Source organism: Corynebacterium lowii, assembly GCF_001412085.1.
GTDB lineage: Bacteria > Actinomycetota > Actinomycetes > Mycobacteriales > Mycobacteriaceae > Corynebacterium > Corynebacterium lowii.
In genome coordinates this window covers 1-112,928 of record NZ_LKEV01000001.1, presented here as the reverse complement: position 1 = coordinate 112,928, position 112,928 = coordinate 1, and the positions used below count along the sequence as shown (strand labels likewise).

At 62.5% G+C, this 112,928-nt stretch carries 110 protein-coding genes and 2 tRNA genes (1 of these 112 running past the window's edge); 62 read left to right on the top strand and 50 right to left on the bottom strand.

The features are described 5' to 3' along the window. From Clow_RS00515 to Clow_RS00485, 8 genes are all read left to right on the top strand, one after another. Window positions 1–119, top strand: the 3' portion of a protein-coding gene (locus tag Clow_RS00515; protein ID WP_156334495.1) for a hypothetical protein. 52 nt of this gene lie to the left of the window's left edge; only the last 119 of its 171 coding nucleotides appear in the window; its start codon lies off the left edge, out of view; the stop codon is at window positions 117–119. Window positions 120–297: 178 nt separating this feature from the next. Then, entirely contained in the window at window positions 298–708 is a 411-nt protein-coding gene (locus Clow_RS00510) for a hypothetical protein (protein WP_055174823.1), read from the top strand. A gap of 378 nt (window positions 709–1,086) precedes the next feature. Further along, window positions 1,087–1,581 (top strand): hypothetical protein, encoded by a 495-nt coding sequence (locus Clow_RS00505; protein ID WP_156334493.1) that lies wholly within the window; start codon window positions 1,087–1,089, stop codon window positions 1,579–1,581. After that, window positions 1,578–3,002 carry a DNA primase family protein gene (locus tag Clow_RS00500; protein ID WP_055174818.1) on the top strand — a complete coding sequence of 475 codons (1,425 nt, stop codon included), beginning with the start codon at window positions 1,578–1,580 and terminating at the stop codon, window positions 3,000–3,002. Before Clow_RS00505 ends, Clow_RS00500 begins: the two co-directional genes overlap by 4 nt. A gap of 463 nt (window positions 3,003–3,465) precedes the next feature. Then, window positions 3,466–3,810: a hypothetical protein gene (locus Clow_RS11585; RefSeq protein ID WP_156334491.1), complete on the top strand. Its 345-nt coding sequence runs from the start codon at window positions 3,466–3,468 to the stop codon at window positions 3,808–3,810. A 717-nt stretch (window positions 3,811–4,527) separates the two neighbouring features. Next, window positions 4,528–4,653 carry a hypothetical protein gene (locus Clow_RS12120; protein WP_281175620.1) on the top strand — a complete coding sequence of 42 codons (126 nt, stop codon included), beginning with the start codon at window positions 4,528–4,530 and terminating at the stop codon, window positions 4,651–4,653. A gap of 10 nt (window positions 4,654–4,663) precedes the next feature. After that, complete coding sequence (locus Clow_RS00490; RefSeq protein WP_055174812.1) at window positions 4,664–5,650, top strand: hypothetical protein; 987 nt, start codon at window positions 4,664–4,666, stop codon at window positions 5,648–5,650. A 336-nt stretch (window positions 5,651–5,986) separates the two neighbouring features. Next, the gene (locus Clow_RS00485) at window positions 5,987–6,226 is read left to right on the top strand and encodes a hypothetical protein (protein ID WP_156334489.1); all 240 of its coding nucleotides are present in this window, start codon (window positions 5,987–5,989) and stop codon (window positions 6,224–6,226) included. 644 nt (window positions 6,227–6,870) lie between these two features. On the opposite strand, the gene Clow_RS00480 is transcribed toward Clow_RS00485, so the two are convergent. From Clow_RS00480 to gyrA, 4 genes are all read right to left on the bottom strand, one after another. Continuing rightward, window positions 6,871–6,943 (bottom strand) — tRNA-Ala (locus tag Clow_RS00480). Window positions 6,944–6,953: 10 nt separating this feature from the next. Next, window positions 6,954–7,030, bottom strand: a tRNA-Ile gene (locus Clow_RS00475). A gap of 191 nt (window positions 7,031–7,221) precedes the next feature. After that, on the bottom strand, window positions 7,222–7,563 hold the full coding sequence (locus Clow_RS00470) for a DUF3566 domain-containing protein (protein ID WP_055174804.1): 342 nt from the start codon (window positions 7,561–7,563) through the stop codon (window positions 7,222–7,224). A 12-nt stretch (window positions 7,564–7,575) separates the two neighbouring features. Then, window positions 7,576–10,161, bottom strand: coding sequence for a DNA gyrase subunit A (gene gyrA / locus Clow_RS00465; RefSeq protein ID WP_055174801.1), 2,586 nt, complete (start codon window positions 10,159–10,161; stop codon window positions 7,576–7,578). A gap of 184 nt (window positions 10,162–10,345) precedes the next feature. Here gyrA and Clow_RS00460 point away from each other — a divergent pair, with 184 nt between their 5' ends. Next, the gene (locus Clow_RS00460) at window positions 10,346–10,588 is read left to right on the top strand and encodes a hypothetical protein (RefSeq protein ID WP_055174798.1); all 243 of its coding nucleotides are present in this window, start codon (window positions 10,346–10,348) and stop codon (window positions 10,586–10,588) included. A 99-nt stretch (window positions 10,589–10,687) separates the two neighbouring features. Here Clow_RS00460 and Clow_RS00455 read toward each other — a convergent pair whose 3' ends face one another. The 7 genes from Clow_RS00455 to Clow_RS00425 all read right to left on the bottom strand — a co-directional run bounded on the left by Clow_RS00455 (window position 10,688) and on the right by Clow_RS00425 (window position 17,321). After that, window positions 10,688–11,464, bottom strand: a complete 777-nt coding sequence (locus tag Clow_RS00455; RefSeq protein WP_245625655.1) for an ABC transporter ATP-binding protein — start codon at window positions 11,462–11,464, stop codon at window positions 10,688–10,690. A gap of 109 nt (window positions 11,465–11,573) precedes the next feature. Then, on the bottom strand, window positions 11,574–12,587 hold the full coding sequence (locus Clow_RS00450) for a taurine ABC transporter substrate-binding protein (protein ID WP_169786553.1): 1,014 nt from the start codon (window positions 12,585–12,587) through the stop codon (window positions 11,574–11,576). 17 nt (window positions 12,588–12,604) lie between these two features. Next, complete coding sequence (locus Clow_RS00445; protein WP_055174791.1) at window positions 12,605–13,408, bottom strand: ABC transporter permease; 804 nt, start codon at window positions 13,406–13,408, stop codon at window positions 12,605–12,607. 16 nt (window positions 13,409–13,424) lie between these two features. After that, window positions 13,425–14,486, bottom strand: a complete 1,062-nt coding sequence (locus tag Clow_RS00440; RefSeq protein ID WP_055174789.1) for an acyl-CoA dehydrogenase family protein — start codon at window positions 14,484–14,486, stop codon at window positions 13,425–13,427. Then, entirely contained in the window at window positions 14,483–15,565 is a 1,083-nt protein-coding gene (gene sfnG / locus Clow_RS00435; RefSeq protein ID WP_055174786.1) for a dimethylsulfone monooxygenase SfnG, read from the bottom strand. The genes Clow_RS00440 and sfnG overlap by 4 nt, the downstream gene beginning before the upstream one ends. A gap of 2 nt (window positions 15,566–15,567) precedes the next feature. Beyond that, window positions 15,568–16,062, bottom strand: a complete 495-nt coding sequence (locus tag Clow_RS00430; RefSeq protein ID WP_055174784.1) for a flavin reductase family protein — start codon at window positions 16,060–16,062, stop codon at window positions 15,568–15,570. A gap of 29 nt (window positions 16,063–16,091) precedes the next feature. Continuing rightward, window positions 16,092–17,321 carry an LLM class flavin-dependent oxidoreductase gene (locus Clow_RS00425; protein WP_055174781.1) on the bottom strand — a complete coding sequence of 410 codons (1,230 nt, stop codon included), beginning with the start codon at window positions 17,319–17,321 and terminating at the stop codon, window positions 16,092–16,094. Between the two features lie 202 nt (window positions 17,322–17,523). Here Clow_RS00425 and Clow_RS00420 point away from each other — a divergent pair, with 202 nt between their 5' ends. Beyond that, a complete protein-coding gene (locus tag Clow_RS00420; protein ID WP_055174778.1) occupies window positions 17,524–18,738 on the top strand; it encodes a MarR family transcriptional regulator in 1,215 nt (404 codons plus the stop codon). On the opposite strand, the gene Clow_RS00415 is transcribed toward Clow_RS00420, so the two are convergent. Beyond that, window positions 18,733–19,596, bottom strand: a complete 864-nt coding sequence (locus Clow_RS00415; RefSeq protein ID WP_055174775.1) for an alpha/beta fold hydrolase — start codon at window positions 19,594–19,596, stop codon at window positions 18,733–18,735. The genes Clow_RS00420 and Clow_RS00415 overlap by 6 nt on opposite strands. 42 nt (window positions 19,597–19,638) lie before the next feature. Here Clow_RS00415 and Clow_RS00410 point away from each other — a divergent pair, with 42 nt between their 5' ends. The 4 genes from Clow_RS00410 to Clow_RS00400 all read left to right on the top strand — a co-directional run bounded on the left by Clow_RS00410 (window position 19,639) and on the right by Clow_RS00400 (window position 22,295). Continuing rightward, window positions 19,639–19,842 (top strand): hypothetical protein, encoded by a 204-nt coding sequence (locus tag Clow_RS00410; protein WP_055174774.1) that lies wholly within the window; start codon window positions 19,639–19,641, stop codon window positions 19,840–19,842. Further along, a complete protein-coding gene (locus tag Clow_RS11580) occupies window positions 19,839–20,123 on the top strand; it encodes a TetR family transcriptional regulator (RefSeq protein ID WP_156334487.1) in 285 nt (94 codons plus the stop codon). The genes Clow_RS00410 and Clow_RS11580 overlap by 4 nt, the downstream gene beginning before the upstream one ends. Window positions 20,124–20,226: 103 nt before the next feature. Then, the gene (locus Clow_RS00405; protein ID WP_055174772.1) at window positions 20,227–21,615 is read left to right on the top strand and encodes a YPDG domain-containing protein; all 1,389 of its coding nucleotides are present in this window, start codon (window positions 20,227–20,229) and stop codon (window positions 21,613–21,615) included. Window positions 21,616–21,854: 239 nt separating this feature from the next. Then, window positions 21,855–22,295: a DUF6918 family protein gene (locus tag Clow_RS00400; RefSeq protein ID WP_055174770.1), complete on the top strand. Its 441-nt coding sequence runs from the start codon at window positions 21,855–21,857 to the stop codon at window positions 22,293–22,295. A gap of 6 nt (window positions 22,296–22,301) precedes the next feature. Here the strand turns inward: Clow_RS00400 and Clow_RS00395 are convergent, their stop codons facing one another. Further along, the gene (locus Clow_RS00395; protein WP_370871887.1) at window positions 22,302–23,762 is read right to left on the bottom strand and encodes an NAD-dependent succinate-semialdehyde dehydrogenase; all 1,461 of its coding nucleotides are present in this window, start codon (window positions 23,760–23,762) and stop codon (window positions 22,302–22,304) included. 24 nt (window positions 23,763–23,786) lie between these two features. Here Clow_RS00395 and Clow_RS00390 point away from each other — a divergent pair, with 24 nt between their 5' ends. Beyond that, window positions 23,787–24,572, top strand: coding sequence for a hypothetical protein (locus tag Clow_RS00390; RefSeq protein WP_055174767.1), 786 nt, complete (start codon window positions 23,787–23,789; stop codon window positions 24,570–24,572). Between the two features lie 12 nt (window positions 24,573–24,584). Here Clow_RS00390 and gyrB read toward each other — a convergent pair whose 3' ends face one another. From gyrB to dnaA, 5 genes are all read right to left on the bottom strand, one after another. Then, entirely contained in the window at window positions 24,585–26,615 is a 2,031-nt protein-coding gene (gyrB, locus tag Clow_RS00385) for a DNA topoisomerase (ATP-hydrolyzing) subunit B (protein WP_055174766.1), read from the bottom strand. 199 nt (window positions 26,616–26,814) lie between these two features. Continuing rightward, window positions 26,815–27,447 carry a DciA family protein gene (locus tag Clow_RS00380; RefSeq protein WP_055174763.1) on the bottom strand — a complete coding sequence of 211 codons (633 nt, stop codon included), beginning with the start codon at window positions 27,445–27,447 and terminating at the stop codon, window positions 26,815–26,817. Beyond that, the gene (gene recF / locus Clow_RS00375) at window positions 27,437–28,729 is read right to left on the bottom strand and encodes a DNA replication/repair protein RecF (protein ID WP_055174760.1); all 1,293 of its coding nucleotides are present in this window, start codon (window positions 28,727–28,729) and stop codon (window positions 27,437–27,439) included. The genes Clow_RS00380 and recF overlap by 11 nt, the downstream gene beginning before the upstream one ends. A gap of 258 nt (window positions 28,730–28,987) precedes the next feature. Next, window positions 28,988–30,175, bottom strand: a complete 1,188-nt coding sequence (gene dnaN / locus Clow_RS00370) for a DNA polymerase III subunit beta (protein ID WP_055174757.1) — start codon at window positions 30,173–30,175, stop codon at window positions 28,988–28,990. A gap of 750 nt (window positions 30,176–30,925) precedes the next feature. Next, window positions 30,926–32,524 (bottom strand): chromosomal replication initiator protein DnaA, encoded by a 1,599-nt coding sequence (dnaA, locus tag Clow_RS00365; protein ID WP_055174754.1) that lies wholly within the window; start codon window positions 32,522–32,524, stop codon window positions 30,926–30,928. Window positions 32,525–33,401: 877 nt separating this feature from the next. On the opposite strand from dnaA, the gene rpmH reads away from it, so the two are divergent. From rpmH to Clow_RS00345, 7 genes are all read left to right on the top strand, one after another. Then, entirely contained in the window at window positions 33,402–33,545 is a 144-nt protein-coding gene (rpmH, locus tag Clow_RS11245) for a 50S ribosomal protein L34 (RefSeq protein ID WP_082418429.1), read from the top strand. Window positions 33,546–33,556: 11 nt separating this feature from the next. Then, window positions 33,557–33,931 carry a ribonuclease P protein component gene (gene rnpA, locus Clow_RS11240; RefSeq protein WP_082418427.1) on the top strand — a complete coding sequence of 125 codons (375 nt, stop codon included), beginning with the start codon at window positions 33,557–33,559 and terminating at the stop codon, window positions 33,929–33,931. Then, window positions 33,921–34,202 carry a membrane protein insertion efficiency factor YidD gene (gene yidD / locus Clow_RS11235; RefSeq protein WP_082418426.1) on the top strand — a complete coding sequence of 94 codons (282 nt, stop codon included), beginning with the start codon at window positions 33,921–33,923 and terminating at the stop codon, window positions 34,200–34,202. The genes rnpA and yidD overlap by 11 nt, the downstream gene beginning before the upstream one ends. A 57-nt stretch (window positions 34,203–34,259) precedes the next feature. Next, entirely contained in the window at window positions 34,260–35,213 is a 954-nt protein-coding gene (gene yidC / locus Clow_RS00360; protein WP_055174750.1) for a membrane protein insertase YidC, read from the top strand. Window positions 35,214–35,350: 137 nt separating this feature from the next. Next, entirely contained in the window at window positions 35,351–36,007 is a 657-nt protein-coding gene (rsmG, locus tag Clow_RS00355; RefSeq protein ID WP_156334580.1) for a 16S rRNA (guanine(527)-N(7))-methyltransferase RsmG, read from the top strand. A gap of 60 nt (window positions 36,008–36,067) precedes the next feature. Further along, window positions 36,068–37,006, top strand: a complete 939-nt coding sequence (locus Clow_RS00350) for a ParA family protein (protein WP_055174744.1) — start codon at window positions 36,068–36,070, stop codon at window positions 37,004–37,006. Between the two features lie 2 nt (window positions 37,007–37,008). Then, window positions 37,009–38,091, top strand: a complete 1,083-nt coding sequence (locus tag Clow_RS00345; RefSeq protein WP_055174740.1) for a ParB/RepB/Spo0J family partition protein — start codon at window positions 37,009–37,011, stop codon at window positions 38,089–38,091. Between the two features lie 71 nt (window positions 38,092–38,162). On the opposite strand, the gene Clow_RS00340 is transcribed toward Clow_RS00345, so the two are convergent. The 7 genes from Clow_RS00340 to Clow_RS00310 form a co-directional block, all read right to left on the bottom strand. Continuing rightward, window positions 38,163–39,350 (bottom strand): N-acetylmuramoyl-L-alanine amidase, encoded by a 1,188-nt coding sequence (locus tag Clow_RS00340; RefSeq protein WP_055174736.1) that lies wholly within the window; start codon window positions 39,348–39,350, stop codon window positions 38,163–38,165. Window positions 39,351–39,397: 47 nt separating this feature from the next. Beyond that, a complete protein-coding gene (gene trxA, locus Clow_RS00335) occupies window positions 39,398–39,721 on the bottom strand; it encodes a thioredoxin (protein WP_055174733.1) in 324 nt (107 codons plus the stop codon). Between the two features lie 15 nt (window positions 39,722–39,736). Further along, entirely contained in the window at window positions 39,737–40,678 is a 942-nt protein-coding gene (gene trxB / locus Clow_RS00330; RefSeq protein ID WP_055176182.1) for a thioredoxin-disulfide reductase, read from the bottom strand. 69 nt (window positions 40,679–40,747) lie between these two features. Continuing rightward, on the bottom strand, window positions 40,748–41,317 hold the full coding sequence (locus tag Clow_RS00325; RefSeq protein WP_055174729.1) for a sigma-70 family RNA polymerase sigma factor: 570 nt from the start codon (window positions 41,315–41,317) through the stop codon (window positions 40,748–40,750). A gap of 92 nt (window positions 41,318–41,409) precedes the next feature. Next, on the bottom strand, window positions 41,410–44,997 hold the full coding sequence (murJ, locus tag Clow_RS00320; RefSeq protein WP_245625654.1) for a murein biosynthesis integral membrane protein MurJ: 3,588 nt from the start codon (window positions 44,995–44,997) through the stop codon (window positions 41,410–41,412). Between the two features lie 66 nt (window positions 44,998–45,063). Further along, on the bottom strand, window positions 45,064–47,817 hold the full coding sequence (locus Clow_RS00315) for a hypothetical protein (RefSeq protein ID WP_055174723.1): 2,754 nt from the start codon (window positions 47,815–47,817) through the stop codon (window positions 45,064–45,066). Next, complete coding sequence (locus tag Clow_RS00310; RefSeq protein ID WP_055174720.1) at window positions 47,814–48,755, bottom strand: NUDIX hydrolase; 942 nt, start codon at window positions 48,753–48,755, stop codon at window positions 47,814–47,816. Before Clow_RS00310 ends, Clow_RS00315 begins: the two co-directional genes overlap by 4 nt. 72 nt (window positions 48,756–48,827) lie before the next feature. Between Clow_RS00310 and Clow_RS00305 the strand changes: the two genes are divergently transcribed. The 4 genes from Clow_RS00305 to Clow_RS00290 all read left to right on the top strand — a co-directional run bounded on the left by Clow_RS00305 (window position 48,828) and on the right by Clow_RS00290 (window position 52,026). Next, window positions 48,828–50,336, top strand: coding sequence for a CCA tRNA nucleotidyltransferase (locus Clow_RS00305; protein ID WP_055174717.1), 1,509 nt, complete (start codon window positions 48,828–48,830; stop codon window positions 50,334–50,336). Window positions 50,337–50,420: 84 nt separating this feature from the next. Then, on the top strand, window positions 50,421–50,963 hold the full coding sequence (locus Clow_RS00300; protein ID WP_055176179.1) for a YqgE/AlgH family protein: 543 nt from the start codon (window positions 50,421–50,423) through the stop codon (window positions 50,961–50,963). Continuing rightward, window positions 50,963–51,685, top strand: a complete 723-nt coding sequence (locus Clow_RS00295) for an AzlC family ABC transporter permease (RefSeq protein WP_055174714.1) — start codon at window positions 50,963–50,965, stop codon at window positions 51,683–51,685. Before Clow_RS00300 ends, Clow_RS00295 begins: the two co-directional genes overlap by 1 nt. Continuing rightward, complete coding sequence (locus Clow_RS00290; protein ID WP_055174711.1) at window positions 51,682–52,026, top strand: branched-chain amino acid transporter permease; 345 nt, start codon at window positions 51,682–51,684, stop codon at window positions 52,024–52,026. The genes Clow_RS00295 and Clow_RS00290 overlap by 4 nt, the downstream gene beginning before the upstream one ends. Window positions 52,027–52,073: 47 nt before the next feature. Here the strand turns inward: Clow_RS00290 and Clow_RS00285 are convergent, their stop codons facing one another. The 10 genes from Clow_RS00285 to Clow_RS00240 all read right to left on the bottom strand — a co-directional run bounded on the left by Clow_RS00285 (window position 52,074) and on the right by Clow_RS00240 (window position 61,480). Next, a complete protein-coding gene (locus Clow_RS00285; RefSeq protein ID WP_055174708.1) occupies window positions 52,074–52,391 on the bottom strand; it encodes a hypothetical protein in 318 nt (105 codons plus the stop codon). A gap of 40 nt (window positions 52,392–52,431) precedes the next feature. Continuing rightward, window positions 52,432–53,406 (bottom strand): bile acid:sodium symporter family protein, encoded by a 975-nt coding sequence (locus tag Clow_RS00280; protein WP_370871898.1) that lies wholly within the window; start codon window positions 53,404–53,406, stop codon window positions 52,432–52,434. A 1-nt stretch (window position 53,407) separates the two neighbouring features. Further along, window positions 53,408–53,791, bottom strand: coding sequence for a Rieske (2Fe-2S) protein (locus Clow_RS00275; protein ID WP_055174703.1), 384 nt, complete (start codon window positions 53,789–53,791; stop codon window positions 53,408–53,410). A 61-nt stretch (window positions 53,792–53,852) separates the two neighbouring features. Continuing rightward, window positions 53,853–54,710, bottom strand: a complete 858-nt coding sequence (trpA, locus tag Clow_RS00270) for a tryptophan synthase subunit alpha (RefSeq protein ID WP_055174700.1) — start codon at window positions 54,708–54,710, stop codon at window positions 53,853–53,855. After that, the gene (gene trpB / locus Clow_RS00265) at window positions 54,707–56,074 is read right to left on the bottom strand and encodes a tryptophan synthase subunit beta (RefSeq protein WP_055174697.1); all 1,368 of its coding nucleotides are present in this window, start codon (window positions 56,072–56,074) and stop codon (window positions 54,707–54,709) included. The genes trpA and trpB overlap by 4 nt, the downstream gene beginning before the upstream one ends. Window positions 56,075–56,077: 3 nt before the next feature. Next, window positions 56,078–57,619: a bifunctional indole-3-glycerol-phosphate synthase TrpC/phosphoribosylanthranilate isomerase TrpF gene (gene trpCF, locus Clow_RS00260; RefSeq protein ID WP_055174695.1), complete on the bottom strand. Its 1,542-nt coding sequence runs from the start codon at window positions 57,617–57,619 to the stop codon at window positions 56,078–56,080. Beyond that, window positions 57,609–58,637: an anthranilate phosphoribosyltransferase gene (gene trpD, locus Clow_RS00255; protein ID WP_055174692.1), complete on the bottom strand. Its 1,029-nt coding sequence runs from the start codon at window positions 58,635–58,637 to the stop codon at window positions 57,609–57,611. Before trpD ends, trpCF begins: the two co-directional genes overlap by 11 nt. A gap of 3 nt (window positions 58,638–58,640) precedes the next feature. Continuing rightward, window positions 58,641–59,285: an anthranilate synthase component II gene (locus Clow_RS00250; RefSeq protein WP_055174689.1), complete on the bottom strand. Its 645-nt coding sequence runs from the start codon at window positions 59,283–59,285 to the stop codon at window positions 58,641–58,643. Further along, complete coding sequence (locus tag Clow_RS00245; protein ID WP_055174686.1) at window positions 59,282–60,841, bottom strand: anthranilate synthase component 1; 1,560 nt, start codon at window positions 60,839–60,841, stop codon at window positions 59,282–59,284. The genes Clow_RS00250 and Clow_RS00245 overlap by 4 nt, the downstream gene beginning before the upstream one ends. Window positions 60,842–61,063: 222 nt before the next feature. Beyond that, entirely contained in the window at window positions 61,064–61,480 is a 417-nt protein-coding gene (locus tag Clow_RS00240; protein ID WP_055174683.1) for an SdpI family protein, read from the bottom strand. Between the two features lie 53 nt (window positions 61,481–61,533). Between Clow_RS00240 and Clow_RS00235 the strand changes: the two genes are divergently transcribed. Continuing rightward, on the top strand, window positions 61,534–63,222 hold the full coding sequence (locus Clow_RS00235; RefSeq protein ID WP_055174679.1) for a dihydroxyacetone kinase family protein: 1,689 nt from the start codon (window positions 61,534–61,536) through the stop codon (window positions 63,220–63,222). Window positions 63,223–63,317: 95 nt separating this feature from the next. Here the strand turns inward: Clow_RS00235 and Clow_RS11875 are convergent, their stop codons facing one another. Together Clow_RS11875 and Clow_RS11570 are read right to left on the bottom strand one after the other, a co-directional pair. After that, complete coding sequence (locus Clow_RS11875; protein ID WP_169786552.1) at window positions 63,318–63,488, bottom strand: hypothetical protein; 171 nt, start codon at window positions 63,486–63,488, stop codon at window positions 63,318–63,320. A gap of 84 nt (window positions 63,489–63,572) precedes the next feature. Then, complete coding sequence (locus tag Clow_RS11570) at window positions 63,573–64,418, bottom strand: hypothetical protein (protein ID WP_156334485.1); 846 nt, start codon at window positions 64,416–64,418, stop codon at window positions 63,573–63,575. 239 nt (window positions 64,419–64,657) lie between these two features. Here Clow_RS11570 and Clow_RS00225 point away from each other — a divergent pair, with 239 nt between their 5' ends. Then, a complete protein-coding gene (locus Clow_RS00225; protein WP_055174671.1) occupies window positions 64,658–65,884 on the top strand; it encodes a dicarboxylate/amino acid:cation symporter in 1,227 nt (408 codons plus the stop codon). 105 nt (window positions 65,885–65,989) lie between these two features. Next, window positions 65,990–66,190, top strand: a complete 201-nt coding sequence (locus tag Clow_RS00220) for a hypothetical protein (RefSeq protein WP_055174667.1) — start codon at window positions 65,990–65,992, stop codon at window positions 66,188–66,190. Between the two features lie 251 nt (window positions 66,191–66,441). Here the strand turns inward: Clow_RS00220 and Clow_RS00215 are convergent, their stop codons facing one another. Beyond that, on the bottom strand, window positions 66,442–67,806 hold the full coding sequence (locus Clow_RS00215) for an MFS transporter (protein WP_055174664.1): 1,365 nt from the start codon (window positions 67,804–67,806) through the stop codon (window positions 66,442–66,444). Window positions 67,807–68,059: 253 nt separating this feature from the next. On the opposite strand from Clow_RS00215, the gene leuS reads away from it, so the two are divergent. Beyond that, window positions 68,060–70,930, top strand: coding sequence for a leucine--tRNA ligase (gene leuS / locus Clow_RS00210; protein ID WP_055174661.1), 2,871 nt, complete (start codon window positions 68,060–68,062; stop codon window positions 70,928–70,930). 3 nt (window positions 70,931–70,933) lie between these two features. Here the strand turns inward: leuS and Clow_RS00205 are convergent, their stop codons facing one another. Beyond that, window positions 70,934–71,422, bottom strand: coding sequence for a hypothetical protein (locus Clow_RS00205; protein WP_055174658.1), 489 nt, complete (start codon window positions 71,420–71,422; stop codon window positions 70,934–70,936). A 150-nt stretch (window positions 71,423–71,572) separates the two neighbouring features. Here Clow_RS00205 and Clow_RS00200 point away from each other — a divergent pair, with 150 nt between their 5' ends. Continuing rightward, window positions 71,573–72,055 carry a VanZ family protein gene (locus Clow_RS00200; protein ID WP_055174657.1) on the top strand — a complete coding sequence of 161 codons (483 nt, stop codon included), beginning with the start codon at window positions 71,573–71,575 and terminating at the stop codon, window positions 72,053–72,055. Here Clow_RS00200 and Clow_RS00195 read toward each other — a convergent pair. Continuing rightward, window positions 72,025–73,683, bottom strand: a complete 1,659-nt coding sequence (locus tag Clow_RS00195) for a bifunctional ADP-dependent NAD(P)H-hydrate dehydratase/NAD(P)H-hydrate epimerase (RefSeq protein WP_055174656.1) — start codon at window positions 73,681–73,683, stop codon at window positions 72,025–72,027. The genes Clow_RS00200 and Clow_RS00195 overlap by 31 nt on opposite strands. 404 nt (window positions 73,684–74,087) lie before the next feature. Between Clow_RS00195 and Clow_RS00190 the strand changes: the two genes are divergently transcribed. From Clow_RS00190 to Clow_RS00180, 3 genes are all read left to right on the top strand, one after another. Then, window positions 74,088–75,236 carry a sensor histidine kinase gene (locus Clow_RS00190; protein WP_156334483.1) on the top strand — a complete coding sequence of 383 codons (1,149 nt, stop codon included), beginning with the start codon at window positions 74,088–74,090 and terminating at the stop codon, window positions 75,234–75,236. Window positions 75,237–75,330: 94 nt separating this feature from the next. After that, window positions 75,331–75,534 carry a hypothetical protein gene (locus Clow_RS00185; protein WP_055174652.1) on the top strand — a complete coding sequence of 68 codons (204 nt, stop codon included), beginning with the start codon at window positions 75,331–75,333 and terminating at the stop codon, window positions 75,532–75,534. Next, window positions 75,522–76,238, top strand: a complete 717-nt coding sequence (locus tag Clow_RS00180) for a response regulator (protein WP_245625677.1) — start codon at window positions 75,522–75,524, stop codon at window positions 76,236–76,238. The genes Clow_RS00185 and Clow_RS00180 overlap by 13 nt, the downstream gene beginning before the upstream one ends. 42 nt (window positions 76,239–76,280) lie before the next feature. On the opposite strand, the gene Clow_RS00175 is transcribed toward Clow_RS00180, so the two are convergent. Then, a complete protein-coding gene (locus Clow_RS00175; RefSeq protein WP_055174648.1) occupies window positions 76,281–76,886 on the bottom strand; it encodes a response regulator in 606 nt (201 codons plus the stop codon). Next, window positions 76,883–78,148, bottom strand: coding sequence for a sensor histidine kinase (locus tag Clow_RS00170; RefSeq protein WP_156334481.1), 1,266 nt, complete (start codon window positions 78,146–78,148; stop codon window positions 76,883–76,885). Before Clow_RS00170 ends, Clow_RS00175 begins: the two co-directional genes overlap by 4 nt. Before the next feature lie 144 nt (window positions 78,149–78,292). On the opposite strand from Clow_RS00170, the gene Clow_RS00165 reads away from it, so the two are divergent. The 3 genes from Clow_RS00165 (at window position 78,293) to Clow_RS11230 (ending at window position 80,980) form a co-directional block, all read left to right on the top strand. Then, complete coding sequence (locus tag Clow_RS00165) at window positions 78,293–79,324, top strand: ABC transporter permease (RefSeq protein ID WP_055174642.1); 1,032 nt, start codon at window positions 78,293–78,295, stop codon at window positions 79,322–79,324. Between the two features lie 9 nt (window positions 79,325–79,333). Next, window positions 79,334–80,044: an ABC transporter ATP-binding protein gene (locus Clow_RS00160; protein ID WP_055174638.1), complete on the top strand. Its 711-nt coding sequence runs from the start codon at window positions 79,334–79,336 to the stop codon at window positions 80,042–80,044. 312 nt (window positions 80,045–80,356) lie between these two features. Next, a complete protein-coding gene (locus Clow_RS11230; RefSeq protein WP_156334479.1) occupies window positions 80,357–80,980 on the top strand; it encodes an Abi family protein in 624 nt (207 codons plus the stop codon). Window positions 80,981–81,028: 48 nt separating this feature from the next. Here Clow_RS11230 and Clow_RS00155 read toward each other — a convergent pair whose 3' ends face one another. Then, the gene (locus tag Clow_RS00155; protein ID WP_211256902.1) at window positions 81,029–81,844 is read right to left on the bottom strand and encodes an Fpg/Nei family DNA glycosylase; all 816 of its coding nucleotides are present in this window, start codon (window positions 81,842–81,844) and stop codon (window positions 81,029–81,031) included. 64 nt (window positions 81,845–81,908) lie between these two features. Here Clow_RS00155 and Clow_RS00150 point away from each other — a divergent pair, with 64 nt between their 5' ends. From Clow_RS00150 to Clow_RS11225, 7 genes are all read left to right on the top strand, one after another. Continuing rightward, window positions 81,909–83,396, top strand: a complete 1,488-nt coding sequence (locus tag Clow_RS00150; protein WP_055174636.1) for a DUF1846 domain-containing protein — start codon at window positions 81,909–81,911, stop codon at window positions 83,394–83,396. 195 nt (window positions 83,397–83,591) lie between these two features. Beyond that, window positions 83,592–85,436: an efflux RND transporter periplasmic adaptor subunit gene (locus Clow_RS00145; RefSeq protein WP_055174633.1), complete on the top strand. Its 1,845-nt coding sequence runs from the start codon at window positions 83,592–83,594 to the stop codon at window positions 85,434–85,436. Window positions 85,437–85,491: 55 nt separating this feature from the next. Next, window positions 85,492–86,199, top strand: coding sequence for an ABC transporter ATP-binding protein (locus Clow_RS00140; protein ID WP_055174628.1), 708 nt, complete (start codon window positions 85,492–85,494; stop codon window positions 86,197–86,199). Beyond that, on the top strand, window positions 86,196–87,479 hold the full coding sequence (locus Clow_RS00135; protein ID WP_055174624.1) for an ABC transporter permease: 1,284 nt from the start codon (window positions 86,196–86,198) through the stop codon (window positions 87,477–87,479). The genes Clow_RS00140 and Clow_RS00135 overlap by 4 nt, the downstream gene beginning before the upstream one ends. Before the next feature lie 7 nt (window positions 87,480–87,486). After that, window positions 87,487–88,434 (top strand): hypothetical protein, encoded by a 948-nt coding sequence (locus tag Clow_RS00130; RefSeq protein WP_055174621.1) that lies wholly within the window; start codon window positions 87,487–87,489, stop codon window positions 88,432–88,434. A 15-nt stretch (window positions 88,435–88,449) separates the two neighbouring features. Beyond that, window positions 88,450–88,596, top strand: a complete 147-nt coding sequence (locus Clow_RS11565) for a hypothetical protein (RefSeq protein WP_156334477.1) — start codon at window positions 88,450–88,452, stop codon at window positions 88,594–88,596. Between the two features lie 92 nt (window positions 88,597–88,688). Further along, the gene (locus Clow_RS11225; RefSeq protein ID WP_082418416.1) at window positions 88,689–89,483 is read left to right on the top strand and encodes an Abi family protein; all 795 of its coding nucleotides are present in this window, start codon (window positions 88,689–88,691) and stop codon (window positions 89,481–89,483) included. A gap of 3 nt (window positions 89,484–89,486) precedes the next feature. On the opposite strand, the gene Clow_RS00125 is transcribed toward Clow_RS11225, so the two are convergent. Further along, complete coding sequence (locus tag Clow_RS00125) at window positions 89,487–90,578, bottom strand: inositol-3-phosphate synthase (RefSeq protein WP_055174618.1); 1,092 nt, start codon at window positions 90,576–90,578, stop codon at window positions 89,487–89,489. 120 nt (window positions 90,579–90,698) lie between these two features. Here Clow_RS00125 and trhO point away from each other — a divergent pair, with 120 nt between their 5' ends. The 4 genes from trhO to Clow_RS00105 are packed head-to-tail and all read left to right on the top strand — an operon-like array spanning window position 90,699 to window position 92,747. Next, window positions 90,699–91,598: an oxygen-dependent tRNA uridine(34) hydroxylase TrhO gene (gene trhO, locus Clow_RS00120; protein WP_055174615.1), complete on the top strand. Its 900-nt coding sequence runs from the start codon at window positions 90,699–90,701 to the stop codon at window positions 91,596–91,598. 22 nt (window positions 91,599–91,620) lie between these two features. Continuing rightward, on the top strand, window positions 91,621–92,025 hold the full coding sequence (locus Clow_RS00115; RefSeq protein WP_055174612.1) for a DoxX family protein: 405 nt from the start codon (window positions 91,621–91,623) through the stop codon (window positions 92,023–92,025). A 21-nt stretch (window positions 92,026–92,046) separates the two neighbouring features. Continuing rightward, window positions 92,047–92,391, top strand: coding sequence for a hypothetical protein (locus tag Clow_RS00110; RefSeq protein ID WP_055174610.1), 345 nt, complete (start codon window positions 92,047–92,049; stop codon window positions 92,389–92,391). A gap of 26 nt (window positions 92,392–92,417) precedes the next feature. Continuing rightward, window positions 92,418–92,747, top strand: coding sequence for an antibiotic biosynthesis monooxygenase family protein (locus tag Clow_RS00105; RefSeq protein WP_055176170.1), 330 nt, complete (start codon window positions 92,418–92,420; stop codon window positions 92,745–92,747). Between the two features lie 12 nt (window positions 92,748–92,759). Here the strand turns inward: Clow_RS00105 and Clow_RS11935 are convergent, their stop codons facing one another. Genes Clow_RS11935 through Clow_RS00085 form a run of 4 tightly spaced genes read right to left on the bottom strand, consistent with a single transcriptional unit; the run spans window position 92,760 to window position 95,342 of the window. After that, window positions 92,760–93,242: a hypothetical protein gene (locus tag Clow_RS11935; protein ID WP_055174607.1), complete on the bottom strand. Its 483-nt coding sequence runs from the start codon at window positions 93,240–93,242 to the stop codon at window positions 92,760–92,762. Beyond that, entirely contained in the window at window positions 93,239–93,871 is a 633-nt protein-coding gene (locus tag Clow_RS11930; protein ID WP_055174604.1) for an SDR family oxidoreductase, read from the bottom strand. The genes Clow_RS11935 and Clow_RS11930 overlap by 4 nt, the downstream gene beginning before the upstream one ends. A gap of 30 nt (window positions 93,872–93,901) precedes the next feature. Next, entirely contained in the window at window positions 93,902–94,849 is a 948-nt protein-coding gene (locus tag Clow_RS00090; protein ID WP_055174601.1) for a universal stress protein, read from the bottom strand. A 40-nt stretch (window positions 94,850–94,889) separates the two neighbouring features. Further along, window positions 94,890–95,342 carry a MarR family winged helix-turn-helix transcriptional regulator gene (locus tag Clow_RS00085; RefSeq protein WP_055174597.1) on the bottom strand — a complete coding sequence of 151 codons (453 nt, stop codon included), beginning with the start codon at window positions 95,340–95,342 and terminating at the stop codon, window positions 94,890–94,892. Window positions 95,343–95,416: 74 nt separating this feature from the next. Here Clow_RS00085 and Clow_RS00080 point away from each other — a divergent pair, with 74 nt between their 5' ends. From Clow_RS00080 to dnaB, 9 genes are all read left to right on the top strand, one after another. Beyond that, complete coding sequence (locus Clow_RS00080; protein WP_055176167.1) at window positions 95,417–95,776, top strand: DUF5318 family protein; 360 nt, start codon at window positions 95,417–95,419, stop codon at window positions 95,774–95,776. Window positions 95,777–95,989: 213 nt separating this feature from the next. Then, window positions 95,990–98,131: a transglycosylase domain-containing protein gene (locus tag Clow_RS00075; RefSeq protein WP_370871899.1), complete on the top strand. Its 2,142-nt coding sequence runs from the start codon at window positions 95,990–95,992 to the stop codon at window positions 98,129–98,131. A gap of 46 nt (window positions 98,132–98,177) precedes the next feature. Further along, window positions 98,178–99,410 (top strand): glycosyltransferase family 87 protein, encoded by a 1,233-nt coding sequence (locus Clow_RS00070; RefSeq protein ID WP_055174590.1) that lies wholly within the window; start codon window positions 98,178–98,180, stop codon window positions 99,408–99,410. Then, the gene (locus Clow_RS00065; protein ID WP_055174589.1) at window positions 99,407–99,601 is read left to right on the top strand and encodes a hypothetical protein; all 195 of its coding nucleotides are present in this window, start codon (window positions 99,407–99,409) and stop codon (window positions 99,599–99,601) included. Before Clow_RS00070 ends, Clow_RS00065 begins: the two co-directional genes overlap by 4 nt. A gap of 158 nt (window positions 99,602–99,759) precedes the next feature. Further along, the gene (rpsF, locus tag Clow_RS00060; protein ID WP_186337400.1) at window positions 99,760–100,047 is read left to right on the top strand and encodes a 30S ribosomal protein S6; all 288 of its coding nucleotides are present in this window, start codon (window positions 99,760–99,762) and stop codon (window positions 100,045–100,047) included. Between the two features lie 81 nt (window positions 100,048–100,128). Further along, the gene (locus Clow_RS00055; protein WP_055174587.1) at window positions 100,129–100,725 is read left to right on the top strand and encodes a single-stranded DNA-binding protein; all 597 of its coding nucleotides are present in this window, start codon (window positions 100,129–100,131) and stop codon (window positions 100,723–100,725) included. 53 nt (window positions 100,726–100,778) lie between these two features. After that, a complete protein-coding gene (gene rplI / locus Clow_RS00050; protein ID WP_055174585.1) occupies window positions 100,779–101,231 on the top strand; it encodes a 50S ribosomal protein L9 in 453 nt (150 codons plus the stop codon). A 583-nt stretch (window positions 101,232–101,814) separates the two neighbouring features. Continuing rightward, complete coding sequence (locus Clow_RS00045) at window positions 101,815–103,623, top strand: glycoside hydrolase family 15 protein (protein WP_055174584.1); 1,809 nt, start codon at window positions 101,815–101,817, stop codon at window positions 103,621–103,623. A 40-nt stretch (window positions 103,624–103,663) separates the two neighbouring features. Further along, window positions 103,664–105,121: a replicative DNA helicase gene (dnaB, locus tag Clow_RS00040; protein ID WP_055174581.1), complete on the top strand. Its 1,458-nt coding sequence runs from the start codon at window positions 103,664–103,666 to the stop codon at window positions 105,119–105,121. A 59-nt stretch (window positions 105,122–105,180) separates the two neighbouring features. On the opposite strand, the gene Clow_RS00035 is transcribed toward dnaB, so the two are convergent. Then, on the bottom strand, window positions 105,181–107,460 hold the full coding sequence (locus tag Clow_RS00035; RefSeq protein WP_156334574.1) for a heavy metal translocating P-type ATPase: 2,280 nt from the start codon (window positions 107,458–107,460) through the stop codon (window positions 105,181–105,183). A gap of 138 nt (window positions 107,461–107,598) precedes the next feature. Here Clow_RS00035 and trxA (Clow_RS00030) point away from each other — a divergent pair, with 138 nt between their 5' ends. Together trxA (Clow_RS00030) and Clow_RS00025 are read left to right on the top strand one after the other, a co-directional pair. Beyond that, a complete protein-coding gene (gene trxA / locus Clow_RS00030; RefSeq protein WP_055174578.1) occupies window positions 107,599–107,979 on the top strand; it encodes a thioredoxin in 381 nt (126 codons plus the stop codon). A 152-nt stretch (window positions 107,980–108,131) separates the two neighbouring features. Continuing rightward, complete coding sequence (locus Clow_RS00025) at window positions 108,132–108,911, top strand: PspA/IM30 family protein (RefSeq protein ID WP_055174575.1); 780 nt, start codon at window positions 108,132–108,134, stop codon at window positions 108,909–108,911. A gap of 22 nt (window positions 108,912–108,933) precedes the next feature. Here the strand turns inward: Clow_RS00025 and Clow_RS00020 are convergent, their stop codons facing one another. Beyond that, window positions 108,934–110,184 carry an NYN domain-containing protein gene (locus Clow_RS00020; protein ID WP_055174572.1) on the bottom strand — a complete coding sequence of 417 codons (1,251 nt, stop codon included), beginning with the start codon at window positions 110,182–110,184 and terminating at the stop codon, window positions 108,934–108,936. A 243-nt stretch (window positions 110,185–110,427) separates the two neighbouring features. On the opposite strand from Clow_RS00020, the gene Clow_RS00015 reads away from it, so the two are divergent. The 3 genes from Clow_RS00015 to Clow_RS00005 are packed head-to-tail and all read left to right on the top strand — an operon-like array spanning window position 110,428 to window position 112,757. After that, complete coding sequence (locus Clow_RS00015; RefSeq protein ID WP_055174569.1) at window positions 110,428–110,802, top strand: GntR family transcriptional regulator; 375 nt, start codon at window positions 110,428–110,430, stop codon at window positions 110,800–110,802. Then, window positions 110,799–111,668, top strand: a complete 870-nt coding sequence (locus tag Clow_RS00010) for an ATP-binding cassette domain-containing protein (protein WP_055174566.1) — start codon at window positions 110,799–110,801, stop codon at window positions 111,666–111,668. The genes Clow_RS00015 and Clow_RS00010 overlap by 4 nt, the downstream gene beginning before the upstream one ends. Before the next feature lie 39 nt (window positions 111,669–111,707). Then, window positions 111,708–112,757, top strand: a complete 1,050-nt coding sequence (locus Clow_RS00005) for a hypothetical protein (RefSeq protein ID WP_156334475.1) — start codon at window positions 111,708–111,710, stop codon at window positions 112,755–112,757. Window positions 112,758–112,928: the final 171 nt, after the last annotated feature.

Here is a 112,928-nt window from a genome sequence, read left to right as displayed (position 1 = left end):
CCAAGGTTCGCCGCGACGATGCGGTTCGCAAGGCCACGAAGGTGGGCGTACCGATAGCTCATATTGCCGCCGCTGCGAACCTCTCCCGTCAGCACGTCTACAACCTGAACAGCGACTAAAGCCCAAGTCTGTAAAAAGATTTGACAGAACAGTAAGTGTCCAATATCTTTACACTTGCACGATGAAAAACGACGCTGCAACCAGCATCCACTACCACATTTCCGCCGGTTACAGCGTCTCCACCCAGACCCCCACCAAAAGGGGGCTGAAACAGCTCAGCCTACAAGGAGGCAAAGCATGACTCATGCTACCCTCGCGCCCGCACTGGGCGCTACCGAACCGTACCTGCTCCACCTCCGCGACACGGCGGCCTCGACTCGCACCCACTACCGCCTACTTCACGGCGGGCACATGCGCATCGAACGCGCGGTCATGGCCGTGGTCAATATCCACGACGCGCAGGCGGCCTACGCCCACGGTGCGGGGTTCCTGCTATGCCCCGAGTGCGTGCAAGCCCAGTCCGCCCAAGCGCGCGCCAGGAGGGAAGAACAAGCCCACACGCAGCACATGGCTGATCTTGCGGCCCGCAAAGATGAGCTTCTGAGCACCCTCGTTGATGCACACCTCATCGGCGGGGATACCCGCCACCTGCTCAGCCAGCTCGCAGCCCTTAACCTCGCCCTGGCCGCTGAAGGCGGTGCCCGATGATCCTCGAAGCACTCACCACCGTCGTATTCCTCGCCTCATGCCTCTTCCTACCCGGAGCCTGGGATCTACTACGCCGCTAAGGCACGGCCCGAGCTGCACCTGACCTTTTTACCGGCACCGGGAAAAGGTCAAGGGGCGGGGCCGCCCGGTCATAGTGGCCGCGCGGCGGCGGCCCCGGAGGGACTTTCCGACAAATCTGGCGAAACCCCCACGGCACCCCTTTTCAGGCGATCCCCTGAAGAAACCACGCGATTGCGCGATTCCGCAAACCGGCGAAACCGATTCCGGCGACCGCCGAAAAACCCCAAAACCCCAGCTCACAGGACACCCACAACCATCCATACCGTCACGATACGAAAACCCAAGGAGGAAACACACGTGACTAACCAGCCCTCAAACAGCATGGAAGTACTCGCCGCGCTCATCGAAGCCCCCGCACCGCGCGCGAAGAAGCAACTCGCCCGCCTCGTAGCCGAGGACTTCCCCGACTGGAAACACCAGCGCGTCTTTGAAGCCCTCCACCACATCACCTACCCCGACCACCCCGGCTTTGGCTCCGTGCACGTCCAGATCGAAAGGTGGCTACTCGATGAAGGCTACCTACGCGATAGCGACGATGGGCTACGCGCCTTCCTGGCAGAACTGGTATCCCACCGGGGCCACCTCAACTACCTCGAAGGCCACGTCCAAGACCTCATCGAAGAGTCCTACCACACCCGTGGCGGTGCGATCCTTGACGCCGCCGCCGACTCAGTGCGATCAGCCCCGCTAGAAGAGTCCAGCGCCTTCCTAGCGGAAGCCATCACAAAGCTGCGCTCCATGTACCTGAGAATCAACCACCACCCCACCGTCAAGGAGGCCAAAGCCGCATGAACCTTCACGTACCCCCACCCTCCCAGCCGCTGGCCGTAGCCGAAGCGCTCATGGCCTCCCACTTCAACCAGGACGGCTACCCCACCCTGGTCTACTTCAACGCCCTGTGGTGGCAATACACCGGCATCTGCTGGAAGCAGATCACCGAACGCGCCGTGCGCGACGCCCTCTACGACGTGCTACGCGACGCCACCTACGACGAAGGGGACGATCAACGCCCCTTTAGTCCCAATCAACGCCGCGTATCTGACATCATTGATCCGCTCAAGTACGCCGCCGGGCGGTTCCTTGACGATGAAAGCCCCCTCCCGGCCTGGATCGCGGGCGGCCCCGCCTGGGTTGATCCCACCACGAACACGCCGGTGAAACTTGGTGACCCTGGGGACTACATCGTGCTGAAAAACGGGGTACTCAACCGCCACAGCCGTACCCTCTACCCCCACCACCCCGGCCTTTTCACCCGCCACCATCTAGGCTTCCACTACGACCCGGCGGCGGCCTGCCCCTGCTGGGGCCGCTTCTGTAACGAGATATTCGCCCACGACCCCGCCGCCCGCGAAGCGCTGCAAGAATGGTTCGGCTACGTCCTATCCGGGCGTACCGACCTGCAACGCGCCCTCGTGCTCGTAGGCCCACCAGCAGCCGGTAAAGGCACCGTCGCCGCCGTCTTAAAAGCCATTACCGGGGCCGCGAACACCACCGCCGCTTCCCTTGACCGGCTAGGCGGGCGTTTTGATCTGGCTTCCTGGGACGGCAAACTACTCGCCCTTTTCGAGGACGCCCGCGACGATGGGCGCACCCACGTAGGGGCCGCCGGGGTCTCCACCATGCTCAGCGTCGTAGGGGAAGATTCAATGGTCATTGAACGCAAGAACCGTGACGCCTACACCGTGGATAAAATGAGCGCCCGCATTATGATCGTGGCGAACTCAGAACCCACCTTCAATGACAATACCGGGGCTATTCAACGCCGCATTTTGGGCATTAAACTCGATAAGTCCTTTGGGGGAAAGTCCGATCCGAACATTAAAGCCAATATCCTTAAAGAACTGCCCGGTATTTTCAACTGGGCGCTCGACGGGCTGGCCCGCCTAGAAGCCCAAGGCACCTTCACCACGCCTGCCACCCAAGAAACCATCCAAGCCGAGATGCGCAGCCTAGGAAGCCCCGTGCGCGAGTTCCTAGAGGACGTCTACATCATCACCGGCGACCCCGAAGATCGCGTGCTCTGGGATGAGACCTACCGACTCTACGAGAAGTGGAACCAGGACAACGGGCGCGGTGGCATGAGCAAGCAAAAGCTGCGCAACCAGATCAACAACGCCGCCGTGGAAGTGTCCGTCAGGAGGCGCGACGTAGGGCAATGGTCAGGCGAGAAGTCCCGCAAGCGCCAATGGTTCACTATGGGCGTGATGGTGTAGCCACCGTGAAGTAAAACCACCGAGACCGTATATTCCGCCTGGTCAGAGCCTAGTTCCGTACTAAGACCGTACCGAGACCGTTAAGACCGCCTGGTCAGAGCCTATTTTCACCCCCATGTAGTGACATTGAACACTATGTGGGGGTTTGCGGTCTCAAGACCGTAACCTTACGGAACCACCCTCTGACCAGGCGGTCTCAACGGTCTTAGGTTCCGTGACTCATACTCTCATACGTTATAGGGCGTACCGGGCCGAGCCATAAGGTCTATGCCCCGATTCCCGCCCGCCGTCGCAGTGCGCGCCCACCCTCACCCCGCGCGGTGGCATGGTGTCCATGCCTCGTTGCGCTCGCCTTGACTGCCCCCGACCACAGAACCCCCACACCCGATATGGGCTAGGTCTCTGCCACCACCACGACGCCCAATACGCCTCCGGCACCATCGGAGCCGACCATGACCCCCGCGTGAAGGAATGGCCCGTCTCCCTCGCCTACGCCCTCATCGAGGCCATGCGGCTACCCGGCGAAAAGAACCGGGCCTTAGCCCGCCGCCTAGGCGTTCCCAAGGACATCGTTCACCACACTGTTCACCGCCATTGGCCGGTACTGCGCTCTGTGACATGGGAGCAATTAGCCAGCGGTGCAGCCGACGAACTCTATCGCATGTACTTCCAGAGAGAAACACCATCACGCATTACCGACGATAAAGCACCACGCAGCTACGAGCGCAAAGCCAGAGCAAAGAAACAACTCAGAACAATACTTAAAAGCTACACACAACCAACACACCAACAACAGCAAGCAGCATAAACACAACAAGACAAAAGAAGAAACAACAAACAGAAAGAAAGAGAAGAGAAAGAAGAAAGCAAACAACAAACAATAAGAAGAAAGAACAAGAAACAAACACAACAGAACGGTGAACAGCAAACAACTCAACAACAAGGCAAGAAACAAAAGAACAACACACAAGCATGACAATACTTAATGAGAAGCAATCACAAAGCACAATACAAGCAACTAAGGCAACCCTCACAAGCGAAGGGGTGGGGGTACCCTCCCCCAAGGGGTAGACCCCTCCCACCTCCCGGTTTTACGAGGAATCCACGCACAGGGCTTTTTAGGCCGCGTTTCACATTATTTCAGCCCTCTAACTACTTCTGCTGAATGGTGGTTGCCGCTGGTCAGGTGGGGTGTTGGGAAACTTCCGGGCGTTTCCTTTTTCGGGGTGGGAAACGGGTAACGGGTTTGTGGCCGCCGATGTTTTACAGGGGACGTTTTACGCGGCGGGGTGTCGCAGAATGGAACGTTTTATGCAGGGTGTTTCACGATAGGGGCATGGAGACCAAGCAGCGTAACCGGGCGGGGAAGTCCCCGCCGCGTATGAGGAAGAAGTGTGGCTCGAACGCGGGCTACCAGCACCATATCCGTAAGCGGGAGTCGCCGTGTCAGCGGTGCCGTGAGGCTCATTCTGCATGGGCGCGCGCGGCGCGTCGTGGTGAGAAGCCGAAGGGCTGGGTACCGAGCGTGCGGATTGAAAAGCGTATGACGATGCTCATTGATCGCGTGGCGTCGATGAGCGAGGAAGAACTAGAGGCGTTAGCCGTGGCCCATGAGCGCCAGCTACGCCTGGAAGCACAAGCAGAGAGGTAGAGGGGTAAGCATGAGTGGGTTTTTTGGGAAGCGGTTGGCACCGTTTTATGAGTACGCGGCCGAGGAGAACGCGCCGGTGATTCCTCCGCTGGCCGAGGAGATGGAAGAGGCTGATCGCCGGATTGATGCCCAGGTCACGGCCTTAGCTGAGGCGTTGGCCGGGCCAGCCAAGGGTGAGGTAGCCGAGTTGGGCCGTTTGGTGGCCCAAGGCGAGATGACCCCAGCGGCGGTGAAGAAGAAGTTGGAGGGCTTTGGGGCGCGTTCCCTGCCTACAGGTTCGGGTTTTTCGCGGGTGCAGACGGTGTGTGCTGCTGCTCGTGAGGAGTACCAGCGTTTGGAGGATAAGCCGGAGTATGCGGTGTCCGCGTTGCGGAAGTCGTGCTTGCCGGTGCTGCGTGATGAGGTTGATGCTCGTTTGCGTGGGGTCATTGAGGCGTGGGGGAACCTTCCGGGCACGGTACAAGAAGAGGTGTTAAGCGGGCCTGGCGGGGTGTTTTTCGTGGGCTTGTTGCAGGATGTGGACGTATCAGAGATTTCTGGTGAGGAGTTGGAGGCCCGCCGCGCTCTGGAAGCCGCATGGCATCACTATGAGGAGTTCTACCAGCCATTTGTGTTGCAATGGCTGATGGGCGTGGATCGAAGTGTGGGCATGGAGCCAAGTCAGGAGTATCTGCCGGACTATGACGCTTTGGTTTTTGACGCGACGGGTTGCGCGGTGTTGGCAACGGGCCGGAAGGTGGAGGAACTGGTAGCCACGGGCCAGGCTGAGGGGTGTCTAGAGGTGTTGGCTGATCCGTTTGGGGCGGATAAGCAGGAGTATCAGGCCCGTGTGGACGCTATCGCGGCGGTGAGGTCGTGGCGGTTCGCGTTCAACGATCATGCTGCTGTGGGCGCGCTGCATAGGGGTAACCGTGCCATCTTGAAGGCGCGTAAGGATATGTCAGCTGGGCAGGTGGAAGCCGCTATGCGAGAGGAAGGGGCTTGGGCATGGGATTAGCAACCGGCCCTACCGGGCAAGAACTGCGCAATATGCCGTGGCGCGGGAAAAGCGAGGGCCTAGCAATGCCGCGGATTGTTACCGAGGATCTAGGTGGGGTGAAAAACACCGTCCGTAAGCCGGGGTCGTATCGTCCTGCCCCGCCGAGGGAGCCGGTAGAACGCGGCTGGTGTGGCTTACACCCGACCCCACCTACGCGGCAAGCCCAGCCGGAATACCAGGCCCCGGCCCCCACTCGTGCGGAGTTGGAGGCCATTGGGCGACGTATCGCAGGCCATGAGCCTTGTCGTGCCCCTGGTGATGATGAAACTATTGATGAGATTGGCAGGCGCATCTATGGGGACGAGTAAGCGATACGATCAGGAGCGGGGGAAGGCGATTGCGGGGGTGGTGATGAAGTCCGCTGGTATGCCCGAGGACTTAGCCCAGTGGGTGCATGGTGACTCTGATAGGGAGGTCATTGATGATGCGTGGGCGTTTGCCCAGGAACTTCACGACACGGGAATGATTAGGCTCGATACCTCACCAGAAGAGGTGCGCGCCCGGCGCGGGAAGGCTGGCCCTGGGCTTGTCTAAGCCCCTGCCCTAGCCGCGTGGCCCGCCCCTGGCCCGTGTGGCGCGCGGCACCGGGGCCGGGGCGCATGGTCAAAAATGACCGGCTGCAAGGCCCCCTGGCTTATCCCGGCCCACCTACTCCCCGGCTAAGGCCACGACCAGGGGGCTGGCTCATGCCCGCGTTTGAAGGGAGTCAAGGCCGCACTGCTAGGGCCACGCGGGGCCGGGGGCCTGGTGCTCATTTTTGCGCGAAAGTCCCTACCCCGGCGGCGGCTGGTTTCCGGCGCGCAAGCGGTGGCCTTGATTCAACACGCACCCCGCACCCCCGGCCCCCGCCGCCTAGCCCAGCAAAGCCAGGGGCGCGCGTCTAGAAGGTTCCCGGAGCCGGGGGCTTCACCAAACCCACATAGGCCGGGGCCTGGTACTCATCTCTGAGGCCCCCACCCCTCTGTGTGACGCTCATCGTTACCCAGCCTCGTGCCCACCACAGTGTGCAAACATCAGACCACTGCACACCACAATGGGCACGGGGTGGGGCGGTGGGCGCTCACGTGGTTGCCGGTGCTCGTGCTTTTCGCGCCGTGCGAAACTGGTGCGAAACTGGGAATGATGAAGGCCGGTTCTCAGTGCTCTGAAAACCGCCCTTGACCTGCTAGAATATGTTGTGGAGCATAGGAGAATCGAACTCCTGACCTTCTGCTTGCAAAGCAGATGCTCTACCAATTGAGCTAATGCCCCATTGTCCCTTTGGTGGGCCTAGCAAGAATCGAACTTGCGACCTCATCGTTATCAGCGATGCGCTCTAACCGACTGAGCTATAGGCCCTTGGAACGTGTATGTACTTTACAGAGCGCTCCCGCAGGGGCACAAATCACCAGTTCACACGGGTAATTAGTGCCCCCGCAGGGCTCTGTAAACCATCACAGTATGCCATCACGCCACCACAGCGCCACGCCTTACTGTGCGCTCTGTACGCACAAAGCACACAAGACGTACAGAGGCCACGCAGCGCACCCTTAGCGCGCGTCCTCAATCTCCAGGGCCAGTCCGCCAAAGAGGTCCACCACGGAGTTGTAGATGATGGCGCATAGCGGAGCCAGGAGCGTGGTCAGGATGGCCACCAGCGCCCCCAGGAGGGCGGATACGCTAATCACCACGCCAAAGTTGATGATTCCCTCGCCGCCGATTCCGCCGATCACGGAGTTGAGGCTGTCCCATACACCCACGGTGTTCAGCCCCAGGTAGAGGAGAACCACGCAGAGTATCCACGCCACGAGTCCCACGAGGGAGAGTGCCAGGGCCACGCGGAACGCGGCCATCGGTGGTATGCGCGATACCACTACTTCTCTGTATGCCATCTGCTGATTCCTCTAGTCGTTGCTGCCGGAGGTCGGATCAGATTCTACCCCGGGGAGGGTCTGCGCGGGGGCTTCTTCCTCGGCGGGGCTGCTTACTTTGCCCGTGGCCACGGCGCTGGCTTCTTGTTCGCCCTCGCCTTCCACGTTGCGGTCAATAGCAAAGAGCTCCACGTCCTTTTCCAGGTTCACCAGGCGCACGCCCATCGTGGCGCGGGAGGAGGGGCGAATCTGGGCCACCTCGGTGCGGATCACGCCGCCGGCGGAGGTGATGGCGAAGATTTCATCGTCCTCGTCCACGGTCATCGCGCCGATGAGCTTGCCGCGCTTGGGGGTGTACTTGAAAGTCACCACGCCCAGGCCGCCGCGTCCCTGGGAGTTGTACTCCTCGATGGGGGTGCGCTTGCCGTAGCCGCCGGAGGTGGCCACGAGCAGGGAGCCGCCGTCGCGCACCACGCACATGGCGAGCAGTTGGTCCTCGCCGCGGAAGCGCATGCCCTTCACACCGGCGGTGGCGCGGCCCATCGGGCGCAGTTGCTCGTCGTCGGCGGTAAAACGAATGGCTTGGCCTTCCTCGGAAACAAGCAGCAGTTCGCTTTCCTCGGAGCAGAGCGCGGCGCCGATGAGGCGGTCGCCCTCGCCGAGGTTGATGGCGATGAGCCCGCCCGCGCGGTTGGTCTCATAGTCGGCCAGGCGGGACTTCTTCACGCGGCCCTGCACGGTGGCGAGCACGAGGAAGGGAGCGTCCTCGTAGGACTGAATCTGAATGACCTGCGCGATGCGCTCCTCCGGCTGAAGTTCCAGCAGGTTAGCCACGTGCTGGCCGCGCGCGGTGCGGGAGGCCTCGGGCAGTTCGTAGGCCTTGAGGCGGTACACGCGGCCGAAATTGGTGAAGAAGAGTATCCAATCGTGGGTGGAGCACACGAAGAAGTGCCGTACCACGTCGTCGGATTTCAGCTCCGCGCCGCGCACGCCCTTGCCGCCGCGCTTCTGGGACTTATAGGCGTCCACCTTGGTGCGCTTGGCATAGCCGGTAGAGGTGATGGTCACCACCACGTTTTCGCGGGCGATGAGATCCTCCTCGGACACATCGCCGGAGGCAGCGACGATCTGGGTGCGGCGCTCGTCGCCATGCTTTTCGACGATCTCCGCCAACTCGTCGCGGACGATGGAGCGCTGGCGCTCGGGGGAGGCCAGAATGTCCTTGAGGTCGGCAATCAGGGCCTCTACCTCTTCGAGTTCGTCAATGATCTTCTGGCGTTCCAGGGCCGCCAGGCGGCGCAACTGCATCGCCAGGATGTGATCGGCCTGTACCTCATCGACGTCGAGAAGCTCCATCAAGCCCGTGCGCGCAACGTCCACCGTGGCGGAGCGGCGGATGAGAGCAATGACCTCATCGAGGGCGTCGAGAGCCTTGACCAGGCCACGCAGGATGTGGGCGCGCTCCTCGGCCTTGTCCAGGCGGAACTGGGTACGGCGCACGATGACGTCGATCTGGTGCGCCACGTAGTTACGCAGCATCTGGTCCAGGCGCAGGGTGCGCGGCACGCCCTCCACGATGGAGAGCATGTTGGCGCCGAAGTTCGTTTGCAGCTGGGAGTGCTTGTAGAGGTTATTGAGCACCACGCGCGGCACGGCGTCGCGCTTAAGCGTGATAACGATGCGCAGGCCCACGCGATCGGAAGTTTCATCGTCGATCTTGGAGATACCCGCGAGTTTCCCGTTGGCCACCTGCTCCGCGATATTGGAGACGAGGTTATCCGGGTTCACCTGGTAAGGCAGTTCCGTAATAACGATGGTCTGGCGGTTGCCCTGCTCCTCGATGCTGGTCACGCCACGCATGCGGATGGAACCGCGCCCGGTGGTGTAGGCGTCCTTGATGCCCTGGTCGCCCACGATGAGCCCCGCAGTGGGGAAATCGGGACCCTTGACGTACTTCATGCACGCCTCCAGAGCCTCCTTTTCCTCCGCCTCCGGGTTGCTCAACAGCCAATAAATGGCGTCGGCCAGCTCGTTGAGGTTATGCGGCGGGATATTCGTGGCCATGCCCACGGCGATACCGCCGGAGCCATTCATCAGGAGGTTCGGCACCCTGGAGGGCAGAACATCCGGCTCCATCGTCTTGCCGTCGTAGTTGGGCGAGAAGTCCACGGCATTCTCACGAATATCGCGCACCATCTCCATCGCCAGCGGCGTCAGGCGGCACTCCGTATAACGCATGGCGGCGGGGCCGTCGTTACCGCGGGAGCCGAAGTTACCCTGGCCATCCACCAGCGGGTAGCGCATGTTCCAGCTCTGCGCCAGGCGCACCAGAGTGTCATAAATAGCGCTATCGCCGTGGGGGTGGAACTGACCCATCGTGTCCGAAACCGGGCGCGCGGACTTCACGTAGCCGCGCTCCGGGCGGTACCCGGAATCGAACATCGCGTACAGAATACGGCGGTGCACCGGCTTGAGGCCGTCGCGCACCTCCGGCAACGCGCGGCCCACAATCACGGACATCGCGTAGTCGATATAACTCGACTGCATCTCCTCATTGATGTCAATGGGGTGGATGCGATCGAACAGGTCATTGCCCGACCCGTTGTTATCCTCGCTCATACTCACCTTCTCTATGGAAGAACATTCCCCGCCCATCTTAGTGCCCTCAGCGGGCCGTGGCGGCATTGCGGGAAGGGGGCGGTATCAAAGTGATACCTGCTTATCGACGCCGCGAGCGCTCCTGTAGAGCGGTATCGTGCGGGCAGGCTGGGTGAACGCTCTCCTACCTGCTAGAAGTAGAAGAATGGAGAATCGCGCCCCTGCATTAAGTGAAAGCGCAATCCAAGCCCTCGTTCAAGAAGCCGAGGCTGGCATGGACTTTAGCCACGCCCAGCCCCAGGCCAACCCCCATTACACCGGCCCCCACTTCAGCGAGCACGTATGGGCGCAGCTCAACGCCCGCGCGCTCCGCGAGGGAAAGCACCCTTACGGGATTGTTGAAGAGATAGTGAGCGAGTACTTCGCAGTACCAGGTTCCACTCTGTAGTACAGCTGCTCCGCGAAAGCCCCGGAACGATCCCTGGTTTGACTGGGCCCGGCAACGCGCCTGGAATATGAACTACATCGCCGGGGTTACGTATTTTTCTCACCCCTCCCCATGCGCCCGGTGCACCGCCGCACTGAGTTCCCGGCGCAACTCCACGAACTCCGGTTCCGAGGTCACCTCCCAGATACGCCGCAGCCGTTCCTCCTGCCCGGCGTCCGCACTCGTCTCAGAGCCCTCGCCCACCCCAAAACCAGCACCCACCCCAGAACCACCATCAACAGCCCCCACCTCCGAAGCCCGCAACCCTTCCGGCACGGCCACGTCGTGAATCACCCGCCCCGGCCTGGCGGCCAGCACGATAATGCGGTGCCCCAGCAGCAGCGCCTCCTCCACGGAGTGCGTCACAAATACGATGGTGGGGCGGTAGCGCTGCCACACCCCGAGGAGTTCGGCCTGTAATTGTTCGCGGGTGAAGGGGTCCAGCGCCCCAAAGGGTTCATCCATGAGCACCGTTTGTGGGCTGGTGGCCAGCACCCTGGCTATTTGGGCGCGTTGCTGCATACCCCCGGAGAGTTCGTGGGGGTAACTGTCCGCGAAGTCGCTCAATCCCACGATGTCCAGCAGTTTTTCTCCCTCCTCGCGCTGGCTTTCCTTGCCGGTGAATCGCGCCCCGGCCAGCACGTTATCGCGCACGCTGAGCCAGGGGAAGAGGGTGGGCTGTTGGAATACCACTCCCCTATCCACCCCTGGGCCGGTGACCACCTCGCGTGCTCCCTCGGGCGACACCACGCTGATCTCTCCGTGGCTGGGCGGGAAGAACCCGGCCATGAGTTTGAGCAGGGTGGACTTTCCGCAGCCAGACGGTCCCAGGAGCACCAGAATCTCTCCCGTGGGGTATGTCCAAGGTGATGTCGCGCAGCGCCTCGATGGGCGTACCGGAATCGGTGGTGTAGGTCTGGCTCACGGATTGGAGTGTGAGCATGGGTTATTCTCCTGTCTCCGCGTCGATGTACCGCGCGGCGTTCTGGTAGTGGCTGAGGTCGGCGGCCTGCACCTCGCCTTGTTCTTGGAGGAAGGCGGCGGTGTCGTAGAGCGCCTGGGCCACCTCGGTCATTGCGGCGGGCTGCTCGTCGGCCGGTACGGGGCGCACTCCTTGGAGTTGTTCGGCGGTTTCTTCGGGGCTCATCTGTGTCTGCGCGGCGTTGGCGGCGATGTAGCCCTCGGGGTCGTCGATAGCTTGGCCGGTAGCCCAGTTCTGTAGCCGCACCCACATGCGCAGAATCTCCGGGTTAGCCTCGGTGTGGGTCCGGCTCATCAGGGGCACGTTGAAGGTGGGTGCGCCTGCTTGGGCGACGTCGCCGGAGTCGAGCAGGGTGGTGCCGCTGCGCTGAATCTCCATGAGGGTGGGGTTCCAAATATAAGCAGCCTCGATTTCGTCGGAGGCCCAGGCGGCGGGGAGTTTATCGGGGGAGATATTGGTGATCTCTACGTCCCGGCGCGGGTCGAGTCCGGCGCTTTCGAGCGCTTTGAGCAGGCTGTAGTGCGCGGTGGAGGAAAAAGCGGTGGCGATTTTGCTGCCCTTTAATTCCGCCACGGTGGTGGCGTGCTTGGCCACCAGGGCCTCGGAGGAGCCGTTGAAGAAGCTCACCATCGGCACGATGACGTCGAGGTTCAGCGGGGCGCTCAGCGCCTTGGCGGCGGGGGTGGAACCTAAAAAGCCGTAGTCGATGGAGCCGGAGGCGAAGCCCTGCACCACGTCTTGACCGGTGGGAAAGCGCGTCCAGGTCACGTCCACGTTAGGCAGGCAGGCCTCTAACATTCCCTGGTCGCGCAGGTAGAGGTCGGGGCCGGGTATGACCTGGTATCCCAGGCGCACCGAGCCGGAGGCCTCGCTGGGGGCGAAGGGGCAGGTGGCAGCACTGCTCAGCTCGTATTCGGAGGCGGGTTTGCCCACGCAGGAGGTCAGCGCGGCACCAGAGAGCAGGCAAACTAAAGACACAAATAAACGGGTATTCATCATTTTCCTCTCCACGGCGCGCGGCGCCGCTCGATGGCTTGCAGTAGGCGATCCATGAGCAGGGCCGTCACACCAATCACGATGATGCTGGCGATGGTCAGCGCGGTATTCAGCTGGGTGCCGGAGATATAGGCCAGGCCGCCGATGCCGGGTATGCCGTCATTCATCTCCGCGGCCACCACGGAGGCCCAGGTCATTGCCAGGGCCAGGCGGATACCGTTGAGCACCTCCGGCAGGGCGCCGGGAATGGTCACGCTGCGGAATACCTGCCAGCGCGAGGCTCCCAGGGTGCGCGCGGCGAGCGCCCAATCCTGCTTGACCCCCACGATTCCCGAAAGCGTGCTGGCGGTGACCACGGAGAAGGAGGTGAGAAAGAGCAGCACCACCTTGGATTGATCCCCGATGCCAAACCACACGATGAGTAGGCCGATGTATCCCAGCGGCGGGAGCGCCCGCAGGAAGCTCAGGTAGGGCTCCACCAGGGCGCGCACCGTGGGCCGGGCGGCAAGCAGGCCGCCGAGCAGCACGCCGACGATCACGCCTACACCTGCGCCCACGAGGATGCGCTGCACGGTGGCCAGCAGGTGCTGCCACAGGAAGTACCCCTGCACCCCGCATTGTCTGCGCGCGCTGCCCTCCCCCAGCGGCACGCAGCGGTTGGTGTCGATGAGTTGGCGCGCCACGTCTCCGGGGGCGGGCAGCACCACGGGGTCAATGCCGCTCAGCCGCGTTATGGCCCACCACAGCGCAATGAGGGCGGCAAAGGTGCCTGTTTGCAACGCACGCAGGCGCATCTTGGTCATGGGTGAATCTCTTTTCCTACAGTTGCGGGCCGAGTTCCGGGGCCTGCCCCGTCACATAGGCCCGGCCCAAATGAGCTAGTTTCTCCCTGCGCCGCTCGTGCAGGGTGTGGGTGCGCAGATCACGCCAGTAGCGGTCGTGCCCGTCATTCGCGGCAGCGGCCCGGGCACCCAGGAGTTCATAGGTACGGCTGGCCACCTCCACGGACACCTCGCTCACCAGCGTTTTCGCCGCCGCCACCCCCAGCGCGGCCTCCGCAGCCCCCAACTCACCCGCCCAGAGCTTATCGACGCCGCTGCCGGCCTTCTCCAGTACCGCCTCGGCGGCGTAGCGGCGAGATTGCAGCTCCCCGGCCAGGTGGAAAGTCAAAGCGTCATGCTCCCCGCCGCGCAGGCGAGCGAAGGTCTCGTCGAGAGCGGCGGAGAGCAGGCCGACGTCGATAGCCGTGTGGAGCAACTGGGCGAAGGCGCCGTAGCCGGGCAGCGCGAGGGCCTGGGGGAAGGAGTACGCATCGGCGGGGCTAAAGGGGGCGTCGGCAAGCACCACCGTGCCGGAGCCAGTGGCGCGCTGGCCGAGGGCGTGCCAGTCATCGCGAATCTCGATGCCCGGCGCGCTGACCGGGAGGAAGATACCCAGGCTGGGTGCCTCCTCCCCCGGCCTGCGGGCGGTAATGGCGAGGTAATCCGCGTGGAGGGAGCCGGTGCAGAAGTGCTTGGTGCCGTCCAGCCTGCCCTCGTGGGCCAGCACCGGCCCCTGGGGTTCGGCCTGGGCATTGGCGATGAGTTCCCCGGCCAGCAGGCGGCGGGCCCAGAGTTCCTGGCGCTGCGGCTGCTGGCTAAAGAGCCAACGGCTAAACACAAAGTGGCTCTGGGGTATCTGGGCCAGGGAGCCATCGGCGGTGGCCAGAATACGCAGCGCCTGCGCGATCTCCGAGGGTGCCCACCCCGGCCCGCCCAGGTGAGCGGGCACCGTGGCGGCCAGAAGCCCGGAGGAACGCAGCAGGGCCACGCCCTCCTCCCCTTCCCGCACCCGCGCGGCTACTTCGGCGGCGAGTTTCGCAGCAGGTTCAGCGGCACTCATCGCGCCCCCACCAGGGCGGGGCTGGTGGGCCTGATGATCTCCCGTCCAAAGCGCTGCACCTCCTCGTCTACGTGCAGGAACCCACACAGCACCAGGTCCACTCCGGCCAGGCGCAGTTCTTCCAGGCGCTCTTCTATCTGCTCCGTGGTGCCGATGAGCCCGGTCTTAAAGCCATCGTTGTACTGCACCAAATCCTCAAAGGTGGAGTTGGCCCACATGCCCTTGCCATCGGCGGTGGACTGGCCCGCCTCGCGCACGGACTCGCGGAAACCCTCTACCGCTTGGCGGTCGGCATGAGCCACGATCTCGCGCAGCCGCTCCTGGGCCTCGCGCTCGGTATCCCCGATGATGACGAACCCATTGACCCCCACCTTGGTTTCCCGGCCCGCGGCCTCGGCGTGGCTCTTGACCTCGGCTATTTGCTCCCGAAGATCGGCCAGGCTCGCGCCGTTGGTGAAGTACCAGTCCGCGTAGCGGCCACCGTTGCGGCGCGCGGCGGTGGAGGTGCCGCCCTGGAAGAGTTCCGGGATCACCCGCGGCTGCGGGCGCAGGGTGTAATCGCTGATGCGGTAATAATCGCCCTCAAAGTTCGCCGGGGCCTCGCTCAAAATCCCGCGCAACACCTGCAAGAACTCCGCCGAGCGGCGGTAGCGTTCCTCGTGGCTGAGCCAGGGCTCACCGAACTTATCGAACTCATCGCGCAACCACCCGGACACCACGTTGAGGGCAAAGCGCCCGCCGTAGAGTTCGCTGGCGGTGCTCGCCAGGTTTGCCAGCACCGCTGGTTGCCAAAAGCCGGGGTGTACGGCGGCGATCACCTTTAACCTCTCGGTGGCCTCTAGCAGCGCGAGGGAAAAACTCACCGATTCGTGCTGATACTCCGCCCCATAGGACCCTAGGTAGCGCACCTGAGTAAGAGCATAATCAAAGCCAGCCTCCTCGGCGTGCCGGGCCAGGGTGCGGTTATAGTCAATGCCCCAGTCCGTGCGTTGTTCCACGGTGGAGGTCACCAGACCCCCGGACACATTGGGCACCCAGTAGGCGTATTGCAGATTCTCAGTAATGCGTGCGGTAGACATCTCTATTCCTTCCAAGCGGGTGCCACGGTGGTGATCTGGGAGCCGTGGAATACCAGGGGCGCGGCGGCGAGGAACTCGGTGGCGTCGAGTACCTCCAACACGGACAAAACGTGATCGCCGGTATCCACCTCCGCGTGGAGGCGGGTGCGCAGGTGGGCGCAGGCGGCGTCGAGAAGCACCGCGCCCTCGCTTTCCTGCCAACCAAGATTGGCAAAGCGTTGCGACGCCGGGCCCGCTATCTGGCGCACCACCTCGCGGTGGTCCTCCGTGAGTACGGAAATGCCCAGGGACCCAGCGCGGCGCAGCAGCGGCCAGGTGGAGGAGGTCTTTTGGATACTCAGCCCCACCAGCGGGGGTTCTAGGCTCAGCCCCACGAAGGAACCGCAGATCATGCCAGCGGGAACGCCCTCAACCAGGGCGGCCACCGCCGTAATCGAGGTGGGAACGTGGGCGAGGATCGTGCGCAGGTGCGTGGCGTGGAGGGCGGGGGAGGTCATGGGATTGCTCCTTACTTATGAGCGGGGATTCAGCGGGAGAGGAAGGGCACGGCGAGGTCGCGCTCGGCGTCGGCGGAGGCGCTGTGCGAGGGGGCGTCGGCAGGCCCCGGCCGGTTGGCCACCTGATAGCCGAGGTCATGCAGGGCCGGAACCACCCCCTCGCCCACGGCAAAAGCCTCCTCCAGGTGCGGGTAACCGGAAAGGATGAAGTGCTTGAGGCCGAGGTCGCGGTACTCCGCGATTCTTTGGGCCACCTTGGCATGCGAACCCACCAGGGCGGTACCGGCCCCGCCGCGCACCAGGCCCACCCCGGCCCAGAGGTTCGGGGAAACCTCCAATACGCGGGCGTCGGCACCGCTGCTATAGGTTGCCCCCTGGGAGTGAAGTTCCGTCATGCGCCGCTGCCCCTCGGATTGGGAGCGCGCCAGCCCGGCCTGAATAGCGCTCACGGTGTGCGGATCGAGCTGGTCAAGCAGACGCTGGGCCTCCGCCCAGGCCTCCTCCTCGGTATCGCGGGCTATCACGTGCAGGCGGATACCGTATTCCAGCTCCTCGGCTCGGCCCACGGCAGCGGCCTCCGCGCGCACCCGCTCGATCTTCTCCGCCACCTTCTCTGGGGGCTCGCCCCAGGTGAGGTACACATCGCTACGGCGGGCCGCCACCTCGATGCCGGGGCGGGAGGAGCCACCGAAGTACACCGGGGGAACCACCTGGGGGCGGTTGCGCAACTGCGCCCCCTCCACGCGCACGTGCTCGCCGTGGAAGTCCAGGGGCTCGCTGCTGTGCAAGAGGTGATCGGTGACCTGAAGAACCTCATCGGCCCGGCGGTAGCGCTCTTCCTTGCTCAGATAATCGCCATAGGAGCGCTGCTCGTGGTCCTCGCCGCCCACCACCACGTTCACGGCCAGCCGCCCACCGGAGAGATCCTGGAAGGTCTTAATCTGCTGGGCGATGATGGTGGGGCTGACCAGTCCGGGGCGCAGAGCCACCAGGAACTTCAGGCGGCTGGTGCGCGCGATCAAGGCGGCGGTTACCAACCAGGATTCCTCGCACCACTGGCCGGTGGGGGTAAGCACGGATTCAAAACCGTTCTGCTCAGCAGCCAAGGCCAGTTGGGTGAGGTAATCCAGAGTGGCGGCGCGCTCACCCCGGTGATCCCCAGCGCCGTGCCCTCCAGACATGATTCCCCGGGAATCCCCGTAGGTGGGCAGGAACCAATGGAGTACTACGTCGCGGTCATTGCGTGTGGTCGTGGTCATAGTTACAAGTAGACCACACGGTCTTGCTCAGTGCGCACCCTTCCATTCATGTTGAATAAAACCACGCCTCCCACACCTCCACACCACGCCCATTTTCGCACGATAAAGCCAATAAATAGCAAAGTTGCCCCCACTAAAGAAGAGAGAAATAAAATAGACCCTTCTGTCTATGACGCACACCAAGACACGCTAAGATAGGCCCATGAGCACCCCCGCCGCCAGCGCAGACCCCGGCCTGCGCTTCACGCTGCCCAGCACACCGGTGGCGCGGGTATTCCACCAGATCCGCACCCTGCCCAAGGCCACCCGCAGCCACCTCCGCGATACCCTCGGCTATTCCCAATCCAGCGTGACCCGCCACGTGCTCACCCTTATGGAAGCCGGGCTCGTCGAAGAAGGCTCGGCCCGCCACGAGGAATCCCACACGGGCCGCCCCGGCAGCACCCTGCTTCTCGACGGCCGCCACCTCATCCTCTGGGGAGTACACGTGGGGGTGCGCAGCACCGTGCTCGTTATCAGCGACGGCGCCGGGAGAATCCTGCGCGAGCGCACCCTCGCGCTCGTCATGCCGGAACACGACGCGGAAGAATCTCTCCACCGCATAGCGCAGGCCCTCAAAAACCTGAGTTCCGGGCTCCCCGCTCCCACGGGAGTGGGCGCCATCTTTTCCACCCACATCGACGAATACGGGGTTATCACCTCGGACATATACGGCTGGCGGGACGTTCCCGCCGCAGCCCTGCTCAGCGAATATCTGGGCCACCCCCTCCGCACCGCCACGGGCGTGACGGCTATGGCGGCCACGGAACTGCTCTCCCATCCCCTCAGCGAGCAGGATTCCCCGGCCCACCAGGGCGCAACCCTGTATTTTTATGCCCGCGACGTAGTGGCACACTCCTGGTTATTCCACGGGGCGGTTCATCGCCCCGCTCAGGGCCGCTCCCCCTTTGGCTACCTCGGCCAGCACACTCCGCATGGAACCACGAGCAGCACCACCGCCTTCCCCTCCCCGGAACTCACCGGCCTGCCCCACATTCACCCGCTGGGCAATACCAGCGTGCTCTACTCCGCTCACTCCCACGGCATTGCGGCGCGGGACTTCGAGCACCTGGTGCACCTATCTCAGCGCGATCCCCTAGCCAGGGAGATTTTAGATTCCAAGGCGCGGCTTTTAGCCAAGGTGCTTCGGGTAGCCGTGGACGTGGTGGACCCCGATTCCCTGGTGCTCGCCGGGGAGACCTTTACCCTGGACCCGGACGGCCTCCATCTCATTGCGGAGACGCTGAGCGATCCGGGGCGCTCACCCCAGCCCCACCAATTGCGGATTCAGCGGGCCAATAAGGACATTCTGCGCAGCGCCGCGCGCCTGGTGAGCCTCTATGAACTTTGGACTAACCCCCTGGGTGCCCTCTCATAGCCCCGCGTAGAACTCCTCTAGGCGATCCACCACGATCTGCGGCTGCCTGGCCCAGCGATTATGCCCCAGGCCGCCCGCTAATTCCCCACATTGAATCTGCGCCGCCGGAAGGTGCTCGGCCAGGGAGCGCGCCGAGGCCTCCGGGCAGGAATCATCATTATCGAAGTAGCACAGCAGCACCGGCAGCTTCACCTGCGCCAGCGCGGCCGGATAATTCACATCGGCCCCGGAAAGATCGGCGTAGGTATTCCGCCACGCCAACTTTCCCCACTCCCACATGTGCCTGCCCGCCTGGCGCCCGTAGTGGCTGGGGTCCCACCCGGCGATCTTCCCCGGCCAATAGCCCAGGACCTTGCCGAATCCGCCCATCAGCAGCGTGCCGGTCCTGATGCGCCGCCGCATGGGCGTCGGAAAGCTCGGCAGGTACGGGGAGCCACTGCCCACCCCCATCATGGCGCGCAGGCCCAGCTCCCGGGCCTCGGGCCGCGCCAGGAAAAGCACCCCGATCTGCCCGCCCATCGAGTGCGTGAGCAGCACCGTGGGGTGGGCCATCGGCAGTTCCAGGTGCTCCTTCACCGCGCGCAGGGTGAGCGGGTAATCCTGCGCGGCAAGGTCGTGGTAGCCCCAGTTATTGCTTCTCGACGCCCTCGCGGTGCTCTCCCCGTGCCCCCGCAGCTCTCCCACGGCCACGGGATAGCCGCGCCGGTGCAATTCCTCCGCCAGCGGCCGATAGTACGAGGCTCCCACACCCAAACCCGGCCAGATCATCACCAGCGGTTTGCTCAATTCACCCGCCCACACCAGGGCCGGAGAGCGATCTCCAGAAGGCAACGGTACCCAGACAGTTTCCTGCGTCATTCCCTCATACTAAGGGATACAGCACAGTATCATCTGGGTTTTATGGCTATGACTCTCCGGCTCACCGCAGAACAGGACCGCGCGCTGAGTCTGCTCTCCCAGGCACAGGGGTGCAGCAAGCAGGAAGCCGCCGTGCGCGCCATCCTCGCGGCCGCCGCAAGAACGCTAGACGACGCCCACGTGACCCAGCTCGCCCGCGAATCCCTCAACGAATACTTGGACGCCGAACGAAGGCTGCGCCCATGAGGGGATTGACCTTTGAGCAAATGGTCATCATTGCCGATGAAATCTGTGCACGCACCGAGGCACGCATACGCAGTTATCCGGCCCTGGCCTCTTGCGCGGCCATTACCCGTGCGCGTTTACGAGGAATACCTTTATATCCCAATGTGACTCAGATGACGCGCGGCGTGCACGAACATATCCGCGCTTTGCGCCCGCTGACCTCTTACAACGATGTGTTTTCCCATGTGGTCACCGATATTTTGCATGACCTTAACGCGGAGCAATCAGGCTCACACCATTAATGAGAGCGATATTCCAGGCAGTCGGCGTGACAAGCGCGAGCTGGGCGTGTACTATTCTGTGCAGTATCTCTGACTGTTTTTCGACTCAAAAAGGATGAAACATATGCGCAAGCGCGTTTCCGCCGCTGCTATCACCATTGCGCTCTCCGGTTCCGCCCTGGTGACCCCGCTGGCTATCGCCGAAGAAGAAGAGCCCACCGTAGCCGTCGTTGAGCCCACCGAGGATGAGGTTGCCGAGGAGGCCGTGACCGAGGTCGCCGCCACCGTCGAGGAAGCCAACGAGGACGCAGCTCCCGCCCAGGCCGTGCGCGCCGCCACCTCCGATGATGCTGTTGACCTCTCCTACGGGGACAACAACAAGCTAGAGGTTCCCTGGAACTCTGAAAAGGAGTTCGAGGTTGAGGGCAACCTTCCGAAGAACGTCAAGTTCATTGCTCCCGATGACACCATCGATGGCTGGGACTTCAAGATCGACGAAAAGACCGGCAAGCTCACCATCAAGGCCGATGCCAGCCGCGCCGCCGGCTCCACCCTCACCCTGCCCGTTCTGGTGAACACTCCCGGCAAGTACACCCAGATTGACCTCACCGTCACCGTAGTGAAGGGCGAGACCTCCCCCTCCGATGACGTGGCCCTGGAGTACCCCTCCGAGTTCACCGAGATCGCCCCCGGCGATTCCGCCACCATCGAGCCCACCATCACGGGCACGATCCCCGAGGGCACCAAGTTCATCATGAACAAGAAGAACGCCGATGACTGGACCTTCGAGATCGACGATAAGGGCGTGGTGACCGCCACCCTGCCCAAGGACGCCGAGCTGGGCCGCACCTGGACGATGGGCGTGATTGCCTCCTTCCCCGATGGCAGCAGCCAGGAGTACAAGGTGCCGGTGAAGGCCGTGGCCTCCGAGGATTCCCCCAGCAAGACCCTGGAACTGAGCTACGCCGACATTGAGGTTCCCTTTGGCGGCGAGGCTACCGCTCCGATTGAGGTAAAGGGCGGCGAGCTGAAGGACGCCACCTTCGAGCTCGTCCACGAGTCCTACGCTGGCCTGGACTTTGCCGTTGACTCCGCCACCGGCGAGCTGACCGTCAAGGCCGGCGAGGCCAAGCGCGGCACCGGCGTGTGGGTTCCTGTGAAGGTGACCTACTCCGATGGCTCCGTGGCATACGCGACCTTCCACGCCACTGTGGGCGCTCCCGAGAAGCCCCTGGCCGAGGACGCCAACGTTGAGCCCGCTTATGCCGACTCCGAGGTGGCCGCTGGCGAGTCCGTGGAGATCGCTCAGACCGGTTCCCTCCCCGAGGGCACCGCTTTCATCGCCCCCACCACCGACGGCACCGATTGGACCGTTGCTGTGGACGAGAACGGTACCGCCACTGTGACGGCACCTGCTGGTGCCGTTAAGGGCTCCAAGCTCTTCGTCCCGGTGATCGTGAAGTACGCTGACGGCTCCCGCGAGACCGTGCGCTTTGTGGTGACCGTGAAGTAACGGTTTCCTCCACGAGGATTCACTATTGACCGCCGCGCTCAGCGCGGCGGTTTTTTCATGCCCACGCACTTGTTACCCTCTGTTTTATGCGGTACACTTGTGATCGTTGTGGTTGCAGTTAATTCTTGTGGTGGAAGAGCCGCAACTAATAAGCGATTTCTGTAGTTGAGAAACCCCATTGTTGGAATATCAACCGCGGGAATCGCCTTTTTTCATTCCGCTATTTCCAGGAGACACCCATGACCACCCTCAACCCCATCCTTGAGGAACCCCAGCGTTCCTCGGCTATTAAAGAACTTTCTTCCTTCGCAGAAAATACCGCCGAGAAGCAATCCGGGATCACCGGAATGACGATCAAGACCGGACTCAAGACCGCCCGCAAGATGGATGCCAATATCGTGGAGCGCGGCGTGAATCGTCTGCTCCCCGATACCGTAGAGGCCCTCAACCCCCTCTGGGCAGAATACAACCAGAACGATTCCCAAGAAGGCTTTGGCGAATACCTCGCCGCGCACTCCACCCAGGCCACCGATGCACTCCTGGCGGTGGGCGATCGCCACGCCGAAAAACTCGGCGGCTCGCTCGGCAGCGCCTACTCCGCCCTTCGGGGCAAGGCCAGCAAGATTATTGCCCCCACCCTGCCGGAATTAGGGGCCATCCTGGAACGCCACGCGGCCTAACCTGGCCTAAAGGGCAATATAGCGCGTATCCAAGTATGCTTCTATCCCCTCGGTGCCGCCCTCGCGCCCAAAACCGGACTGCTTAATCCCACCAAACGGTGCCGCGGGGTCGGAGATGGCACCGCGATTGATCCCCACCATTCCGGCGCGGAGATTCTGCGCGAGGTACCGGGCGCCGTCCAGGCTACTGCTAAAGCCATAGGCGGCCAAGCCAAACTCCGTATCGTTGGCCCGCGCCACCCCTTCTTCTAGGTTTTCGCAGGTGGTGATGGTGGCCACTGGGCCAAAGATCTCCTCGCGCAGAATCCGGGCTCCCTCCGGCACGTTCACCAGCACCGTGGCCGGATAAAACCAACCCCTCCCCTCCGGTTTGTTGCCGCCCATCACAACCTGGGCTCCCTGCTCCACGGCCTCATCCACGAGGCTGGCAATCTTATCGCGCTGCTTGCGCGTAATCATGGGGCCCAAAGTCACCCCTTCATCCAGGCCATTGCCGCAACGTATTTTCCCCATCTCCGCGCTGAGCCGCTGGCCGAACTCCTCAGCTATGGCCTCATGCACGATGAAACGATTGGCGGCAATGCAGGCCTCGCCCCCATTGCGCATTTTGGCCTGCATAGCGGCCTGAATCGCTAAGTCCATATCCGCGTCCTCGGCCACCACAAAGGGAGCATTGCCCCCTAACTCCATAGAATGACGCAATAGATTATCGGCGGATTGACGCACCAATTCCTTGCCCACCGGAGTAGAACCCGTGAAGGTAACCTTGCGCAGGCGAGAATCCGCCATGAGCGCCGAAGACACCTCGGAGGCCTTAGTGGTGGGCAGAATGGAAACCAACCCGGAGTATTCCTCCGGCAATACCTCGCTGAGGATTTTACCCAGGAAAAGCAAGGTCAGCGGGGTTTCCGTGGCGGGCTTGACGAGGATGGGGCAGCCCGCCGCCAGGGCCGGAGCGATCTTCCGCGTGGCCATAGCCAGTGGGAAGTTCCACGGGGTAATGGCCAAAACAGGCCCCACTGGAGTACGGGTTACCAGGATGGACCCGCTCCCGGAGGGCGCCTGCTGAAAACGGCCCGGCCACCGCACGGCCTCCTCGGCAAACCAGCGGAAATACTCGTTGGGATAATCCACCTCGCCCCGGGATTCCACCAAGGGCTTACCCATTTCCAAGGTCATAATGCGGGCAAAATCCTCGCGATGCTCTTGCACAGCGTGGAAAACTTCGCTGAGCAGCCGCGACTTTTCGCGCGGGGCAACCTCCGCCCAGGCCTGTTGTGCCTGCGTGGCCGCCGCGAGGGCGTCGAGAGCATCTTCTACTCCGGCATCGGCCACCGTGGCGATCACCTCCTCCGTGGCGGGATTATGCACGCCAAAGGTGGCTCCGCTGCGCGCGGGGCGCAGGTGGGTCCCTATCCATAGGTCGGTGGGGGTGGTGGAGGGCAACAGGGTACTCAGGTGTGTCACGGCCCCCACTGTACGCTCGGTGATATGAAGGCTTTATTCCGCACGCTTCTCTTTGGTGGCCTCCTGGGTGAGATTGCCTTGGTTTCCCTCACGCTCGCCGGATATAACCCGGCCACCTGGATTTACCTGCTGATTCTTGGCTTCGTTATCCTTGCCCTGGGGATTCTCTTTGGTTCCCTGCTGCTGAGTACCCGCAAAAAAGGCTCCTGGTTACCCGCCATTGAATCCACGGCCACTCGCTTTGGGGTGCCCGCCAAGGTTTTGAGCTATTGGGTATCCGAGGTGCTCATGCTCCGCAGCCTTTTCTCCCGCGCACCCAGCGGCGAGACCTATAGCTATTCCCGCCCGCTGCGGATCATCGTCTGGGCGATCAGCCTGCTCGCCATCGTGGAAATAACGGTGGTGCACCTGCTCTTTTCCTCTACCACCTGGGGCGTCATCCTGGCAGTGCTCAGTGTTTATGGGCTCCTGGTGCTCCTGGGCTTTTATTCCTCCCTGCGCACCCAGCCGCATAGCGTGAGCGCGGAGGGAATTATGCTGCGTTCGGGGCGTCGATTCCAGCTCTTCCTACCCTGGGAGCACATTGCCCGCGCCGGTGCCCAAAGGCCTGGCGACGGCCCGAATATCGAGGTCAGCGAGGAAGGGTTCTGCCGCCTGCCGGTGCTCAACCAGGTCAATACCGTGATTCACCTTTCCGAGCCCGCCACGGCCCGTGACCTCTTCCTCGGTGAGGTCACCGTGAACGCCGTGGAGTTCTGCTGCGATGACCGCGAGGCCTTCCTTGAACGCATCGCGGCGGAGGCGGCCTAGACCGGAACCCGCCTAGACGTCGAGGAAGCGGACGTCCTTGGCGTTGCGGGTAATGAAGGAACGGCGGGCCGTGACGTCATCGCCCATGAGCACGGAGAAGAGCTCATCGGCGCGCTGGGCATCGTGGAGATCCACGCGGCGCAGGATGCGGGTGGTGGGATCGAGGGTGGTCTCCCACAGCTCGTTGGGGTTCATCTCACCCAGACCCTTGTAGCGCTGGATGCCGTCATCCTTATTGATCTTGCGGCCCTCGCCCAGGCCGGCGGCCAGTTGCTCATCGCGCTCCGCATCGGAGAAAGCATAGCCAGGCTCGCCCTTCTGCCACTTCAACTTGTACAGCGGCGGATTAGCCAGGTACACGTGGCCCTCATTAACCAGGTCGGGCATGAAGCGGAAGAGCAGCGTGAGCAGCAGGGTGGCGATGTGCTGGCCGTCCACGTCGGCATCGGCCATGAGCACGATCTTGTGGTAACGCAGCTTGGAAATATCGAACTCATCGTGGATACCCGTGCCCAGGGCCGTGATGATGGCCTGAACCTCGGTGTTCTTGAGCACCTTATCCAGGCGAGCCTTTTCCACGTTGAGGATCTTGCCGCGCAGCGGCAGAATCGCCTGGTACATGGAATCGCGGCCGCCCTTAGCGGAACCACCGGCGGAGTCACCCTCCACGATGTAGAGCTCGGACTTCATCGGGTCCTTGGAACGGCAATCCGCCAACTTACCGGGCAGGCCACCCAGATCGCCCGCAGACTTACGGCGCACCATCTCCCGCGCCCGGCGCGCCGCCAGGCGCGCCTGAGAGGAAGAGATCGCCTTGTTCACGATGACCTTGGCCTCCGCGGGGTTGGCCTCAAGCCAGTGTCCCACGTGCTCGTTGGTCATGCGCTGCACAAAGGAGCGCACCTCGGTATTGCCCAGCTTGGTCTTGGTCTGGCCCTCAAACTGAGGATCGCCCACGCGCACGGAGATCACGGCGGCCAGGCCCTCGCGGCAATCCTCGCCGGTGAGGTTACTGTCCTTGCTCTTGAGCATGTTGTGCTCGCGGGCGTACTTATTCATCAGGGAGGTCAGCGCGGAACGGAAGCCCTCCTCGTGTGTGCCACCCTCGATGGTGTTGATGGTATTGGCAAAGGTGTGCACCGACTGGTTAAAGCCGGAGGACCACTGCATAGCCAACTCCACCTCGTGATCCTCCGCCTTGGCGTCGAAGGAAACGATGGAAGGATGAATGGGGTTCTTGGACTTATTGAGGTGATTGACGTAATCCTCTAGCCCATTGGGGTAGTGGAATACGCGCTTCTTCTCCCGCTTCTTCGGCGTGGCCTCCTCGGCCTCCACCGCGGAATCAATCTCATCGAGGGAGGTGGCACTCTCCCCGGCCTCCGCGAGGGCCTCAAGCTCTACTTCCTGCTCGGTGGCGCGCTCGTCGATAAGCGTAATGGTGAGGCCCTTGTTGAGGAAGGCCATCTCCTGAAGACGCCGGGAGATGGTCTCATAATCAAAGGTGGTGGTCTCGAAGATTTCTGCGTCCGGCCAGAAACGGATGGTGGTACCGGTGCCGCGGGCGTTGCCGCCCTCCACCAACTCCTCCGGGATGGCGCGGGTGAAGTCCTGCTCCCAGTGCTTGCCATCGCGCTTGATGCGGGCCTCGACGCGGGTGGACAGGGCGTTCACCACGGAAATACCCACGCCGTGCAAACCACCGGAAACGGCATAGGAATCGGAATCGAACTTGCCGCCGGCGTGCAGCTGCGTCATGACCACCTGGACGGTAGGCATGCCGGAGGCGTGCATCTCTACGGGGATACCACGGCCATCATCGACAACCTGGACGCCGCCATCGGCCAGCAGCGTGACCTCCACCTTGGTGGCATAACCGGCCATCGCCTCGTCCACGGAGTTATCCACGACTTCCCACACCAGGTGGTGCAGGCCGCGTACACCCGTGGAGCCGATGTACATGCCGGGCCGCTTGCGTACGGCTTCAAGCCCCTCAAGGATGGTGATTGATGAGGCGCCATATTCGTGTTCGGTGGTAGCCACGTGAAACGTGCACTCCTCGTAAATTAAAGGGTTCTAGACCGTTTCATTCTACACGCACGTACCCCGCCCCGGAACTACACCGTCGGTGCGCCGCAGCGGCCTTCTGAGTGGGTTATGGGCTTTTGTGGCTGTGCCTCACGGTGTTTTGTTGTGGGTTGTGGGGCTTGGCTGTGGGCTCGGTTTCGCTGTGCGCCTTGGCTTAGCCGTAGGTATCGCGCGGGCCGCGACCCGCCACATGCAGCGCCCCGTGCCGCCACGACGGAGCCTTGGGGCCAAAAATCTTCAATTCCGTGATTCCGTCCGGCCCTACCTTGACGGCGATAGTGCGCAAAATCTCGCGCTGCATCATGCGCAGATTAGTAGCCCAGGCCGTAGAATCGCAGGAAATAAAAAGCGTGCTGCCTTTGAGCATTTCCACCTTGGTGTGGGCGGCAATCTTCTCCCCCACCAATTCCGGCCAATTTCCCGTAACCCAGCCGCCGGCGATCTCCCGCGTCCACCCGCGGTGTCGAATCTCCCGGTTCATAATGCTGCCCAGCGTATCGACGTCCCGACGCCGCGGGAGCCTGCGACCGTCCGGACCGGTGGGAATACCACGCTTCTTTTTCTCGGTGCGGTTTTGCTCTTTGCCCGGCTTATCCTGCTCACCCTGCTTATTTTGTGGCTTTCCCAGGCCCGGTACCCGTACCTGTTCCCCCTCTTCACTTAGTTCTTGGGAATAACGGGAAGTGGCGCGCGGCCTTTGACGAGAAAGATCCGGCACCACACCATTGCGTTTGAGCGCGGCGGCACGCATAGCCTCAAAAGCCTGGTTAACGGGATCATTCAGCATGGGGAGCCTCGCGGTGATGCTGGTCGTGGTGCTTTTGGGACTCTTCTTGGCTCTGTTCCTGGGACTCTTGTTGCTCTTGCGCGGGAAGTAGCACGGAGACGCGGGTGGCCGCCCCCTCAATTTCTTGTACTCCGATGCGGTGCTCCGCCACGATCTTCCCGCTGAGGTTTGCTGGTAAATCCTCATCGACAGCCGCCGTGATAAGCACCTGCTCCACCTCGGAGGCTAATTCCACGAGTTTTCTACGCCGCTGAGCATCGAGCTCGGCAAAAACATCATCGAGAATAAGAATCGGATCAGAACCCTCACCACGCAGCAAAGAAAACTCACCAAAACGCAAGGCGATGGCAAAAGACCAAGTTTCTCCGTGGCTGGCAAAGCCCTTGGCGGGTTGCTCGCCCAGGAGTAATTCCAGATCATCGCGGTGCGGCCCCACAAGAGACATGCCACGCTCAATCTCACGTTGCCGCTGCGCACCTAATTGCGCGAGCATGGTGGCCTCCACGAGGGCATGAGGTTCTGCTTTATCCTCTTGGTCATATTCCTCGGGATCGCCCAGTACCCTCACCGTGCTCCGGTATCTCAGAGAAGCTGGGCGGGACTCCGGGGCCAGGGAGGCATAGGCATCGTGGACCTCCGCGTTGAGGCTGCGCACGAGTTCTTCCCGCGCCACGATCACCTGCGCACCCAAGTGAGCCAGTTGACCATCCCATACATCCAGGGTGGCTAAGGCAGCCGCGCCCTCTTCCGAGGAATAACCTCGGCGCAGCGAGGATTGAGCGGACTTCAACAGTGCGTTGCGCTGCTTCAACACCTTGTCATAATCCGCCTTTACCCCCGCTAAACGAAGGGAACGGGTGGCAATGATGTCATCCATGTAGCGGCGACGTTCCGCAGGCTCGCCGCGAACAAGGGCAAGGTCCTCGGGAGCAAAAAGCACCGTGCGCACCACACCCAGCATCTCCCGCGGACTTTTTAAGCGAGTGCGATTGATCTGCGCCTGATTGGTGGAATGGGGCTTGATGAGCAGATGAGCGGTGAGTTTCCGGCCCTGATTAATCGCGGTGGCCGAGACCCTCGCGTTATGGGCGCCCACCCGCACCAAGGGGGAATCGTGATTGACCCGGTGGGAAGAAAGATGGGCCAGATAACCCACCGCCTCCACGATATTGGTCTTGCCGAAGCCATTGCGCCCCACAAAAAGCGTGACTCCGGGATTGAGCCGCAAGGACAGCTCCGGCCAAGAGCGAAAATCTCGCAGGGAAAGTTCAGCGATATACATTCCGCTCCTTTCCGGTTCTTTCTGGCCGAGTGCATGGACTCAATAAACCTCAGCCTGCGATTCAGTATCGTTGATCGCGCTGGCCCCTACTTTGTGCCCCACTGTTGCTTCCCGGCGGCCTTATTGGTGGAACTGTGGTGGGGCTGCTGTGGGGTTGTGGCAGAGTATTTTTATCGCCCGCTTATCGTGCTCGCTCCACACAACCCCTGTGGCATAGCCCCAGCCCTAGCCCGCGGACTACTTTCTTGGTCAGCCCACTTAGTTCGGCAGCCGCACCGGCATGAGCAGGTACGTGAAGTAACTATCCGGGGTGGGGAACTCCCCTTCCTCATTGGCCTGCGGCATTTCCTCGGGCTCGGGAATCATAATCGCCGGACGGGAAGGCTCGGTGAAGCCAAAGACCACCCGCTGCGTATTCACCACGGCGAGACCATCTTTGAGGTAACCGGGATTGAAAGCGATGAGCAATTCCTCGCGTCCCTGGAAAGTACAGGGCACCACTTCCTCCGCATGGCCGGAATCATTACCACCGGCGGAAAGAATCACCTGGCCCTCGGAGAATTGCATGCGAATCTGCGCATTGCGATCAGTAACCAGGGAAACGCGGCGAATAGCCTCCTGAAGCGGGGCAATCTCTACCAGCGCCATTGAGGTGTGGCTCTTGGGGAGCAAAGGCTGAACGTTGGGGAACTCGGCGTCGAGCAGGCGCGTGGTGGTTTCCCGATTATCGGTGTGGATACCAAAAAGCCCCTCTCGGCCTACCTGATCCTCGGTGCCCACGGCGAAATCAATGTGGTCACCTCCCTGAGCATCGAGCGTGCGCGCATTATCGAGCAGGGTCTTGGCCGGAATGAGGAGGTTCACTTCCACGGATTCCGAGGAAGGGTTCCATTCCACGTTGCGCAAAGCCAAGCGGAAGCGGTCGGTGGCGGTGAGGGTCATGTTTTTACCCGTGGCCTTCATGTTCACACCCGTGAGCATGGGCACCGTATCGTCCTTGCCCGCTGCGGCGGCTACCTGGGTAACAGCTTCGGTGAACAAACGAGGATCAATGGTTCCCGTTACCTCCGGCAGAGTGGGCAACTGCGGATAATCGTCCAGGGGAATCAAGGGGAGTTCAAAGCGCGCCTGGCCGCAAGTCATAAGCACCTTAGCGCCATCGACAGTCATGTCTACCTGCTTATTAGGCAACGATCCCACGATTTCCGCGATGAGCTTGCCGGCCACGGCGATGCGACCGGGATTCATCACCTCGGCGGAGAGGCGCACGCGGGTGGAAATTTCATAATCGAAGCCCGCGAGCTCTAGGCCATCGTCATCGGCGGTAATCACCATTGCGCGCAGCACGGGTTGGGTGGGCTTTGAGGGCAAATTACGCGCTACCCATGCGACGGCGTCTCCGAGGTCGTCTTTTGCTACTCGGAAGGAAACCTGCTCTGACTCCATGTTTCTTTCAGCTCCTTGACCACAACGCGTGATTCCGATGGACGTGCGGAAAAATCACACGATCCCGTGCCGCGTGAGTGGCGTCGCCCGCGCAGCGAATAACAACATCTCCAAAGTACCGGGAGACGCCCCAGGGAGGGCAACTCTTGTCATTCATTGAGCGGCGTCCGCGCGGTGGCGCGGAGCGCTTGGAGAGCAGAAGTTTTGTCATTTCCTCACACCCCCTCTTTCCTCTAGGTAAGTACAAGAAATGAAAGAGCAACAGCAGTAGGTCCTGTGCACTCTGTGGATGAGGTCATGAATGACAAGGTAGCGGCCAAGATTTGAGGTGTGAAGCCTGCTGTGGAGCATCTGTGGATAAATCGGGGTGGGTGTGGATAACTTCGGGCGAGTGGTTTTTATCCCCATCGAGGGCTTCTTTGTACACAGATCTTCCACAGTGCTCAGGGGTGTTATTCACATGGCTTTGGGGTGTTGGTCGAGTGTGTCAAGGTGAGGAAAGTCATGGAGTTACATTCTTGTAATTACACAGCTGTGGATAACTCTGTGGACAGTGTGGACAACGGGGTTTTGCGCTGCTCAAAGGCGGGTTGAGGTGGAGAAAAGCCATGAAACGGCTGTGGTGAGGTTTGTGTCATTCGCTTAGGCGCCCATAGCGGGATGGAACAGAGAAACGCAGAGCGGCGAGCGCCTAACCCTTCTAAGGGGATAGACACCCGCCGCTCTGCGGTGGATTAACTAGGTAGAACCCTAAATACTGCGCCCCCGAGACTTGATGATCTGGGTGAGTTGATGAATCTCATCGTAGGTATCTTGTTTTTCTTGCATTTCCTTGCGGATCTTGCGCTCCGCGTACATCACGGTGGTGTGGTCCTTTCCACCGAACTGAGCACCGATGCGTGGCAGGGAGAGATCGGTGAGTTCGCGGCACAGGTACATGGCCAACTGGCGGGCATGGGAGACGGCGCGGGTCTTACCGACACCACAGAGGGCGTCGGTAGTAATGCCGAAGTACTCGGCGGTGACCTCGATGATGGTGGTGGGGGTGATCTCGACGTCGGAAGCCTCGGGAAGAATATCGCGCAGGGCGATTTCTGCGGTCTGCATATCAATGGGCTCATTAATGAGCGAGGAATAGGCAGATACGCGGATGAGCGCTCCCTCAAGCTCGCGGATAGAGGATTCAAAACGCGAGGCGATGAGTTCTAATACGGAACGATCCACCTGGGTGCCATCGGCTTGGGCCTTTTTCATCAAGATGGCGATGCGAGTTTCCAAGTCCGGCGGCTGAATATCCGCGATAAGCCCGGCTTGGAAGCGGGTGCGCAGGCGATCTTCCAGGGTGGTGAGTTCCTTGGGCGGGCGGTCCGAAGACAGGATGATCTGCTTTTCTGCCTGGTGAAGGGCATTGAAGGTGTGGAAGAACTCTTCCTGAGTGCCCTCCTTGCCTTGGAGGAACTGAATATCGTCCACCATGAGAATATCCAGGTTGCGGTAGCGCCGCTTAAAGGATTCCTGACGGTCATCACGCACGGAATTGATGTAATCGTTAGTGAACTCCTCGCTGGATACGTATTTGATCCGCAAGGTGGGTTGCAGCAATTTGGCGTAATTGCCCGCGGCGTGCAGGAGGTGCGTCTTACCGAGTCCTGATCCACCGGAGATAAAGAGCGGGTTATAAGCGCGGGCGGGGTTTTCCGCCACCGCCACGGCGGCGCTATTGGCAAAGCGGTTGGAAGAACCGATCACAAAGGATTCAAAGGTGTATTTGGCATTGAGAGAGTTCTCACGATTAGGGTCGTGAGCAGGCTTTTCACGCGGTAGGCGTTGCGCCGTGGAGGCCTGGGGCTCCTCGACAACCGTTTGCTTGGGGCGCAGAGGAGGCTGAGCCGGGGCATGGCTCGTTTGCCATTCCTCGCTGCTGCGGTAATAGGGGCTGCTGCTTTCCGACGCCGCCGGGGGCTTTGTTTGTTCCGCGGTTTGCTCTGCGTGTGGAGGAGTCGTGGGTGTGGGCTCGGGAGTCGGTTCCAGAGGGGCCTCTTTACTGGCCGCGCCCGCCTTTTGGGGGTCCACGCTGACCGCTAAACCACAGGGTTGGTTCATGCGCTGAGAAAAAACCTGGGTGATATATCCACCCAGCTCGTCCTCAACCACGTCTTTTGCCATTTTGTGTGGGACGGCAAGCAGCACGTATCCCTGGACGATGGTGATGGGCTGGGCCAGCTTCAAAAATGCCTGTTGCCTGGCCGTGAGGGTGGGAATAGCGGAGTCGGGAAGGTTTGCTTGGTACAGCAGGTCCCTCATTACCTCGTGCCATGTGCGTTGAAGCGCCGCGGCGTCGTCCGTCACTAGATCTTCGTCCTTTAGTTTCTGCGTATGTTCTTGTGAGTAAGTAGGAAGTAAGCCCCTCTTATGTGTCTCTAAAAGGACATAAAAGGGTGTGTGCTGTGATTGAGGTACGAATGTCATTTCACCGTGCCCTCCACAGGCGGATTGGGCGTGTGCGCAGGTCTTCCACAAAGTTACTCACACCTGTGGATAACTCTACGACACCAAGTTATCCACAACCTAGCCCCATCCCTGTGAATAATGACACGGGGCGAAGTTACGTCTTTGACCTGCACTTTTACAAGTGTAGGGAGAATCCCTCAAGGTAAGGTTGAGAGTTATCCACAGATGCAATGTTTCCACACATGTGAAAACTGTGAGTGCCGATCCACTTTTACCCGCTGGCTTGTGGGATTGTCTAGGACGGCCTTCACCGGCTCTGAGGCTGTGTCCAAGGGGCGTTGAGGAGGTGTCCATCGTTTAGGTTTCGATGCTGGTGAGTCCCGGTGCTGAGGAAAATGACCTTAAATACGAAAAATGTTATTTCGGGGGCACCCTATATAAGAGCGGAGGCGCACGTGCGTGTCGATTTGTCCCGCTGCTCAACGCTCACGTATCCTTTACACGTCTGTTACATCCGCAGAGGCATGACATGCCTCGCGCATGTACTTGAGTGAGAGCGACCCTCACAAAATCCAGGCCGCAATGTGGCGTGCCCATCGGGGCGCTTCGTTGTGCGTCCGTGTGTGTCGCGTGCTACGGCCGGAGCAGGGCTTTCCTGTGACCACCTTTCCGGCAGTGGTATCTCACGAAACCAACTAAAGAGTTGGTCGATGAACCCTTAAGGGGTGGCGTAAAGCCGTCGGCCAATGGTGAGTACTTAAAAGGAGAATGAATCGTGGCAAAAGGTAAGCGCACATTCCAGCCGAACAATCGCCGTCGCTCGCGCAAGCACGGTTTCCGCACTCGTATGCACACCCGTGCAGGCCGCGCGATCGTCGCTGCTCGCCGCCGTAAGGGCCGCGCTAAGCTCACGGCCTAAGTTGAGGCAGGGTGCTCCCCGCGTATCATAAAATGACCTCGCCGGTGCAATTCCGGCGCACTATTAAACATGGTCAGCGTGCGGGTACCCGTACTCTCGTCCTGCACGTGTGGGAGGACGATGGCAGTGTGCACATTGCCCGCCAGGGCGGGCCGAGGATAGGCCTTGTTGTGTCTAAAGCCGTCGGGAATGCTGTGGTACGCCACCGCGTTTCCCGGCGGCTTCGCCATGTGTGCAGGGAGTTTTTGGGGGAACTAGAACCGCAATACAACGTCGTTATCCGCGCTTTGCCGAGCTCGGGAACGGCAACTTCGGAGCAATTGGCGCGGGATATGCGTAAAGCCCTGGCTAAAGTCCTTCGGAAGAAGAACCCGGATGGGTGCTAAAAGGGGCGTCGATAAGCGCCCTTCTTTACCCGCGCGGGGGTTGATGGGGGCGGTGCGCTTTTACCAAATCTATCTTTCACCCCTTAAAATGGGTTCCACCTGCCGCTTCGAGCCAAGTTGCAGCGCTTATGCCCTGGATGCTGTGAAAAGTCATGGGGCTTGGCGCGGAGTGCTTCTTGCTTTCGCTCGGTTGTCTAAGTGTGGGCCTTGGCATCCAGGGGGATACGATCCCGTTCCCCTCCGTGCTTTTGGGCACCACATCCGGCGATGACCGTGTGCGAGGCGCCTGTTTATTGAAAATCAACCACAACAGGAGTTTGGACGTACAGTGCTCAACTTCATTTATTGGCCGATCTCTGCGGTCCTGTGGTTCTGGCACAAGATCTTCGCCTATCCCTTTGGGGCTGATTCCGCCCTCTCGTGGATTTTGGCGATCGTATTCTTGACCTTTACCTTGCGTCTCCTGCTCTTTAAACCGATGGTGAACCAGATGCGTTCCTCGGTGAAGATGCAGAAGTTCGCCCCGCAGATGCAGGCCATTCGAGATAAATATAAGAATGACCAGCAGAAGATGATGGAGGAAACCCGCAAGCTCCAAAAGGAGATGGGCGTGAATCCTCTGGCGGGCTGCCTGCCCGTGTTGGCGCAGTTCCCGGTATTCATCGGTCTGTTCCACGTGCTGCGATCCTTCAACCGCACGGGTAGTGATGTGGGTCTGACGGTGGAACAAAACCGCATGACCCCGAACTACATCTTTAGCGCGGATGATGTGCAATCCTTCCTGGATTCTAACTTCTTTGGCGTACCCCTTTCCGCATATATCTCCATGCCGAGCGAGATGTTTGCGGCCTTCCCCAACGCCGATTTCAGCCGCGGCACCATCATCGCGGTGGCGGCTCCCCTGATTCTGATTATTGTGCTGGCCACGCACTTTAACGCGCGGCTTTCGGTGGACCGTCAGGAGGCGCGACGCGCCTCGGGCAAGCAGCAGGCTCCGGCTTCCGAGCAGGCGGCCATGCAGATGAACATGATGAATCGCATGATGTTGTGGTTCCTGCCGGCCACGATTTTGTTCACGGGCTTTATCTGGCACATCGGTTTGCTCTTCTACATGGTGGCGAACAACCTGTGGACCTTCTTCCAGAACCGCTACATCTTTGCCAAGTTGGATCGGGAGGAAGAGGCCGAGGAGGCCGCAATCAAGGAGGCTAAGCGTGCGACGGCCCCCAAACCCGGCGTAAAGCCGAAGAACCCGAAGAAGAAGGGTGGCAAGCGCGGCTAAAAGCGCAGCGCTCTCCTGCCCCGTATTTTTCCAGCTCAGCGCCCGTTACCTCCCGGAGGTGGCGGGCGCTGTCGCATGTGGCTGATAGTCTTTTCTCATTGAGCATTGCTCAGCTGGAAGCCCCGATGATAGCAAGGATGTTTCACGTGAAACCTAGTGATTTTCCTGCCCCGCCTCCCGCGGCGGAGCGTATTTTTGGCGAGAATCTGGATAAGGCGGCGGCCTACCATGCTTCTCTTGCCACGGTGGGATCTGAGCGAGGATTCATCGGCCCCCGCGAGGTGCCACGCCTGTGGGAACGCCACGTGCTCAACTGTGGGGTGATTGGCGAGGCTATCCCCGAGGGGGCCTCCGTGATTGATGTGGGCTCGGGCGCGGGACTTCCAGGGATTCCCCTGGCCCTTGCCCGGCCGGATCTTCAGATCACCCTCGTGGAACCACTGCTGAAACGATCGGTGTATCTGGGCGAAGTAGTGGAGCAATTGCAGTTGAGCCACGTGCGCGTGGTGCGTGGCCGCGCGGAGGAGAAGGCCCTGCGCGCCCAGGTAGGGCGGGCCGACGTCGTAACCTCCCGCGCGGTGGCTCCCTTGGGTAAACTATGCACATGGTCTATGCCCCTGGTGGGCAAGACGGGGGCAATGATAGCGATGAAGGGGGCTTCCGTGAGGGAAGAATTAGAACGTGATGCAGAGAAAATCCGTGCCGCTGGCGGTGGCGCGGGCGAAGTAATCCAGGTGGGCGCGGATTACTTGGAGGAGCCCTCCACGGTGGTGCGCATCCCGCGGGTGCGTTAAACGTGAACGAAGGAGGCCGGAAAATGAAATGTAGGAAGGATAAAGAGGCGGGCGAGCGCGATGGTCGATAGAGAAGAACAATATCGTGATGGAACCTCCGCTATTCCGCTCAGTGCTCCCCTGCCAAAGCCGGAGAGGCCGCGCCTGGTGACCATCGCCAATCAGAAGGGCGGAGTGGGTAAAACGACCTCCTCCGTGAACCTCGCCGCCGGATTAGCCGCCTGCGGGATGAAGGTTCTGGTGATTGATCTGGACCCCCAGGGCAACGCCTCTACCGCGATGGGGGTGGAACATCGCGCGGGCACGGTATCGAGTTACGAGGTGCTCATTGGCGAGGCCACCCCGGAGGAAGCGATGCAGGCTTCCCCGCATAGTCAGAATCTCTTTTGCATCCCCGCGACCATTGATCTTGCGGGGGCAGAGATTGAACTAGTTTCTATGGTGCGCCGCGAGTATCGGCTTTACGATGCGCTCAAGGGGCAATTCTTGGATCAATGGGGCTTTGACTTTGTGTTCATTGATTGCCCCCCTTCCCTTGGGTTGCTGACGATCAACGCCATGACCTTTGTGGAGGAGGTGCTCATTCCGATTCAGTGCGAATACTACGCCCTGGAGGGAGTGGGCCAGCTGCTCAATAACATCTCCATGATTCGGCAGCACCTCAACCCGCAACTGCATATTTCGGCCATTTTGCTCACTATGTACGACGCCCGCACCAAGCTCGCGGAGCAGGTGGCAACCGAGGTGAAGGAACACTTTGGCGACGTCACCTTGCGCACCGTTATCCCCCGTTCGGTGAAGGTATCGGAGGCGCCAGGTTACGGAATGCCCGTGCTGGCCTATGATCCGGCTTCTCGCGGGGCGATGGCCTATGTGGCGGCCTCGGAGGAGTTCGCCACACGCGGGGATTATAGCCCGGCAGAAGGAACTGGCCCCATCGGAGTAAGCCCGGAAACGGCTGAACGCCTGGCCGAGAGTGCCCAGGAAGAAAGGGAATAGACGTGGCAGCCAATGAAACTCGTAAGGGTGGTCTCGGGCGAGGGTTGGGAGCCCTCATCCCCCAGGGGCCGTCTAAACCTCGGCTCTCCGATTCTGCCGCCGATGCAATCATCGGAGCGGGCCGTTCGCGGCAGGCAGAACGGGGTGCGGATTCTGTTCTGGGGAGGAATGTTTCACGTGAAACATCTTCTTCTGGTAACTCGCCCAAGCACGTGCCACCGCTCATCGCTCAGGCCGGAAAGCGCGAGGCGACCCCTGCGCCTTCTGCCGGGAATGAGTTTGGGGCCTCCTACCGTGAGATTCCCCTTGGGGAGATCATTCCTAATGAGAAGCAGCCCCGGCAGGTCTTTGATGAAGAGGCCCTGGAAGAACTCGTGCACTCCGTGAAGGAGTTTGGCCTGCTGCAACCCATCGTGGTGCGTCGCGCCGCGGATGATAGCGGCTACGAGATCATCATGGGTGAGCGCCGCTGGCGGGCCGCGAGCAAGGCGGGATTGCGCGTTATCCCCGCCATCGTGAGGGAGACCGATGACGGCGATATGCTCCGGGACGCCCTCTTGGAGAATATTCACCGCGTGCAGCTCAACCCCCTCGAAGAGGGAGCGGCTTATAAGCAGCTCCTCGACGAGTTCGGGGTAACGCAGGATCAACTAGCGCAGCGTTTGGGGCGCAGCCGCCCCACCATTACCAATACGATCCGGTTGCTCTCCTTGCCGGTTTCCGTTCAAACGAAGGTGGCTGCGGGCGTGCTCTCTGCGGGTCACGCGCGGGCCCTCATGGGCCTGAAAACAGGCGAAGAGGACCAAGTACAGCTTGCCGAGCGGATTGTGGCTGAGGGCCTTTCTGTGCGTGCCACGGAGGAGGCCGTCACGCTGCTCAATAATGGGCACGGGCCGGTAAAGAAGGCCAAGCGCACTCCCCTCCCCCAGCCGGAGCACTTTACCCGGACCGCTGAGCGCCTTGGAGACCGTTGGGATACCAAGGTGACCGTGACGATGGGTAAGCGCAAGGGCAAGATGGTGGTGGAGTTCGGAGACCAGGAGGACTTTGATCGCATCCTGGCCCTCATGGAGGGACGAGCCTAAGAGACCGCTCTATGAAAGAAACCCCGGTTCAGGGAGATTGAACCGGGGTTTCTTTTCTTATGCGGAGGGTTTTAACCCCGCTGTTCCGCAGCCAGCAGTTCGGCAAAGCGATAGGTACCCGTGGGTTGGTTATCCTCCTCCAACAGATACAGGCGCTTAACGGCCACCACCACGGCCTCCGCGATGGCGTCGCGGCTGGTGGGATTGGTCATCACGGCCACGTCCTCGGGATTGGTGAGGTAACCGGCCACCACCTCTACGGTGGCCATGCGGGTAAGCCTCAGAATCTCCCAGGTGCGGGCGTGGCTACCGCAGTTTTGGAGGGCCGTGCGGGCCACGATCTCACGCTGGATATAGCCGGAAAGGGCCTCTCCGGTAAGAGAACTAGAGCCCACCTCGGAACCGAAGTAGAAGGTGGCCACTCCGGAGGCCTTGTCATTTTGGTAGGCATCGCATTGCAGGGAAATAACGATGTCAGCCCCAAAGGCATTGGCCATATCGGCGCGATCCTTGGCGGAGGGGTTATCCATGCGCGGCCGGGAGATGATGGTCTCCATGCCGATGGCGCGCATCCTGTCCTGCACGCGGGAGGCCAGATCCCACAGAATCTCCTCCTCGGTGATCTCCCCGTAGCGCCCACGTACCACCTGGCCGGTGTGCTTTCCACCCAGGGCGGGATCAATCACCACGCGCTTGCCGGCCAGTTGCGGCCCGGCCTGGCGCATATCCTCGCGCTCGCGGATGGCCTGAGCGGAGCCACCGCGAATACGGCGCCCCAGGAGGCTCAGTGCGCGAATGGTATCGGGGCCGCATACGCCATCGGGATCGAGGCCGCCGTTGATTTGGTAGCTGAGCAGGGCGTAGTGCGTATCGGGGCCAAAGTGGCCGTCGAGGCGGCTGGAATAAAAGCCGAGTTCTTGGAGATTTTCCTGAAGCTGCACCACGTCATCGCCCACCAGGGGGTTATCCTCCTGGTAGGCCAGGGCGCGGGCGCCGAGGGTGTAGGAGGCTCCGCGCATCTCGCGCAGCGTGGTGTCGTCGATAGCTCCGGTGGGGAGGATACCCCTGGATTGCTGGAAGGCCTTGATGACCTCGGCCAGGGGGGCGTCAAAGTAAGTGTCCCCGTCGTTGAACTGCTGAGAATCGCCCGTGGGGCGCACGTCTCCCGTGTAGTTCTGGATGAGACCGAGGCGCGCTAGGGTAACACGAGCCTCTGCGACGCGCGGGCTGCGATCACCGACCCGGAGTACGTCCGCCACGTGAGTCCTTCCTAAGAGTAATGATGATAACTCAACCAGATTAGCAGCTAGAGGATGGAATTGAGTTTTGCCACGATGTCCGCCTTGGGGCGCGCTCCTATGATTTGATCCACCTTTTTACCGTCCTTGAACAGAAGGAGGGAGGGGATGGACATGATCTGGAACATCGCGCCGAGGCCGCGCTCGGCATCCACATCTACTTTGACGATTTTGAGGGAATCCCCATACTCCTCGGCCAGCTCTTCTAGCACCGGGGTGAGCTTGGTACAGGGTCCACACCATTGCGCCCAGAAGTCCACGAGCACGGGTACATCGGATTCGATCACGGTGGAACGGAAGGAGTCTTGGGTGACACTGCTGAGGGTAGACATGCAGTTTCCCTTTCCCTAGCCGAGGTTTTCGGCCAGATAGTTTTGGGCATCCAGGGCGGCCCGGCATCCCGAACCGGCGGCGGTAATGGCCTGCTGGTAATGATCGTCCACTAAGTCGCCAGCGGCAAACACACCGGGTACGGAGGTGAGGGTGGAGGGCTCGCGGGTGGCCACATAACCGCCCGCCTTCAACTCCACCTGGCCCTGGAGGAACTCGGAGCGAGGATCGTGCCCGATGGCCACGAACATCGCGGTGACATCCAGTTCGGAGGTCTCCCCCGTGACGGTATCGCGCAGCACCAGGCCGGAAACCTTGCCCTCGGCGCCGAGCACGTGATCGACCTCCTTGTTAGTGAGGAACTCAATCTTCTCGTTGGCGCGGGCGCGCTCCACCATGATGGGGGAGGCGCGGAACTCCTCGCGGCGATGCACCAGGGTGACCTTATCGGCGAACTTGGTGAGGAAGGTGGCCTCTTCCATTGCGGAATCGCCGCCGCCGATTACGGCGATCTGGTGGCCGCGGAAGAAGAAACCATCGCAGGTGGCGCAGGTGGATACGCCCCGGCCCATGAACTGCTGCTCGCCCTCTACTCCGAGCAGGCGCGGGGCGGCACCCGTGGCCAGAATCACGGTGCGGGCCAGGTACTCCTCCTTTCCCACGAAGAGGTGCTTAACCTCGCCCTCTAGCTCCACGCGATCCACCAGTTCCATGCGCAGATCGGCGCCAAAGCGCTCGGCCTGGGCGCGCATCTGCTCCATGAGTTCCGGACCCATGATGCCCTGCTGGAAGCCGGGATAGTTTTCTATCTCGGTGGTTTGCATGAGGGAGCCACCGTACTCGTAGCCCTCAAACACGATGGGCTTGAGCGAGGCGCGCGCCGCGTACAGCGCGGCGGTGTACCCGGCGGGGCCGGAGCCGATGATGGCTACGTCGTGAATGGTATCTGTGCTCGCCATATTCATGCCTTCCTGCAAGAGCCTTTTTGTGCCGTGCCCAAGTGTAATCGGGGCACCCACTATGCCATTTCAACGGGAAGGCCGCACCGTTGATTCCTGCGCCATCATGATCTCCCGCAGCGCGGTTTTGGCCCGCGCCCGGCGCGATTTCACCGTCCCCGGCTGCACGCCCTCCATCGCGGCTACGTGGGCAACGCTGTAGCCCGCGGCGTCGATAAGCACGAGGGCTGCGGCCTGATCGGGGCGCACCTGGTTGAGCGCCGATTCCAGGGTGAGCCGGGTATCAATGTGGCGTAACGGATCGTAGGCCAGGCGCAGATCTGTGTCCCGGGAGGTGCGGTCGTCGTCCAGCGTGGGGCTCTCGCGCAGGTGGCGGTGGTGGGCGAAGTCGTAGCCGGAATTGGCCACCAGGCGGTGCAGCCAGGTGCTGAGCTTGGATTCCCTGCGGAAGGTGTGCAGGCTCTGGGAGGCGCGCAACAGGGCATCCTGCACGATGTCGTGGGCGTCGTGCTCATTGCGGCTGTAGCGGCGCGCCACCCACAGCAGGCGCGTTCCGTGGCGGGTAACGATCTCCGCGAAGGCGGCGGCTTCCCCCGCGAGGTAGGCCACCACGAGCTGACTATCGGATAGGTTTTTCATGGATTCCCCCGTGATATGAGTGTGAGGCCCCTCCCCCGAGGAGCCTCACACCATTAGAGCGCGGCGTGCCGCTGGGCGCCGCTGATTCGCGCCTATTGCGTTGGGCGGGTACCCCCGTCCACCTGCGGTACTGGCACCTCCGTGGTGGCCTCGTTGCGGGAAACCTTGGTGCCAAGGATCGACATATTAGACACGCTCACGGTATGCGTCTGCGGAGACACCGCATCGAACCACACCACGAGGGCCTGCGCGGGCTCCGAGGTGGAGGCCAAGGGCAGGGCCGTGGTGCCCTCCCCCAGCGTTCCCTCCGCCACCAAGGGAATGGTGCTGAGATCCAGGTTCTCCTCCAACTCCGCGGAATCCATGCTGCTGGGGATGGCATAGATCACCGCGTGACTGCCCGGCGCGGAACTCAATATCTCAAGCTCCGTGGCCTGGATGGGATTTTGGAGGCGCACCAGCAGGCCCACCCCTGGTTTGTTCCCGAAGCCCTGGGGGTATTCATCGGAACTCCACGAGGTAGTGGGGTTACCGTCCACCGCGTAATTGACGTCCTGGGGGTGATCGCTTTGCCCCTCGGAGCCGGTGGCTTGCCACACGTTGATGCCGCTGAGCGGCTGTATCTGCGGCGGGGCTACCTCGCTGGTGTGTGAGGAGCCGGGGTTGACGGGGGAAGAACCATCCTCGCCCCCGATCACGGAGGCCACATAGGTGGCGGTGACGGCCAGGGCGATCACTGCGGCAAAGACGATGACTCCCAGGCCGGCGGTGCCGCTGCGCGTCATGGACTTCGCACCGAAACCGGGGCGCTCCTCCACCTGGGGGGTGGATTCGGCTGGGACGCTCAGCGCCTGAGCGCGGCGGCGGGCCTGCTCGCTGGGCGAGGGCACAGCGGCGGTTTCGCTGGTATCGGCAGAGGAAGATGGAGTCTCCGCCAACCCCGCCTGGCGCAGCTCCTCGCTGAGCTCGCGCAGGCCCGCGGCGTCGATCTGCTCCCTTTCCTGAGCCGAGGCATTCTCATCGGCAGCGAGCGTGGCGGCGGCCTCCACCTTTTGCTTGGCGGCCTGCACGTCCGCGGGGGCGTCCTCGTCGATGAGGAGGTTGAGCGCCCAGGCAAGCGCATCGAGGTCCTGGGCCGTGGAGGCGCTGGAGAGCACGGCGGGGAAGGCGAGCACCGCCGTGCCGGAGGTGGTAATGCGGATGCGACCCCAGTTATCCAAGCCCAGCGGGGTATGCAGGGCGTCGGCAGCCGCGGTGGCGTGCACCAGCGGTGCCAGGGCGTAGGCGGCGGCGCGGGGATGAATCTCCTCGGAGCGGGAAATCTCCTTCAGCGAGGTGCCCTCCACCCAATCCGCCACCACGAGGCAGCCGGAACGATAGGCGGAAACCTCGATATTCGGGGCGATCGCCGGGTGCCCCAGGGCCGCCAGGGCGCGAGTGCGGCGCGCAACTTCCGACGCCGCCCCGGCCGCCGCCGCAGGACTCACCGGAGCCATCGGAGAGGTGCCGCTGGTATCCACAAAGACCAACGCCACCAAACGACCCGTGGCCTGCTCCTTGGCCTGCCAGAACTGCGCGCCCGTCACGGAACCGTGATCCACCAACAGGCGGAAACGACCATCGGAAACTGGAGCACCCGGCACCAGACGCGGGCCGCGCACCACACCGGCCGACATCGGCGGAGGCACCGGGGAGGCATTAAACGTATCCGAGCCGATGAACTGCGTGGAAAGCTCCTGCTGGGTGGGGGCATCCACCTGAATCTGACGCTCGGGATCGGTGCGGATGAGGCGATTCATGCCCGGAATACGCTGTGCCACCGCGCCGAGGTTCTGCACCTCCGGCAGGCGGGAGAAGGAGAGCACCACGCCCGTCACGACGAGGAACACCACGCCGATGACGCACAGCCGCACCAAAACCCACAGCGAACCCAGGGCCTCCGGCCCCACCAAACGGCCCAGCAGAATACTGGCGACGGCCGCCACGAAAACGCCCACGAGCGACGCCCCGAAGGCCCACAGCGAGGTACGCATGATCGTGGGAGCACCCAACGGGCCTAATTTACGGCGCAGCAACATCGCCCCGATGACGGCACCGGCCACGAAGCCGAAGCCATTAGCCGCGCCCAGGAGCACCACCACGCGATCCGGGGAGGACGCCACCGAGGGGGCCAGGTACGACAGCACGATCTTGGTGACCGTGATTCCCGCGATGATGAAGGTGGGCGTCCAGGCCTCCTCACGGGCGTAGAACACGCGCAGGTGCAGCAACACCAGGGCATAGGGGATGAGAGTAAAGGCCGAGAAACTCAGCGTGAGACCCAGCACCGAGGCCGAATGGGGATCGAAGTGACCGTAGCGGAAAAGGCCGAAGGCGATGTCCTGGCCGAAGGCGGTAAAGAACACCACGATGGGGATAAGCGCAATGAAGGTGAGCTTGGTGCCCAGGGTGAGATCGTCCACCACTCCCCTGTCATCGCCCTCGGCGGCCTTGCGCGAAAGCCTCGGCATGATGGCCGTGAGCAAGGTGACGCCGATGATGCCATAGGGCACCTGGAGCAGCAGCCAGTGGTTTTGATAAATCAACGGCGCGGCCTTGGAGGAACCCGAGGCGATCTGGCTGGTGATGCTGTAGCCAAGCTGCGAGATAGCCACGTACACGATGATCGCCACGGCCATGCCGCCAAACTCCTTGAGGCGATCATCAATCCCCCACAGCGGGCGCAGATCCACGCCCGCCTTCCGCAATGGTGGCACCATGATGAGCAGCTGCATCACCACGCCCAGGGTGGTGCCCAGACCCAGCAGCATCACGTGGGGATCAAAGGGGCCGGAAGGGGCGGAGTCGGAAAGCCGCCCCGGTACGAACTGATAGAGCAACAGCACCGCAATGCTGATGATGTTATTGGCCACCGGGGCCCAGGCTCCTGGGCGGAACACTCCCTTGGTATTGAGAATCGCCATGAAAAGGGAGAACAACCCGTAGAAGAAAATCTGGGGCAGCAGCCAATAGGCAAAGGAAATGGACTGCGTGATATTGACCTCGCCCGACTTACGCACCAACATCTGGGTGAGCAAGGGGGCGGCCGCCACAGCGAGCAGCGTAATGACCGTGAGCAGGGAGAACGCCAGGGTAAACAATCTTCGGATGAAGGCCGCTCCCCTATCCGGGTCCTCCTTTTCCGCACGCACCAACACCGGCACCACCAGGGAGGTGAGCACCGCGCCGAGGACCACCTCGGTGATGAGGTTGGGCAGCGTATTGGCCGTACCAAAGGCCGAGCCCACCGCCGTGCCCAGGGAAGAACCCAGGAGCACCGTGCGCAAGAAACCCGTGATACGGGAGATCAGAGTGGCCACCGCCATCGAGCCGGTGGAGCGCACGACGTCGCCGTCGGTGGTCTCCTCCGCCTGCTCGGGGGCGTCGATAGCCGTTGCCGTGTTTGCCTCTGTGCGCCGTCCGGGCGGGGTGCTGAGGGTGGGCGCCTGACTCGGTGCCTGCCCCGGCGCGTGGCTGAGGTTGGAGCGATCAACCTCGGCCGGGGACGCGGGTTGAGGCTTTCTTTTTACCTCGGGCACCGGGGCGGGCGGCGTGGGGGCCACGATGCGGGAGCGCAAACCCTGGCTGGATCGCTCCGGCTCGGGGCCCGATGGCCTGTGCTGTGGATCTGTGGCGTTCACGAGTGACCATTGTTGTGGCTGAAACCCGTGAAAGGAAACTGACACGGCCCTGTGGCCGGGATGTAATTAGTTCTTAATCTCCGGGCGCTTCGGGCGAGCAAGCGCGCGCTTGCGCCCCAGGCGGAATAATATCCAGGCCGCGAGGAGACCGGCGAGGCCCGCGAGCAGCGTTGAGGTGCCCACCAGGCCCGCCCGCGTGTGCACTGCAATGTGCACGGGGGCGGAGATGGTGGAGCCATCGGAGGAGGCCAGCCACAGATCCATGTGGGCCTGCTCGTCCCTATCCTCAATATCCGCCGTCATCTGCACGGTGATGGAACCGCGGGCGGGAATACGCAGGTGCGTGGGAGTGCTAATCGTGGCCTCCTGCTGCGCGTGATAGCGCATGGTGGCATCCACCGGAAGGGGCAAACCATTCTTTGCCACGATGAGTAGCGGGGAGGAATCCGAGGTGCGCGTGTACACATTGCCGGGCGGAAGCAGGGCCACGGAACCGCGTAGATCCTGAAGAATCTCGCGGTTGCCATTGAGGCGCCGGGAAGAATCCTCCACGGCGGAATCGAAACTGTGCATTCCGCGGCGGCGCGTGGTGGACAAGGCCGTGAGGAGATCCTGACGCAACGGGGCGGTGAAGCCATAACGGCTCAGCGCAATGCTGGGATCATTCACCATGAGGCCGGTGAGATCATCGGTGTAGTTCGCCTGCTGCATGGTGCGCAGCACCTCGGTATCGCTATACACCGCGGGATCGAGGAAAGGCGCACCCAGGCGGGGCGTTGAGGGCACTTCTGCCACCTGAGCGATAGCGGCGAGATCGCTTTCCTGCCGCTGCTCGGGGCTGAGGTAGCCGTTGAGGTTCAAGGGCGTGGCGCGCTGTTCCTCCAGAGCGGCCTGGGTCTCCTCCAACAACATTGCCCCGGTATCGGCGCTCAAGGTGGCGGGCGGGGCAATCAACATGGGCTGCTGGTCCTGATGGGCCTTGTCCAGGGAACGCCGCACGGCCGAAGCCGCCGTGAGTTGCCGCGCCACCGGGGAATCCAGGGTGGGATCAAAGCGCCCCTCCGGATTGGAATACCCCATCGTGGCGGGGTCGTCCCCCGTGGCGGCCAGCGTGGCGGCCAGCGAGGCCGGGTAGGTGATCGCCCGGATATTGGCGCCAATCTGGGCAAAGCGATCCACCTTGGGCACCGACCACACGGTGTTATCGGCCACCAGGACGGACACGGGATGCTGGGGCGCTTGGGGGTAGATGGAGCCGGTGGCGTCGGGAAGCGAAGGCGAATCCAGGGTGGAATCAGCGCTGCCGAGGTCCCGAGTATTTTCCTGGGAACCCGCAGAGGCGGCGCTTTCCCACTCCTGGGAGAGCGCCGTGCTCTCCTGCCCTGCCCAGCCCAGGGCGGGCACTGTGGCCTCGGAAACATAACCGGAACCGGGCACCACGACGCCGCGCTGAGGCGTCACGCCGATGGTCTCCGCAATGACCTCCTGGCCGCGTTGAAGGGCCTCGCGCATGAGCCACGGGTTCGCGGTACGCTGCACGGCGTCGAGATCCGCATTGGCCCACGGCAGGCTCACCACGCAGTGATTCGCCGCCACGCCACGCAGACGCTCCAACCAGGACTGAGCCGCCTGCACCCCGGAACCGGGGGTGGCCTCGGCATCCTCGGAAGAGGATTGCCAACTATCGCGCAGGCGGCGCGTGGGCTCACTGAGGCTCCGGCGCTGGGGGCTTACCGTGTACCCCTCCCCCATGCGCGCAACGGTGCTCAACAGCGCGGGATCGAGAGCCAGGCAGGAGGACTGAGCCACCTGGGAGGAGGCCAGCGCCTTCTCATAGGCACCCAAGAGCATGTGGAGGCGGCCCCCCGCGGCCAGGGAATGAGCCAGGGAATCCTCGCTGAGGATGAGGGGGGCGGATTCCGGGGCCTCCCCGGTTTCCCCCGGCACGATGTGCGTGGGCTCGGAAAGGGGGTAGAGCAGCGAGAGGCCCGGTGGGGTTTCTTCTGTTTCTGTTGTGTTCTGCTCGCCGTCTTGCTGGGTGCTCTGTTGCTCGTCTTGCTCGCTGCTTTGCTGTTCGTCCTGCTGCTCGTTTTGTGCGCGGGCCTCCTCTCCCTCGCCCACGTCCACGGCAAAGCGCTCGGTATCCAATTCTCGTACGGTGCCCTCCGCAGCGCCGGTGCCTCCCGCAGTGTTGTCTCCCGCAGTGTTGCCGGACGCCGTTGCACCGCTGGTTCCCGCTGTGCTGCTGGCCCCCGTCACGCCCGTGACCGCCACCAGCATGGGGTAGGTGGAACCAGCCTCCAGGGCCAGGGTCTCGGCGGATTGCTCCGCGGTGCTCGTGGCGGCGCGCAGCTCCACCACCCGCTCCTCCCCTGGCCCGAGGGGATCGCCCAACAACAGCGGACTACCCCCCTGCGTATAAGCAGTGGAATCCTGCGCGAGGGCCTGCCGCAGAGCGGCCACGGTGGGCACGGCCTGCCCCCGGCGGAGGCTCACGGCGAGTTCTTCCACGGGCTCGGAAGAAACATTGCGCAGCCGCAGGCTCAGGCTCAACTCGTGGCCCGGCGCGAGATGCGCCTGCTTCCCCCCATTGATGTCCAGCAACTCCACCGTGACCGGACTCTCTTCCTCCCCCGCGCGCACCGCGGGATTCACCCAGGCGTCCTTGGAATCCTCCGCCGTGGGCGAAAGCGGCAGGACGTCGGCCTGCGCGGGCAGTCCCACACCCAGCGTTGTGCCCAGCGCCAGAGTGCTAACGACGGCCGCCAGGCTCAGCGGGCGCAGCAGCGCGCGGCGGGAGAAAGGCCCCGGGAAGGTCATCGAGGGGTGTGCCTTCCTGCCTGGTGCTCCGCGCGGGCGAGATCCGGGAGAATATCGTGCGCGACCCTGGCGAGCTTGCGCTCATCGGCATAGGCGAGGTGTTCGATGAGTTGGTGCACCGGAATCCAGGACACCTCCGTGACCTCGGGGTCCTCATCATTGAGGTAGCCGTCCACATAACGCAGCAGGTGGTGATGCACGGTTTTGTGAATCCGCACCCCCTCGGAAACGAACCAATAATCAATCACGCCGAGCTCCGCAAAGACCTCGCCGCTGATGCCGGTTTCCTCCCACACCTCGCGCTGCGCGGTGGAGCGGTGATCCTCCCCCGGTTCCACGTGGCCCTTGGGCATGGACCACAGCAGGCGGCCCCGGCGATCCAAGCGACCGATGAGAGCCACGTACAGGCGGGAAAGATCCACGCTGCCATCGGGGCGCACGGACTCCGCCAGGCCGGATACCACGAGGCCTCCCGCCGAGGTCTCGCGCCGGGTATCGAAGTGCGAGGGAGCGGGGCCGCGCCGGGAAGAGGAGTACCCCCGGTGGCCGCCGCGCCCACCGCGAGCTGAGGAACGGCGCTTGGAGGCACAATTTTTATTGCCGCGCCGCTGGCCGGAGCGCTGCGTATTCCTGCTCCCGCCGTTGCTGCCTTGGTTGCGGTTCCCCTGGCGGCGTCGCTTCCGGCGGTTGCCCGTATGGCCGCTGGACTGCGGGTTTTCTTCCCCCGTGGATTCCGCGTGCGACGGCGCGTTGCCGTTATCGCTGGCCTGATTATTGCGGCTTTGATTATGGTTGCCCTGACCATTGCGGCCGCGCCCACCCCGGCGGCGTCGCTTGCGGCGATGACCAGACTGATTGCCGGACGTTCCCGACGCGCCAGAACCGCCAGGCGTACCGGAGCCACCGGCCTGGCTTGCGCGTTCGTCCCTTTCCTTCATTACCTAGATGGTATCCGCTTAGCGCTGGCGGCGGTATTCCGCGAGGTGGGTTTGAGCGAGGAAGGTAGGATAATGCGGGTGAAACACCAGGAACACCAGGAAACCCAGGCAGAACTCTCCGAGGCAGAGATGCTGGTGCGCGCCCAGCACGCGGTGAGCACACTCAGCCCGGTGCTCAGCGACCTCGTGGTGGCCTTTGCCCAGCGCGGGGAATCGCTCTACCTGGTGGGTGGCTCCGTGCGCGATGCGCTGCTTAACCGACTGGGCCACGACCTTGACTTCACCACCTCGGCGCGCCCGGAGACGATCAAGGAGATTCTGGAGGGCTACGCCCCCGCCGTATGGGATACCGGGATTGAGTTCGGTACGGTCTCGGCGGAAAAGGCCGGGCAGCAAATAGAGATCACCACCTTTCGCTCTGATTCCTATGATGGAATCTCGCGCAACCCCGAGGTGCGCTTTGGGGACACCTTAGAGGGCGACCTCGTGCGCCGGGACTTTACGTTGAATGCGATGGCGGTGGAGCTTTTTCCGGGTGCTGGTGCTGCTTCTGCTACCGGTGCGGTGGAGGGCCGCTTCCACGACCCCATGAACGGCCTGGCCGCCCTGCGCGCCGGAATCCTCGATACTCCGGCGGCCCCGGAACAATCCTTCTCCGACGATCCCCTAAGAATGCTGCGCGCCGCGCGCTTCGTCTCCCAACTGGGTGTGGGTCTGGCTGAGCGCGTGGAGGCCGCCATGCGCAGCATGGCCGGAGAGATTCGCCGCATCACTGCCGAGCGGGTGCGCACCGAACTGGACAAACTCATGGCCGGCGCCTACCCGGAGGAGGGTTGGGAGATCCTGGTGCGCACCGGCATCGCGGAGATCATTTTCCCCGAGGTGGCCGGCCTGCACCTCACCCCCGACGAACACATGCAGCACAAGGACGTCTACGCCCACTCCATGACGGTGCTGCGCCAGGCCATCGACCAGGAGGACCCCGCCGAGGGGCCCGACCTGGTGCTGCGCTGGGCGGCTTTGCTTCACGACGTCGGAAAGCCCGCCACCCGTGCCGCCAAGCCGGGCGGTGGGGTGACCTTCCACCATCACGAGGTGGTGGGCGCGAAGATGGTGCGCAAGCGCATGCGGGCGCTGAAGTACTCCAAGCAGATGGTGAGCGATGTGGGACAACTGGTGTTCCTGCACATGCGCTTCCACGGCTTTAGCGAGGGGCAGTGGACGGATTCCGCGGTGCGGCGCTATGTGACCGACGCCGGTGACCTCCTCCCCCGGCTGCATAAGTTGGTGCGGGCCGATTGCACCACCCGGAATAAAAAGAAGGCGGCGCGCCTGCGTGCCCACTACGATCACCTGGAAGAGCGCATCGAGGAGATCCAGGCCAAGGAGGATTTGGCGCGGGTGCGCCCTGATCTGGACGGCAACGAGATCATGGAGATTCTGGGGCTGCGTCCCGGCCCCGAGGTGGGGCGCGCCTGGGGATACCTCAAAGAGCTGCGTTTGGAGCGCGGGCCGATGGAGCGTGAGGAGGCCATTGCCGCTTTGCGGGAGTGGTGGGCCGAGGAGAAAGCCGAAGGATAGGTTGAGAGGAAGATTGCGGTGGCTGAGGAATACTACGCGGACAGGCTTTTTAATGCTCTAGAGCGCAACGATCCCGCTCCGGGCATGCTGCTGGTGGCGGCTCCGGGAATGGAATCGGCGGACTTTGCGCGTTCGGTGATTCTGGTGATTGAGAACAACGAGAGGCTGACCTTTGGGGTGAACCTGGCCTCCCGCAGCGACCTGGCGGTGTACAACGTGATGCCCGAATGGGTGAACGTGGTGGCTAAGCCCCAGGCGTTGTACATCGGCGGTCCGCTGCAACAGCAGTCCGTGGTGGGCGTGGGGGTGCCCGCGCAGGGCGTGGAGCTTGAGGGGCATCCGGCCTTGAATCGCTTGGCTAATCGCCTGGCGATGGTGGACCTGCGGGCTGAACCGGAGGAACTGAGCGAGGACCTAGAGGGCATGAGGCTCTTTGCCGGTTATGCCGAGTGGGGGCCGGGCCAACTGGCCGAGGAGATTGAGCGCGGGGATTGGTACGTGGCCCCGGCGCTGCCCTCCGATGTGGTTGCTCCCGGGCGCTCCGATCTGTGGGCGGAGGTCATGCGTCGTCAACCCATGCCGCTGCCGCTCTTTTCCACCTACCCCATCGACCCAGGAGAGAACTAATGGGTGGCGGGAGGCGCCATGTTTCACGTGAAACATGGCAGGAAATACGCTCAGGCATAGCCGATACCTGGACGGTGGGTCTGGGCCTCATTCCACTGGGCCTGGCCTTTGGCATGCTCATGGTGCAATCCGGTTATGCCTGGTGGTGGACGCCGATCTTCTCCATCGTGATCTATGCGGGCTCGATGGAGTTCCTGGCCATCAGCCTGGTGGGCGCCGGAATCGGCCCCTTCTCCGCCGCGGTGACCGGCTTCATGGTGAACTTCCGCCACCTCTTTTACGGCCTCACCTTCCCCCGCGAGGCCATACGCTCCAAGGCCGGGCAGGCCTATTCCACCTACGCACTCACCGATGAATCCTATGCCGTGGCCTCCGCCCACCCGCCGGGCTCGCTGAGTGGGGCGCGAGTGCTCACGATTCAGGTGTTCTGCCAATTGCTTTGGGTTATACCTGGAATCCTCGGCGTGCTGCTCGGGCAGATCATCCCCCCGAATATTCAGGGCATGGATTACGCGCTCACCGCCCTCTTTATCGTCCTCGCCTGGGAATCATTCCAGAACAACAAGGATTTTTCTCTTCCCTTGATCTCCGGTGCCCTGGCGATCCTGGCGGCCTTCATCGCTCCCGGGCAGCTGCTCATGGTGGCCCTGCTGCTCTACTTCCTCATTCTGATCCTGCGCTTCCGCTGGGACGAGGACCGCGCCGTGAGGAGGCAGCCATGAACGCCGGACTGCCCGAGGGCGTGAGCTTAGCGACGGTCGCGGCGGTGCTTGTACCCGTGGCCATCGTGACGGTGCTGCTGCGCCAATTCCCCTATAGCGCTAAGAAACTCATGCGAAACAACCGCTTTGTGGGCACCCTCGGGCTGACTATGCCCGTGGGGGTGATGGTGGTGCTGGTGGTGTACACCATCGCGGGGCAAACGCAGGCCCCCGGCGGTCTGCTGGCCTCCGGGATTGCGGGGGCGGCCACGTTGGGGCTGCACGCTTGGAGGAGGCAGGCGGGGCTCTCCATCCTGGGTGGCACCGCGATCTATATGGTTCTGGTGAACGCGGTGTTTTAGGGGGCTGTGCTGGGGGTGTAGCGAGGTGTTGAGCGCGGCGTCGGGGGTTAAGTGTTGAGCCCAGGGAAGGCCGCCACGGCCCGCTGCCACAGGGCCTGAAACTCCTCCGCGCTGAGGGGTTCGGAGGAAATATCGGGGAAATTGCCGTAGGTATCGGGGTGGGGCACGATCTCCTGCGGAGGGGCCTCCATGCCGTAGTGCCGCCCCCCGGCGGCCGCCCCCACGGGGTTACCCGAGGGATCAACCTCCACAATGCGAATCATGCGGCACTGCTCCGGGCCGAGGGGAAGCAACTCAGCCACGTGCACGGCGGTGCCAGCGCCGGGGATATTCAAGGTGGTGCGGATAAATAAGGGGGAACTCATTGGCGCTATTTTAGCGCGGCTGCTGCTCTTCTTCTGCGGCTTATGAGGTTCCTTCGGTGCCCTGGCGGGCATAGCGGGAGGCCAACCAGGAGCACATCATCAACTGCACCTGATGGAAGATCATCAGCGGCAGGATAAGCAACCCCAGGCTCGCTCCCCCAAAGATCACCGAGGCCATCGGCAAGCCCGAGGCCAGAGACTTCTTGGTGCCGCAGAACTGCACCGCCAGCACGTCCCCGTGATCGAAACCCAGGCGCTGCGCACTGAACTTGGTGAGCCAGAGCATGAAGGCCACCAGGGTGATGGAAAGCAGAATGAGAAAGATGATTTCCGGCGCCGAGGTGGATTGCCAGATTCCCTCGACCATGCCGGCGGAAAAGGCGGAATAAACCACCATCGTGATGGAACCGCGGTCCACGATCTTGGTGGCCTTATGGGCGGCAAAACCCTTCACCCAGCGGTGCGCTATCTGCCCCAGAATGAAGGGAAGGAGCAATTGCAGGGCGATGTCCAGGAACACGGAGGCGTCGATATGCAACCCAGAGCCGGAATCCATGAGGGCGAGCACCAGCAGCGGGGTGAGGAAAACCCCGGCGAGGTTACTCGCGGAGGCCGCCACGATGGCCCCGGCCACGTTGCCGCGGGCAAGGGAGGTGAAAGCCACGGAGGATTGCACCGTGGAGGGCACCAGGGTGAGGTAGAGAATACCGAGGTACAGATCCTGCGGGAGAAAGAGAGTGAGCGGGCGCAGGGCCAGGCCAATGATGGGGAATACCACGAAAGTAAAGCACAGAATCAGCAGGTGCAGCCGCCAATTTTGCAAGCCGCGCAGCGCCTCCCTGGTGGAAAGGCGCGCCCCGTAGAGGAAGAATAAAACGGCAATGGCCACCGAAGTGGCCGTGGAAAAGTGCTCCGCAAAGGCACCCCGGGCGGGGGCCACGATGGCCACCACCACGGCCGTGAGGATGAGGAAAATAAGGGGATCTTGGCGTTTGAGCAGATTCACCCTGGAGATTTTAGAGGCTCACGCGCAGATTTGTTCCGTTTTCCTCCACCGTGCCCTCTGTGAGGGGCGAGCGAGCGGGGCCGTCCACCACGGAGCCGTCGGCAAGCGAAAACACGGAGTTATGGGCCGGGCAGCGCACCGTCTCCCCCTCCACCTCGGTGATCTTGCTGCTCTGGTGCGGGCAGGTGGTGGAATACACGCGGTACTGCCCTTCCTCTGGCTGGGCGATGATGAAGTCACCGACGATGGTGGCGCTGCCCACCGGGACGTCGGAAGCCGCCACCTCCTCCGTGGGGCCGGAACCACAGGCGGCGAGCACCGCTCCGGCGAAGGTGGTGGCGCTGCCCACGAGGAAGAGGCGGCGGCTACAGGAGGGAAGCGATTTTTCAGCCATACCCCTAGTATGCGCCGCACAAGCGTGTGGGAAAAGCAAGCGGAACCTAAGTGAGGTTACGTCACAGTGTTGCCTTTTTCATCGCCCGCACGTACTCCCCCAGCTCCGCGCGCAACGCCTCCGGGTCCCCCACCTTGGAGGCCGGCACCCCGTGCTCAGAGTGAGAGGGACGCTCGGGATCGGGCACACAATGCTTTTCGACGATCCTCGTAATCGCGGAGCCAGTAATGGCACCGGCAGCCCCGGCCTGAATCGCGGCCCGCACATGCTCCGGCTGGGAGATGCCGAAACCGAGAAGAATGGGGGCACCATCGAAACGAGCGACGTGCTCCACGGCCTCCCGCAGCCCCGTGGTTTGAGACTGCTTCTCCGTCCCTGTCACCCCATCGCGGGACACGGCGTAGATGTACCCGCGGGAGTGGGTGGCCACGGCCTCCAAAACCTCCTCGGAGGCCTGGGCCGGGGCGATGAACACGGGGTCGATCCCCGCGCGCTCGGCGGCCGCGATGAAGGGGGCACCCTCGCGCACGGGAATATCGGGGAGCAAAATCGCGTCCGCCCCGGCCTCGGCAAACTCCTGATAGAAGGTGTCCAGGCCCCGAGCAAAGGGAACGTTGCCGTAAACCAACATGCCCAGGGGCAGGCGGGGAAACTCCGCACGAATGGCACGAATCTGCTCCAAGGCCTCGGTCAGACCCACTCCTCCGGCCAAGGCGCGGACGTGAGAGGCCTGAATGGTGGGGCCATCGGCCACCGGATCGGAAAAGGGAACGCCGAGTTCCAGGGCGTCGGCACCGGCGGCCACGAGGGTGCGCACGATGGCGAGAGAATCTTTGGGAGAAGGATCGCCCAGCATGAGGAAGGGAACGAAGGCCCCTTCATCGTGAAGGCGGGAGAAGAGGGTATCAAAGCGGCTCATCGGTTTTCCTCCAAGACGAGTTCGGGGTGGGCATCGAGGGTGCGGCGCACGTGGTCTACGTCCTTATCACCGCGCCCGGAAAGAGAAACCAGGATGGTGAGATCCTTACCCTCCTCCTGGGCGGTGCGGGCGCGCTTGAGGGCATAGGCGAAGGCGTGGGAGGATTCCAGGGCCGGGATAATACCCTCCCGGCGGGCCAGAATCTGGAAGGCCTCTAGGGCCTCGGCATCGGTGATACCCACGTATTGAGCGCGGCCGGTGGCGGAAAGGTGGGCATGCTCCGGGCCCACGCCGGGATAATCCAGGCCCGCGGAGATGGAATAGGACTCCTCCACCTGGCCCTCCGCGGTACGCATGAGGTAAGAACGCGCGCCGTGAAGGATACCCACTTGGCCGTTATTGATGGTGGCGCCGTGGCGGCCGGAATCAAGGCCCTCGCCGCCCGGTTCCGCGCCGACTAACTCCACGGAGGGCTCATCAATGAACTCCGCAAACATGCCGATGGCATTGGAACCACCACCCACGCAGGCCACCACCACATCGGGCAATCCGCCGGTGCGCTCCACGATCTGCTCCTTGGCCTCCTGGGAAATGACGCGGTGAAACTCCTTGACGATGGTGGGGAAAGGATGCGGTCCGGCCGCGGTGCCCAGGAGGTAATGGGACTCGTGGAAAGTGGCCGTCCAATCGCGCAGGGCCTCATTCACGGCGTCCTTGAGGGTGCCCGAGCCGGTATCCACGGGTACCACGGTGGCTCCGTGGAGCTTCATGCGATAAACGTTGGGTTGCTGACGCTCCACGTCCTTGGTGCCCATATAAATCACGCACTCCATGCCTAGTAGCGCGCAGGCCAGGGCCGTGGCGGTGCCGTGCTGCCCGGCCCCGGTTTCCGCGATAATGCGCTTTTTGCCCATCTTCTTGGCCAGGAGAATCTGGCCGATCACCTGGTTGGTCTTGTGGGCGCCGCCATGCACTAGATCCTCGCGTTTGAGGAAGATGCGGATTGTGGGTTTTTCTGTGGTGGCTGGGGTGCTTGGGCTCCCGGCCTCGGCTGGGCTGTTTGAACTGTTTGCTTCGCTCGGGTCGCTTTTGTCGCCTGTGCCGCTCTGGTCCCCTGCGTCGCTCGCAGCGCCCGCGCCGTTCCCCGATGTTTCACGTGGAACATTGCGGCACTCGGTGAGTGGGGTGGGCCGCCCCAGGTAATCGCGGAGCAGGCCGCGATACTCTTCCATGAAGGCCTCATCGGCCAGGGCATCGACGAAGGCCTGTTCCAGCTGGTCTAGGGCGGGAATGAGGGACTCGGGGACGAACTGGCCGCCGAACTCCCCGAAGTATGCGGGTAGGAGGGGGTGCGAGGAAGTCATAGGTTATCCCTTCTGAGGTTGCTGCTGTGGTTGGTAGTCGGCTTGGTGGCTGTAGGAACGGATAAGGCGGAAGGCCTGGGTGATGGCGGCGGCGTCCTTCTCCCCTGCCCAGGCTCCGGCCTGCGGGCCGTATTCCACACCGGAATTGAGGTCCACCCCCAGGCAATCCACGGCGAGGGCCTGAGAAAGATTCTCGGGGTTTAGTCCCCCGGCGAGGAGGGAAAGGCGGCGCACCTCCACCGGGATACGGCTCCAATCGAAGGCATGGCCGGTGCCACCGGAGCCGGAATCGAGGACCAGCCGGTGTACGAGAGATTCTTCGATGAGGGGCACGAGGCCCTGCGCTACCCCTGGTCCCTCCGGGGCGGTCATGGAGACGGCCCGCCAGATCTGTACCTGTTCGCCGCCGTGGGCGTCGAGGTCCGCGCGAATGGAGCGAAGTAGACTCTCCTCCTCTGCGAGGGAACCCTGCAAGGGGGCGTGAACCTGAATGGCGGCCACGGGCAGGCCCTCAATTAGCTCTCCCCACCCGGAGGTGCGCCGGGAGACGGCCACGTAATCTAGGCCGGGCTCGGCTGCGATGATACGAAGCGCGGTTTCACGTGAAACATTGCGGGGCGAGGCTTCCTCGAAGATGAGACCACCATAGAGAGACCCGGCCGCGCGGGCGGCCTGAGTGGCGGAGGGGCGCTGGAGCCCGCAGACTTTGTTATCACCAAAGACCAGGCGTCGCGCCGCGCGGTCAATATCGGGCTGCCCCGTGAGTTGGGACCCCACGAGGAAGGCGTGAGAGTGAGCGCCCAGGTGCGCCACCGTGCGGTGGTCGCGGATACCGGACTCCGACACCACCACCACCTCCGGGGGCAGCAGGGCCGCCAAGCGCTGCGAGCGGGAGAGGTCGATGGAGAGGTCGTGGAGATTGCGGTGGTTGATGCCCACGATGCGGGCCCCCAAGTTCAGGGCGCGGCGCACCTCCTCCTCGTCGATCACCTCGGTGAGTACGTCGAGCCCCAGGCGCTCGGCCTCGGCGGCGAGGGCTCGATAGGTGGCGTCGTCCAGCACGGAGAGCATGAGCAGGATGGCATCTGCGCCAAAGTAGCGGGCGGCGTGCACCTGCACCTCGTCGATGATGAAGTCCTTGCAAAGCACCGGCAGGTGCGTGGTGGCTGCCACCGTGGCCAGGTGGTCGTAATCGCCGCCGAAGCGCTCCGGCTCGCAGAGCACCGAGATGGCCGAGGCGTAGCGGGAGTACACCGAGGCGATCTCGCCCGGCTCGTAGTGCTCCCGGATCATGCCCAGGGAGGGGGAGGAAGATTTGCACTCCATGATGAAGCGGTTGGTGCGGGCGGCAGTCGCGGGCACCTCACCCGGCCCCGTGCCAGCCCTATCCTCAGCCTCCGAGCCCCCCAGCGCGCGATACAGGGAACGCTCGGAGCGCGAAAGATCGCGGGGGTTCACGTGGGCGATGCGGGCGAGAATCTCCTCTAGGTGCCCGCGCCGCGCGGTCACGATTCCCTCTAGAACAGTGGGCAGATTAGCCGGCATAGTTCGCCTCCTCGTGGGTGTGCAACCATTCATTGACGGTGCCCTCGGACATCGTGGAAAGGGCGCGCTCCACGCCCTCGCGGATACTGGCGGCGTGGCCGGATACGTAGAACATCGCTCCGGCCGAGGCCGCCAGGGCCTCCCGGTGCGCAGCGGGGCCGGTGCCCTCAAAAGCCGCGTAGAGGTGCCGGGCGTTCTCCTGGGCATCACCGCCCACGAGGGCGTCGAGGGAGTGTGTGCCCAGGCCCATCTCGGCGGGGGTGAGCGTGTACTCCTCGATCTCCCCGGTGGGGGTGAGTTCCCATACCTGGGTGGGGCCCCACACGGCGATCTCATCGGCCCCGGAGCCGTGCACCACCAGGGCGCGGGTGCGGCCTAACTCCCTAAATACCTCGGCCAGCATGCGCCCCATGCGTGGTTGGGCCACGCCCATGATTTCAAACTCCGGGCGCGCCGGGGAGAGCACGGGGCCCAGGGTGTTGAAGATGGTGGAGATTTTGAGGGCTCGGCGCACCGGTTGCACGTGGGCGATGGCGGGGTGATAGGCCGGGGCGAAGAGGAAGGTGAAGCGGGAGGCCTGGAACTGCCGCACGGCGCGTTCGGGGTCGAGGTCCAGGGGGATGTTCATGGCTTCGAGGACGTCGGCGGAGCCGGAGGCGGAGGAGACGGAGCGGTTACCGCACTTAATCATCGTCACTCCCCCGGCGGCGGCGATGAGCGAGGCCCCGGTGGTGATGTTGATGGTATTCAGACCATCGCCACCTGTTCCGGCGGTATCGGTGATTCCCTTCCCGGTGATGGGAAAGGGCCGCCCGGCAGCGAGGAAGGCACGCGCCGCCCCGAGGAGGTCGGCGCGGGTTTCCCCGCGGGTGCGAATCCCGGTGAGTAGGGCGGCGATATGTACGTCGTCGTACTCCCCCACGGTGAGCGGGGTAAAGACCTCTTGGACCTGCTCGGCCGTGGGGTTGGGGTTATCCAGAAAGGCGGTGAGCGCGCGCAGGGATTCGGGGTTGGTCATGGGTTAATCCTTCCGGGATTCCAAGAGGTGAGCGATGAGGCGGTCCAGCAGAATCGGGCCGCTGGGGCTGAGCACCGATTCCGGGTGGAATTGCAGGCCGATGGCGGGCTGCTCGACGCAGCGGGCGGCCATGACCACTTCCCCGATGCGGGAGGAGGACCACCCCAGGGCCTCCATGCCGTCTGGCACGGTGGTGCAACCCAGGGAGTGATAGCGGGCCACGGGTACGGCATGGCCGGGGTCCTCGGGGTGGTCGGGCTCGGCGTCGATAGTAAGCCCGTGGAAAATCTCGGAGGTGGCGGCGGCCTCGGTGAGGCGCATGACGTCGGTGGTGCCGTGAACCGGCCCGCAGGGCACGACGCTGCCGCCGAAGTGTTCGAGGATCGCCTGGAATCCCAGGCAGATGCCCAGCACGGGAATCTGCTGGTCCAATGCCTGCGCCAGTACCTCCATCATGGCCCCGGCTTGGCGGGGGTGGCCGGGGCCGGGAGAGAGCACGATGAGGTCGGGGCGGGCGGCAAAGACCTCCTCGGGCGCGATGGTATTGCGGAATACCGTGCAGCGGTGCCCGCCGCCGCGCAGAGCATCGACGAGGTTGTATACAAAGGAATCGTGGTTATCTATGAGCACGATGTGGGCGGGGTTCATCGGATCACCTCCAGATTCTTGGCCTGAGCCAGGGCGAGGGCGTGGAGCACGGCATAGGCCTTGTGCAGGGTTTCGTCGGCCTCGGCTTGGGGGTCGGAATCACGCACCACGCCCGCCCCGGCCTGCACCACGGCGGTGCCGTCCTGCACAAAGGCGGAGCGAATCACGATGCAGGTATCCATGTCCCCTCCCCCACGCAGGTATCCCACGGCACCACCGTAGGAGCCTCGCCTTTGCTTTTCGACGCCCCGCAGCAACTCCGTGGCACGCAACTTCGGGGCCCCGGTGAGGGTGCCCATGTTCATGCAGGCGCGGTAAGCATCGAGGGCATCGAGGCCGGGCGCGAGGGTGGCCGTGACTCGGGAAACAAGGTGCATGACGCGGGAGTAGCGATCCACCTGGAGGAGGTCGGCCACGCGGCGGGTGCCCACCTCGGCCACGCGGGCAAGATCATTGCGGGCGAGGTCCACGAGCATGGTGTGCTCGGCCAGTTCCTTGGCGTCGGTACGCATAGCTAGTTCGTTGCGAATATCGAGCTCGTGGTTGATGGAGCCGTCCGGGTTGAGTCCGCGCGGGCGGGTTCCGGCGATGGGATAGAGCTGGAGGCTGCGGTTGGTGGCCTCGAACTTGAGGTTCGATTCCGGGGAGGCGCCGAAGAGTTCGTAGGCGCGGCCATCGAGGGAGACCCCGCGCAGGTAAAACATGTAGGGGCTGGGGTTGGTGGTGCGCAGGTGCCGGTAAGCGGCAAAGGCGTCGGGACACTCAGCGGTGAAGGAACGAGCGGGTACCACCTGGTAGATGTCGCCGTTCTCGATGTTTCCTTTGAGTTCTTCCACCTGGGCGCGGAATTGGGCGTCGGAGGTCTGTGCTTGCACTCGGAGGGTGCCACCGGAGGTTCCTGGAGAGGGGGCATGTTTCACGTGAAACATCTCGATGCGCTGGGCTAGTTCTTCCACTCGGCGGCGCAGGGCCTCCTCCTGCTCCTCCCCCACGGCGATGCCACGCAGGGTGGCGGTGTGCTCGCGGTGGTTAATTTCTAGCACCACCTCGGCCAGATGGAACTGATAATCGGGGTAGGTATTAGCGGAGTCTGCCACGGCGGGCAGATTCTCGAAGGTATCGAGGTAATCAAAGGCCATGCCGCCCAGCAGAAGAGGCAGGCCCTCGGGGTAACCTTGGGCCTCTACGAGGCGGCGCAGTGGCTCCACGGTGCTCGTGGCGGTGAGGCGCTCGGCCTCCTCGGCGGCGTCGGAAAGCGGAAAGCGGAACCCCTCCCCTTCCCGATATTGCGCGAGGGAATCACGGAGGAAGGCGGCGATATTTTCCCCGGAAGGTGTGAGCGCGGTGAGGTGCACGCGCTGCCCCTCGCAGGTGAGCCGCAGGGAGGAATCGAGGACCGCGAGGGAACTAATGCCGGAGCGGGTGGAGATGTCCGCGCTTTCGAGCAGTGCGCCGCCCTCGGTTTCGGTTCCGCCGAGGGCATGGAAGAGCGCGGAGGCGTCCTCGTGATACGTCACTTGACGATCAACAATGTATGGTTCGGTACCTTGAGTCATGTGCTTCATCCTTGGGTGATTTATTGGTTTTGCGGTGAAGCGGGCCCTCATGCCCCCAGATATGCGGAAGGCCCGCTGCTTCCTGGGGGAAGCCCGCGAGCCGGAGGTGATACGTGAGAAGGGCGGCCCGCTAGGAAGCGTGCCACCACCACTGCATAGAGGGAATAATGGTCAACGTCACACCGCTATCCTAGTCAGTGGTATGGGTAATAGGCAAGGGCTTTAGTTATCGGAGGCGCGGGCGGCGCGACGCAGCGCGTCCATGTCCACCGCGGGCTTCGGTCCGCCGGTTTCCGCCTCGATCATACGGCGGGCGTCGATAACTGCCACCGCGTGCGCGGCCTTCCCGGCACCCGCCCCTATCGCCACCAGGGCGATGAGCACCGTGAGCACCGGCAGCAGCCACAGCCAACCCTGCGCGATGAAGGAAAAACAGGCGCCGAAAATCAGCGCGATTCCGCCCAGGGTCCAAAAAGGCCCGGCGATGCGGTGCGCGAGTTCCCACAGGTCCTGGCTCTTGCGCACCTCGGGCACGCGAATCCCCACCACCCCGTTGCCAGGGAGTTTGGCCGCCCACGCGAGGCCACCGATCACGGTGAGGATGAGGCCGAGGACAAGCAGAATCACGCCAAAGATCATGCTGCTCATTCTATGCCTCCACGATCCCCCGCCGCGCGGTTACCCTCGAAGCCATGAACACCCCACTCCCCTCCTTCCGCAACTCCGCCGCCGACTTCCTTCCCCAGGCCCTCGGTGGCATCATCGCCGCCCACCCCGAGGCCCGCTGGGACGAACGCGGCTTCATCGCTCACGACGCCCCGCGCCCCGACCGCCCGCGCGTGGCCGTGATCTCCGGCGGTGGCTCCGGTCACGAACCCCTCCACGCGGGCTTCCTCGGCACCGGCATGCTCAGCGCCGTGTGCCCCGGCCTGCTCTTCACCTCCCCCAACGCCGTGCAAATCACCGAGGCCACCCGCTGGGCCGATCAGGGTGCGGGTGTGCTCCACGTGGTGAAGAACTACACCGGCGACGTGATGAACTTCCGCGTGGCCCGCCAGGCGCTCAGCACCGTGCCCACCCGCGAGGTGCGCGTGGCCGAGGACGTGGCCACCGAGGGAACGGGCGACGGCCCCGGCCGCCGAGGTACCGCCGCCACCATTCTGGTGGAGAAGATAGCCGGAGCCGCTGCCCAGCGCGGCGATACCATCGACGCTGTGGCCGACCTCGCGCAGTGGGTGGCCGATAACTCCCGCAGCATGGCCGTGGCCCTCGCGCCGGGGCACCTGCCCACCACCGGGGAACAGACCTTTAACCTTGGTGAGGGAGAGATGGAGGTGGGCGTGGGTATCCACGGCGAGCGCGGCACCTCCCGCGAACAGGCCGCCCCGGCCGCCGAGATCGTGGAGCGTCTGCTGGGGTCGGTGGCAGATTCCCTCGATCTGCACGAGGGGGAAGAGGTGATTCTGCTGTTCAATGGCCTGGGTGGCACCTCCTCCCTGGAACTGCACCTGCTCCTGGGGGAGGCCCTGAACTGGCTGGCGCAGCGCGGCATCATCGTGCGGCGCAACCTGGTGGGCAACTATGTCACCTCCGTGAACATGGCCGGAGCCTCCCTCACGCTCAGCCGCGCCACCAGCGAGATTATAGACCTTATCGACGCCCCCACCACCGCGCCCGCCTGGCCCCAACGCATCAGTGACAAGGCCCATTGCGAACCCGCCCGGCTGCACGCCGAGGACACCCTGCCCACCGAGGGCGCGGAAAACACCTGGCTCAGTGGTTTTGTGCGCCGCGTTCAGGAGGGCAGCGGACACCTCACCGAACTCGACCGCTTGGCCGGCGACGGAGACTTTGGCACCAATATGGAGGCCGCCTTGGTAGACATCGCCCTCCCCCTGCGCGGCCCCAACCCCGAAGTGCTCGACGGGCTCTCGCGCCGCTTCCTCATTCGCTCCGGTGGAACCTCCGGTGCGGTGCTGGGTACCCTCTTCCGCGAACTCGCCGCTGCCCTACGTGAGGAGGACTCTCCCGCCGGGCTCGCCACGGGGCTTGACCGCGCCTGCGCGGCGATTGCGGAGCTCGGTGGCGCGCAGCGTGGGGACGGGACGCTTCTCGACGCCCTCCTGCCCGCCGCCGAAGCCGTGGCGGGGGTGGTCGGCGGTGTGGCTACTGGCTCTGATGGGGCCGGTGGAGCCAGTGGAAGCGTAAGTGAAGCGGAATGGGAAGAGGCTCTTGCCGCCGCACACCGCGCCGCAGAAGAAGGGGCCGAATCAACGCGGAATATGACCGCGAAGAAGGGGCGGGCCTCCTACGTGGGTGAGGCCTCCAAGGGTGTTATTGATCCTGGGGCTTTGTTGGTGGCGTGGGTGTTTGGGGAGTGATGCTAAGCCGTTAGGAGCTGACCATGCGTTTTTTGCTGTGTGGTGAAGCTCAAAGCATCAGATACCGTGAGCCTACCGTTGGTGGGATTATCCCCTTATGATTTTTGGTTGCGGCGGCGCCGAGCGGCGCGTTCCTCGGCATCGGATTCCGCAAAGCGAAAGGTTAAGCGGGGAGCGTTTTCGAAGTATCGAGCAGGGTCCTCTTGGAGCAAGCGGATTCGATCTTGACGGTGGGCATCAAAAAGTTCGCCCTTTATACGGCTCATCAGTGCACCCCTTCACAGTATGGCGTGTGGTTGAATGGTCTGTTGCCTATCCTAGAAGCTTCCACTTCAATTTTCCACTGTCAGTCACTCCGTATCGCGTGCTGTTGCGATGGGGATTGACTTTGCATTTTCGTCTTTTATGTACGTAAGACATAGGAGAGATGCAAAGTGATTCAGAAGGATTTTCCCGTGGAAATTGTCAATATCCCACGGGTATTCCGAATCGACGGTTAGCAATCTAAATAGTTTATCCCCGGTGCTTACTGGCATGACGGCAAAGCATCCATACTCCAGCGGTTTCCCATTTGTATCTGAAAAATCTGTCGTGTCGGGTTCGTATCTTCCTTGATTGCTTTCCACAGCAATGCGAAGTGACTCATCTTCCAGGGTAAATCTTCGACTCGAATGGTGATTTTGGCGCCCGCCGTGAACAAAAGGGGACGCCTTTAGCTCTATGGGATCGTCACTATGGACCTCGAATAGGTTTGCCCGGACTCCCTCATTCGGGCCAATGCGCTCTCTGACCACTGACATGATCGCTTTTCGTGCGGCCGCGATCTGTTTGTCTCGCTCTTTCTTATCGGAAATGTGGAGTGCGTCGCCAATTCCTTGAGTGCCATCCGTGAGGGTCTTTATGATTGATTCTATGGCGTCTCTTTGGGTTTTGTCCCATTCTTCCTCTAGTGAAAAATTGCGACGGTCTCTAAGATTGTCCAGGATGAAGCATGCAATGATAATTGCGAGAGCGAGCGCAAAGGCTATCCAGTTTTTATTAAAAAAGCTGCTTGCAAGTATTGATGATATAGCTATTGCTGCATTGAGTACTACAGGATTGATGCTTGCTATGTTCCTTGCCCAGGTTGGCTCGGGAAGGACGGGCTCCTTATGTATTTTGTTTGAAAATGGGTACCCCATGATATTAATTTTCATCCCCCGATATGAGTTAATTTTTCTTAGCATCTGCCGGCCTGAGATTCTGTGACAGTTGCTAGGAGAAAATTATACAGAACGATGGATCTCTTGGGGTACCGAGCACGTCGTAAGTGCCCTCCCCCTCCCCCCAAGCAGTTATCCCCCTCCCCCACCGATCTTGTAATCTAACGGTCTACCTGCGGCGTCGATAGTGCGGCGCCGTGCCCGACGTCGATAGTTAGAAAGCGCAGGATCACATGGATTTCAGGCGCATGGCTTCCTCGTTGCTCTTTAGGGTGGTTGTGGCCATCATCTTGGGCATCTCGTGTAGCTTCTTTTTCCCGGAGGCCCTGGCCAGGGTGTTCATCACCTTCAATGGTCTGTTCTCGAACTTCCTGGGCTTCTTCGTCCCGCTGCTGATTTTCGCGCTGATTACCCCGGCCATCGCGGGCCTGGGGCGCGGCGCGGGCAAGTGGTTGGCGATCACCACGGGGGTGGCGTACACCTCCACGGTCTTGTCCGGCTTGCTGGCCTATGGCGTGGCGCGCGGGGTGTATCCCTCGCTGCTGGCCGGAGAGCGCCTGGACACCAACGTTTCCGACATTGAGGCCGGGGCGATTGCTCCGTACTTCACGGTGGAGATGCCGCCGCCCTTGGAACTGATGAGTGCCCTGCTCTTGGCCTTCTGCTTGGGCGTGGCGATGGCCACGATGAAGGCGGATCGCCTGTATAACGCTACCCGCGAGTTGGAGCAGATCGTGATGAAGGTGGTGAGTTCCTTCATTGTTCCGCTGTTGCCGCTGTTCATCTTCGGCATGTTCCTGAACCTGGGTATGAACGGCAATCTGGTGGATACCCTGGTGGCCTTCGGCAAGGTGCTGGTGCTAGCCACGGTGATGACGCTGGTGTACCTGGTGCTGCAATTCTGCCTGGCGGGCGCGCTCACGGGCACGAACCCGCTGCGTGCGCTGCGCACCATGCTCCCGGCCTATGGTACGGCGCTGGGTACGGCCTCCTCGGCGGCCACCATTCCGGTCACGTACCGTGCGGTGCGTAAGAACGGCGTGGCCTCCAATGTGGCGGGCTTTGTGGTGCCGCTGTGCGCCATGATTCACCTGGCGGGCTCGATGATGAAGCTGACGCTTTTCGCCTTCGCCATCGTGTACATGTCGGGCATGGAGGTATCCGTGGGCCTGGCAGTGGGCTTCATCTTCATGCTGGGCATCACGATGATCGCGGCCCCCGGTGTGCCGGGCGGCGGCGTGATGGCGGCGGTGGCGCTGCTGAGCAGCATGTTGGGCTTTAGCGACGACCAGGTGGCCCTGATGATCGCCGCCTACATCGCCATTGATTCCTTTGGTACTGCCGCGAATGTCACGGGCGACGGCGCGATTGCGCTCATCATCAACAAGTTCGCCCGCAACGATCTCCCGGAGGAGGAGAACACGTTGGAGGAGGGCGAGGCGGCCCCGAGTGCGGCTTAAGCGCCAAGCATCAAGCGCCAAGCATCGCCCAGGGCGCAAAAGTGCCCGGGCTGCTATTGGTAGCGCCTACAGGGACACGGCAGTATCCTCCTAGCAGGAGGTTACATGTCCCGTATCAGTCCAAAAATCCGCATTGCCATGTCTCTTGGCAGCTGGGTGTTTATTTTCATTATCATGCTCTTCGTTGCGGACGGTAATTTTTCTCAGGCTCTCTTTTCTCCCTTATCCATGATGATAGGTTTCCTCTCTTTTATTAATATCATGGTAATTATTGTGCAAGAGAAAAATAAGAATGACTCTGCATAGTGGACATCTTTATAGGAGAGCGTACTGAGGAGAGAGGTCAGCCCCAGTACATCATGCTCTCCACCAAAAGAAATGCTCCCCGTAGGTGGACTGAAGCAATCAGCCATTCACTGCGGGGAGCTTTTCTATTCTGAGGAGCCGAACAAGAGTGGAGCCGGGTTATGGTGTACTACCGATACCCAAGTGCAAGCCTCACTCAGGCGCCGTCGATAAGCAAAGTTTGATAAGCCAAAGCGGCAGGAACGCAGCCTCTACCCGACTTTGTGGAAGCGCAGCGGCGATACCGCCTGCTCTTCCTCGTGGTCGGGGCCGAGCGGGATGCCGGTGCGGTCGCGCAGCACGAGAGCGGCGGCCAGGCCCACGATGGTCATAAAGGCGAGGTACATGGAGATGGCCTCGGTGCCGCCGGTGGTTTCGTAGAGCCACTGGGCGATCATGGGGGCGAACGCGCCGCCGAAGATGGCGCCGATGGCGTAGCTGATGGAGACGCCGGAGAAGCGCATGGAGGCCGGGAAGAGTTCGGCGTAGGTGGCCGATTGCTGGCCGTAGGTGAGGCCGAGGCCCACGGTGAGCAGCAGCAGACCCACGGTGAGCATGGTGGTGCCACCGAGGTTGATGAGGGGGAAGAGCGCCACGGCGCCGAGGAGCTGGGTGAGGTAGCCCACGATGTAGGTGGTGCGGCGGCCCAGCTTGTCGGAGAGCCACCCGGCGAACCCGGTGGTGATGAGCCAGGCCACGGCGGAGGCGGTGACGGCCCAGAGCACGGTGGAGCGGTCGAGCGCCACGGGGCCCTCGGGGTTGGAGGCGTACTTTTGCACGTAGCCGCCGGCGGTCATGTAGCCCACGGCGTTGTTACCGGCAAAGAGCAGGGCGGCCACAAACACCAGCGGAGTGCTCTTGCGGAAGAGGTCGGAGATGGGGCTAGATGAGGTCTTTTTGCGTTCCTCGATCTCCGCGAACACGGGGGATTCTTCCACGCCCATGCGCACCAGGTAACCCACGGCCACGAGCACGATGCTCAGCAGGAAGGGCACGCGCCAACCCCATTCCAGGAAGGCGTCGCCAGGCGCGATGGTGCTCATCAGCGCGAGCACGCCGGAGGAGAGCAGCAGACCCGCGGGCACACCCATTTGGGGGAAGGAACCGAAGAAACCGCGCTTATCGGTGGGTGCGTGCTCCACGGAGAGCAGCACCGCGCCGCCCCATTCGCCACCGGCGGAAATGCCCTGGATGATGCGCAGAATGATGAGGAGGATCGGCGCGGCGATGCCGATGGATTCGTAGGTGGGCAGCACACCGATGAGGGTGGTGGCGATGCCCATGCCGAAGAGTGTGACCATGAGCACCACGCGGCGCCCGTAGCGGTCACCGAAGTAGCCCGCGAGGAAGGCACCGAAGGGGCGGAAGAGGAAGGAAAGGCCCACGGTGAGGTAGCTCAGAATGGAGGCCAGGCCGCCTTCTACCTCGCTGAAAAAGAGGTGGTTGAACACCAGGCCCGCGGCGGCGGCGTAGAGGAAGTAGTCGTACCACTCCACGGCGGTGCCGATGGTCGTGGCAAAGAGCACGCGCCTGCGCGCCTGTGCGCTCAGTTCGGGAGCGGAGTTTATACTGGTCAAAGCGGGTGGCCTCCTTTTGAGGTCGGGTGAATCTGCCGGTGCTGCTTGTTCCTGAATCGCTTTTCCGGCATAAAGTGTTACTTAGGCTACATGGTGGGTGGGGCGCGGGGGTAGTTTTATTTTGCTTATCGACGTTCCGGTGGTTCCACTCTGCGGTTTCCTTGGTATTTTCTTGGGGTGCTCTTCGCGCGGTTGAGCCGCTGCTCGCTGGCACAACACGCCGTGTCCCACCCACCTACTACACTGTTCAACCATGACGAATCCCAGCGATACCCCTTCTATCCCGCCGCACCGCTATACCGCGCAACTGGCCGCGCAGATTGAGCAATCGTGGCAGGGTTATTGGGCGGAGAATGGCACCTTTAACGCGCCCAATCCAGTGGGCGACCTCGCCCCCGAACAGGGGGAAGGAGCGCTGCCGGAGGATAAGCTCTTTGTCCAAGACATGTTCCCCTACCCCTCCGGGGCGGGGCTGCACGTGGGGCACCCGCTGGGTTATATCGCTACGGACGTCTACGCCCGTTTCCACCGCTCGCTGGGCAAGAATGTGCTGCACACCTTGGGTTATGATGCCTTTGGCTTGCCTGCCGAGCAGTATGCCATCCAAACGGGCACGCACCCGCGCACTACCACGATGGCGAATATTGAGAATATGAAGCGCCAGTTGGGGGCGTTGGGCCTTGGCCATGACCGCCGCCGCAGCGTGGCTACCACGGACCCCGAGTTTTATCGGTGGACGCAGTGGATTTTCCTTCAGATTTATAACTCCTGGTTTGACCCGGAGCAGGGCAAGGCCCGCCGTATTGATGAACTCGTGGAGATGCTGGAAAGCGGCCAGATGCCGCTGCCGGAGGGCTTTGAGGGGCCGTATGCGCAATTGAGCGCCCTGGATAAGCAAAAGGTGATTGATGAGTTCCGCCTGGTTTATCGCTCCTCTTCGATGGTGAATTGGTGCCCCGGCCTGGGGACCGTCTTGGCCAATGAGGAGGTCACGGCGGAGGGCCGCTCTGAGCGCGGTAATTTCCCGGTATTCCGCAAGCGCCTTTCTCAGTGGATGATGCGTATTACGGCGTATTCGGATCGTCTTATTGACGATCTGGAGCATGTGGATTGGCCGGAGAAGGTTAAGGCCATGCAGCGCAATTGGATTGGCCGTTCGCGGGGTGCGGAGGTTCACTTCCCATCCCAGGGGCACGATCTAACGGTATTTACCACCCGCCCTGATACGCTTTTTGGCGCCTCTTATATGGTGCTGGCCCCGGAGCATGAATTGGTGGATACCTTGGTGGCCGGTGGTACCGGTTCCTATGAGGGAATTGATGAGCGCTGGACTTATGGGCAGGCCACACCCAAGGAGGCCGTGGCGGCTTATCGCGCGGCTATTGCGGCGAAGTCCGATTTGGAGCGCCAGGAGAATAAGGAGAAAACCGGCGTATTCCTGGGTGCTTATGGCACCAATCCGGTGAATGGGGAGCAGGTGCCCGTATTCATTGCGGATTATGTGCTCACCGGCTATGGCACGGGTGCGATTATGGCCGTGCCCGCCCACGATCCCCGCGATTATGAGTTTGCTCAGGCCTTTGGGCTGCCGATCCGCCCGGTGATTGAGGGCGGCAATATCAGCGAGGAGGCCTACGAGGGCGATGGCGCGCATATCAATTCCGCCAACGCCGAGGGCCTGGACCTCAATGGCATGGATAAGCCCACCGCCATCGCCCAGGCGATTGAATGGTTGGAGGAGCGCGGCGCGGGCCGGGGCCGTATCCAGTACAAGCTGCGCGATTGGCTCTTTGCCCGCCAGCGCTATTGGGGCGAGCCCTTCCCCATCGTCTACGACGCCCAGGGCGTCGCTCATGCTCTCCCGGAGGAGATGCTGCCGGTGAACCTCCCCGAGGTGGAGGATTATAAGCCGGAGGCGGCGGACCCGAACGACGCCGATTCCGAGCCCCACCCGCCCCTGGCCAAGGTGCGCGATTGGGTAGAGGTGGAGCTGGATCTGGGCGACGGCCCGCAGACCTACTACCGGGATACCAACGTCATGCCTCAGTGGGCCGGTTCCTCCTGGTACCAGTTGCGCTACATCGACCCCACCAATGAGCAGGCCTTCTGCGATATTGAAAACGAGCGTTACTGGACGGGTCCGCGCCCCGAGCAGCACGGTCCGCAGGATCCGGGCGGCGTGGACCTCTACGTGGGCGGCGTGGAGCACGCCGTGCTGCACCTGCTCTACTCCCGCTTCTGGCACAAGGTGCTCTTTGACCTCGGTTACGTCACCTCCTCTGAGCCCTACCGCCGCCTGTTCAACCAGGGGTATATCCAGGCTTATGCCTACACGGATTCCCGCGGGGTCTACGTGCCTGCCGCCGAGGTGGAGGAGCGCGATGGTGAGTTCTTCTACCAGGGCGAAAAGGTGAAGCAGGAGTACGGCAAGATGGGTAAATCCCTGAAGAACGCCGTGGCTCCCGATGATATTTGCCGTGACTTCGGTGCCGATACCCTGCGCGTGTACGAGATGTCGATGGGGCCGCTGGATACCTCGCGCCCCTGGGCCACCAAGGACGTTGTGGGTGCGCACCGATTCCTGCAACGCCTGTGGCGTCTCATCGTGGCGGAGGATACCGGGGCGCTCACCGTCTCCGAGGCCACCCCCACCAAGGACGACCTCAAGGCCCTGCATCGCACCATCGCCGGGGTGCGCGAGGACTACACCCACCTGCACAACAACACGGTGGTGGCCAAGCTCATCGAGTACGTCAATTACCTCACCAAGGCCTACCCCACCGAGGTGCCGCGCGAACTCGTGGAGCCGCTGCCCATCATGCTCTCCCCCGTGGCCCCGCACATCGCGGAGGAACTGTGGAGCCGCCTGGGCCACGAGGGCACCATCGCCTTCGTCCCCTTCCCCATCCACGAGGAAAAGTGGCTGGTGGACGATGAGGTAGAGCTGCCCGTGCAGGTCAATGGCAAGGTGCGAGGCCGCATCACCGTGCCCGCCGAGGCCGAACAGCAGGTGCTTATCGACGCCGCCCTGGCCGACCCCAAGGTGGCCGAGCATGTGGAGGGTAAGAACGTGGTCAAGACCATCGTGGTGCCCGGCCGCATGGTGAACCTGGTGGTGAAGTAGTCCTTAGACCACGGACATGTTGTGCCCCAGCTGAGCCGCCACGACGAAGAGCGCCGCGGCGGCGACCCACACCGCCCACCACCGGCGTTTGGGCAGCGGGGGTAGATGAGGGAGTTCGTGTGATTCCTCCGTGGCAGCCTTATTTTCCGCTAACCACTGCCAATCGGTGCCATAGGCGCCGTGGCGGAGAGCCCAGCGCTTAATGTTGCGGGCGTCGTGGAGGGTATGAGCCAGCCAGTATGCACCGGGGAGTCCGGTGGATACGGTGAAAACGATTCCGGCGATGAGATTCCACATAATATCGTGGCCCTGATAGATGCGGATGCCGTGGAAGGCCGCAAAGAGAAAGAGGAGGGCCACTCCTAGGCTGACTCCGGAGAGAATACGCTTGATCGTGGTAGGGCGGTAGGTATAAAACGTCCCGAGGCGATCAGTGCGATCCGTGGCATGGGTGGCGATTCGCGTTGGCCCCGGTTCCCTCGCTTCGCTCATGGGGCTCATGCTAATGGAGATCTTCCGATATTCCTCGTGAAAATTGCTCGTCGGGAAGGATTGGGTACAAAGGTAGATTCCTCTGATGTTTCACGTGAAACATGGGGATCGTACAGCGGGAACACAGGGCATCCCCCTACCCTGGTCGCCATGCTTTTTTCCACCGATGAGCGCCGCAGCGGAACACGCACGATTCTTTTTGCGGTGTATGCCGCAGCCCTCTTCGCCGCGACGCTTCTCAAAGGGCAACTGAGCATTGGGGACGTATGGGACGTGGAGTCCCACCACCAGCGCAGCATTGATGTGGAACTCTTCAACGGATTCAGCGACGCCCCGGTGTGGTGGGGGCCGTGGCTCAACACCGTGGGCAACGTGGCGCTCTTTATTCCCCTTGGCGTATTCGTGGCGCTGGCGTGGAATGAGGGAACCGGGCGTTCCCTGCTGAGGGCGGGTGGCGTGGGTGCGCTCACCAGTGCGGTGATCGAAACCGCCCAATACGTCTTTGCCGTGGGATACAGCGATGTGGATGACCTGGTGTGCAATACCGTGGGGGCCGTGATGGGGGCATGGGGAGCGCGCCGGGTGGTTCAGAGCCGGATGATTCAACGCCAGGGAGAGCTCAGCGCGCGATAGCCGCGTAGTTCCCGCGCTGAGGCGCGGGAGATGGCCTCGGCAATCCGGGAGGCCGAGGTGGGGGCGGGTCCATCGGGAGTCTCCGCCGCGATGCGGCTTGCCACCGCGTGAAGATGAACGGCGATCACGGAGGCCTGATGGGCTTGGTCGGGAATCCGGGCGAGCCAGGCCCCTAGGAGCCCGGAGAGAACATCCCCGGAACCGGGGGTAGCGGCCCAGGAATGGCCGGCGTCGATAATCACGGTGGTGTTTTCCTGTGCCACCACGCTAAAGCGTCCTTTGAGCACCACCACTGCCCCGAGCTTCGTGGACAATTTGCGGGCCTTCTCCCAGTGGGGGACGCAGTGCGGGGCGTTACCGGATTCCATTCCGATGGCCTGGCTGAGCCGCCGAAACTCACCGGAGTGTGGGGTGAGCACGGTGGTGCCGCGGGGGCGTCGGCAAAGCAATTCCCTGAGTTCTGTGCGTTGGGCGAGGAGGGTGAGCGCATCGGCATCGCAGAGCACGGGTTCCGGGCGGCGCAGGATAGCGGCCAATTCCGCTGCCGCGTGATCGTCGGTGCCGCGCCCCGGGCCTACCACCCAGGCCTGAACTCGCCCGGTTTCTTCCAGAGTGGCGGTGCCCACCACCTCGGGAAGGTGGGACACGATGGTGCGGTATTCCTTTCCCATGTAGCGCACCATCGAGGGGGTGGCGCGGATGGACGCCTCGGTGCTGAGCAGCCCGGCACCCAGATAGGTCTCACTACCGGCGAGTACCCCCACCACGCCGGAACTGTATTTATCATCGCTTCCACCGGGCTCTAATTCTCCGATGAGCACGGGAATGGGTGGCACCGGCTCGAACCCCTCGGGGGCGGGCGGAGTGATGGAGCGATGGAGAAAAGCGGGGGCCGTATCCTCCTGTTGATCGAGTAATTCGCCCAGGCTGGGGCCGCTTTCTAGAGCAATATCGGTGCAGAGCACCTGGCCGCACGCCGTGTGGGCGGCGTGTGCTCCACGCAGGCCGCCGAAGGTGAGAGTGGTGGTGGCGGTGATGAATCCCGCCACCGTGCGCGTGCGCCCCTCGTAGGAAACCTCGCGGGGTGCGGGCGGGCGCCCGGTATCGGCGGGAAGTCCCGAGGGGACGTCGATAGCCAGCACGGGAATCGGAGAATGGGTCAGTGCATCTGCAAGCCAGGCCTGGGAATCGGGGAGTCCGGCGCGGCCGCTGAGCCCCGCAATACCGTCGATCACCAGGTGATAGGTCCAGGCGGCCCGCTCCCCCACGCGCTCCGGGGCCTCCTCAAGAAAGGTCCCGCGGGCTTGAAGAAAGGCGCGGGTGGCTCCCTCGTGGGTGGTGTTTCCCACGGCCAGGGCGTCTACCTGAATCCCCTGTTCGCGGAGGAAGGCGCCGCAATAGAGAGCGTCGCCGCCGTTGCCCCCGGTACCTACGAGGAGGAGTACGCGAGCATCCGGGTTCGATAACCCAGATCCCTCCGGGGTGCGCACAGTAGTAGTCAGCATTGCCACAGCAGCCGACGCCACGGCACGAGCGGCCTCGCGTATGAGCTGGTCGGGCTGAGTTTGAGCGCTCAGGAGTACGGCCTCGGCACGGCGGATGCGTTCTACTGCGTAGATGCGGCTCATAATTTGGTATAATACCCGCTCGTTTCTCCCCAGGAGCGGGGGAATATTTAGGTAAGCCTACCCCCAGATTAGGGTGACCACTACGGGAAGGAGGGTCCCCTGACCTGCTTCTTTAGAAAATGAGGAAAATATTTTCCATCAAAGGGTTGATTGCCGCGAGGTTGTAAGGTTACCCTGTGCTTAGATCAAAACGGGAGCCGCCGGAGAGGTTCTCGGAACTTGATCGAACGGGAAACCACAGTGAGTGCGTCCAACAGGGTCGTGCAGTGTAAGAAGGCTCCGGTCGAGGTGCGTGGAAACGGCACAGCGGCCGGAGTCTTTTTATGCTCACGGTACCCTTGAGGCTGAATAACGCTCCCTCGTAACCCGCAACCAGGGGGAGAAAGCACGAAAGTGGCGTGGTGATGGAGAAGATAACTCAGTGGATGCACCGCATGCCCCGCGATGGATGGGTGGCGGTATGTGCGCTGTGCTGGATGATTTTTGCCCTGCGGATCAGCAATCCCTGGGAGGTCACCGCTGAAAGCGCGCTATGGGCGGTCATTCTCACCGCCAGCGTTGCCCTCGCGGTGCGCTATCCCGTGGGGGGCAGCATCGGCTTTTTAGTGTCCTTTGCTTGCACCGTGTACTTGCCGCACCTTTTCTTGCCGCCCAATGTATTTCTGTGCGCCATTCTCATGGCGATTGTGGGATACCACGGGCGTTGGTGGCTTCTCATTCCCGTGGGCGTGGCGGTCGGGTTTCTAGGCCTTATTGATCGCAATTCAAAGACCATTGAGGCCGACTTTTCCGCCATCGTTATTTGGGAAAGTTTTATGATCGTCACGGCGTTTGCCGGGTGGATTTTGGGGCGCAAGGTGCGCCAGAAGATCGAATTGGCGGAACAATGGCGCGCTGAATATCGCAGAAGCCGCGAGGAATTGGCGAGCACCTTGCACGATTCCGTGGCCGCCTCACTGACCTCGATCGTGATGCGCTCCGAGGTGCTGGCGATGCAGGAACCAGCAGAGGGCCGCCTGCACGGGGAACTTTCTTCCATTGCCGAGGACGCCCGCATCACGATGGCGCAGGTGCGTTCTTTGCTCAGCCTGCTCAATGCTCCGCAGGATAAGCAGGAAAAACCCTCCGCCCCTACCCTGGTGGAGACGGTGAAGGAGGTCAGCGCCAAAATGCGGGATCACCGGTTGCGGGTATCGGTGCTCGATGAGAGCGAGGACCTTCAGATCACCAACCCCACCCTGGAGATCGTGCACAAGGTGCTCATGGAGGGGGCCACCAACGCGATTAAATACGCCACCCCCGGCTCCGAGGTGCGCTTATTGGTGAGCGGCAGCGGCAATAACCTACGCATTGACCTCATTAATGAGATCGCCGGGGAGAAAGAACGCCGGGGGCGGTTTTCTTCCTCCGTACTTTCCTCCGGCCTGGGTATAAGAATGATGCGTCGCTCCGTAGCGAGCATGGGCGGAAGGTTACTAAGCCATAGCGATGGCGAGGTGTGGACCCTTACTATTGAGTTCTCATCTCTGGGAACACGTGACCTTGGTCTCTGAAACGTGACCTCCCCTCCCTTTTGCGGGGAAACGCGCCCTATAATATGGCCCTGACCAAATAACATTTCACGCCTAGAAAGGCTGGTGCAGTCCCATGAACCGTTCCCGTCGTTTGCGCAGCATGGCTTGCGCCATCGCTGCTACTGCGGGCCTCTTGGTGGCGGCCCCTGCGGTGCAGGCCGCCCCGGAAGGTTCCTCGTACAGCGGATCCGACGTCCTGGTGGAGCAGGCTACGAAGGATTCCGCGGCGTCGATTTTTAGCTGCCGCAAGAACCCGACCCTCCCCTGGTGCTCGTGAGTTTTCCGATGGCAGAGCGCACCAAAAACATCCCCCTGCTCCTGGTAGACGATGATCCGCTGGTGCTTTCCTCGCTAAGGACCTACTTCAATACCACCGCTGATATTCACGTGGTGGCGGAGGCGGCCAACGGGATAGCAGCCCTCAAGGCCCTGGATGATTACGCCGTGGACTTGGTGCTCACGGATATTCACATGCCGGAGATGGATGGTATCGCCCTCCTCCAGGAGATTCGCAAGCTGCCGCAGCCGCCGGTTTTTGTGGCCATGACGGGTTTTGATACCGATGAAACCATGCTGCAAACCCTCACCGGGGGCGCGGCAGGGTACATCATCAAGTCTGCCCGCCCGCAGGAGATCATTTCCTCGGTGCGCGATGCGATGAATGGTGGCACCTCGGTCTCCCCGCAGTGTCTCTCCCGCCTGGTGGATTACATTCCGGCGCGGGAATTGGCGCATCGGCAGGAGCAGGAACACAAGGCGGAGATCGTTCTTTCCCCCGGTGAGCAGCGCGTTCTTTCTCTGCTGTGTGATGGACTCTCGAATGCGGAGATCGCCGCGAGGACGTCCTATGCGGAGTCCACGGTGAAAAAGCACGTCTCCCAGCTCATTAACCACTTTGGGGTGAACTCCCGGCTGAGGCTGGTGGTGGCGGCCATGCGTACCCACTGGGGCCAGCACCCAGGCCAGCACCCCACCCGCTAAAACGCGGGGTAAGAGCGAAAGGGAGCAAGCGGCCAAAGCACCCTAGATAAGCCGCCGCTGCCTGGCCTGGGCGATGGCTGCCGTGCGGTTATCCACGCCCAGCTTTTGGTAGATGTGCAGCAGGTGCGTTTTCACCGTGCCCAGGGAGATGAAGAGGGAATCGGCCAGTTGTTGGTTGCTGGCCCCCGTCGCCAGGGCGCGTAGAATCTCCGTTTCCCTGGCGGAAAGCGATTCCTCGGGGTGCCCCAACCGCTCGGCCAATGCTGCGGCCACTTCGGGGGAAAGGGTCCGTTTTCCCTGGGAGGTGGCCACTACGGCCCGGTGTAGTTCCTCCTCCGGGGCATCCTTGAGCAGGTAGCCCAGGGCTCCGGCGGAAAGCGCGGCCACAATATCGGCCTGTGCGTCGTAAGTAGTCAGGATCAGCACGGGCGGCCCCTGCGCCGCGCGCAGTTGCCGGGTGGATTCAATGCCGTTGGTACCGGGCATTTGAATGTCCATTACCACCACGTCTACCGCCGGGGGCACCTCTTCGGGCAGTGGTCCGGTGGCCCCCTCGGCCACCACGGTGACGTCCTCAAAGCTATCCAGAATGGCGCGCAATCCGGCGCGTACCACTGGGTGATCGTCGATAAGCATGACCCGTATCATGATTGCTCCCACGGTACCCGCGCCGCCACCACGGTGCCGCGCGGAGAGGAATCAATGGTGAGGTGGCCGCCGAGTTCGCGCAGGCGGGAGCGGATACCGGGTAATCCAAAGCCGTGGGTGGCGTGGGGATCAAAGCCGGTGCCGTCGTCGAAAATATCCAAGGTCAGTTCCCGCTCCCAGGCTGCCACGGTGATGCGGGCGCGGGAGGCGTGCGCGTGGCGCACCACGTTGGTCAGCGCCTCCTGGGCCACGCGCAAGAGGGCGGAGGCGATCTCGTCGGGCAGTTCCCGCGTAGCCTGCTCGGGGGCGATGACCTCCACGGGGAGGCCGTGGCGCTGGGTGGTGCGTTGGCCTAACTCGATGAGCGCGGCGGAAAGATCCTGGTGAGAGGGGGCGCCACGGGAGACGAGGAGGCGGGCTTCCGCGAGGTTTTCCGTGGCTACGCTGTGGATAATGCCGATCTGCTCGCGGGCGGTGTCGAGGGCCCGCGCGGCGTCGCCAGTGAAAGCAGAATCAGCAGAAACAGAGCGGAGGTTCTTTTCGCAGGCGCGGGAAAAGAGCACGATGGAGTTAAAACCCTGGGCCAGAGTGTCGTGAATCTCCCTGGCGAGGTGTTCGCGTTCCGCCAGGCGGCCCGCCTGATTTTCCGCTAGGAGCAGTTGTTCCTGGGTGGCGCTGAGCCGTTGGGCTAATCGACGGTGCCGCTCGGCCTCCCGGTGCAGAGCGCGGTAGGTGAAGTAGCAGGCGATGGCAAAGGCCACTCCCACGAAAGGCCCGATGATTCCGCCTATCCCCCACCCCAGTGTGCCGGTGAGCAGCGGCCAGCCGAGCATCGGGACCCCCACGCTCAACCCCCAGGCGATGAGCACCGTGCCCAGCCCCACGAGATCGCTGGAAGCCGCGTGCAAAATGAGGAACACCAGAGGAAAGAGCAGCCACACGAAGTGCGCGCTGAGCAGCAATAACCCAAGCCACTGGGCCAAGATCAGGCCGAGCCAGGCGGTGCGATAGGGCGCGGGATTGCGGCTGGTGCGCCGCTGGGCAAAGCGATTTTCCCACACCGTGCCCGCCAGGTAGGTGGCGGCGAGCGCGCAGGAGAGCGCAAGCGTGGCGACGACCCCCGCCACGCTCCCCGCGCCCATCCCGCTGACCGTGCTCACGGTGCCAAAGAGCAGCAGGAAGGCAAAGAGCACGTGGAGGCCCACCCGCATGGCCTCTAAAACGCGGCTCAGGGCGGGGGAATCATGAGGAGGAACAGACACGCAGGCCAGCCTAGAACCCCGGAGGTGGGCGCGGCATCGGCCGATCGGCTGATAGCAGAATCTGGCGGCAAGTCGATGTGGGGCAAGGGGTGAAAGCAGCAGGATACAGGGCAGAGAGAAAACACAGAAGAAAGGAAGGCACCCATGTTTCTTGCACTCAGGGATATTCGCCGCGCGCGAGGCCGATTTAGCCTGCTGGGGGCCGTGGTGGCCCTCATCGTTATCCTCCTGGTGATGCTCACCGGGCTCACCGCGGGCTTGGGCAAGCAAAATACCTCGGCGCTAGAGGCGCTCAATCCCACGAGTTACGTATTCCACCCGGAGGTGGACTTCGTGGAATCCCAGATCCCCGAGGGCACGCTCGCCGCCTGGCGCGACACCCCCGGCGTGGACGAGGTAACCCCGCTGGGTGTGGCCCAGACCAGCGCGCAGATGGGCGAGCAGACCGCCGCCGTGGCGCTCTTCGGCCTGCCCGAAGGCCACGAAATCCCCGGTGGCGGGGCCATTCCGAGCGAGGGGGTGGTGCTACCGGAAACTTTCGACGTCCCCACGGGCACGCACGTCACGATGGGCGGGGTGAATGTCCCGGTGGTCGGTGAGGCACCCGAGGAGTATTACAGCCACCTCCCCGTGGCCTGGGCGAACATGGACACCTGGAAGCAGATGGCCCACTCCCCCTCCCCCACGGTGCTCATGCTGAATGGCAAGAAACAGGATGCGTGGGAAAACACCGCCGCAGATACCGGCTCGGTGGCAGCGAGCGTGAAGGAATCCTTCGGCGGCCTGGGGGCCTATCAGTCCGAACGCGGCTCCCTGCTCTCCATTCAGGGGCTGCTCTACGGCATCTCCGCGCTGGTGATCGTGGCTTTCTTAAGCGTGTGGACGATTCAGCGCACCAGGGATATTGCCGTGCTGCGGGCGCTGGGGGCGTCGAAAAGCTATGTGCTGCGCGACAGCCTGGGGCAAGCCGCACTGATCCTCAGCGCGGGAGCGGTGACGGGCGCGGCGGTGGCGGCGCTCCTCGGCTGGTTCGCGCGCCGGGCGGTGCCCTTTGAACTCAGCGTGAGCACCGTGGCGCTGCCCACCGTGGGGGTACTGGCCCTGGGGCTGCTGGGGGCATGGCTGGCCACGCGCAAGGTATCCGCTATTGATCCGCAACTGGCTCTGAGTAACTAGGAGGAACCAATGACTATCGTTCTCAACCGCGTAAGCTGCGTCTTTCCCGATGGCACCGGCACGGTCACCGCGCTCGACGAGGTATCGCTGAGCGTGCCCGCGGGCAGCCTCACCGCCGTGGTGGGTGAATCCGGTTCGGGCAAGTCTACGCTGCTCTCCGTGCTGGCCGGGCTCATCGTGCCCACCTCGGGCGAGGTGATCGTGGACGGCCAGGCGCTGCACAAGGCCAGCGAGGCCGAGCGCTCCCAGGTGCGCCGCGAGCGCATCGGCATGATCTTCCAAAGCCCCAACCTCCTGCCCGCCCTCACGGTGCGCGAGCAACTGCTCATGGGCGACCACCTGCGCGGCACCCTGAGCTGGGGAAAGAAGCGCGGTGAAGCTAAGCGACGGGCGCGGCGCGCCGAGGGAATCCTCGACGAGGTGGGCCTGGGCGGGCTGGGGCACCGCCGTATCCAGGAACTTTCCGGCGGGCAGCGCCAGCGCGTGAACATCGCCCGCGCGCTCATGGGCGACCCCGCCGTGATCCTGGCCGACGAACCCACCTCCGCCCTGGATCGCCGGCTCTCGGAAGAGATCGTGGCCCTGCTGCGCCAGATCACCGACGAACGCCAGGTGGCCACGGTGATGGTCACCCACGATCGCTCCCAGTTGAAGGCTGCCGACGCCGCCGTGGAGTTCAGCGATGGGCGTGCGCGGGAGCTTGTGGGGGCGGGGTCTTAGGGGGACGGCGAAAACAACAATCCCCAGGCTCCTAATGAAACGGAGCCCGGGGATTGTGAAATATGGTGCGCCGGCCTACACCGACGCTCTCTGTGGATGAGATTAGTACGTAAGTTCTGTGCTGGTCAAGGTGCTGTATGGTAACAGGGCTGCCAAACGCCGTGACCTGGAAAATCAGTAACCCCGGCGATGTACGTCTAAAACGCAGGGATCGCTCCGGGGCCTTCGCGTGATAGTGTAACACATGTGTGTAGATCTTCCAACAACGTCGTTTCGGCGGGGGACCTTGATGGATGGTTTTCAACTGCTCGGATGAGTACTTACGCTTTCCACTCAAACCCTGAAGCCCTCTATCTTTGGAATACGCGGATCACCAAAGCCTTTTTGGAGGACATTCAACATGTTGAGGTGCTGCTGCGAAATTGTGTTGATGTTGCTGTGTCTCAAAGATATGGAGAGAGATGGTATATTCACCCGGAAATCCCATTTGATGATGGAGCTAAAAAGTCTATTAGAAAAGCGGAAAGAAGAGCGAGAATCCGTGGAAGTCGAACATCTCCTCCGGGACGTGTTATAGCTGAACTTAGCTTTGATTTCTGGGCTTACCTTTTTACTAGAACCTACGCTACGACAGTCTGGCCCCTGGTCCAGAAAGTTTTGGTTGGAACAAGGATTCCCTCTGCTGGTGCAGGTAAAATAGAGGTATACGTTCCTTCTCAGGATGATTTTAAGTGCGAGATTGATAAAGTTTATCGGCTGCGCAATCGCTGTGCTCACCATGAGCCGATTGTTAAGCAAGATCTTCAATTAGAAAATGGCCAACTTGATGAATTGAAAAATGCTATAGAGCAGTTGGCTTCCTGGATTGATCCGGCTGCGGCGTGGTGGATTATGGCTAACTCCAGAGTTTCTTCTTTGCGAGATAAAAGACCGTAATCTGCAATAAAAATTGTTGCAAGCGTAGGGGGTTATTTTGCCTGGATCCTACCCCTCCCCCTGGCACCCAGGGCACCAAAAGAGATTGCGCCCCTCCATTACTTGTAGGCGAATAGGCGTGCCGCACACGTAGCAGGGTTGCCCCTCGCGGCGGTACACGTACACCTCCCCGCCGTGGTCGTCCTTGCGCGGCGGGCGGCCCATGACCTCGGGGGTGTGCTCATCGCGCACCGTATCAATGCGCCCGCGTTCCACGCCCACGGCCATGAGGTCCACCAGATCCTCCCAGATGGCCTGTGTCTCCTCGCGGTCGAGTTCGCGGCCGGGCGTAAAGGGGGAGATCCCTAAGCGGAAGAGCGTTTCCGCGCGGTAGATATTTCCCACCCCGGCAAAGAGGTGCTGATCCATGAGCAGCGAGCCGATGGACTTGCGCGAGCGCAGTACCTTGTCCAGGATCGGGGCCGGGTCGGCGTCGGCACGCAGCGGGTCGGCCCCCTGCTTTCCGATAGCGATGGCTCGTTCCTCCTCGGTGATGAGCCGGCACCACTGGGGGCCGTGGAGGTCGGCGGCGGTGGTGCCATCGGTGATACGCAGCCGCACCTGTCCCACCGGGGCGGCATGGGGGTGGACGTTGAGCTTCCCGATCAGCCCCAGGTGGATGTACACGATGTGCTCGGGGGCCGGGGCGTCGAAAGTAATAAAGAGGTGCTTGCCCCAGGCCTCGGCCTGGTCGAGCGGGTGGGCGTCAATAAGCGCTGCCTCGCGTGCGAAGCGCCCCTGCGGGGAGGTAACCTCCACCTCTTTGCCGCGGAACTCCGCGTTCAGGCGGTGGGCGAGCCCGTGAATAACGTGACCTTCCGGCATGGGGCACATTATAGGGCGGGCGGTATGCTTGGGCGGTTGAGTGAGCACCATCGGAAGGGGAACAATGCGCCAGGGCTTTGACCGGGAAAAGTATATTCAGCTGCAATCCGAACACATCAGCGCGCGCCGCGCGGAGATCGGCGGCAAGCTCTACCTAGAGATGGGGGGAAAGCTTTTCGACGACCTCCACGCCTCCCGGGTGCTGCCCGGCTTCACCCCGGATAACAAAATCGCCATGTTGGAGCACATCCGCGAGGAAGTGGAGATCGTGGTGTGCGTGAACGCCAAGGATTTGCAGCGCCAGAAGGTGCGCGCCGACCTCGGTATCCCCTACGAGGAGGACGCGCTGCGCCTGGTAGACGTGTTCCGCGAGCGCGGCTTCATGGTCAATAACGTGGTGATGACGCAGCTGGAAGAGGATAACGCCCTGGCCCAGGACTTCATCGCGCGCATGGAAAAGCTGGGTCTGCGCGTGGCCCGGCACCGCACCATCCCCGGCTACCCCACCGATACCGCCCGCATCATCAGCGAGGAGGGTTTTGGGCGCAACGATTACGTGGAGACCACCCGCGATCTCGTGGTGGTTACCGCGCCGGGGCCGGGCTCCGGCAAGCTGGCCACCTGCCTGAGCCAGGTGTATCACGAGTACAAGCGAGGTATCCAGGCCGGATACGCCAAGTTTGAGACCTTCCCCATCTGGAACCTCCCCCTGGAACACCCCGTGAACCTGGCCTATGAGGCCGCCACGGTGGACTTGGATGACATCAACGTCATTGACCCCTTCCACCTCTCCGCCTACGGCAAGCAGGTGACCAGCTATAACCGCGACGTCGAGGTATTCCCCCTGCTCAAGTCCATGCTTGAGGTGATCGCTGGGGCCTCGCCCTACCAATCCCCCACCGACATGGGGGTGAACATGGCAGGTTATGCCATGAGCGACGACGCCGCCTGCCGCGAGGCCGCCAACCAAGAGATCATCCGCCGCTACTACAAGGCCCTGGTGGACGAGCGCCGCGAGGAGCGCGACGCGCTGCTCTCCGAGCGCGTGGCGATGGTGATGAGCAAGGCCGGGGTGAGCACCGCCGACCGCGCCGTGGTGGCCCCGGCCCTGGACGTGGAGGCGGCCACGGGAGGCCCGGCCTCCGCGATGGAGCTTGCCGACGGCACGATCATCACCGGCAAGACCTCCGAACTGCTGGGCTGTTCCTCGGCCATGCTGCTCAATGCGCTGAAGCATTTGGCGGGCATTGAGAAGTCTGTGAACCTCCTGGCACCGGACTCCATTGAGCCGATTCAAACCCTGAAAACCCAGCACTTGGGTTCCCGTAATCCGCGCCTGCACACCGACGAGGTACTTATTGCCCTTTCCGTTTCCGCCTCCCGTTCTGCGGAGGCGAGCCGGGCCTTGGCGGAATTAAAGAATCTCCGGGGTTGCGATTGTCACACCACCACCATTTTGGGCTCGGTGGACGAGGGAATCTTCCGTAACCTGGGGGTTTTGGTGACGTCGGAGCCTAAGTATCAGCGTAAGACCTTATACCGCAAGCGCTGATTGCGCAGTACAGATGAGGGGGAGATGAAGCAGGTGGGGAGAGCGGGGGTGTTTCTCCACCATAATCGCGGATTATGCGATAACCTCAGTAACAATAAAACTGTGGAGCACCTCTTAACCTGGTGAAAGGAGAACCCGGCCCCTGCTGTGCGGCACCGCCGCAAAAGATAAGGCGAGGGGCCGGGGAACACGCGCGTGAATACCGAGAATGACCCGCCAAAGCTCATAGAAGGTTCCCTCTATAACGAGGTTCCCATGCCCTCCCGCAGCGCCGATGAGAACAACATGCGCATGGAGGCCGCGAATAACCTTGAGGATCACTCCGTGGAGGATCACGGGGAGAACGACGTTCAGGACTCCCCCGAGGTAGCGGAGCCGCAGAGTTCGCAGACGGAGATCGCGGCGGGAAGCACCACGGCGGGCTCCTCGGGAATTGACGCCTCCGATATTGATAATGCGGGCTTTGGCACTGGTTTCGGCGGAGCCGCAGGCCTGGGAGCCGGTGCCGGCGCCGCTGCGGGCTTTGGCGCGGGCCGGTTCACCTTTGGCCGCAAAGAGGACGAAGAGGATTCGGGCGAGCCGCAGGATTCCGAGAATATTGAGGACCCGGAGGAGCCCGAGTACCCCGAGGCCACCACGGAAGGGGCCGAGGAGACCGGAGAGCCGGAAGAGACTGAGGCTACGGAGGACTCTGAGGAGGACGCCGTAGAGGAGGAGGAACGCAAGAAGAAGCGCCGCCGCACCATCCTGGCGCTGCTGGGCTTGCTGCTTCTTCTGCTCTTGGTCTTTGTGGGCTGCCGCTCGGTATTCGGCGGCGATGATGCCTCCGGCAATTCCGAGCTCACGAGCGCCGATGTGCAGCCGGTGTCCACCGAGGGCATCGTGAACCGCATCGCGGTATCCGGCACCATCGAGCCGGAGGATCAGTCCACCGTTGAGGGCACGGGTGGTGCGACCATCAAGAGCGTGGACGTGGCCGTGGGTGACCGCGTGGAGCGCGATCAGGTGCTGGTGGTCATTGATACCGCCGATCTTGACGAGCAACTGGCCGAGGCCGAGCGTAACGCCGATGACGTGCGTAAGCAGGGCGATGAGGCCGTGGCCGCCGCCGAGAAGGAATACGAGCGCCTGAAGGATCTGGCCGCCCAGGGCAACGCCACGATCATTTACAACGGCACCGAGTACACCCTTTCCCAGGCCCGCTCCAACCCGGACATCGAGCCGGAGGCCCTGCAACAGGCCCTGGCCGAGGCCAACGTGGTGGATACTGGCGTGACCCAGCAGGACGTGGACGCGCAGGCCAAGGTGGTACGCGATACCCGCAAGAGCGCGGAGGACGCCGATAAGGAAGCCGAGAAGGCCGTGGACAAGATTCAGGAGGAGATTGATAAGGCCTCCGTGAAGTCCAACCTGGATGGCGTGGTCACCGAGGTACGGGCCAAGGAAGGCGAGACCGCCGAAGGCGTGCTGCTCAAGGTGGCCAATGATTCCACCTTCAAGCTGCGCGGCGCGGTGAAAGAGACGGACATTGACAAGGTGGAAGAAGGCTCCGAGGTTACCTTCACCACTCCGGTGACGGGCGATAAGGAGTTCACCGGCGAGGTCACCTCCATCTCCCCGGTGGCTGGTGGTAACGCCTCTGCACAGGATCAGAAGGCCTCTTCTGCTAGCAGCTCTGCCTCCGGTTCCGGCAATTCCAAGGTGACCTTCCCGGTGGAGATCACCGTGACCGGTGACACCGAGGGCCTGCGCATGGGTGCCTCCGCCCGTGCGAAGATCCTCCAGGAGATTGCTCAGGACACCATGTCCGTGCCCGCCGAGGCCGTGTACACCAATGACAGCGGCAGCCAGGTGGTGCTGGTGGTCACCCGCGATTCCCGCGTGACGGAGCGCGAGGTAGCCACCGGGGAGACCGATGGTTACTCCGTGGCCGTGGAGAGCTCGGACCTCAAGAGCTCCGATCGCGTGATCCTGCAACCGTCCATGCACCTGGATCTCAAGGGTAAGAAGGCTACCGTGTCCACGGGGGCGTCCTCCTAGCGGAGGCTCGATCCTCTCTGAAAAGGGAAGAAAGCTGAGGGCAGGAAGCAGCCTTATGGAAGAACAGCAGCGCAGTCTGATCGAGTTACGCTCAATCGTTAAAACCTTCAACCAGGGTTCCCCGAATGAACTCACGGTGCTCCACGGCATTGACCTCGCGGTGCGCCGCGGTGAGTTCCTCTCCGTGGTGGGATCGTCTGGTTCCGGTAAGTCCACGCTGATGAACATTATTGGGCTGCTTGATCGCCCTACGGCGGGCACCTATCTGCTCGACGGCGTGAATGTGCTCCAATCCGATGACAACGCCCTGGCGCAGACCCGCGCCCAAACCATCGGCTTTGTGTTCCAGAACTTCAACCTCGTGAGCCGCATTAGCGCCCTGCGCAACGTGGAGATGCCCATGATGTACGCGGGTATTCCGCCGCGGGTGCGCACCCAGCGAGCCAAGGATTTGCTGGGCCTGGTGGGCATGGAAGATCGCATGGATCACCAGCCCTCCGAGCTCTCCGGTGGTCAAAAGCAGCGCGTGGCCATCGCCCGCGCCCTGGCTAATGACCCCGAGATTCTGCTTGCCGATGAGCCCACCGGTGCCCTCGATAGCGGCACCGGCCGCATGGTGATGGATATTTTCCACAGCCTGCACGAGGAAATGGGCCGCTCCATCGTCTTTATTACGCACAACCCGGAACTGGCGCAGGAAACGGATCGCATCATCACCCTCGTGGATGGCCGCGTGGAGATTAACTCAGGGGGTTACCTGTGAGCACACTAGAAGCAATCCGCCTGGCCCTGGGCAGCATGCGCAATAACAAAATGCGCTCGCTGCTCACCCTCTTGGGCATCATCATCGGTATTGCCTCGGTGATTACCATTCAGACCATTGGCGCGGCCATGAAGAGCGAGGCCACCGAGGGCCTGGCTCGCCTGGGTGCCAGCGACCTCCAGGTGGCCGTGCAGGATCGCCCCGATGAGGAGGATCTGGCTAACTACGGTGCCTCCGGGGAGATGTACTTCTACGGCAGCTCCGTATCCGAGGAAGAGGACGAGCTCACCCTTGACATGCTGGATCGCCTGCGCGATCGCTTCGGGGACAGGATCGACGGTGTATCCATCGGTGATGGCACCACCACCTCCGGCAACGTGGTGAACGACGCCGGGCAGCTCTCCGTGCAGATCAGCGGAATCAACGAGGACTATCTGCGCATGAACAGCGTGGATGTGGAGTATGGCCGCGGTATCACCAGGGATGACCTGGATAATTCCCGCAAAGTGGTGGTGATTAGCCCGGAGGCCGTCACCGATCTCTTCCAGGGTGATACCAGCGCCGCTTTGGGTTCCGAGGTCTCCCTCATGGTTGATGATGAGGAAACCCTCTTCACCGTGGTGGGCGTGTACAAGGGCGGCAGCCAGGGCGGACTCTTCGGCGGCTTCAATACGCCGAGCGTGTACATCCCCTACCCCGCGATGAAGGACGTCAGCTCTTATCCTTCCCTCCTGGGGCAGGTCAGTGTGCGCCTTTCCACCGACGCGGAGCGCGAGCAGACGATCTCCGAGGTTCAGAACTTTTTTGACGGAATCTACGCCTCCAATGAGAACTCGATGGTGGTGGTGAGCGACTTCCAGAACCAGGTGGACGACGTCAATTCCGTTATCAACTCCATGTCCCTGGCGGTCTCCGCTATCGGCGGTATCTCCCTGCTGGTGGGTGGCATCGGCGTGATGAACATTATGTTGGTCACCGTCACCGAGCGCACCCGCGAGATCGGCGTGCGCAAGGCCCTGGGCGCCCGACGCCGCGACATCCGCCTGCAATTCATCGTGGAGGCCATGATCGTGTGCCTCCTGGGCGGCATCATCGGCGTGCTGCTTGGCGGCGCCCTGGGTATGTTCATCGCCTCCTTCGTGGGCTCGGTGGTATTCCCGCCGATCAGCGGTGTGCTCATCGCCCTGTTCTTCTCTATGGGTATCGGCATGTTCTTCGGCTTCTACCCGGCAAACAAGGCCGCCAAGCTCAACCCCATCGAGGCCCTGCGCTACGAGTAGGAATCGCATGGGTATCAAAACATGGGCCACCTGGGTTTCCCCGGTGGCCTCTGTGCTTTTCTTAGTCGTATTCGTAGCCCTTGGGGACCATCGGTGGAGCGGGGAATACCTATGGACGGCAGAAAGAATAGAGGGCAGCCTCCTGCCCGCCGCCGTGCTGGCCTCCGTGGCGATGGCGGTGGACGTCGTTAAGGCTCCGCGTTCGCGGCGCTACCTGCTTGCGGTGTGGGTAGGGCTGGCGCTTCCGGCTGTGGCGGCGCTCGGCCTCAGCAGTGCCTCGTGGCCGCAGTGGTCGAGCCCGCTGGCGGGATGGGCCTGGGCACACCTCGGGGTTTCGCTGCTCAGTATCGGCGCCGTGCTCGCGCTGGGCTTCGTCCTCTCCGCACAGTCGGCATTCCTGGGACCCATCGCGGTGGCGGGGGTGCTCTACCTTGCTCTCGACGGCCGTGGCCTGGTGCTCCTCGGTTCCAGCAACGGTAGCCTCCTCGGCTACGAGCCCTCCCCTGGCGTGCTGCTTGCACAATTCATTACCGCCCTGGTGGCTCTGGGCCTCGCCCTTGCTCTCGTGGGCAGGGGGCGCGCCGGGGCGTCGATAAGCGCGATCATGTTGGCGCTGCTTGCCCTTTCCCCGCAACTATCCCTGACGGAATATCACGTGGTGGCCAGCGGGGATACCCAGTGCGTGAGCGACGCCGCGGGGCCGCGCACCTGCGTGAGCGCGCAACATGCGCGCCTGAGCGATTCGCTGGATTATTGGACGGTGCAGTGGCGGGAAGCCACCCAGGCCGCAGGCATGGCGGAGGGCCTGCCCGTGACGGTGGCGGAGAATTACCCCGCCACCCGGCCCGGCTTTCACGACGCCGGCGCTACCTTCCCGGTGACCTCCGGCCCCGAGGTGATCGCCTGGGCTCTCTCGATGGAGGAGTTGGCTCCGGGAGAGAGGGTGAGCGCGTAGTCCTTCGCCGCCGCGGTGGCCTCCCCCACGCACTGCGCCGAGGAACCCGCGCGGGAGGTCACGGACCGGGTGCGCGAGGAGGTTCTGCGGCTGCTAGAGGGGCAGAGTGCCGCGCCCGGATTGGGCGATGATCTGCGGGAACTCTATGCCTGCGCAGGGTAGCGTGGACCGGAGATAAGCGAACCCCCTCGCGGCGAAACTGCTAAAACAGGTGACCATGTGCGAGGGGGAGTACATTTACTATCATAGACGATATGGGGGAACTGTCAAATCTATGGTCAGGTAGCAGGGTCGGCGCTCTTGGGGTACGACATATTTCAATACAGCGCTTAAAGCCGTATTTGGAAGAGATGTTCTATGATGAGCGCAAGGCGGTTGCCCTCTATATGTGGGATAGAGAGTTGTCGGCGGCTTTCTTTAGAGATATTTCTTTATTGGAAGTTGCTCTACGCAATACGATTGATTCGGTGTTGGTTAGTACTTATGGCCAGTCTTGGCATCGGAGTGCAGTAACTTTATTTGATTCTAGAACTTTTAATCAAATAGCGGAAGCATGGAAGAGGTTGCCGAAAGCGTATCATAGTTATGACCCTGCTAATGGAGTGATTCGAGGGCGACTTATCGCTAGTTGTATGTTCGGAACTTGGGTTTCCATGCTTGATGCGGGAGGTGGGACTGGTTGTGAACCACCATGCGATAAAGTGGACCATGACCAGATATGGAGTACTGAGTTACTTATCAAAGCGTTTCCTGGTGGGCAAAAAATTGCGGGAACGTGTGATAGGCAACCTTTCGATAGGGCATGGGTGCACCGGCAGGTTCGCAATGTGCATCTATTACGGAATAGGATAGCGCATCATGAGTCATTGATTAATGGCTATCCCATCCCGGGGGAGAATAATGATGAAAGCCGAATATCAGCAAGGCGAGGATATTATTACTGCTTGCGCTTGGCGGCGATGATTGATCGAGATTTATTCAGGTATATAGAACAATCATCTGTTGTTCCTAGCGTTCTAGAAAAAGATCCTCGTGGGCGGAATGAATAGCCCCTACTCCCCCGCAATAAATGCCTCCAACCTCGCGCGCCCGAGGTCGTCGGGAAGCTGCTCGGGGGGCGACTTCATGAGGTAAGAGGAGGCCGGCATGAGCGGCCCGCCGAGCCCGCGGTCGAGGGCGATCTTGGCGGCGCGGATGGCGTCGATGATGATGCCCGCGGAGTTGGGGGAATCCCACACCTCTAGTTTGTATTCGAGGTTCAGCGGCACCCCACCAAAGGCGGTGCCCTCCAGGCGAACGTAGGCCCACTTGCGGTCGTCGAGCCATTCCACGTAGTCGGAGGGGCCGATGTGCACGTTGCGGTCGCTGGTGGCCCCGGCCAGGGGGCCGTCGCTGAGGTTGGACGTCACGGCCTGGGTCTTGGAGATTTTCTTGGATTCCAGGCGCTCGCGGTCGAGCATATTCTTGAAATCCATGTTGCCGCCCACGTTGAGCTGCATGGTGCGATCCAGGCGGACACCGCGCTCCTCGAAGAGCCGGGCGAGCACGCGGTGGGTAATGGTGGCCCCCACCTGCGATTTGATGTCGTCGCCCACGATGGGCACCCCGGCGGCGCGGAACTTCTCGGCCCACTCGGGGTCGGAGGCGATGAACACGGGCAGGGCGTTGACGAAGGCGCACCCGGCGTCGATGGCCGCCTGGGCATAGGCCTTATCGGCCTCCTCGGAACCCACCGGGAGGTAGGAAACGAGCACGTCAGCCTGGGTTTCACGCAGCACGGCGGCCACGTCCACCGGCTCGGCGGCAGATTCCTCGATGGCCTCCTGGTAGTGAGTGCCCAGGCCGTCGAGGGTAGGGCCGCGCTGCACGGTCACACCCAGGTGCGGCACCTCCGTGATGGTGATGGTGCAGTTACGCGAGGCGCGCGTGGCATCGGAAAGGTCGCTGCCCACCTTGGCGGCGTCCACGTCAAAGGCGGCCACAAACTCAATATCGCCCACGTGATAATCCCCAAATTGCACGTGCATGAGGCCGGGCACGCGCTCGCTGGCGGGGGTATCGCGGTAGTATTCCACGCCCTGAATCAGTGAGGTGGCGCAGTTGCCCACTCCGGCAATGGCCACGCGGATTTTCTTATTCGTCATGGCAGGCGATGTTAGCGCCGCGCCGCACGCAGTTTGGCTTGTTTTGCTTATCGACGCCAGGTGTATCGTTCAAGGTCACCGGGCTAAACCCCCGATTGGGGGTGGGGTAGGATAAGGGCCGTGTCCGTAGGCAAAATCCTCCTGTATTACAAGTTCACGCCCATCGCTGACCCCGAGGCCATCAAATTATGGCAGCGCGATCTCTGCGAATCGCTGGGGCTGCGGGGGCGCATTTTGGTATCCCGCCACGGGATTAATGGCACCGTGGGCGGCGATATTGATGCCTGCAAGCGCTATATCAAAAAGATGCGCGATTACCCCGGCTTTAAGGGCACGGAGTTCAAGTGGTCCGAGGGCAGCGCCGAGGATTTCCCGCGCCTTTCGGTGAAGGCCCGCCAGGAGATTGTGGCCTTTGGCGCCCCGGAGGAATTGCAGGTGGATGAAGGCGGCGTGATTGGCGGCGGGGTACACCTCAAGCCCCGTCAAGTCAATGAGCTGGTGGAAAGCCGGGGCGATGAGGTGGTGTTCTTCGATGGACGCAACGCGATGGAGGCGCAGATCGGCAAGTTCAAAAACGCCGTGGTGCCCGATGTGACCACCACGCACGATTTCATCGCGGAATTGGAATCCGGCAAATACGACGATCTTAAAGACCGCCCCGTGGTTACCTACTGCACCGGAGGTATCCGCTGCGAGGTGCTTTCCGCCCTCATGCGCAATCGCGGCTTCAAAGAGGTCTATCAAATTGACGGCGGCATTGTGCGTTACGGCGAGGAATACGGCAATAACGGATTGTGGGAGGGCTCCCTTTACGTTTTTGACCGCCGCATGCACATGGACTTCGGCATTGACCCCGCCAAGCTCGGGCGCTGCGTGCACTGCCAGGAGCACACCACGGACTTCCACAATTGCGCCAACGAGGAGACCTGCCGCAAACAGGTGCTCATCTGTGAGGATTGCTGGGCACAGCCGCATCTGCGATACTGCGCCGATTGTGAAACTAAGGTCTGCCTAGCTTAATTGGTACAGCTATGCTGGCTGCGTGACTCAATTTCTTGACCGATCCGCCCCCTGGGTGATCTCGCTTTATCGCATTGTCATCGGCCTCATTTTCTTCATGTACGGCACCGCCCGCTTCTTCAACTGGCCCGCCCCCGGCCAGTTCGAGGCCCCGGCGCTCTTCGTCTACCCCGATTGGTGGTCCGCCGCCATTCAGATCGTGGGTGGCCTGCTGGTCATGCTGGGCCTGTTCACCCGCGCCGCGGCCTTCATCTCCTCTGGCAGCATGGCCGTGGCCTACTTCTGGATGCACCAACCCGAGGGCCTTACGCCCCTGGATAACGGCGGTGTGGCTAGCGCCCTGCTCTGCTGGGCCTTCTTCCTGCTGGTCTTTATCGGCCCCGGTGCCCTGGCCCTGGATAGGGTGATTGCTAAGAAGAATGCCTAGCGCTCCACTACGGTGGGGCACATGGATACCAGGGTCAAAGTAGGCATCCCCCTCACCGCAGTTCTGAGCCTGTGGGTGGCATATGCCACGCTCGGCCAGGACACCTCGCCCGCTGCCTGGATTGTTTCCGCAGCGGGCTTTGTTGTGCCTGTCATAGCCTACTGGGCTCGGCACCTTTCCCGCTGGCCGTATATCTGCCTGCTCTACGGCAGTTACCTAGTCATGTTATGGCTGCATGCTCTCGTGCGGGAGCCAGAAGCGGCCACTGATCTTGGTGCGTGGAGTTGGCACATCACGATGTTTTCCGCGCTGGTGCTGGGCACGTGGTTGGATAGCATGGAGCCAACTAAAGAGCGCTCCCGCTGACCCACCCGAGGTCTATGCTGGGCACCATGAGCATCGTGAAGATCAACGCCCTGACCGTTCCCCCGGAAGCCGCCGCAACCCTGGAGGAGCGCTTTGCCGCTCGGAAGCACGCGGTGGATTCCTCCCCTGGTTTCGAGGGCTTCCAATTGCTGCGCCCCACCGCCGGGGAGGACCGCTACTACGTGGTCACCTGGTGGAAGGACGAGGAATCCTACGCCGATTGGCGCGATAACCGCGCGGCGGCCGCCCACGGCCACGGAGGGGAAAGCAAAGAGGGAGAGCAGCGCCGCCCCGCCGCCACCAAGGCGGAACTGTTGGAGTTCGAGGTGGTGCTCGATTCCCGCACCGAGGGCTAGCCGCTAAAAGTTTCAGCCCATTTTCTCGGCGCCCAGGATGGCGTAGGGCAGCGTGGTGGTCATCCAGATCATCGCGTGGGGCACGAGTACCCAGAACACCCCCATCCAGGCGCGCCAGCGGGTGTAACTCCGCAGCTTGCGCACCATGATAATCATGCAGCCAAGCAGCCCCGCCACGGGCACGAGGCAAGAACCAATCCCCCACCACAGCTCGGCGCTGCGGCTGCACAGCCAGGTGGCCTCCCCCGCCTCGCAGTAGGGTCCACCCATTGCGCGCAGGAGCCCCGCCAAAGCAAGCGAGGCCACGGCGGATAACACCAGCGTGCCCGCCAGCCACCACAGGGCCTGCCGGGTGGAAGCCCGGTTGCGCTCGTGCTGCACGGCGGGATCGACGCCCTCGGCTAGGTCCTCCGCTGATCGCGGGCTGGGTGGGAGCTTATTGGTGTAATCGGCATCGCTATGCAGATCGTTTTCGGGGTGTTCCGGGAAGGTCACGGCCGCACCTGAATATCCGTGGTGGAGGTACCCAGCACACCCACGATGGCCTGGGCCACCTCCTCGGCGGTCAGATAGGACTCCGGCTTCCACTCCTCCCCCAGTTCCGCCACGATGGCGCGCTGCATATCGGTGGCAATCCGGCCGGGGTACACGCTGGTCACCCGAATATCCGGCTCCTCGGCGCGCAGCGCATCGCACCAGGCCCGCGCCCCGTGCTTGGCGGCGGAATAAGCGGACCACTGGGGCTTGGAGTGCAGCCCCGCGCCGGAGTTAACGTAGATCATGTGCCCGCGGGAGCGTCGCAAAGCGGGCAGCAGGCGGGCGGTGAGTTCCACCGGGGCGTGGAGGTTCACGGCCAGGGATTCCTCCCAGGCCGCGCGGGGGAGATCGGCGGTGCTACCGATGGGGCATACCCCGGCGCAGTGGATGAGGGCGTCGATCTGCTCGGGCAGCGGGAGATCGGCGGGAAGGGGTTGGGTGAAGTCCGCCTGCCACCACTGGGCTTCCAGGCTGTGATCGGGCGCGCTGTGGTACTGGGCGCTCAGCGTCCAGCCTTGGGCACTGAGCAGTTCCGCCACGCGACGGCCCACTCCCCTGCTGGCTCCGGTGATGAGGGCGTGGGGCATGAAAGGCTCCTTTTCCTTGAAAGTAGAGGTTTAGGTGCGTGGGACCGGGTACACGATCACGGGCACGCGCACGTGAGGCAAGAGATCGGTGGCGGCGCTGCCCACAAAAACGCGCTCGATGGCCCCCATCGGATTAGAACCCAGGCAGAGCAGATCGCCCTTCTTCCACTTCAGGGCGTCCACGGCTCCCGCCCAGCCGGGGCCGGTGCCTACCTCGGATTCCAGCTCTAAGTGGGAATAGCGCGAGGCGATCCAATCGCGGGCGCGGTCAAGCATGGCGAGCGAGTGCTCGCGCCAATCGTGGGCAAGTTCCTTGCCCAGGTTCAGGTTGCCTTCCAGGGAGGCATCCGCAATGCCGGAGGGGGAGAAGGAGAGTATGCGCAGCGGCGTGTTCCACGCGGCGGCCATGCGCGCGGCGTAGTCCAAGCTCGGGTCGTGATCCTTCTGCTCGGTGCCGAGGTAGGCAAAGTTCACGCGCCGCACCCCGTGCTTGGAGAGCTTGACGGCGCGCGGCGCCAGCCCGAGGGCCTTGGGGGATGAGTGCAGCATGGCATCCGCGGTGGAATTGGCCAGGAATCGCCCCTTGGGTGCGGCCGCGCCGGAACCCAGGATCACCAGGTGGGCGTCGAAATCCTCGGCGGCCTCGGTGAGCAGGGCATGCTGCGAGGGGCCGTCAAGGAACACGGAAGGTTGATGATCCCAGTGGCGGGATGGAATCTGCGCGTGGCGCAGGGCACGGGTGACCGCCTCCTCGCAGGCTCGCTGCTGCTTATCAAACCACTTGCGGTACTTGCCGCCGAGTTTTTGCAAAGAAGTAGCGGGCCAGGGGCGCAAGAAAAGCGTTACCACCCGGATACACACATCGGTGGTGTGAGAAAGCCAGGCGGCAAACTCCAGGGCCTCGGTGCGGGGAGAATCGGGGTTCCACGCGACGAGGATTCGCTGGGGGCCGGTGTACTCGGCCTCCGATTGCACCATAATGATTCATCGTCCTTCCTGTGCGGGCTTGAAGGAGATGTTACTGGGAAGTCTCGTCAATACCGTACTTGCTGGCTAGAACGTTAATGACATCCACAAATTCATCAGCGCGTTGCAGCTCTTCGTCGGAGAGCTTCTCCAACATGCCGGTGAGGCTCTGCGTGCGCTCCTCACCCACTCGCTCCAACTCCGCGAGCCCCAGATCCGTCAGACGCACGCGCACGCCACGGCGATCTTGGGTATCGCGGATGCGCTCCACCATCCCGCGCTGCTCCAATTGATGCAGCGCATTGGAGGCGGTGGGCATACGGATTCCCTCTTCTTTAGCCAACTGGCTGATGCGCGATTCACCGTTCTCCCGCATCCGGGTCATGATGGACAGTTGAGGTCCGGTGAGGTTCGATTGATCCGCGACGCGGAAGTACATCACATAAAGCTTGGTGAGAGCAGGGCGCACCTTTCGGGCCACTGCTTCCGGGGTGGGGGAATTCATATGCTCTACTGTAGCGCTAAGGAAGTATTTAGGCAGAAAGCACTGCCCTGGTGGGTTTATATAGGCTCGTGCGGGTGATCCATTACCGCTATGAAGTGAGCCATCAATGGCAGCGGCGCACCCTTCTCCAGCGCTATCGCGCCGGGCAGGTGCGACGAGAAGAACTATGTGATGCTGACTTCCTTCTCGTCACCGCCGCGCGTTTCCACGGAGTGCTTGCCGACGCCCCCTGCCCCGTCTGCGGGGAGCATGAGTTGCGCGTGGTGCGGTGGGTGCACGGGGAGGAACTGGGGCGTCGCTCCGGCACGGCCCGCAATGAAGAAGAAATCGAGGCTCTCGTGGCCGAGCGCGGAGAGGTGACGGTGCACACCGTGGAGGTGTGCCCTCGGTGTCGGTGGAACCATCTTCTCAGCTCGGCTACGGCTGGGGGTTAGACCTGGGCCGGGGTGAACAAGTAATCTGCATGTCAAATACACGTTCAATGATGGGGACCGCAGGTGTCAAGAGATAACAGCGAGTACGAGGACTACGAGGATGACTTCCTCGATGAGGAGGACGAGCCCAAGCGAGGCTTCCGCAAGCATCCTATTTTGTGGACCTCCGTTATAGTGCTGGGCCTGCTTATTCTTCTTCCGATTGCCGGTTTTATGAAGGCATACATCATGGCCAAGGTGCCGGAACCGGAGGAACTATCGGCCAAGCAGGTCTCCCAGATTTACACCTCCGATTCCTCGGAGGAATTGGCGCGCATCGTGCCCCCGGACGGCAACCGCCAGCAGATTCCCTATGACGAGATCCCCGAGAGCATGCGCAACGCCGTTCTTGCAGCCGAGGACCGTGAGTTCTGGACGAACCCCGGCTTCTCCCTCACCGGCTTTGGCCGCGCGGTTCTGGGCCAGGTGCGCGGCGATAGCTCCGCGGGTGGTGGTTCCACCATCACCCAGCAGTACGTGAAGAACATGCTGGTGGGCAACGAGCACTCCGTGGAGCGCAAGCTGCGCGAGCTGGTGTACTCCACCAAGATGGCTAATGAGTGGTCCAAGGAAGAGGTGCTTTCCGCCTACCTCAATACCGTGTACTTTGGCCGCAACGCCTATGGTGTGGAATCTGCCTCCCAGGCTTACTTTGGCAAGCACGCCGCGGAACTCACCCCGGAGGAATCCGCCGTTCTCGCGGCAGCGATTCAGCGCCCCAGCCAGCTCGACCCCTGGATCAACCGCTCGGAGGCCGAACTGCGCTGGAACTACGTGCTCGATGGCATGGTGGAAATCGAGGGGCTGACCCCGCAGCAGCGCGCCCAGGCCGTCTACCCGGAGACCACCGACCCCGCCTCCTACAGTGCTTATACGGAGGCCGATGGCACCAACGGGATGATTAAGAATCAGGTGATGGCGGAGCTGGAAACCCTCGGCATCACCGAGGAGGACGTGACCACCCGCGGGCTGAAGATCACCACCACCATTGATAAGCAGGCCCAGGAAGCCACCGTGAACGCGGTGCACAATAACCTTCAAGGCGAGCAGCCCAATATCCGCACCGCCGCGGTGTCCGTGGAACCCGCCACCGGCGCGGTGCGCTCCTATTACGGCGGCGAGGACGCCCATGGTTGGGACTATGCCAACGCCGGCTTGCAGACGGGATCGACCTTCAAGATCTTCGGCCTGGCGGCGGCCTTGCAGCAGGGTATTCCGCTTTCCACCGGTTACTCCTCCGATCCGGTCACGCTGCCGGGCAACATCACGGTGAACAACGTGGAGGGCTTCAACTGCGGTTTCTGCTCCATTAAGGACGCCCTGAAGTACTCCCACAACACCAGCTTTATCCGCCTGCAAAACGATCTGGCCAACGGTACCCAGGACACTGCGGATATGGCTCACGCCCTGGGCATCGCCCGCTCCCTGCCGGGTATCCCGCAGACGCTCACGGAAAACGGCAACCAGCCCTACGAGGGCATCGTGCTGGGCCAGTACCAGTCCCGCCCGCTGGATATGGCGGTGGCGGTGGCCACGCTGACCAACCGGGGCGTATGGCAGCAGCCGCACTTTGTGCAGAAGGTGGAAACCGCCAACCGCGAGGTTCTTTATGAGCGCGAGTCCCAGGAGGGCGAGCGCCGCGTGAGCGAGGTCGTGGCGGATAACGTGATTGATGCCATGCAGCCCATCGCCAATTACTCCAATGGCAAGACGCTTGCGGGCGGGCGCCCCTCCGCCTCCAAGACGGGTACCACGCAGCTGGGCGATAGCGGTTATAACAAGGATGCCTGGATGGTGGGCTCCACCCCGCAGCTGGCTACCGCCGTGTGGGTGGGCACGGAGGATAACTCCCCGTTGCTCAACGCCTGGGGCGGTTTGATGTACGGTTCCGGTCTGCCCACGGACATCTGGAAGGCCACTCTCGACGGCGCCTTGGAAGGCCGAGACTTCGAGGACTTCGCCCCCGCGGGTCCCGTCACCTGGGGCGTGGGGTCCTACGGTGGCGGTTATGCCGCGCCGGGTGCGGGCATGGATTCTTCCTCTTCCTCCTCGACGTGGAGCGATAGCTCCACCTCCGGTGCCACGGGCAATGACCAGGCGACCACCCCGACTGCTCCGGCAGAGCAACCGGCTCCGGCGCCGTCGCCCGCCGATCAGCCCTCCCCCGCCCCGGTGGAGCAACCGGCCCCGGCGCCCTCCCCTTCCCCCGCGCCGGCACCGCAACAGCCCGCGGGGCCGAATCCCCAGGACTATAACCAGGGCGGGAACATGGTAGAGATCTTGCCCAGCGAGGTCGGGGAAATCCTCGGACTCTGATCGGTGGAAGGATTCCCCGTGCCGCAGCCTGTCGATCGCCCTGGGCATGACGTTGCTCTCCCTGGGCTATCTCTCTAAGGCTCATTGCCTGGCCAGCAGCCGCGGCGATGATGGAATACTGCGCCTCGACTGGTCGGGCAATCGGCAGTACATGTCCGCCTGCTATAGCGACATCGCGGGCTTTCACAGCGCGCTTCACTTCGAGGAATTAGCCAATCCCTTTGCCGCCCGCACGGTAGAAGAGCCGGTGCTTACCTCGCTCTTCCAGTGGCTCATCAACGCTTTGAGTCACCTCACGTACCCAGCGATTGAGGCTCTTTCCCTCCCCATTGCCCCCGCCGCGTGGTACTTCACGATCAGCGCGGCGGTGCTGGGCTGCACGTGGATTATCACCCTGCGCCTGCTCATGGACGTGGTGGGCAATAGGGTGTGGGACCTGATACTGGTGGCGGGCTCCCCCCTCTTGATCGTTTACGCCTTCCACGCCTGGGATCTATTGGCGGTATTCGCCCTGGTGGCGGCCCTGCGCAGCGTGCGCTATCAGCGCCCGGTGGCTGCCGGTATCTGGATCGGTGTGGGGGCGGCCTTCCAGGTATGGCCCGGCCTGCTCGTGGTGGCGCTCTTCCTTCTGGGAGCGCGCACGCGGCAATGGGCCTTCCCCGCGCGCGTGGCGGTGGCGTCGGCAGCCACCTGGATATTGCTTAACGCTCCGGTGCTGCTGCTCTACCCCCAGGCGTGGTTGGACCCGTACCGCTCGTATCTTGCCCAGGGCGCCTCGTGGGACACGCTTTATTACCTGGTGGGGCAGGTACTAGGGGTGCCCTTCTCCCCTACCGCGCTCAATGTGATGGTGCCGGGATTGTGGATCGTGGGCCTGCTCCTCATCGCGCAATGGGGGCTGGCGGCCAGGCGTACCCCGCGCCTGGCGGAGGTGCTCTTTCTCTTGGTTGCTTTCACCTTGTTGCTGAGTAAGCAGTGGTTGCCCCAGCACGCGCTGTGGCTCCTCGTGCCCGCCGTGCTGGCCTTGCCGCGATGGCGGCTTCTGCTGAGCTGGATGTTCCTGGAACTCCTGGTTTTCCCCGCCACCATGCTCTATAGCGGCGCGGAGGAGGGCAATGGCCTGCCCCTGTGGTTCTTTGCCACGCTGATTGTGCTGCGCGGCGGGGTGCTCACGGCCCTGGTGGTGATGGTGAGCCAACAGCTGCGTGGGCAGCGCGAGGACAAGGTGGATCATGCCACCGGGGGCGTGGACCCCGCGCTGCCGTGGGGGAAGCGATGAGCACGGGCTTGCTGCTGCTCACGATGGTGAGCGTGTTCTGCGGTTTCCTGTGCATCCTTGGGGCCTTTGCGGCCTTCATGTACAAGAAGCCGGCGCGCTTGATCTGGGGTCTCGGCGGGGTGGCGCTGGTACTCGTGACGGTGATCCCCGTGGTTATTGCCGTGTTCTATGCCGCGGGCACTTCTTCCTAGGGGCCTCCTAGGGGCCTTCCTAAGAGCCGTGTGGGCTCGCTTTTTATGCAGGTGTGCGCTATCTTTGAAAGGTTGCTTGACGCAACGACCCTCCTGCCACGCCCACCGAGGGCGTAGCCGAAATATCAATTACTAGACCATAGGAGGTGATGAGGTCCGTGCGTCACTACGAAATCATGGTCATCCTGGATCCTACTCAGGATGCGCGCACCGCAGCCCCGTCCCTGGAAAAGTTCCTTGACGTGGTTCGCAAGGAAAACGGCACCGTTGAAAAGGTCGATGTGTGGGGCAAGCGCCGCCTGGCCTACCCGATCGATAAGAAGGAAGAGGGCGTTTACGTCGTCATCAACCTTGAGTGCGAATCCAGCACGGTCAATGAGGTTGATCGTCTCCTGAACCTCAACGACAACATCCTGCGTACGAAGGTTCTGCGCACCGATAAGTAAGAGTGGATAGAATCTCGGATAAGACCGGGGGGCCTTGCCCCTCTGGCTGCCGTTTATCACACTGAAGAAAGGTTTAGCAGCATGGCACAGGGAGATACCAACATCACGGTCGTGGGCAACTGCGTCAACGACCCAGAACTGCGTTTTACGCCCTCGGGCGCCGCGGTGGCTAATTTCCGTGTGGCCTCCACCCCCCGCCGATTCAACTCTCAGACGAATCAGTGGGAGGACGGCGAGGCGCTGTTTTTGACTTGCAATGTGTGGCGGCAGGCCGCCGAGAACGTCGCAGAAACCATCACCAAGGGCATGAGGGTGATCGTTACCGGACGGTTGCGTCAGCGTTCTTATCAGAACCGCGAGGGCGAAAACCGCACGGTATACGAGATCGAGGTCGATGAGGTCGGCCCCTCCCTGCGCTATGCCTCCGCCCAGGTAAACCGCAACCCCCGCGAGGGTGGCGGTAACCGGGGTGGGCAGCCCGGCGGTGGTTTCGGTGGCGGCAACTTCGGCGGTGGCCAGCAGGCCCCGCAGGGTAACCAGGGCGGCTTTGGTGGCGGTCAGCCCCAGCAGTCGCAGCAATCAATGGGCGGCTCGAACTCCGCGCCGGCCAATGATCCCTGGAACTCCGCTCCCCCCGCCGGTGGTTTCGGCGGGGCGGACGACGAGCCCCCGTTCTGATCCCCGAGACCCTTTCCACATCATCCTCTTTTCAACAACGAAAGGCAGGGATCATGAAACTGATCCTCACCGCTGCCGTTGAGAACCTCGGTGTCGCTGGTGACATCGTTGAGGTTAAGGACGGCTACGGACGCAACTACCTGCTTCCGCGCGGCCTGGCCATCGTGGCTACCCGTGGTGCTGAGAAGCAGATCGAGGGCATCAAGCGTGCCCAGGAGGCTCGCGCTATCCGCGACCTCGACCACGCCCGCGAAATCCGCGAGCAGCTTGACACCCTGGAGGGTGTGACCGTCTCCGTGCGTACCTCGGAGAAGGGCAAGCTCTTCGGTTCGGTTAAGACCGATGACATCGTGGCAGCCGTGAAGAAGGCCGGTGGCCCGAATCTGGATAAGCGCGTCATCGAGCTTCCGAAGAACCTGGTCAAGACGACCGGCAAGTACCGCGTGAAGGCACAGCTGCACAAGGATATTGCGGCTAATGTGAACTTTGAGGTCGTCTCCGCTTAAAAACCGGTGACGGCGGCCCGCTCCACAAAGAAGGAGTGCGGCCCAACGACAACAGCGCACTCACGGCCCCGTGACTCACTTTTGGGTGAGTTCGGGGCCGTGAGTGTTTTTCATGGAGCGCAGGTTCACTACACGGGTTGAGCTGCCCTGTGGATAGATTGTGGATAACTGTGGAAAGTCGCGGTGAGTAATGCCCCAGGTCAGTGCCTTGAAGGGCCGTGAAGGGGGCCTAACAAGGCGAAGTAGCCGGTGTCAAATGCCCTGGTGTAAGGGCATCTTGGAGGATTTTTGCAGGAATGAGAGCCGGAAAAATGGCCTTGACCTGCACTGATGTTGCCGCCCTGTGCTTGGGCTTGGGGGATTATAGATACCACTACCCCGGTTTGTACACAGCACAGGCGGCGAGGGGTGGATAACTAACCATGTTGTCCACAGCCCCCTGTGGATAACTCTTCCAGTGATGGGGAATACAGTGGTTTGTGAGTAGATTATGGAGGCACAGAGAGTGCTTACGCACAGCACGAAGCAGATCAAGAAGCACAGCAAAGAACGAGACAGCCACCGAGACAAGAAAACCAATGGTATGCCCAGCACCCCTCTAGAGGATTACGCCCTGCTCTCCGATCAATCCACCGCCGCCCTGGTCTCCCGCGAGGGCTCGATTGATTGGCTCTGCCTCCCCCGCTTCGATTCGGGGGCGCTTTTTACCGCGCTCTTGGGCGATCCCACCGATGGCCGGTGGAAGGTCTCGGTGCGCGATGGTGAGGTCACGGGGCGTCGATACGTGGGCAATACCTTCATCCTGGAAACGCTGTGGCAATCGCCCACGGGCACGGCCCGCGTGCTGGACTTTATGACCCCGCGCAACGGCAAGGCGGATCTGATCCGCCGCGTGGAATGTCTCAGCGGCACCGTGGAGGTGCGGATGGACCTGCGGATCAGTTTCAACTACGGGAGGGTGCAGCCCTGGTTCCGCTGGGTTGAGGTCCCGGGTACGCAGGAGCCGGGCCTGCTGTGCACCGGCGGCCCGGAGGGACTGCTGCTCGCTGGGGCCATGATTACCCCTGACGCCGAGCAGGGGGCTTACGACGCCGATGTGATCCGCGGCAGCGTCACGCTAGAGGCCGGGCAGCGCGCGGATTGGTCGCTCACCTGGTTCAAGCCCTGGGAGCCGGTACCGGAGCCGGAAAACCCCGATGAGGCCCTGGCCACGGCGGAGGATTTCTGGGGCGATTGGATCGAGCGTCTGGACGTAGACGCCGCCACGCACCCCCAGGTGGAGCGCTCCTTGCTGGTGCTGCGCGCGCTCACCCACACGGAGACCGGTGGTATCGTGGCGGCTCCCACGGCCTCCCTGCCGGAATCCTTCGGCGGGGAGCGCAACTGGGATTATCGCTTCACCTGGCTGCGCGACGCCTCGCTCACGGTAGAGGTGATGGTGGCTCACGGCCTGATTAAGGGGGCTACGGCCTGGCGCAATTGGCTACTGCGCGCGGTGGCGGGCGATCCCGCCAAGTTGCAGATCATGTACGGCCTGGGCGGGGAGCGCGAGCTGCCAGAGAAGGAACTGCCGCACCTGCGCGGCTACGAGGATTCGCGCCCGGTGCGCATCGGCAACGGCGCGGCGGACCAGTACCAGGCCGATGTGGTGGGTGAGGTCATGCTAGCCCTGGCCGCGCTGCGCGACGCCGGATACAAGGATTCCGATTACTCCTGGGCGCTCCAGGTGAAGCTGCTCGATTACGTGATGGAGCACTACGAGGACCGCGATCACGGTATTTGGGAGATGCGCGGCGATCTGCACTACTTCACCCACGGCCGCGTGATGATGTGGGCCTCCTTCAACGAGGCCATCCGCGCGGTGGAGGAGCACGGCTACGAGGGCGATGTGGATACCTGGAAGCGGTACCGCGAACGCCTCTACGCAGAGATCATGGAGAAGGGGTGGAACGAGGAGCTGGGAACCTTCACCCAGACCTATGACAGCGGCGAGGTGGACGCTTCCCTGCTGCAACTGCCGCACACGGGCTTCATTGCCGCCGACGACCCCAAGATGCTCAGCACCGTGGCCCGCATCGAGAAAGACCTGGTAGATGAGCATGGCCTGGTGTATCGCTACCGCACGGTGGAGGGGATCGACGGCCTCAAGGGCGATGAATACCCCTTCGTGATGTGCGCCTTCTGGCTGGTGGAACAGTACGCGGCCTCGGGCCGGGTGGCCGAGGCCAAGGAAAAGTTCGAGATGCTCTGCGGCCTGGCCACCGATCTGGGCCTGCTGGCGGAGGAGTACGACCCCGCCACCAAGCGCCTGGCCGGTAACTTTCCGCAGGCCTTCTCTCATCTCTCCCTGATTAGGGCGGCCGATGCGATTGCGCGCGCCGAATCCGCCTAGTATCGGCAGGGCGAGGTGAGCCCGAACTAGAGGAGGAAGCATGACCGCGGGGAGTGCCAGTTTCGACGACGATTACGTACCGCCGAGCGACGTCGATGCTCCCCCGGCCTTCGAGGAACCGGGCGAATACCGGGGCCGGGGGGATTATCAGAATCGCAGCCGGGGGTCCGACGGCGGTTTCCGCCAGCCCCCGCACGATCGAGAGGCCGAGCAGGGCGTGCTCGGCGCCATGCTGCTCAGCCCCAATACGGTGTTGGACATCATCGAGGTGCTCTCCCCCGATGACTTTTATCACCCGGCCCACACCCTGATTTACCGTGCGATCATCGACCTCTTTTCGGAGAGCAAGGATATTGACCCGGTGATCGTCTCCGCCCGCCTGGAACGCCAAAACGAGCTGGATAGGGTGGGCGGTGCTCCCTACTTGCACACGCTGATCGCCTCGGTGCCCACGGCGGCCAATGCCCGTTATTACGCGGAGATCGTGGAGGAAAAGGCCACGCTGCGCAAACTGGTGGACGCCGGTACCCGCGTGGTGCAGTTGGGTTACGAGGGCGCCGAGGGCGCCGAGGTCGATGCCGTGGTGGACATGGCCCAGCAGGAAGTCTTTGGCATCAATCGGGATAAGTCCGCCGAGGATTACGAGGTGCTGGCGGACATCTTGCAGCCCACCATTGATGAGATTGACATGATTACCTCCAATGGCGGCCTGGCTCAGGGCATACCCACGGGCTTTATCGACCTCGATGAACTTACCCAGGGCCTCCACGGCGGCCAGATGATTATTGTGGCCGCCCGTCCCGGTGTGGGTAAGTCCACCTTGGCCCTGGACTTTGCGCGCTCGGCCTCCATTAAGCACAACAAGGCCGCCGTGATCTTCTCCCTGGAAATGTCCAAGACGGAGATCACCATGCGCCTGCTTTCGGCGGAAACGGAGATCAAGCTCTCCGATATGCGCTCGGGCCGCATGGATGGGGTGGCCTGGGAGAAGCTGGCCAGCCGCGTGGGGCAGATCTCCGAGGCCCCGCTCTTTATCGATGACTCCTCCAACATGACCATGATGGATATTCGCGCCAAGGCGCGCCGCCTCAAGCAGAAGCATGACCTGCAATTGATCGTGGTGGATTACCTTCAGCTGATGAGTTCGGGCAAGCGCGTGGAATCGCGCCAGCAGGAGGTCTCGGAGTTCTCCCGCTCGCTGAAGTTGCTGGCCAAGGAACTCGATGTGCCCCTGGTGGCCATCTCTCAGCTCAACCGTGGCCCGGAATCGCGTACGGATAAACGCCCGCAGCTCTCCGACTTGCGTGAATCCGGCTCGCTAGAGCAGGACGCCGATATTGTTATGCTCCTCTATCGCCCGGACTCGCAGGATAAGGATAATGAGCGCGCCGGTGAGGCGGACATCATCTTGGCCAAGCACCGCGGCGGTCCCATCGACACCGTGAGCGTGGCTCACCAACTGCACTACTCGCGCTTTGTGGATATGGCGCGCGGCTAAGCGCCCCGCCCCACGCGCTCCCAGGCAACCAGCAGCAACCAGTAACAGTCGGCCCCCGCTTAAAAAGCCGAGCGGAAGCCTCGCAACCGCAGGGAGTTGCCCACCACCAGCACGGAGGAGGCCGCCATAGCAATACCCGCGAACATCGGGTTGAGCAGCCCCAGGGCGGCCATGGGAATGAGCGCCACGTTATAGCCAAAGGCCCAGAGCAGGTTGCCGCGAATAGTGCTTAGGGTGCGCCGCGAGAGACGGATGGCGTCGGCGGCGGAGCGCAGATCGTTATTCATCAGGGTGATGTCGGAGGCCTCGATGGCCACGTCGGTGCCCGCCCCCATCGCCAGGCCCAGGTCCGCCTGGGCGAGCGCGGCGGCGTCGTTCATGCCGTCGCCCACCATTGCCACGGTGCGGCCCTGTTCTTGGAGTGCGATCACCTGGGTCACCTTATCCTCGGGGCGCACCTCGGCCAGCACGGCCTCGGGCGAAATACCCACGGCGCGGGCGGTGGCGCTGGCCGCACCGGCGTTATCCCCGGTGAGCAGCATGGGCTCCAAGCCCAGTTCGCGCAGCGCGGCGATGGCCTCGGCGGAGGTGGCCTTGGGGGCGTCGGCCATGGCAATGATGCCCACCGGCTCCCCCTCCACGCTCACCACCACGGCGGTGGCTCCTTCTTCCTGTGCCCGCAGCACGGCGGGGTGCGAGCTTAGCCCCTCGGGTCGGGTCACCTCCATGCGCCGGCCAGCCACGGTGGCGCTGATGCCTCGGCCGGGGTGGGCCTCGAAGTCCCGCGCGGCACCTTCTCTCCTGGCCGCCTCCTCAGACATCGCGGCACTCTCAGCCGGAGCCGAGGAAACAGCAGCCGCAAGAACAATCGCCCGGCCGATGGGGTGTTCGGAACCCGCCTCCACGGCGGCGGCCACACGCAGCACCTTAGCGGCGTCGATAGCCCCCAGGGGTATTACCTCCTGCACGGTCATTTCCCCGGTGGTGACGGTGCCGGTTTTATCCAGCACGATGGTGTCCACGCGCCGGGTGGATTCCAGTACCTCGGGACCTTTGATGAGTAGCCCCAGTTGCGCGCCGCGCCCGGTGCCCACCAGGAGTGCGGTGGGGGTGGCCAGCCCGAGCGCGCAGGGGCAGGCGATGATGAGCACGGCCACGGCCGCCGCGAGGGCGTCGGTAGCGCCCCCGCTGCCCCAGGTGAGGTGTGCTATCAGGGTGAGCGTGGCGAGCGCCATGACCACCGGCACGAATACCTGGGAGATGCGATCCACTAGGCACTGCACGGGGGCCTTGCTGGCCTGGGCCTGGGTGAGAAGGCGGCCCATCTGCGCCAGCGTGCTGTTTTCCCCCACTCGATCCACGCGCACCACGAGCCTGCCGGAGGTATTCAACGTGGCCCCGGTGACGCGCGCGCCGGGGGTCACCTCCACGGGGACGGACTCGCCGGTAAGCATGGATTCGTCCACGGCGGAGTGCCCTTCGAGCACGGTGCCATCGGCGGGAATCTGCTCGCCGGGGCGCACCACGGTGTGATCGCCCACGGTCAGTTGAGCGGTGGGAACGCGCACCTCTCGGCCCTCGCGCAGCACCGTGGCCTCCTTGGCCCCGAGGCTCAGCAGGTGGCGCAGGGCCTCGGAGGAGCGCCCCTTGGCGCGTTCCTCAAAGTGGCGGCCCAGCAGCAAGAAGGAGATCACCACGCCCACGGTTTCCAGGTAAATCTCGTTGCCGCTATGGGAATGAGCGCTCAGCGACATGTGCATGACCATGCCCGGCTCCCCCGCCCCACCGAGGAAGAGCGCCCAGGTGGACCACGCATAGGCCGCCGTGGAGCCCAGGGAGACGAGGGTATCCATCGTGAACGCCCCGTGGCGTAGGTTCAGCAGCGCCGCGCGGTGGAAGGGCCACCCGCCCCAGAAGAACACCGGGGAAATCAGCGCAAAGGCCAGCCACTGCCAGTAGGTAAATTGCAGCGCCGGAATCATGGAGAGCACCAGCACCGGGGCGCTCAGCAGCGCGGAGCCCCACAGGCGGCTATCGGGCTTGCTTTTCGACGCCCAGCCGTCGGCCTCGGCCTCAGCCCCGCCTTCCTCGCCAGGCCCCTCCTGTCCGCCCAGCGCAAAGCCCTCGTAGCCGGTGGCCCGAATGGTCTCTAGAAGATCTTCGGGAGTGACCTCGGTGGCGTCGTAGGCCACGGAGGCGGTCTCGGTGGCGAAGTTGACGCTGGCGCTCACTCCCTCCATCTTGTTGAGTTTGCGCTCCACCCTGGAAGAACACGCGGTGCAGGTCATGCCGCTAATTCCGAGGTCGATGTGTGCCGGGGTGCTCATATCCCACACCATATACCCCCTGGGGGTATTGGGCAAGGGTGGATGGCGCGGTTCCCGTACCCTGGTATGCGTAGCACGGCGTGGAATAACGCGCCGGGCGGGTGCGTTTGTGCCCGTGGAATCGCAAAGACAACGAACGAGGAGAGCACAATGGCTACTATCGACGTCACCGAGGACACCTTCGAGCAGACCGTGAGCGGCGAGGGCATCGTCCTCGTCGATGCGTGGGCTTCCTGGTGCGGCCCCTGCCGCGCCTTTGCCCCCACCTTTGAAAAGGCTTCGGAGAAGCATGGCGACGTCACCTTTGCCAAGCTCGATACCGAGGCGAACCAGCAGCTTGCCGCAGCCTTAGAGATTCAGGCCATCCCCACGCTCATGGCCTTCCGCGATGGGATCATGGTGTTCCGCGACGCCGGCGCTTTGCCGCCCGCCGCCCTGGAAGACCTCATTGGCCAGGTGAAGGGCCTGGACATGGACGATGTGCGCCGCCAGGTGGCTGAGGCGAACGAGCAGCACGACGCCGAGGCATAAAAGCTTGGCCTAAACGGTTTCAGAGAAGCCTCCACGAGAGAAGGTGCCCGCCTCCCTGAACTGATCCCAGAGAGCGGGTGCCTTTTTTCGTGCTTGCGTACACTCGCGGGGGAACGCTGAACAATCGCGCAAGGAAGGCGGGAACGCAGATCATGGCCAATCCCTTCAGCAAGGGCTGGAACTACCTCAAGGCGTCTCTGGACCAGAAGATCGACGAGAACGCCGACCCCAAGGTGCAGATTCACCAGGCCACCGAGGCGGCTAAGGAGCAGCACCAGGAGATTACCGAGCACGCCGCGGCCATTATCGGCAATAAGCGGCAGTTGGAGATGAAGCTGGATCGGCTGCTCAAGGAGCAGGATTCCCTCCAGGGCCAGGCTAAGCAGGCCATCACGATGGCCGATCAGGCCAGTGCCCAGGGTGACAGCACCCGCGCCGCGGAGTACACCAATACCGCCGAGGTTTTTGCCAGCCAGCTCGTGGCGGTGGAGCAGCAGATCGAAGAGCTCAAGACCTCCCACCAGCAGGCCTCGCAGGCCGCGGAGCAGGCGCAGCAGAAGCAGCGAGAGTCTGAGGCTCGCCTCAAGGAGCAGATGGCGCAGATTGACCAGCTCCGCGCACAGGTGGACCAGGCCAAGATGCAGGAGGCCTCCAACGAGGCGATAGGGGCGCTTAGCGCCAGCGCCGATGATTCCACGCCCACCCTGGATGGGGTGCGCGAGAAGATCGAGCGCCGCTACGCCAACGCCCTGGGCGCCCAGGAGCTCGCGGAGGGGTCCGTTAATTCCCGTATGGATGAGATCGCTGCTGCGGGCAGGGATATGAAGGCGAGCGCCCGCCTGGATCAGATTCGCGCGGAGCTCAATGCGGGGAATACCGCTCAAGATAACGCGGCCCTCGAACAGGGAGAGTCCGAGGGCCGCGAGGTTTAAGCGTTGAGCGCTGCTCGCGCTATCACTCGCGCCTGATGTTGATGAGTACGCCCCGGATTCCGGCGTGAAAGCCATCGCGGAGGTTAACCCGCTGGGTTTCTGAGAGGGTGTACTCGTGCAGGGTCTCGCAGGCGAATTGCAGCAGGGGGCGATCGACCTCGGGGGGAAGCCCGCCACCGGAAAGCAGATGCGCGTGATCGCGCTGTTCGGCTGAGGCAGCGTTGTCATACCACCAGGTAGCGTACTGCTGCCCCACGTCATAGGGGGTTTGGTAGCCCGCTGAGGCCCATACCTCGTTGGGCAGGGGGACGTAGCGCGAGCGCAGTTTGCGCTTGGGCGCCATCATGGAGGGCTTGGGCGCGGGCTTGGGGGCCTCGCTTTCCGTCTCTGCCGTCGCCGCCTCTGTTTCTGCCGCGCTGATGCTTTCCTGCTCAAAGCGGGGTACGGCAGGCGGCTCGTTCCCCTCGGTGGGTGCGGGCTGGACGGGGGCGGGCTGGACTGGGGCAGACTCGGCGGGGGGGGGCGCCGGGGCGGCCGGAGGGGCGTCGATAAGCTCCTCGGGCGTCGTGTCGGTTTCCTCCGGGCGTTCGGCATTGTCCGCCGCGGTGGGGGTGCTGGGCGCGTGGTGCCCGCGGGTGGCCGCCTCGGGTACGAGGGTGGGGCCGGGGTCCTCGGGGGGCTCCATTTCGCCCAGGGGTTTGGTGGGTACCGCAGGGGGCAGGGGGCCTTCGAGGATTTGCAGCTGCATGGAGTCTGCAAAGTCCTCGCGCGGGTCCAGGATGGTGGTGGTATCGCAGGCGTAGCGCAGGGCGGAGGACATGGAATCCCAGCCGAAGCCGTAGAGGTGGACGCGGATACCGGCCGCGGTGGCCTCCTGGACTCCGGGGATCATATCGGCGTCGCCGGAGACCAAAACGATGTCCGTGTGCTGCTGTTTTATGGCAGCAACCACCATATCGGCCACCAGGCGGGTATCCACGGCCTTTTGGGTACGTCGCTCCCCCCAGGCGATGAGCTGACCGGCGCGCAGTTGCACTCCATCGCAGGAGCGCAGGGCACGCTGGTAGCGGTGCGGCCCAGATTCGGGAATACCGTCGTACCAGAGTTGTCGGTGGATGGGTTGGCGTAGTTGGTTTTCGATCATGGTGCCCAGGACGCCTACGACCTCGGGCAGGTCAATTTCTAACTGTGCGCGTGCGCCGGTCTCCCACGAGTTGTAAAAGCTCGCGAGGAGATACGAGGTGTCCACGAACACGAGTGTGCGTTCAAGCATGGCTCCTAATTTCCGTTTCATAAGTATTGCTCTAAATTGCAGTACCCCCAGCATGCCCCATAGTGGGGGGTTGCGTCGAAGTTCTGAGAGTTTTCCCTGTTGAGGGGTATGGGTGCGGTTGTTGTTTCGTTCCATAGTCCGAAGGATCCGTCGCGTTTTGGGCTGCCGTCTCGTTGATTTCCCTTGACACCAACCAGGTTGGTTGATTACATGAGTAACTAAGCAGCTAAGAGGAGGTCTGGCATGGACGAAGCGGCGGCACCGCTATTCCAGCAGATAGCGCAGCTCATTGAGGACAGCATCGTGGAGGGCACCCTCGCCGCCGGGCAGCGCGCTCCCTCCACCAATGAGCTGGCGGCTTTTCACAAGATCAATCCCGCCACCGCGCGCAAGGGCCTCACGCTGCTCGTGGAATCCGGGGTGCTGATGAAGCGCCGCGGCGTGGGCATGTTCGTTACCGAAAGTGCCCGCGAGATCATCATGGATCGCCGCAGAGAGCAATTCCCCGGCGCCTACCTGGCCCCCATGATCGACGAGGCCCTGCGCCTCAACCTCAACCGAGCTCAACTCCACGACCTCGTAGATCGCGTGGCAGAAAGCAGAGGACTGTACTCATGAACACCGCACTCATCGAATCTCACGACCTGCGCGGACGCTACACCTCCGCGCGCATTTTCGACGGCCTCCGGCTCACCCTCCCCCAGGGCGGAATCCACGGCCTCATCGGCCCCAACGGAGTGGGCAAGACCACGCTACTGCGCGTGCTTTCCGGTCAATTGCCGCACGACGGCGAACTTTCCATCTGGGGCATGGACCCCTTCGACAATCCCCAGGTGATGTCGCGCATCGTGCTCGCGGGTATCGACGCCCCCTTGCCCGATAACTGGGAAGCCATGCGGCTCTTCCGCATCGCCGCCGCGCGTTACCCCACCTGGGACCAGGACCGCGCGCTGGGCCTGCTGCGCGAGTTCGATCTGCCCAGTTACAAGAAGTATTCCGCCCTTTCGCGCGGCCAGAAGTCCGCCCTGGGAATCATCTTCGCCCTGGCCTCCGGCTGCGATCTCACGCTTCTCGACGAGCCCTACCTCGGCCTCGACGTGGAAAAGCGCGACGTCTTTTACCGCGAATTACGCGCCGAGCGCGATCACCGCCCCAGCGCCACCTTTCTGCTCTCCACGCACGAGCTGCACGAATCGGAAAAGTTACTGGACACCGTGACCATTCTCGGTGGCGATTCAGTACGCCTCAGCGGTCCGCTCGACGAGGTGCTAGAAGAATACAGCAGCATTCTCGGCCCCAGCGCCGCCGCACAAGAGCTTATCGACGCCCACCCGGCCCACGTCCTGCACGTAGAGGAACTGGCGGGCAGCACGCGGGCTGTGCTGAACGTGAGACGAGACGAGTTGGGGGAATTGCCCGGTGGGGTGCGAGTGCAGGTGCTCAGCTTGGAAGAACTGGCCCGCGCTATTGAGGGGGTGGAGTAAATGCAGGGTGTGAAACTGTGGTGGGGGTTGACGGAGAAGATGAAGCCGGTGCTGTGGCTGGCCTGGACTTTTGCTCTGTCCACGCTTGGCTTTCCAGAGCTCGGGGAGAGTTGGTTCCGCTTTGCCTGGGTACTCCTCTGTGTTGTCCTGATTATGGGAATGTCCTGGCGCTTTGATGCAGGCTACGCGGCGTTGAATCTTCCCCTCAAAATCTGGCGTGGGCATCAGCGCATTGATACTTCCCTGATATTAGTGAGCATGCTTACAGTCATTCTCTGTAGGACATCCTGGGGTAGCCCAAAGCAAATCTTTTTCTTATTGGTGGTGCTTGCCGCAGCGGGGCGTCATCTTTTTGGGAGGACTAGGCAGGCGAGCTCCTATCTGGGAGAAAGTTTGGCCAGTCGCCTTTCCGCCCATGCTTCGGCTGAAGAACCGAAAAAGAAGAAAGATACGTGGATACCCTATCCCGAAACTCTGTTGGGGCAGAGTATCCTACGGCTGCAATTGGGCTTTAGCGTGGGCTTAGTTGTTGCTACTCTCATCGGGGCATTTTTGAGCCGGTTCATCTCGTGGATTTTTCATACTCCACCGATACCGGTTTCGGGTGGGCTACTGGTCGTAGTCTGGATGTTCATTTTCTTTTTCGGCCTGGATCGGATTCAGGACAGCTACTGGCAGTGGATCCGTTTTGGCGGCTCCCGCACGCAATGGGCACGGTGGACTGCGGTGATAAATGTTGGCCTCGTTCTTGTAGCCATAGCCGTGGGAACCGTGGCGGGAATCATCGTTGGAGAGGGGCTGGCGCAGGGGGCCTTAGCGGGAGCGATGTGCGGTATCTACCTCATCCCAGTGCTGATTCTCTCAGCCGTGGGTGGACGGCATAACTGGTTTGCCTGTTGCGTGTTTGTCCTGGGCATGGCTTCGGTACTTGTTCTATTCGGTATGGACAAGATCGGACTCAACCAGTGGCTCTTACTTCAAGGTGGGTTGACGGCGTTCATTCTCTTGCTATTGCCCCGGCTTGTCCGTCATGCCGGGCACGAGTTGCGAGGCCTGTCTGCCTTCTTTGGAACCAAAGCGCGAACGTAGGGCAAACAGTAGGTGAACAAGATGCTCTAAAAACATGCTCTGGCCTGGGTGTTTGTGTGGTGGTGGGGTGGTGTGTAAATTAGTGCGAGTCGCCGCGACAAGGCCCACCCCACACAATCAGGGGTGATCGCCGTGTGGTGGTTGTGTTGTGTGAGAACTCGATAGCGTACC

Bases quoted from the DNA above. Each gene is read 5' to 3' on its own strand.
- Clow_RS00510 (WP_055174823.1), top strand. From the start codon at position 298: ATGACTCATGCTACCCTCGCGCCCGCACTGGGCGCTACCGAACCGTAC.
- Clow_RS00500 (WP_055174818.1), top strand. From the start codon at position 1,578: ATGAACCTTCACGTACCCCCACCCTCCCAGCCGCTGGCCGTAGCCGAA.
- Clow_RS00490 (WP_055174812.1), top strand. From the start codon at position 4,664: ATGAGTGGGTTTTTTGGGAAGCGGTTGGCACCGTTTTATGAGTACGCG.
- Clow_RS00485 (WP_156334489.1), top strand. From the start codon at position 5,987: ATGGGGACGAGTAAGCGATACGATCAGGAGCGGGGGAAGGCGATTGCG.
- Clow_RS00470 (WP_055174804.1), bottom strand. From the start codon at position 7,563: ATGGCATACAGAGAAGTAGTGGTATCGCGCATACCACCGATGGCCGCG.
- gyrA (WP_055174801.1), bottom strand. From the start codon at position 10,161: ATGAGCGAGGATAACAACGGGTCGGGCAATGACCTGTTCGATCGCATC.
- Clow_RS00460 (WP_055174798.1), top strand. From the start codon at position 10,346: ATGGAGAATCGCGCCCCTGCATTAAGTGAAAGCGCAATCCAAGCCCTC.
- Clow_RS00445 (WP_055174791.1), bottom strand. From the start codon at position 13,408: ATGACCAAGATGCGCCTGCGTGCGTTGCAAACAGGCACCTTTGCCGCC.
- Clow_RS00440 (WP_055174789.1), bottom strand. From the start codon at position 14,486: ATGAGTGCCGCTGAACCTGCTGCGAAACTCGCCGCCGAAGTAGCCGCG.
- sfnG (WP_055174786.1), bottom strand. From the start codon at position 15,565: ATGTCTACCGCACGCATTACTGAGAATCTGCAATACGCCTACTGGGTG.
- Clow_RS00430 (WP_055174784.1), bottom strand. From the start codon at position 16,062: ATGACCTCCCCCGCCCTCCACGCCACGCACCTGCGCACGATCCTCGCC.
- Clow_RS00425 (WP_055174781.1), bottom strand. From the start codon at position 17,321: ATGACCACGACCACACGCAATGACCGCGACGTAGTACTCCATTGGTTC.
- Clow_RS00420 (WP_055174778.1), top strand. From the start codon at position 17,524: ATGAGCACCCCCGCCGCCAGCGCAGACCCCGGCCTGCGCTTCACGCTG.
- Clow_RS00415 (WP_055174775.1), bottom strand. From the start codon at position 19,596: ATGACGCAGGAAACTGTCTGGGTACCGTTGCCTTCTGGAGATCGCTCT.
- Clow_RS00410 (WP_055174774.1), top strand. From the start codon at position 19,639: ATGGCTATGACTCTCCGGCTCACCGCAGAACAGGACCGCGCGCTGAGT.
- Clow_RS11580 (WP_156334487.1), top strand. From the start codon at position 19,839: ATGAGGGGATTGACCTTTGAGCAAATGGTCATCATTGCCGATGAAATC.
- Clow_RS00405 (WP_055174772.1), top strand. From the start codon at position 20,227: ATGCGCAAGCGCGTTTCCGCCGCTGCTATCACCATTGCGCTCTCCGGT.
- Clow_RS00400 (WP_055174770.1), top strand. From the start codon at position 21,855: ATGACCACCCTCAACCCCATCCTTGAGGAACCCCAGCGTTCCTCGGCT.
- Clow_RS00390 (WP_055174767.1), top strand. From the start codon at position 23,787: ATGAAGGCTTTATTCCGCACGCTTCTCTTTGGTGGCCTCCTGGGTGAG.
- Clow_RS00380 (WP_055174763.1), bottom strand. From the start codon at position 27,447: ATGCTGAATGATCCCGTTAACCAGGCTTTTGAGGCTATGCGTGCCGCC.
- recF (WP_055174760.1), bottom strand. From the start codon at position 28,729: ATGTATATCGCTGAACTTTCCCTGCGAGATTTTCGCTCTTGGCCGGAG.
- dnaN (WP_055174757.1), bottom strand. From the start codon at position 30,175: ATGGAGTCAGAGCAGGTTTCCTTCCGAGTAGCAAAAGACGACCTCGGA.
- yidD (WP_082418426.1), top strand. From the start codon at position 33,921: ATGGGTGCTAAAAGGGGCGTCGATAAGCGCCCTTCTTTACCCGCGCGG.
- rsmG (WP_156334580.1), top strand. From the start codon at position 35,351: ATGTTTCACGTGAAACCTAGTGATTTTCCTGCCCCGCCTCCCGCGGCG.
- Clow_RS00350 (WP_055174744.1), top strand. From the start codon at position 36,068: ATGGTCGATAGAGAAGAACAATATCGTGATGGAACCTCCGCTATTCCG.
- trxA (WP_055174733.1), bottom strand. From the start codon at position 39,721: ATGTCTACCCTCAGCAGTGTCACCCAAGACTCCTTCCGTTCCACCGTG.
- trxB (WP_055176182.1), bottom strand. From the start codon at position 40,678: ATGGCGAGCACAGATACCATTCACGACGTAGCCATCATCGGCTCCGGC.
- Clow_RS00325 (WP_055174729.1), bottom strand. From the start codon at position 41,317: ATGAAAAACCTATCCGATAGTCAGCTCGTGGTGGCCTACCTCGCGGGG.
- Clow_RS00315 (WP_055174723.1), bottom strand. From the start codon at position 47,817: ATGACCTTCCCGGGGCCTTTCTCCCGCCGCGCGCTGCTGCGCCCGCTG.
- Clow_RS00310 (WP_055174720.1), bottom strand. From the start codon at position 48,755: ATGAAGGAAAGGGACGAACGCGCAAGCCAGGCCGGTGGCTCCGGTACG.
- Clow_RS00305 (WP_055174717.1), top strand. From the start codon at position 48,828: ATGCGGGTGAAACACCAGGAACACCAGGAAACCCAGGCAGAACTCTCC.
- Clow_RS00300 (WP_055176179.1), top strand. From the start codon at position 50,421: ATGCTGCTGGTGGCGGCTCCGGGAATGGAATCGGCGGACTTTGCGCGT.
- Clow_RS00295 (WP_055174714.1), top strand. From the start codon at position 50,963: ATGGGTGGCGGGAGGCGCCATGTTTCACGTGAAACATGGCAGGAAATA.
- Clow_RS00290 (WP_055174711.1), top strand. From the start codon at position 51,682: ATGAACGCCGGACTGCCCGAGGGCGTGAGCTTAGCGACGGTCGCGGCG.
- Clow_RS00285 (WP_055174708.1), bottom strand. From the start codon at position 52,391: ATGAGTTCCCCCTTATTTATCCGCACCACCTTGAATATCCCCGGCGCT.
- Clow_RS00275 (WP_055174703.1), bottom strand. From the start codon at position 53,791: ATGGCTGAAAAATCGCTTCCCTCCTGTAGCCGCCGCCTCTTCCTCGTG.
- trpA (WP_055174700.1), bottom strand. From the start codon at position 54,710: ATGAGCCGCTTTGATACCCTCTTCTCCCGCCTTCACGATGAAGGGGCC.
- trpB (WP_055174697.1), bottom strand. From the start codon at position 56,074: ATGACTTCCTCGCACCCCCTCCTACCCGCATACTTCGGGGAGTTCGGC.
- trpCF (WP_055174695.1), bottom strand. From the start codon at position 57,619: ATGCCGGCTAATCTGCCCACTGTTCTAGAGGGAATCGTGACCGCGCGG.
- trpD (WP_055174692.1), bottom strand. From the start codon at position 58,637: ATGACCAACCCCGAATCCCTGCGCGCGCTCACCGCCTTTCTGGATAAC.
- Clow_RS00250 (WP_055174689.1), bottom strand. From the start codon at position 59,285: ATGAACCCCGCCCACATCGTGCTCATAGATAACCACGATTCCTTTGTA.
- Clow_RS00245 (WP_055174686.1), bottom strand. From the start codon at position 60,841: ATGACTCAAGGTACCGAACCATACATTGTTGATCGTCAAGTGACGTAT.
- Clow_RS00240 (WP_055174683.1), bottom strand. From the start codon at position 61,480: ATGATCTTTGGCGTGATTCTGCTTGTCCTCGGCCTCATCCTCACCGTG.
- Clow_RS00235 (WP_055174679.1), top strand. From the start codon at position 61,534: ATGAACACCCCACTCCCCTCCTTCCGCAACTCCGCCGCCGACTTCCTT.
- Clow_RS11875 (WP_169786552.1), bottom strand. From the start codon at position 63,488: ATGAGCCGTATAAAGGGCGAACTTTTTGATGCCCACCGTCAAGATCGA.
- Clow_RS11570 (WP_156334485.1), bottom strand. From the start codon at position 64,418: ATGAAAATTAATATCATGGGGTACCCATTTTCAAACAAAATACATAAG.
- Clow_RS00225 (WP_055174671.1), top strand. From the start codon at position 64,658: ATGGATTTCAGGCGCATGGCTTCCTCGTTGCTCTTTAGGGTGGTTGTG.
- Clow_RS00220 (WP_055174667.1), top strand. From the start codon at position 65,990: ATGTCCCGTATCAGTCCAAAAATCCGCATTGCCATGTCTCTTGGCAGC.
- leuS (WP_055174661.1), top strand. From the start codon at position 68,060: ATGACGAATCCCAGCGATACCCCTTCTATCCCGCCGCACCGCTATACC.
- Clow_RS00205 (WP_055174658.1), bottom strand. From the start codon at position 71,422: ATGAGCGAAGCGAGGGAACCGGGGCCAACGCGAATCGCCACCCATGCC.
- Clow_RS00200 (WP_055174657.1), top strand. From the start codon at position 71,573: ATGCTTTTTTCCACCGATGAGCGCCGCAGCGGAACACGCACGATTCTT.
- Clow_RS00195 (WP_055174656.1), bottom strand. From the start codon at position 73,683: ATGAGCCGCATCTACGCAGTAGAACGCATCCGCCGTGCCGAGGCCGTA.
- Clow_RS00190 (WP_156334483.1), top strand. From the start codon at position 74,088: ATGGAGAAGATAACTCAGTGGATGCACCGCATGCCCCGCGATGGATGG.
- Clow_RS00185 (WP_055174652.1), top strand. From the start codon at position 75,331: ATGAACCGTTCCCGTCGTTTGCGCAGCATGGCTTGCGCCATCGCTGCT.
- Clow_RS00175 (WP_055174648.1), bottom strand. From the start codon at position 76,886: ATGATACGGGTCATGCTTATCGACGATCACCCAGTGGTACGCGCCGGA.
- Clow_RS00165 (WP_055174642.1), top strand. From the start codon at position 78,293: ATGTTTCTTGCACTCAGGGATATTCGCCGCGCGCGAGGCCGATTTAGC.
- Clow_RS00160 (WP_055174638.1), top strand. From the start codon at position 79,334: ATGACTATCGTTCTCAACCGCGTAAGCTGCGTCTTTCCCGATGGCACC.
- Clow_RS11230 (WP_156334479.1), top strand. From the start codon at position 80,357: ATGAGTACTTACGCTTTCCACTCAAACCCTGAAGCCCTCTATCTTTGG.
- Clow_RS00155 (WP_211256902.1), bottom strand. From the start codon at position 81,844: ATGCCGGAAGGTCACGTTATTCACGGGCTCGCCCACCGCCTGAACGCG.
- Clow_RS00150 (WP_055174636.1), top strand. From the start codon at position 81,909: ATGCGCCAGGGCTTTGACCGGGAAAAGTATATTCAGCTGCAATCCGAA.
- Clow_RS00140 (WP_055174628.1), top strand. From the start codon at position 85,492: ATGGAAGAACAGCAGCGCAGTCTGATCGAGTTACGCTCAATCGTTAAA.
- Clow_RS00130 (WP_055174621.1), top strand. From the start codon at position 87,487: ATGGGTATCAAAACATGGGCCACCTGGGTTTCCCCGGTGGCCTCTGTG.
- Clow_RS11225 (WP_082418416.1), top strand. From the start codon at position 88,689: ATGGGGGAACTGTCAAATCTATGGTCAGGTAGCAGGGTCGGCGCTCTT.
- Clow_RS00125 (WP_055174618.1), bottom strand. From the start codon at position 90,578: ATGACGAATAAGAAAATCCGCGTGGCCATTGCCGGAGTGGGCAACTGC.
- Clow_RS00110 (WP_055174610.1), top strand. From the start codon at position 92,047: ATGGATACCAGGGTCAAAGTAGGCATCCCCCTCACCGCAGTTCTGAGC.
- Clow_RS00105 (WP_055176170.1), top strand. From the start codon at position 92,418: ATGAGCATCGTGAAGATCAACGCCCTGACCGTTCCCCCGGAAGCCGCC.
- Clow_RS11930 (WP_055174604.1), bottom strand. From the start codon at position 93,871: ATGCCCCACGCCCTCATCACCGGAGCCAGCAGGGGAGTGGGCCGTCGC.
- Clow_RS00090 (WP_055174601.1), bottom strand. From the start codon at position 94,849: ATGGTGCAATCGGAGGCCGAGTACACCGGCCCCCAGCGAATCCTCGTC.
- Clow_RS00085 (WP_055174597.1), bottom strand. From the start codon at position 95,342: ATGAATTCCCCCACCCCGGAAGCAGTGGCCCGAAAGGTGCGCCCTGCT.
- Clow_RS00075 (WP_370871899.1), top strand. From the start codon at position 95,990: ATGAAGGCATACATCATGGCCAAGGTGCCGGAACCGGAGGAACTATCG.
- Clow_RS00070 (WP_055174590.1), top strand. From the start codon at position 98,178: ATGACGTTGCTCTCCCTGGGCTATCTCTCTAAGGCTCATTGCCTGGCC.
- Clow_RS00065 (WP_055174589.1), top strand. From the start codon at position 99,407: ATGAGCACGGGCTTGCTGCTGCTCACGATGGTGAGCGTGTTCTGCGGT.
- Clow_RS00055 (WP_055174587.1), top strand. From the start codon at position 100,129: ATGGCACAGGGAGATACCAACATCACGGTCGTGGGCAACTGCGTCAAC.
- rplI (WP_055174585.1), top strand. From the start codon at position 100,779: ATGAAACTGATCCTCACCGCTGCCGTTGAGAACCTCGGTGTCGCTGGT.
- Clow_RS00045 (WP_055174584.1), top strand. From the start codon at position 101,815: ATGCCCAGCACCCCTCTAGAGGATTACGCCCTGCTCTCCGATCAATCC.
- dnaB (WP_055174581.1), top strand. From the start codon at position 103,664: ATGACCGCGGGGAGTGCCAGTTTCGACGACGATTACGTACCGCCGAGC.
- Clow_RS00035 (WP_156334574.1), bottom strand. From the start codon at position 107,460: ATGGTGTGGGATATGAGCACCCCGGCACACATCGACCTCGGAATTAGC.
- trxA (WP_055174578.1), top strand. From the start codon at position 107,599: ATGGCTACTATCGACGTCACCGAGGACACCTTCGAGCAGACCGTGAGC.
- Clow_RS00025 (WP_055174575.1), top strand. From the start codon at position 108,132: ATGGCCAATCCCTTCAGCAAGGGCTGGAACTACCTCAAGGCGTCTCTG.
- Clow_RS00020 (WP_055174572.1), bottom strand. From the start codon at position 110,184: ATGCTTGAACGCACACTCGTGTTCGTGGACACCTCGTATCTCCTCGCG.
- Clow_RS00015 (WP_055174569.1), top strand. From the start codon at position 110,428: ATGGACGAAGCGGCGGCACCGCTATTCCAGCAGATAGCGCAGCTCATT.
- Clow_RS00010 (WP_055174566.1), top strand. From the start codon at position 110,799: ATGAACACCGCACTCATCGAATCTCACGACCTGCGCGGACGCTACACC.
- Clow_RS00005 (WP_156334475.1), top strand. From the start codon at position 111,708: ATGAAGCCGGTGCTGTGGCTGGCCTGGACTTTTGCTCTGTCCACGCTT.